General features: G+C 63.9%; 97 protein-coding genes (1 of these 97 running past the window's edge). 58 read left to right on the forward strand and 39 right to left on the reverse strand.

Going from position 1 to position 115,343, the window contains the following annotated elements; genetic code table 11:
- A partial coding sequence (locus tag AABA86_RS25605) for a beta strand repeat-containing protein (RefSeq protein WP_445083490.1) occupies positions 1-4,824 on the forward strand: 4,824 nt, incomplete at its 5' end.
- Between the two features lie 257 nt (positions 4,825-5,081).
- Here AABA86_RS25605 and AABA86_RS25610 read toward each other — a convergent pair.
- Positions 5,082-5,348, reverse strand: coding sequence for a hypothetical protein (locus AABA86_RS25610; RefSeq protein ID WP_212249178.1), 267 nt, complete (start codon positions 5,346-5,348; stop codon positions 5,082-5,084).
- 574 nt (positions 5,349-5,922) lie between these two features.
- Here AABA86_RS25610 and AABA86_RS25615 point away from each other — a divergent pair.
- Entirely contained in the window at positions 5,923-6,201 is a 279-nt protein-coding gene (locus AABA86_RS25615; protein ID WP_246550437.1) for a hypothetical protein, read from the forward strand.
- An 82-nt stretch (positions 6,202-6,283) separates the two neighbouring features.
- Here AABA86_RS25615 and AABA86_RS25620 read toward each other — a convergent pair whose 3' ends face one another.
- Positions 6,284-7,021, reverse strand: coding sequence for a metallophosphoesterase family protein (locus AABA86_RS25620; RefSeq protein WP_338308937.1), 738 nt, complete (start codon positions 7,019-7,021; stop codon positions 6,284-6,286).
- 602 nt (positions 7,022-7,623) lie between these two features.
- On the opposite strand from AABA86_RS25620, the gene AABA86_RS25625 reads away from it, so the two are divergent.
- The gene (locus tag AABA86_RS25625; RefSeq protein ID WP_212249180.1) at positions 7,624-9,054 is read left to right on the forward strand and encodes an undecaprenyl-phosphate glucose phosphotransferase; all 1,431 of its coding nucleotides are present in this window, start codon (positions 7,624-7,626) and stop codon (positions 9,052-9,054) included.
- A gap of 42 nt (positions 9,055-9,096) precedes the next feature.
- Here AABA86_RS25625 and AABA86_RS25630 read toward each other — a convergent pair whose 3' ends face one another.
- From AABA86_RS25630 to AABA86_RS25640, 3 genes are all read right to left on the reverse strand, one after another.
- Positions 9,097-9,384, reverse strand: coding sequence for a hypothetical protein (locus AABA86_RS25630; RefSeq protein ID WP_212249181.1), 288 nt, complete (start codon positions 9,382-9,384; stop codon positions 9,097-9,099).
- 495 nt (positions 9,385-9,879) lie between these two features.
- On the reverse strand, positions 9,880-12,111 hold the full coding sequence (locus tag AABA86_RS25635) for a Wzz/FepE/Etk N-terminal domain-containing protein (RefSeq protein WP_212249182.1): 2,232 nt from the start codon (positions 12,109-12,111) through the stop codon (positions 9,880-9,882).
- Positions 12,112-12,143: 32 nt separating this feature from the next.
- Positions 12,144-12,656 (reverse strand): hypothetical protein, encoded by a 513-nt coding sequence (locus tag AABA86_RS25640; protein ID WP_338308850.1) that lies wholly within the window; start codon positions 12,654-12,656, stop codon positions 12,144-12,146.
- A 680-nt stretch (positions 12,657-13,336) separates the two neighbouring features.
- Between AABA86_RS25640 and AABA86_RS25645 the strand changes: the two genes are divergently transcribed.
- Genes AABA86_RS25645 through AABA86_RS25660 form a run of 4 tightly spaced genes read left to right on the forward strand, consistent with a single transcriptional unit; the run spans position 13,337 to position 18,088 of the window.
- Positions 13,337-14,539 (forward strand): acyltransferase family protein, encoded by a 1,203-nt coding sequence (locus tag AABA86_RS25645; protein WP_212249370.1) that lies wholly within the window; start codon positions 13,337-13,339, stop codon positions 14,537-14,539.
- 7 nt (positions 14,540-14,546) lie between these two features.
- Positions 14,547-15,884, forward strand: coding sequence for a hypothetical protein (locus tag AABA86_RS25650; RefSeq protein WP_338308851.1), 1,338 nt, complete (start codon positions 14,547-14,549; stop codon positions 15,882-15,884).
- A 6-nt stretch (positions 15,885-15,890) separates the two neighbouring features.
- Complete coding sequence (locus tag AABA86_RS25655; RefSeq protein ID WP_246550443.1) at positions 15,891-17,000, forward strand: acyltransferase family protein; 1,110 nt, start codon at positions 15,891-15,893, stop codon at positions 16,998-17,000.
- The gene (locus tag AABA86_RS25660; RefSeq protein ID WP_212249184.1) at positions 16,997-18,088 is read left to right on the forward strand and encodes an acyltransferase family protein; all 1,092 of its coding nucleotides are present in this window, start codon (positions 16,997-16,999) and stop codon (positions 18,086-18,088) included. Before AABA86_RS25655 ends, AABA86_RS25660 begins: the two co-directional genes overlap by 4 nt.
- A 21-nt stretch (positions 18,089-18,109) precedes the next feature.
- Here AABA86_RS25660 and AABA86_RS25665 read toward each other — a convergent pair whose 3' ends face one another.
- Positions 18,110-19,255 (reverse strand): glycosyltransferase family 4 protein, encoded by a 1,146-nt coding sequence (locus AABA86_RS25665; protein ID WP_338308852.1) that lies wholly within the window; start codon positions 19,253-19,255, stop codon positions 18,110-18,112.
- A gap of 218 nt (positions 19,256-19,473) precedes the next feature.
- Between AABA86_RS25665 and AABA86_RS25670 the strand changes: the two genes are divergently transcribed.
- Positions 19,474-20,931 carry a lipopolysaccharide biosynthesis protein gene (locus tag AABA86_RS25670; protein WP_212249186.1) on the forward strand — a complete coding sequence of 486 codons (1,458 nt, stop codon included), beginning with the start codon at positions 19,474-19,476 and terminating at the stop codon, positions 20,929-20,931.
- Between the two features lie 19 nt (positions 20,932-20,950).
- Positions 20,951-22,312, forward strand: a complete 1,362-nt coding sequence (locus AABA86_RS25675) for a polysaccharide pyruvyl transferase family protein (RefSeq protein ID WP_338308853.1) — start codon at positions 20,951-20,953, stop codon at positions 22,310-22,312.
- 24 nt (positions 22,313-22,336) lie between these two features.
- On the opposite strand, the gene AABA86_RS25680 is transcribed toward AABA86_RS25675, so the two are convergent.
- Both AABA86_RS25680 and AABA86_RS25685 read right to left on the reverse strand, forming a co-directional pair.
- Positions 22,337-23,458 carry an acyltransferase family protein gene (locus tag AABA86_RS25680; RefSeq protein WP_338308854.1) on the reverse strand — a complete coding sequence of 374 codons (1,122 nt, stop codon included), beginning with the start codon at positions 23,456-23,458 and terminating at the stop codon, positions 22,337-22,339.
- Positions 23,459-23,712: 254 nt separating this feature from the next.
- On the reverse strand, positions 23,713-27,621 hold the full coding sequence (locus tag AABA86_RS25685; RefSeq protein WP_338308855.1) for an RHS repeat protein: 3,909 nt from the start codon (positions 27,619-27,621) through the stop codon (positions 23,713-23,715).
- Positions 27,622-27,878: 257 nt separating this feature from the next.
- Between AABA86_RS25685 and AABA86_RS25690 the strand changes: the two genes are divergently transcribed.
- Positions 27,879-28,049 carry a hypothetical protein gene (locus tag AABA86_RS25690; protein WP_338308856.1) on the forward strand — a complete coding sequence of 57 codons (171 nt, stop codon included), beginning with the start codon at positions 27,879-27,881 and terminating at the stop codon, positions 28,047-28,049.
- 136 nt (positions 28,050-28,185) lie between these two features.
- Here the strand turns inward: AABA86_RS25690 and AABA86_RS25695 are convergent, their stop codons facing one another.
- The 5 genes from AABA86_RS25695 to AABA86_RS25715 all read right to left on the reverse strand — a co-directional run bounded on the left by AABA86_RS25695 (position 28,186) and on the right by AABA86_RS25715 (position 34,841).
- The gene (locus AABA86_RS25695) at positions 28,186-29,577 is read right to left on the reverse strand and encodes a hypothetical protein (protein ID WP_338308857.1); all 1,392 of its coding nucleotides are present in this window, start codon (positions 29,575-29,577) and stop codon (positions 28,186-28,188) included.
- Complete coding sequence (locus AABA86_RS25700) at positions 29,574-30,851, reverse strand: glycosyltransferase family 4 protein (protein ID WP_338308858.1); 1,278 nt, start codon at positions 30,849-30,851, stop codon at positions 29,574-29,576. Before AABA86_RS25700 ends, AABA86_RS25695 begins: the two co-directional genes overlap by 4 nt.
- Positions 30,852-30,883: 32 nt before the next feature.
- A complete protein-coding gene (locus AABA86_RS25705) occupies positions 30,884-32,215 on the reverse strand; it encodes a hypothetical protein (protein WP_338308859.1) in 1,332 nt (443 codons plus the stop codon).
- A gap of 118 nt (positions 32,216-32,333) precedes the next feature.
- Positions 32,334-33,473, reverse strand: a complete 1,140-nt coding sequence (locus AABA86_RS25710) for a glycosyltransferase (protein ID WP_338308860.1) — start codon at positions 33,471-33,473, stop codon at positions 32,334-32,336.
- Between the two features lie 264 nt (positions 33,474-33,737).
- On the reverse strand, positions 33,738-34,841 hold the full coding sequence (locus AABA86_RS25715) for a glycosyltransferase family 4 protein (protein ID WP_338308861.1): 1,104 nt from the start codon (positions 34,839-34,841) through the stop codon (positions 33,738-33,740).
- A gap of 183 nt (positions 34,842-35,024) precedes the next feature.
- On the opposite strand from AABA86_RS25715, the gene AABA86_RS25720 reads away from it, so the two are divergent.
- The gene (locus tag AABA86_RS25720; protein ID WP_338308862.1) at positions 35,025-35,900 is read left to right on the forward strand and encodes an aldose 1-epimerase family protein; all 876 of its coding nucleotides are present in this window, start codon (positions 35,025-35,027) and stop codon (positions 35,898-35,900) included.
- 27 nt (positions 35,901-35,927) lie between these two features.
- Here AABA86_RS25720 and AABA86_RS25725 read toward each other — a convergent pair whose 3' ends face one another.
- Together AABA86_RS25725 and AABA86_RS25730 are read right to left on the reverse strand one after the other, a co-directional pair.
- Positions 35,928-36,776 carry an MBL fold metallo-hydrolase gene (locus tag AABA86_RS25725; protein ID WP_338308863.1) on the reverse strand — a complete coding sequence of 283 codons (849 nt, stop codon included), beginning with the start codon at positions 36,774-36,776 and terminating at the stop codon, positions 35,928-35,930.
- Between the two features lie 93 nt (positions 36,777-36,869).
- Positions 36,870-38,027, reverse strand: coding sequence for an acyltransferase family protein (locus AABA86_RS25730; RefSeq protein WP_338308864.1), 1,158 nt, complete (start codon positions 38,025-38,027; stop codon positions 36,870-36,872).
- Positions 38,028-38,322: 295 nt separating this feature from the next.
- Here AABA86_RS25730 and AABA86_RS25735 point away from each other — a divergent pair, with 295 nt between their 5' ends.
- A complete protein-coding gene (locus AABA86_RS25735; RefSeq protein WP_212249199.1) occupies positions 38,323-39,138 on the forward strand; it encodes a response regulator in 816 nt (271 codons plus the stop codon).
- A 10-nt stretch (positions 39,139-39,148) separates the two neighbouring features.
- On the opposite strand, the gene AABA86_RS25740 is transcribed toward AABA86_RS25735, so the two are convergent.
- Both AABA86_RS25740 and AABA86_RS25745 read right to left on the reverse strand, forming a co-directional pair.
- Entirely contained in the window at positions 39,149-39,901 is a 753-nt protein-coding gene (locus AABA86_RS25740) for a transglycosylase SLT domain-containing protein (protein WP_338308865.1), read from the reverse strand.
- A gap of 100 nt (positions 39,902-40,001) precedes the next feature.
- The gene (locus tag AABA86_RS25745) at positions 40,002-41,150 is read right to left on the reverse strand and encodes an alpha/beta hydrolase family protein (protein WP_212249201.1); all 1,149 of its coding nucleotides are present in this window, start codon (positions 41,148-41,150) and stop codon (positions 40,002-40,004) included.
- Between the two features lie 1,372 nt (positions 41,151-42,522).
- Between AABA86_RS25745 and pgm the strand changes: the two genes are divergently transcribed.
- The 4 genes from pgm (at position 42,523) to AABA86_RS25765 (ending at position 47,273) form a co-directional block, all read left to right on the forward strand.
- Positions 42,523-44,169: a phosphoglucomutase (alpha-D-glucose-1,6-bisphosphate-dependent) gene (gene pgm, locus AABA86_RS25750; protein ID WP_212249202.1), complete on the forward strand. Its 1,647-nt coding sequence runs from the start codon at positions 42,523-42,525 to the stop codon at positions 44,167-44,169.
- A gap of 296 nt (positions 44,170-44,465) precedes the next feature.
- The gene (locus AABA86_RS25755; RefSeq protein ID WP_212249203.1) at positions 44,466-45,515 is read left to right on the forward strand and encodes an aromatic ring-hydroxylating dioxygenase subunit alpha; all 1,050 of its coding nucleotides are present in this window, start codon (positions 44,466-44,468) and stop codon (positions 45,513-45,515) included.
- Positions 45,516-45,520: 5 nt separating this feature from the next.
- Positions 45,521-46,282 carry a GntR family transcriptional regulator gene (locus AABA86_RS25760; protein ID WP_338308866.1) on the forward strand — a complete coding sequence of 254 codons (762 nt, stop codon included), beginning with the start codon at positions 45,521-45,523 and terminating at the stop codon, positions 46,280-46,282.
- A 10-nt stretch (positions 46,283-46,292) separates the two neighbouring features.
- Positions 46,293-47,273, forward strand: a complete 981-nt coding sequence (locus tag AABA86_RS25765; RefSeq protein WP_038972579.1) for a PDR/VanB family oxidoreductase — start codon at positions 46,293-46,295, stop codon at positions 47,271-47,273.
- 219 nt (positions 47,274-47,492) lie between these two features.
- Here the strand turns inward: AABA86_RS25765 and AABA86_RS25770 are convergent, their stop codons facing one another.
- Entirely contained in the window at positions 47,493-49,454 is a 1,962-nt protein-coding gene (locus AABA86_RS25770; RefSeq protein WP_338308867.1) for a putative bifunctional diguanylate cyclase/phosphodiesterase, read from the reverse strand.
- Positions 49,455-49,796: 342 nt separating this feature from the next.
- Entirely contained in the window at positions 49,797-51,356 is a 1,560-nt protein-coding gene (locus AABA86_RS25775; RefSeq protein WP_338308868.1) for an FAD-dependent oxidoreductase, read from the reverse strand.
- A gap of 50 nt (positions 51,357-51,406) precedes the next feature.
- Between AABA86_RS25775 and AABA86_RS25780 the strand changes: the two genes are divergently transcribed.
- Positions 51,407-51,886 (forward strand): MarR family winged helix-turn-helix transcriptional regulator, encoded by a 480-nt coding sequence (locus AABA86_RS25780; RefSeq protein ID WP_338308869.1) that lies wholly within the window; start codon positions 51,407-51,409, stop codon positions 51,884-51,886.
- Positions 51,887-51,910: 24 nt separating this feature from the next.
- Here the strand turns inward: AABA86_RS25780 and AABA86_RS25785 are convergent, their stop codons facing one another.
- Entirely contained in the window at positions 51,911-52,276 is a 366-nt protein-coding gene (locus AABA86_RS25785; RefSeq protein ID WP_338308870.1) for a nuclear transport factor 2 family protein, read from the reverse strand.
- Positions 52,277-52,377: 101 nt separating this feature from the next.
- Here AABA86_RS25785 and AABA86_RS25790 point away from each other — a divergent pair, with 101 nt between their 5' ends.
- Genes AABA86_RS25790 through hemC form a run of 3 tightly spaced genes read left to right on the forward strand, consistent with a single transcriptional unit; the run spans position 52,378 to position 55,650 of the window.
- Positions 52,378-52,968, forward strand: a complete 591-nt coding sequence (locus AABA86_RS25790; protein WP_338308871.1) for a TetR/AcrR family transcriptional regulator — start codon at positions 52,378-52,380, stop codon at positions 52,966-52,968.
- Between the two features lie 49 nt (positions 52,969-53,017).
- The gene (locus AABA86_RS25795) at positions 53,018-54,643 is read left to right on the forward strand and encodes a GMC family oxidoreductase (protein ID WP_338308872.1); all 1,626 of its coding nucleotides are present in this window, start codon (positions 53,018-53,020) and stop codon (positions 54,641-54,643) included.
- 26 nt (positions 54,644-54,669) lie between these two features.
- Positions 54,670-55,650 carry a hydroxymethylbilane synthase gene (hemC, locus tag AABA86_RS25800; RefSeq protein WP_212249211.1) on the forward strand — a complete coding sequence of 327 codons (981 nt, stop codon included), beginning with the start codon at positions 54,670-54,672 and terminating at the stop codon, positions 55,648-55,650.
- A gap of 170 nt (positions 55,651-55,820) precedes the next feature.
- On the opposite strand, the gene hemE is transcribed toward hemC, so the two are convergent.
- Positions 55,821-56,855, reverse strand: a complete 1,035-nt coding sequence (hemE, locus tag AABA86_RS25805) for a uroporphyrinogen decarboxylase (RefSeq protein ID WP_338308873.1) — start codon at positions 56,853-56,855, stop codon at positions 55,821-55,823.
- Between the two features lie 106 nt (positions 56,856-56,961).
- Between hemE and AABA86_RS25810 the strand changes: the two genes are divergently transcribed.
- Both AABA86_RS25810 and AABA86_RS25815 read left to right on the forward strand, forming a co-directional pair.
- Entirely contained in the window at positions 56,962-57,177 is a 216-nt protein-coding gene (locus tag AABA86_RS25810; RefSeq protein WP_338308874.1) for a hypothetical protein, read from the forward strand.
- Positions 57,178-57,348: 171 nt separating this feature from the next.
- Positions 57,349-59,253, forward strand: a complete 1,905-nt coding sequence (locus AABA86_RS25815) for a sensor domain-containing diguanylate cyclase (protein ID WP_338308875.1) — start codon at positions 57,349-57,351, stop codon at positions 59,251-59,253.
- 6 nt (positions 59,254-59,259) lie between these two features.
- Here the strand turns inward: AABA86_RS25815 and AABA86_RS25820 are convergent, their stop codons facing one another.
- Both AABA86_RS25820 and trhO read right to left on the reverse strand, forming a co-directional pair.
- The gene (locus tag AABA86_RS25820; protein WP_212249215.1) at positions 59,260-59,478 is read right to left on the reverse strand and encodes a SlyX family protein; all 219 of its coding nucleotides are present in this window, start codon (positions 59,476-59,478) and stop codon (positions 59,260-59,262) included.
- Entirely contained in the window at positions 59,468-60,250 is a 783-nt protein-coding gene (gene trhO / locus AABA86_RS25825) for an oxygen-dependent tRNA uridine(34) hydroxylase TrhO (protein ID WP_338308876.1), read from the reverse strand. The genes AABA86_RS25820 and trhO overlap by 11 nt, the downstream gene beginning before the upstream one ends.
- A gap of 198 nt (positions 60,251-60,448) precedes the next feature.
- Here trhO and ggt point away from each other — a divergent pair, with 198 nt between their 5' ends.
- From ggt to AABA86_RS25850, 5 genes are all read left to right on the forward strand, one after another.
- A complete protein-coding gene (gene ggt / locus AABA86_RS25830; protein WP_338308877.1) occupies positions 60,449-62,035 on the forward strand; it encodes a gamma-glutamyltransferase in 1,587 nt (528 codons plus the stop codon).
- 173 nt (positions 62,036-62,208) lie between these two features.
- Positions 62,209-62,823 (forward strand): (2Fe-2S)-binding protein, encoded by a 615-nt coding sequence (locus tag AABA86_RS25835; RefSeq protein WP_338308878.1) that lies wholly within the window; start codon positions 62,209-62,211, stop codon positions 62,821-62,823.
- 4 nt (positions 62,824-62,827) lie between these two features.
- Positions 62,828-63,844 carry an FAD binding domain-containing protein gene (locus AABA86_RS25840; RefSeq protein WP_338308879.1) on the forward strand — a complete coding sequence of 339 codons (1,017 nt, stop codon included), beginning with the start codon at positions 62,828-62,830 and terminating at the stop codon, positions 63,842-63,844.
- A gap of 2 nt (positions 63,845-63,846) precedes the next feature.
- Positions 63,847-66,138, forward strand: coding sequence for a xanthine dehydrogenase family protein molybdopterin-binding subunit (locus AABA86_RS25845; RefSeq protein WP_338308880.1), 2,292 nt, complete (start codon positions 63,847-63,849; stop codon positions 66,136-66,138).
- A 60-nt stretch (positions 66,139-66,198) separates the two neighbouring features.
- Positions 66,199-66,663, forward strand: a complete 465-nt coding sequence (locus tag AABA86_RS25850; RefSeq protein WP_212249221.1) for an FKBP-type peptidyl-prolyl cis-trans isomerase — start codon at positions 66,199-66,201, stop codon at positions 66,661-66,663.
- A 143-nt stretch (positions 66,664-66,806) separates the two neighbouring features.
- Here the strand turns inward: AABA86_RS25850 and AABA86_RS25855 are convergent, their stop codons facing one another.
- A complete protein-coding gene (locus AABA86_RS25855; RefSeq protein ID WP_212249222.1) occupies positions 66,807-67,025 on the reverse strand; it encodes a CsbD family protein in 219 nt (72 codons plus the stop codon).
- A 128-nt stretch (positions 67,026-67,153) separates the two neighbouring features.
- Between AABA86_RS25855 and AABA86_RS25860 the strand changes: the two genes are divergently transcribed.
- From AABA86_RS25860 to AABA86_RS25870, 3 genes are all read left to right on the forward strand, one after another.
- Positions 67,154-67,666, forward strand: coding sequence for a cupin domain-containing protein (locus tag AABA86_RS25860; RefSeq protein WP_080137629.1), 513 nt, complete (start codon positions 67,154-67,156; stop codon positions 67,664-67,666).
- Positions 67,667-67,795: 129 nt separating this feature from the next.
- Positions 67,796-68,224 carry a VOC family protein gene (locus AABA86_RS25865; RefSeq protein ID WP_212249223.1) on the forward strand — a complete coding sequence of 143 codons (429 nt, stop codon included), beginning with the start codon at positions 67,796-67,798 and terminating at the stop codon, positions 68,222-68,224.
- Positions 68,225-68,266: 42 nt separating this feature from the next.
- Positions 68,267-68,755 carry a VOC family protein gene (locus AABA86_RS25870; RefSeq protein ID WP_338308881.1) on the forward strand — a complete coding sequence of 163 codons (489 nt, stop codon included), beginning with the start codon at positions 68,267-68,269 and terminating at the stop codon, positions 68,753-68,755.
- A 116-nt stretch (positions 68,756-68,871) separates the two neighbouring features.
- Here the strand turns inward: AABA86_RS25870 and AABA86_RS25875 are convergent, their stop codons facing one another.
- Complete coding sequence (locus tag AABA86_RS25875) at positions 68,872-70,002, reverse strand: hypothetical protein (RefSeq protein WP_212249225.1); 1,131 nt, start codon at positions 70,000-70,002, stop codon at positions 68,872-68,874.
- A gap of 2 nt (positions 70,003-70,004) precedes the next feature.
- The gene (locus AABA86_RS25880; RefSeq protein ID WP_338308882.1) at positions 70,005-70,706 is read right to left on the reverse strand and encodes a FecR family protein; all 702 of its coding nucleotides are present in this window, start codon (positions 70,704-70,706) and stop codon (positions 70,005-70,007) included.
- A gap of 51 nt (positions 70,707-70,757) precedes the next feature.
- Here AABA86_RS25880 and AABA86_RS25885 point away from each other — a divergent pair, with 51 nt between their 5' ends.
- Positions 70,758-72,188, forward strand: a complete 1,431-nt coding sequence (locus AABA86_RS25885; protein WP_338308883.1) for a phospholipid carrier-dependent glycosyltransferase — start codon at positions 70,758-70,760, stop codon at positions 72,186-72,188.
- Between the two features lie 104 nt (positions 72,189-72,292).
- Positions 72,293-74,236 (forward strand): hybrid sensor histidine kinase/response regulator, encoded by a 1,944-nt coding sequence (locus tag AABA86_RS25890; RefSeq protein ID WP_338308938.1) that lies wholly within the window; start codon positions 72,293-72,295, stop codon positions 74,234-74,236.
- A 68-nt stretch (positions 74,237-74,304) separates the two neighbouring features.
- On the opposite strand, the gene AABA86_RS25895 is transcribed toward AABA86_RS25890, so the two are convergent.
- On the reverse strand, positions 74,305-74,946 hold the full coding sequence (locus AABA86_RS25895) for an OmpA family protein (RefSeq protein WP_338308884.1): 642 nt from the start codon (positions 74,944-74,946) through the stop codon (positions 74,305-74,307).
- Positions 74,947-75,506: 560 nt separating this feature from the next.
- Between AABA86_RS25895 and AABA86_RS25900 the strand changes: the two genes are divergently transcribed.
- From AABA86_RS25900 to AABA86_RS25910, 3 genes are all read left to right on the forward strand, one after another.
- The gene (locus AABA86_RS25900) at positions 75,507-75,752 is read left to right on the forward strand and encodes a hypothetical protein (RefSeq protein WP_338308885.1); all 246 of its coding nucleotides are present in this window, start codon (positions 75,507-75,509) and stop codon (positions 75,750-75,752) included.
- 125 nt (positions 75,753-75,877) lie between these two features.
- Entirely contained in the window at positions 75,878-76,126 is a 249-nt protein-coding gene (locus tag AABA86_RS25905; protein ID WP_338308886.1) for a hypothetical protein, read from the forward strand.
- Between the two features lie 142 nt (positions 76,127-76,268).
- On the forward strand, positions 76,269-77,435 hold the full coding sequence (locus AABA86_RS25910; protein ID WP_212249231.1) for a winged helix-turn-helix domain-containing protein: 1,167 nt from the start codon (positions 76,269-76,271) through the stop codon (positions 77,433-77,435).
- Between the two features lie 91 nt (positions 77,436-77,526).
- Here the strand turns inward: AABA86_RS25910 and AABA86_RS25915 are convergent, their stop codons facing one another.
- The gene (locus AABA86_RS25915; protein WP_212249232.1) at positions 77,527-77,973 is read right to left on the reverse strand and encodes a ribosomal maturation YjgA family protein; all 447 of its coding nucleotides are present in this window, start codon (positions 77,971-77,973) and stop codon (positions 77,527-77,529) included.
- Between the two features lie 79 nt (positions 77,974-78,052).
- On the opposite strand from AABA86_RS25915, the gene AABA86_RS25920 reads away from it, so the two are divergent.
- The 11 genes from AABA86_RS25920 to AABA86_RS25970 all read left to right on the forward strand — a co-directional run bounded on the left by AABA86_RS25920 (position 78,053) and on the right by AABA86_RS25970 (position 92,966).
- Entirely contained in the window at positions 78,053-79,384 is a 1,332-nt protein-coding gene (locus AABA86_RS25920) for an MFS transporter (RefSeq protein WP_338308887.1), read from the forward strand.
- A 248-nt stretch (positions 79,385-79,632) separates the two neighbouring features.
- Positions 79,633-80,739 carry an efflux RND transporter periplasmic adaptor subunit gene (locus tag AABA86_RS25925; protein ID WP_338308888.1) on the forward strand — a complete coding sequence of 369 codons (1,107 nt, stop codon included), beginning with the start codon at positions 79,633-79,635 and terminating at the stop codon, positions 80,737-80,739.
- A 183-nt stretch (positions 80,740-80,922) separates the two neighbouring features.
- Positions 80,923-84,060 (forward strand): efflux RND transporter permease subunit, encoded by a 3,138-nt coding sequence (locus AABA86_RS25930; protein WP_212249235.1) that lies wholly within the window; start codon positions 80,923-80,925, stop codon positions 84,058-84,060.
- A gap of 34 nt (positions 84,061-84,094) precedes the next feature.
- On the forward strand, positions 84,095-84,694 hold the full coding sequence (locus AABA86_RS25935; protein ID WP_212249236.1) for a TetR/AcrR family transcriptional regulator: 600 nt from the start codon (positions 84,095-84,097) through the stop codon (positions 84,692-84,694).
- 81 nt (positions 84,695-84,775) lie between these two features.
- Positions 84,776-85,399: a flavin reductase family protein gene (locus AABA86_RS25940; protein WP_212249237.1), complete on the forward strand. Its 624-nt coding sequence runs from the start codon at positions 84,776-84,778 to the stop codon at positions 85,397-85,399.
- Positions 85,400-85,577: 178 nt separating this feature from the next.
- A complete protein-coding gene (locus AABA86_RS25945) occupies positions 85,578-87,845 on the forward strand; it encodes an acyl-CoA dehydrogenase (RefSeq protein WP_338308889.1) in 2,268 nt (755 codons plus the stop codon).
- Positions 87,845-89,128 (forward strand): acetyl-CoA C-acetyltransferase, encoded by a 1,284-nt coding sequence (locus AABA86_RS25950; RefSeq protein ID WP_338308890.1) that lies wholly within the window; start codon positions 87,845-87,847, stop codon positions 89,126-89,128. Before AABA86_RS25945 ends, AABA86_RS25950 begins: the two co-directional genes overlap by 1 nt.
- Positions 89,129-89,130: 2 nt before the next feature.
- The gene (locus AABA86_RS25955) at positions 89,131-91,227 is read left to right on the forward strand and encodes a 3-hydroxyacyl-CoA dehydrogenase NAD-binding domain-containing protein (RefSeq protein ID WP_338308891.1); all 2,097 of its coding nucleotides are present in this window, start codon (positions 89,131-89,133) and stop codon (positions 91,225-91,227) included.
- A gap of 58 nt (positions 91,228-91,285) precedes the next feature.
- Positions 91,286-92,038, forward strand: a complete 753-nt coding sequence (locus AABA86_RS25960) for a fatty acid desaturase CarF family protein (RefSeq protein WP_338308892.1) — start codon at positions 91,286-91,288, stop codon at positions 92,036-92,038.
- Between the two features lie 80 nt (positions 92,039-92,118).
- Positions 92,119-92,550, forward strand: a complete 432-nt coding sequence (locus AABA86_RS25965) for an acyl-CoA thioesterase (RefSeq protein ID WP_212249242.1) — start codon at positions 92,119-92,121, stop codon at positions 92,548-92,550.
- A 224-nt stretch (positions 92,551-92,774) separates the two neighbouring features.
- The gene (locus tag AABA86_RS25970; protein WP_338308893.1) at positions 92,775-92,966 is read left to right on the forward strand and encodes a hypothetical protein; all 192 of its coding nucleotides are present in this window, start codon (positions 92,775-92,777) and stop codon (positions 92,964-92,966) included.
- Between the two features lie 244 nt (positions 92,967-93,210).
- Here the strand turns inward: AABA86_RS25970 and AABA86_RS25975 are convergent, their stop codons facing one another.
- Entirely contained in the window at positions 93,211-93,678 is a 468-nt protein-coding gene (locus AABA86_RS25975) for a nuclear transport factor 2 family protein (protein ID WP_338308894.1), read from the reverse strand.
- A 154-nt stretch (positions 93,679-93,832) separates the two neighbouring features.
- On the opposite strand from AABA86_RS25975, the gene AABA86_RS25980 reads away from it, so the two are divergent.
- Positions 93,833-94,519: an HAD family hydrolase gene (locus AABA86_RS25980; protein WP_338308895.1), complete on the forward strand. Its 687-nt coding sequence runs from the start codon at positions 93,833-93,835 to the stop codon at positions 94,517-94,519.
- 106 nt (positions 94,520-94,625) lie between these two features.
- Positions 94,626-95,471: a DeoR/GlpR family DNA-binding transcription regulator gene (locus AABA86_RS25985; protein WP_212249245.1), complete on the forward strand. Its 846-nt coding sequence runs from the start codon at positions 94,626-94,628 to the stop codon at positions 95,469-95,471.
- A 4-nt stretch (positions 95,472-95,475) separates the two neighbouring features.
- On the opposite strand, the gene AABA86_RS25990 is transcribed toward AABA86_RS25985, so the two are convergent.
- Entirely contained in the window at positions 95,476-95,901 is a 426-nt protein-coding gene (locus AABA86_RS25990; protein ID WP_338308896.1) for a type II toxin-antitoxin system VapC family toxin, read from the reverse strand.
- On the reverse strand, positions 95,898-96,182 hold the full coding sequence (locus AABA86_RS25995; protein WP_338308897.1) for a type II toxin-antitoxin system Phd/YefM family antitoxin: 285 nt from the start codon (positions 96,180-96,182) through the stop codon (positions 95,898-95,900). Before AABA86_RS25995 ends, AABA86_RS25990 begins: the two co-directional genes overlap by 4 nt.
- Positions 96,183-96,413: 231 nt before the next feature.
- On the opposite strand from AABA86_RS25995, the gene glpD reads away from it, so the two are divergent.
- The 7 genes from glpD to AABA86_RS26030 all read left to right on the forward strand — a co-directional run bounded on the left by glpD (position 96,414) and on the right by AABA86_RS26030 (position 104,057).
- On the forward strand, positions 96,414-97,964 hold the full coding sequence (gene glpD / locus AABA86_RS26000) for a glycerol-3-phosphate dehydrogenase (protein WP_338308898.1): 1,551 nt from the start codon (positions 96,414-96,416) through the stop codon (positions 97,962-97,964).
- Positions 97,961-99,037 carry an ABC transporter ATP-binding protein gene (locus tag AABA86_RS26005; RefSeq protein WP_212249249.1) on the forward strand — a complete coding sequence of 359 codons (1,077 nt, stop codon included), beginning with the start codon at positions 97,961-97,963 and terminating at the stop codon, positions 99,035-99,037. Before glpD ends, AABA86_RS26005 begins: the two co-directional genes overlap by 4 nt.
- Positions 99,038-99,050: 13 nt before the next feature.
- A complete protein-coding gene (locus AABA86_RS26010; protein ID WP_338308899.1) occupies positions 99,051-100,136 on the forward strand; it encodes an ABC transporter ATP-binding protein in 1,086 nt (361 codons plus the stop codon).
- On the forward strand, positions 100,136-101,038 hold the full coding sequence (locus tag AABA86_RS26015; RefSeq protein WP_212249251.1) for a carbohydrate ABC transporter permease: 903 nt from the start codon (positions 100,136-100,138) through the stop codon (positions 101,036-101,038). Before AABA86_RS26010 ends, AABA86_RS26015 begins: the two co-directional genes overlap by 1 nt.
- Entirely contained in the window at positions 101,038-101,844 is an 807-nt protein-coding gene (locus tag AABA86_RS26020) for a carbohydrate ABC transporter permease (protein ID WP_194406557.1), read from the forward strand. Before AABA86_RS26015 ends, AABA86_RS26020 begins: the two co-directional genes overlap by 1 nt.
- A 10-nt stretch (positions 101,845-101,854) precedes the next feature.
- Positions 101,855-102,184, forward strand: a complete 330-nt coding sequence (locus tag AABA86_RS26025) for a DUF2160 domain-containing protein (RefSeq protein ID WP_212249252.1) — start codon at positions 101,855-101,857, stop codon at positions 102,182-102,184.
- Positions 102,185-102,314: 130 nt separating this feature from the next.
- A complete protein-coding gene (locus AABA86_RS26030; protein ID WP_212249373.1) occupies positions 102,315-104,057 on the forward strand; it encodes an ABC transporter substrate-binding protein in 1,743 nt (580 codons plus the stop codon).
- Between the two features lie 223 nt (positions 104,058-104,280).
- On the opposite strand, the gene AABA86_RS26035 is transcribed toward AABA86_RS26030, so the two are convergent.
- The 5 genes from AABA86_RS26035 to AABA86_RS26055 form a co-directional block, all read right to left on the reverse strand.
- Entirely contained in the window at positions 104,281-105,381 is a 1,101-nt protein-coding gene (locus tag AABA86_RS26035) for an alkene reductase (protein WP_338308900.1), read from the reverse strand.
- 178 nt (positions 105,382-105,559) lie between these two features.
- Positions 105,560-106,063, reverse strand: coding sequence for a DUF1993 domain-containing protein (locus AABA86_RS26040; protein ID WP_338308901.1), 504 nt, complete (start codon positions 106,061-106,063; stop codon positions 105,560-105,562).
- A 110-nt stretch (positions 106,064-106,173) separates the two neighbouring features.
- Positions 106,174-107,475 (reverse strand): lytic murein transglycosylase, encoded by a 1,302-nt coding sequence (locus AABA86_RS26045; RefSeq protein WP_338308902.1) that lies wholly within the window; start codon positions 107,473-107,475, stop codon positions 106,174-106,176.
- An 86-nt stretch (positions 107,476-107,561) separates the two neighbouring features.
- The gene (locus AABA86_RS26050) at positions 107,562-109,502 is read right to left on the reverse strand and encodes a glycosyltransferase (protein WP_338308903.1); all 1,941 of its coding nucleotides are present in this window, start codon (positions 109,500-109,502) and stop codon (positions 107,562-107,564) included.
- Entirely contained in the window at positions 109,499-110,869 is a 1,371-nt protein-coding gene (locus AABA86_RS26055; RefSeq protein ID WP_338308904.1) for an HlyD family secretion protein, read from the reverse strand. Before AABA86_RS26055 ends, AABA86_RS26050 begins: the two co-directional genes overlap by 4 nt.
- Positions 110,870-111,151: 282 nt before the next feature.
- On the opposite strand from AABA86_RS26055, the gene htpX reads away from it, so the two are divergent.
- Both htpX and AABA86_RS26065 read left to right on the forward strand, forming a co-directional pair.
- Positions 111,152-112,099, forward strand: a complete 948-nt coding sequence (htpX, locus tag AABA86_RS26060; protein ID WP_212249258.1) for a zinc metalloprotease HtpX — start codon at positions 111,152-111,154, stop codon at positions 112,097-112,099.
- A 138-nt stretch (positions 112,100-112,237) separates the two neighbouring features.
- A complete protein-coding gene (locus tag AABA86_RS26065; protein WP_018323277.1) occupies positions 112,238-112,879 on the forward strand; it encodes a tetratricopeptide repeat protein in 642 nt (213 codons plus the stop codon).
- Between the two features lie 155 nt (positions 112,880-113,034).
- Here the strand turns inward: AABA86_RS26065 and AABA86_RS26070 are convergent, their stop codons facing one another.
- On the reverse strand, positions 113,035-113,388 hold the full coding sequence (locus AABA86_RS26070) for a hypothetical protein (protein ID WP_338308905.1): 354 nt from the start codon (positions 113,386-113,388) through the stop codon (positions 113,035-113,037).
- Between the two features lie 174 nt (positions 113,389-113,562).
- Entirely contained in the window at positions 113,563-114,363 is an 801-nt protein-coding gene (locus tag AABA86_RS26075; RefSeq protein ID WP_026202904.1) for a hypothetical protein, read from the reverse strand.
- 406 nt (positions 114,364-114,769) lie between these two features.
- On the opposite strand from AABA86_RS26075, the gene AABA86_RS26080 reads away from it, so the two are divergent.
- Positions 114,770-115,063, forward strand: a complete 294-nt coding sequence (locus AABA86_RS26080) for an antibiotic biosynthesis monooxygenase (protein ID WP_014497428.1) — start codon at positions 114,770-114,772, stop codon at positions 115,061-115,063.
- Between the two features lie 96 nt (positions 115,064-115,159).
- Here AABA86_RS26080 and AABA86_RS26085 read toward each other — a convergent pair whose 3' ends face one another.
- On the reverse strand, positions 115,160-115,343 hold the end of the coding sequence (locus AABA86_RS26085; RefSeq protein ID WP_212249260.1) for a helix-turn-helix domain-containing protein. Its footprint extends 1,262 nt past the window's final position; only the last 184 of its 1,446 coding nucleotides appear in the window; the start codon falls outside the window, past its right edge; its stop codon occupies positions 115,160-115,162.

The following is a 115,343-nucleotide window of genomic DNA, read 5'->3' on the forward strand; positions in this document are numbered from 1 at the left end:
AATGTCGGTTCCTCCGGGACTTTCAACGACTTCGCCGGCGCCGGCGGCAACGACACCATCATCGGCAACGGCTCCACCCGCCTGAACTACCAGATCGCCGCCTCGAGCGTCAGCGTCGACCTCGAGACCAGCGTCGTCGGGACCACGAATGCGGTCACGGTTGCCGGCAGCGCCACGGGTGCGACCGAGGGCACCGACACCTTCACCGGCGTCAACGCGGTGCAGGGCTCGACGTTCGCCGACACGCTGCTCGGAAGCAGCTTCAACAACAACTTCACCGGTCTTGGCGGCGACGACTACATCGACGGCCGCGCCGGCTTCGACGTCGCCATCTACAACAGCCTCAGCACGGTCACGGGCGGCGTCAACATCGACATGGCGGCGGGCACGGCGAGCGGCGACGCGTCGATCGGGACCGATACGCTGCGTTCGATCGAGGGCATTCAGGGCACGGGCTACGCCGACAGCTATGTGGCGACCGGCTATGGCCAGCCCGGTGCGCTCAATATCGGCAACAACGGCACCTTCAACCAGTTCGAGGGCCTCGGCGGCGATGATGCCATCACCGGAAACGGCAACACCCGCGTCATTTATGCCAATGCGACCGCCGGCGTCACCATCAACCTCCAGGCCGGAACGGCCAGCGGCGATGCCTCGGTCGGCCACGACACGTTCTCCGGTGTCAACAGCGCCACCGGCAGCAATTATGCCGACCTGTTCGACGCAACCGGGTTCGCCGGCTTCAACGCCTTCCAGGGCCAGGGCGGCAACGATACCATCACCGGCAACGGCAGCACGCAAATCCAGTTCGGGAATGCGACCTCCGGCGTGATCGTCAGCCTCGCAAGCGGTACCGCGGACGGCGACGGTTCGGTGGGTCACGACACCATCATTGGAGGGGTCACCAACGTTGCGGGCTCGAACTTCAACGATACGATCACCGGTTCTGGCGGCAACGACCAGCTGTTCGGCAACGGTGGCAACGATCTGCTCAGCGGTGGCGCCGGCAACGACGGCCTGAACGGCGGCACCGGTGCAGACACATTTGTCTACGCCACCGGCGGCGGCGCCGACACCATCGGCGACTTCCTGCAGGCGGACGTCGACAAGATCGACCTCACGGGGATCCCTGGAGTCTCGACCCTTGCCGACGTTCAGGCGCTTGCCACTCAACAGGGGCCGAACACGGTCATCAACTTCGGCAATGGCGACACCCTCACCCTGCTGAACGTGACGCTGTCGAACCTCACGGCTGCCGACTTCATCCTGGGGCAGGGCGTGCATCTCACCGGCGACGCCGGCGCAAATACGCTGATCGGCACCGCCTACGCCGACAATCTGAGTGGCCTTGCGGGCAACGATCGCCTCAAGGGCCTCGACGGCAATGATCTACTCGACGGCGGCCTCGGCTTCGACCGCGCCGACTACGTCGCGGCAACGGGAGGCATTACCGCAAATCTCGCGGCAGGCTCCGTGACGGGACCTGGCGTCGGCACTGACACGCTGGCGAACGTCGAGGGGATCGTGGGCAGCGACTATGCCGACACGTTCAACGCGACCGGCTTTGCAGGCGATACCGGCATTGCCGGTACCAATGTGGGCTTCAACGAGTTCGAAGGCCGCGGAGGGAACGACAGCATCACGGGAGCGATGAACAGCCTGGGTGCGCTGCTGACCCGCATCTCGTATGCCAACGCAACGGGCAGCGTGACCGTCGATCTGACGGCCCATTCGGCGACGGGAAATGCTTCGGTCGGTACTGATACCTTGGTGGGTTCGGGCTTCGGGGGTGTTGTCGGCTCCGGATTTGTCGACCAACTGCTCGGCAGTGCCAATGGTCCGGGGACCGTGGAAATCTTCGAAGGCCGCGCCGGCGACGACTTCATCGACGGCCGGGCTGGCTTCGACCGGGCGGACTACGCGCTCGATCCGGCCGCGGTGGGCGGAATCGACGTTCAACTGGCCTTGGGAACCGTGACGGGCGACGCCGCGACGGTGGGCACCGACACGCTGCGATCGGTCGAGTCCGTGCGCGGCTCGAACGCCGCGGACGTCTTCAACGCTGTTGGCTTCAGCGGATCCAGCCAAAATGCCGGGTCCAACGGCACGTTCAACGAATTCATCGGCATGGGAGGTGACGACAGCATCGTCGGCAACGGAAACACGCGCGTTGCCTTCACCAACGCAACCGGCGGGGTAACCGTCGATCTGCTGGCAGGTACTGCGAGTGGCGACGCCTCCACGGGCAGCGATACGTTCAGCGGCGTCAACGCCGTGATGGGGTCGATGTTCAACGACACCATCCGCGGCAGCAACATTACAACGGCAACGGAGACGTTCACCGGCTTTGCCGGTGACGACTTCATCGACGGCCGCGGTGGCTTCGACATCATAAGCTACAACAACCTCTACTTCTCCACCGGCCCGGTCACCATCGACTTCACGGCGGGCGCCGCGACCGGTGACGGATCGATCGGAAATGATACGTTCCGCGGGATCGAGGGCGCCCAGGGCACCAACTTCAACGATGTCTTCACGGCCACGAATTTCGGCGCCGTCGGTTTCCAGAACGGCGCAACCAACAACGTCGGCAACAACGGCAACTTCAACCAGTTCGAGGGCCTGGCCGGCAACGACACGATCACCGGCAACGGCAACACCCGCGTCATTTATGCTAGCGCGACCGATGCCGTGACGATCAACCTGCAGGCGGGAACTGCGACCGGCGGCGGCTCGATCGGCACCGACACCTATGTGGGCGTCAACAGTGCGACCGGCAGCAACCAGAACGACACCTACGATGCCACAGGCTTCACCGGCGTCTCCTCGGCCGGATCGTTCGGCACTTTCAACCTGTTCGAAGGCCTGCTCGGCAACGATACCATCACCGGTAACGGCAATACGCGGGTCTCGTATTCCCAGGCGAGCGGGGGCGGAGTTTCCGTCGACCTTTCGACGGGACTTGTGAGCGGTGCGGCCGGCGCCGACTTCATCACGGGAGGCGTCAACAGCGTCCAGGGTTCGAACCAGGTCGACACGCTGTTCGGCAGCTCGAATAACGAGTTCTTCTTCGGCGGCGGCAGTGGCGACACGATCAACGCAGGTGGCGGGAACGACGGCATCACCGGCCAGGGCGGCAACGATACGATCGACGGCGACGCCGGCACCGACATGGTGATCTTCTCGGGTACGCAATCGCAATACACTGTCACGACGGCTGGAACGATCCAGGTTCAAGACAATGTCGTGAACCGTGACGGCACCGACGGTCTGACCAATGTCGAAGTGCTGCAGTTCAGCGACGCCATCGTGTTGCTGTCATCGGGCTCGTTGGCGAGTCCGATCGATCTCTCGACGCAACAGTTCTCTAACACGGCACCCGTGATCGGAACGGCCGGAGACGATTATCTTCGCGTCGGAGCCAATATCTTCGGACACGGGCTCAATCTGGGAGCCGGGACGGGCGATACCGTCCTGCTCAACGGCACCTTTGGTAACGGCTACACGCTCAATCTCTCGGGTGTCGAAAACCTGGTCGGCAGCGGCAACGACGAATTCGTCAACCTCACGACGACCGCCAACGGACTGGTCGTCGACCTCGGGGGTGGCAATGATCAGCTCAATCTCGCGGGCGGCGCCAACACGGTCAGCCTGATTGGCGTCGAGGGGGTCGGCGGATCCGATTTCGGTGCGACGCCCGGCGTCAACGACGTGCTCACCTTGTCGACGACGGTGACGGGCCTGAACATCAGCCTCGGCAACGGCGACAATACGATGAACCTCGCTGCCGGCGCGAACTCGTTCGTGAACATCTACGACGTCAATCACGTGCACGGAACCGCGAGCGACGACACCTTGACTGTCACCGGTGCGATCGCAGCGGTCAACGGCGTCGCGATCGACCTTGGCGGCGGCGAGGATACGATCGCCCTCAACGGAAACTTCGCTGCATTCGCCGCGACCGGCGTCGAGCACATCAACGGCAATTCGGGCGACAATTCGCTCAGCTTGACGAACAATGTCGATGGCATCGTCATCGACATGGGCGGTGGAAACGATCTGGTGTCCCTCGCCAATGGGGTGAACTCGGTCAGCATCAGTGGCGTCGAAAACCTCAACGGCAGTGATTTCACCGGCAATCTCAACCCGTCGGACGATACGGTCACGCTTCTGAACACCGTGTCCGGAGTGACGGTCAACCTCGGCGAAGGGACGGCCAACGTCCTGAATCTCGCCGCAGGCAGCAATTCGTTCGACAATCTGTGGAACGTGAATCTGCTCAACGGGAGCTCGTCGGACGACGTTCTGACGCTGCAGGGCAGCCCGGCGAATGTGATCGATCTCGGTGACGGCAACGACACTCTGAACTTCAACGGGAACGTCTACGACATCACGGTGACCAACGTCGAAACCGTCAATGCCGCCGCGAACTTCGACAGGATCACGATCGGCAATGCGTCAGGTAACACGACGATCACTGCCGGCGCGGGTGCGGATGAGATCTTCGCCAGCGCGGGCCATGACAACTTCCGTTTCGCCAGCATTGCGGATTCCGCCGCCGGTGCTGCGGATACCATTCACAATTTCGACGCTGACAATGACAGCTTTAGGTTCTCGGGCATCAGCGTCGCCGGCGGTCACATCGAGTACGTGGAGAATGCCGCGCTGCTCGGCGGCAACCAGGCTTCGGCTCACTTGCAGAATTCCGGGCCCGGTAACGACTATCTTCAGATCGATGTCGACGGCGACGGAACGAGCGATATGGACGTGAGCCTGCAAAATGCGACGGGCACACTGCACAACAGCAACTTCCTGTTGGCCTAAGAGGGAACCGGCTTCGGAGCGGGGGTCGCCAGCCGTCGTCCCGGCAGTCGCCGTTGGGATTTACGACGTGCATGTTCACGGCTGGATCGCATCGCTCGCTGGCTTCCAATCCGAGCGAAACCGGCGAGGCAATCGGCACGCGAGCCCAAGCAAAAACCGCCGCCACCGGCTATCCGGTGGATCGGCGGTCTGTGATCGAAGGTGGCTGGGTCGAAGGGGCTGGGCTCTTAAGGGTTCTTACCCAAGCGTTCCCCCGCTCACCGAACGTACCAATAACCCCACCAGCGCTGAGACACCGGACGCGCCTGCGCCTTCATGGCGGCGACTTCCTCGACGGAGCGAAGCTGCGGGCCGTAGATCGCGGGCGGATAGACGTCATCCCACAGCACGGCCCCGGTTTGCGCGTAGGCCGCCCGCTGATGTGCCGGAGCAAGCGCGAGCTCGGCGGCCGGCGCTGCGGATGCTGTCAAAACGAGGCCGAGAGCAGACAGGGCAATGGATGGAATACGAGCGCGGACGGTCATTGGATTGAATCCCTCGTAATATGAGATGCGAAATAATGCGACGGGTCTCGAATGGTTGCAAGGGCATGGATTGGCCGGTTGGCCCGAAATTTCCTGTTCGTGGGGAGGCGCGCCAGGTCCGTTCGACGGCAACAGGCTTGGCCGGATCGGGATCGTAGGGGCACCTCTCTAATAGAGTGATTCTTATAGAGTGGTCTTGATCGCAGCGGTCGACGCGCGGGAAGTTGTGCCGCATGCACGTAAGAGGTCAGGCATGAACAATCTTTCGGCGCCCGGATGCGGCGAGAATCATGATGTCGACACACTGCTCCCTCTTGATGAGTCCCGGACTATCTAGGGCGACTCCCATGACTTCTGCATTCCTCTCCGCTTTCATTTTCGGCGCTGGCCTCACCTTGGGCTACGCGGCGCGTGGTTGGCGCGTCCAACGAAGCCCTGCGAACTCATCCCGCGGCGCCTCGCGCCGAATGGCCGGGCCGACTCCCACCTCGACGTTCGGCCACGCACGACGAGCCTTTTAGGCAACGTCCGATTCGCTGGCGGGATCTCACTGACACGAATGGGGCATGACGAGATGAGCGAACCCAAGAAGGACGCGCCGCGGCGTTACATCGTCGATGGCGCCGGACAGCGCGTGCTTGTCGGACTGACGATCTCGGAGACGGTCGAGTTTGAAGCGCTGGATAATCCGAGCACCCGCCCCGGCGCCGACTTGCTGGTCGAGGCGCGCCGTGTCCGCCAGGACAGGCATGGGGAGCGTTGGCTGGAGCTTTACGTCAAGCACGAGCGAGCCTGGAACGATTGGATGGCCGAAACACGTGCGCGGCAGGAAAAGCCCCGCTTGCTCAACTAGATCCCGCAGAGGTCGATGCTATCCGGGTCGCGAGACAGTTTCGGCAGGCCGATGGGCAAGCTGTCGCGGCCAAGTTCCCACGTCATACAGCGAGCATGCGGCTACCCTGGATGCTCATTAGGGTGAGGTTGCCGGTCGCATAGGCGCCGGTGTCGATGTTGACACGGTTCGCCATGAACTCGGCGCTGCGAACCGGCGTATGACCATGCACGATATATTTGCCGAACTGCTCCTCGCTCCGCAGGAACTCTTCGCGAATCCAGAGCAGATCGCGCTCCGTCTGCTCGGCCAGCGGAACGCCCGGGCGAACGCCGGCGTGAACGAAGAAGAAGTCCCCGCAACTGAAGCTCAGCCGCAGATTGTCGAGGAATTCCAGATGCTCGGTGGGCATCGCCCGAATCAAATCGCGCATGATCGATGCCGGTTCGTCGCGCTTCAGGTCCGGCGGGGCGAGCCCGTAGGACATCAGCGTCTGGGTCCCGCCGACGGCAATCCAATCCTCGAACAGCGAAGGGTCTTCGAACACCCTCACCAGAAATGCCTCGTGATTCCCTTTGAGGAAAACCGCATTGCCCCGGCGGCTCCGTTCGATCAGGACGTCGAGGGTGGAGCGCGTATCCGGGCCGCGATCGATGTAATCGCCCATGAAGACCTCGATCGCGTAGCGCGGCCGGCTGCAGGCAACGTCGGCGTCGATCACCCGCAACATGGGCTGGAGCAGATGCGCGCATCCATGAATGTCCGAGATCGCATAGATGCGGACTCCCTCCGGCAATTGCGGTTTGGGAATAGGCGGGCGTGGTCGGGCGAGAGATATCATGGCGCTCAATCGATCGGGTGGTTGAAAAATTTCCCCAAGTCGCCGGCACCGGAGAGCGTCCATCCGACACGAACAGCGAAGGGAGCGTCCTTGTTCTCCGGTTCGATCACGCCAAAAGAAGGGCACGGCACTTTTTGCCCACCTCGCGGCACTATGGTGCGAAAGATCGGTCCCGCAGAAATTGCATCGCTGAATGCGAGAGCGCAGCAAAGATGCATGCCTAAGCGAAATTTCGCGGCGCACGCGAAGATAGAAATCCAACGGAGTTCTCGTAAACGACTCGTTGCGAGTCGTCGGAGCGTCGCCTCGCCTGAAAGATGAGCGAAGAAGCGCTCGCGCGACGATCATATGGTCTCGCCGAACGTGGAACTTGATTCAAAATAGGGCAACGCGTTCGCTCGTATGTCATCACTGTGACGACATTTTCAGCGCGCCGAATTTCGCTGCGCATTTCAACACGGCGCATGATCCGTGCGCCGCAAAAGTTTTGCGTGCGGCGCCACAATGTCGCTGCGATCAAACAACACTTTCCGCGCGGGGAAGTGACGAGTCTTCAGCATCACGATGAGCGTCAGGCACTCTCTCGATAGGCAGAGGTTCGAATGGCTGTTGCAACTTATGGTTCTGAAAACGCTCACACGTTGTCGTCGACGCGCGGCAACGCGCTTCAGAGGCCATTTCAGATCGTCGTCATGGCTGCTGACTTTCTGGTGATCTTGTTGAGCTATGCTGCCGGCGCTTCGCTGTACGGCGCGGCCGTCGCTTCGCCCGCCGACAGTGCTTCGGTGGGAGCCGGGTTGTTCGTCGGCGTGGTGTTCGTCGCGGTCGCCTATTTCCGGGATGTCTATGCCACGCATCGCCTGCTCAACGTCGTCTGGCAGCTTCGAAAGGCGGTGTTGATCTGGCTGACGTCGCTGACGATCCTGGCCGTTGCGGCCTTTCTGCTGAAATCGACGGACAATCTGTCCCGCGGTACCGTCATCGTCTTCGCCGTGATCGGCGGAGCTGGCTTGATCAGCCTCCGCTTCGTCTGGCAGGCGGTGTTCGGCACGAGCTTTGCGAGAAGCCGGCTGGTCGATCGCAAGGTGATCCTGCTCAGCCTCAAGCCGCTCGACTTCACCTCCAGCCGCTTCAAGGACCTTCGGAGGAATGGCTTCGACGTCACGCGCCATTTCGTGCTCGGCGAGGAGCGGGATGACGGCCATTGGGAGCGGCAGATTCGCGACGTGATCCGTCAGTCGCGCTCCGCGGATGTCGATGAATACCTGCTTGCGATCGACTGGAACGAATTGCCGATGCTCCGCAAGCTCGGGCCATATCTGCGGGCCGTCCCCCAGCCGATACGGCTGTTGCCGGACGATCCGGTCGCCGATCTGGTGGCTCGTCCCTTCCTGCCGGTCAGCGGAACCGTCGCGGTCGAAATTCAGCGGCCGCCTCTCACCATTCTCGAGCGGTTGCAAAAGCGCTGTCTCGACGTCGGCGTGGCCCTGTTCGCGCTCGTGATCTTGACGCCGCTGCTGCTGACCGTTGCCGTGCTGATCAAGCTGGATTCCCCGGGTGCGGTCATATTCCGCCAATCGCGCCGCGGCTTCAATGGCAGGCCGTTTGAGATCTGGAAGTTCCGAAGCATGACCGTTTGCGAAAACGGCGAAACGATTGCCCAGGCGACCAAGAGGGATGCTCGGGTCACCAAGATCGGGCGCTTCCTTCGTATGACGAGCATCGACGAACTGCCGCAGCTCTGGAACGTGCTGCGCGGGGACATGTCGTTGGTTGGACCGCGTCCGCACGCGCTGGCCCATGACAATTACTATGATGAGATCATCAGCAAGTACGTCTACCGCCATCACATGAAGCCGGGCCTGACCGGCTGGGCCCAGGTGAACGGGTTCAGAGGGGAAACGCCGACGATCGATCTGATGGAGAAGCGGGTCGAATATGACGTCTGGTACGTCAGCAACTGGAGTATCTGGCTCGACCTGAAGATTATGGCCCGGACGGCGTCCGCCGTCATGTTCCAGGAAGCTTACTAGTCGTTCAGTTTCTTCACGGTCCGGAACCGGAGCCTCGAGGGATCAGGTTCCGTCTCTCGACGACCTGCTGAAGAGCCGCATGATCGCATCGCGCAAGGCGAGCAACGGTGGCACCAGCACGAAGAAGGCCCCCATCGCAACGGAAACGATGACATGGCGGATCGAGAAAGGTTCGTCCTGCTCGATTTCCCGTTGGCTCGGGTCGATGGGCGCGGGTGAGAACGTCGTCGCCATCGGCTGCGGACGCGGCTTGCGTGGGGGAACCACGATCAACACGAACAGGATGTTGAGCAGAACCCAAATTGTCAAAATCGTCAGGACGATCAGCATTTCGAGTCCGCCGGAAAAGAACGATAAATATCAGCCGAGGTTAGCCTCAGTGACCCCAGAAGGAAAGATGCCCAAAGTTTCGGCATTGTGAGGCATCAGCCTCGGATTGTCTCGTCTTATCGACAGATGATTGCCAGGAGGTGCACTGTCCTGGCGACCACCGCCTTCGTCAATCCTTGCTTTTGGCTAGAGCAATAACTGCAAGTTGTGGATTCCGGATGAATACGGAGGCCTCAGCTGTCCGGGTGGGCTCGGCGCAATCTTCGGTCTCGTGCGCGAAGGCGCCCTCGATCGCCTTCAGGCGACAGTTCCGCAAAACGCGAAAAAGGGCCCGCTGTCAAATGGCAGCGGGCCCGAGGTCGTTCCAGTTCGGCTGGGCGCGTCGCCGCGCCTTCTAAAGCGCGATGCGATCAGGATGAATCGTCATCGCGCTTTAGGTTGTTGTTTAAGCATGATCTTTTCGGAGAACCGCTGCGCGCTCTTCCGCATCATGCTCTAGGCATGCTCGACGTAGTAGCTGTTGTGGTGCTTGCCCTTGTACGCCTCGATGCGCTTGAGCATCTTCGGGTTGGCGCGGTTGAGCACGGCACCGAGCAATTTCTTCTGCAGGACTTCCGACCCGGAAACCGACTCCTGAAGAGCGCTTCGTGTCGTCTGCCCCCACTCGATCACATAGACCATGGCATCGATCAGGAAGCTGACGGCCTTGGAATCCGCGACCGGCATCACCGGGGCAAGATCGATCACGATATACTCATAATGCTCTTTCAGCACCTTGAGCAGATCGGCCATCGCCTTCGATCCAATGACGTCTGCCGAATTGACCATGCGGGAGGCCACGACCGACGGCAGGAAATCCAGGCCCGTTTCCTTGCTTCGCTGCACATGGTAACCCAGGCTGGACGGATCGCTGAGCGCCTCTACCAGTCCGCTCTTGGCGTTCGGCGCGAGCTCTCGGGTGAGCGAGCGCGTGTGCAGATCGCCGTCGATCAGGACCGTGCGATGCCCGGTGAGGGCAATCAGCTGGGCGAAGTTGGCCGCCACCGTCGTCTTTCCTTCCTTGGGAAGGGAGGACACGATGCCAATCACCTTGATCTCGCGGGTCAGGCGCGCAACGTCGATCGACACCTTGATGTTGCGCAACGTCTCGGCAAACCGCGAGAATGGATGGTCGACGACGTAGCGGGACAGATCGGGTGGACTGGTCTTCGCGGACGTGGAAAGCAACGCGCCGGTCTTCGTCGGCGGACGAATGTCGGGCAGGACACCGAGGCACTTCACGCCGAGCTCGTCCTCGACCTCGCCGGGGGTCCGCAACACGTCGCTGAGCAGTTCGCGGGCAAAGGCGGCGCCGAAGCCGAGGCAGAGGCCGCCCACCAGGCCTCCCACCAGCGCCAGGACCGTGCGCGGTGAACTCTTGCGATCCGGCTTGGTGGCGGTGCTGATGAGGCGCGCCTCGCTGAGCGGAAAGCTCTGGTTCTGCGTGGCGCTCTGCAGCTTCTCGAGGAAGTTGTTGTAGAGGTTGCGGTAGGTGTCGGCGGCGCTTTCGAGATCGCGCAGCTTGACTGCAGCCTGGCCGGTATCGCCGGCCTGGGCGACGAGTTCCTTTACGTTCTTCTCGAGCGAGGCTTCTCGGCTCTTTGCGATCTCATAGTCGCTGCGATAGGCGTCGCCGATCCGATGCAACTCGTCGGCGATGTTCTTGCGCAGCTCCTCCATCTTGTTGGCCAGATTGACCGCAGCCAGATGTTGCTTGCCATAGCGCCGGGACCAGTCGGCATACTGGGCCTGGAGGTCCAGATATTGCGCGCGCAGGCGGGTGATGACCGAGTTGTTGAGAGCATCGGTCACCGTCGATTGTGCGACGTCCTGGTCCGAAATCGCGGTGATCCGGTCGAGCCGGGCCTTGGCTTCGGCCGTCGACGCCCGCGCTTGAACCAGCTGGGTGTTGAGGTCCGACAATTGCTGTTCGGACATCAGGCCGCGGCTGGTTCCGACGATGTTGTTTTCGGCCTTGAAGGTCTGCACGGCACGGTCGCTGGCGGTTGCCTGCTCGCTCAGCTCAATGCTGCGCTGCTGAAGCCATTCGGTTGCCCGCTTGGTGGACTGATATTTGGCTTCCAGGGCGCCGACAAGGTAGGCGCTGGCGACGGCGTTGACGATCTTGGCGGCCTTGTCAGGGCTTCGCGAGCGATAGTTCAGCGACAAGACATAGGTCGTCAGGACGCGCTCCGTCCTGAGGTTCTTCTGAACCTGCTCGACCACGGCGTGCTCCAGTCGCTCCTGCGACGCCGGTTCTCCGGTGCCGAACAACGACATGAACTTGCCGAGGACGATCGAAAGCAGACCCGGATTGGAGCCATTGAACTCCGGATCGTCCGTCAGCTTCAGGCGACGGACCACCGAGAGGATCAGGTCGTCCGAGTTGATGACCTCAACCTGGCTGTCGACGTATCCGGTATCGATGAGGGCGCTGTTGGCGTTGCTGTCCTTGTCCAGCACCTGCGCCTGACGGGTATCCATCATGATGCGGGCATTCGCCGTGTACATGGGTTGCGCCATGATCAGATAGACGATCACCAGCGCCAGCGAAGCGCCGGTGCACACCGCGATGATCGGCCACTGCCGGCGCAGGACGTCGGCCACGCGCTCGAAGCTGAGGACCGCTCCGCCGAATTCGATCCCGAATCTGTGGCCCGACGGGAAATGCTCTCTAGGCTGATACATTTGCTAATTCGCTGCCTTTTGACGATCGCTGATCAATTCGGAAGGGGGACGGGTTTGAACGGGTTGGCCAGCTTGGTCTTCCACTCGCCTTCGAGCAGCGCCCCGCCTCGGGGCGGTTGCGCACGGCCCTTGTCTTGCGATTGGGCCTGGGCGCCGGAGGCGTCCTCTCCGGCGGCGGAATAACCTGCTTGCACGTTGAGATCGCCGATCCGCTGCGTGAAATCCCTGATCTTGCGCGCAGCCTCCGGCTTCGTCGACGTGCACCGCCCTTCGGCGATCCTCAACGCGGCGCCAATGGCTGAACGGTCGGTTGAAGTCGACGCCGAGATGAGGGTCTGCACGGACGGCAACACCGACGGGTTCGTGGCGATAAAGGTGGCGAGCCGATATCTCAGCTTCTCCTTGTCATTGCGCAGCTGCTCCAGAAGCGAGGAGGGCGATTTTACGAACGTGTCGAGTTGGAGCTGCGAGGCACGATCCGTAAATTCGACGCACTGGGCGCGGCAAGCATCGATGCTCGACACCATCAAGGCAAAACCTGCCAAGACGATCTTTAGCCATCGCGATCTCGCAAGACGACGTGTCAGTCCGCAACCCATCTGTGTCCCTTCCTCCCTGTTGCAATAGGAGAACACGCGAAACTTGGCAGGCAACTGTGTCAATTTTTGTGCGGCGCAAAAGATGGGTGCGTGTGCTCGACGACAACGCGTGCCTTGCCCGTTTCCCGATCGGTTGCAAAAGGAAGATATGCAATGCCTGCGAGATCGGCACGCTCACGCCCAGGAATGTTGCAAACTGAAAACATATGAGGCGTTGCACGTCGAAATGCAGCGAGCATGCGTCGCAAAACCGACACAAGTCGTCACGCGAGTCATTGTTCCCGCCTGCGAGAAGATATCAGCGAGATATACGCGGCATCGTGAATGCGGAGAGATCAATGTCCTTGCGGTCGTCATGATCGCAACAGCGCCGAATTTCGCGCACACTTTGCACGCAAATACTCGCAATCATCACGACCGAATTGATTTGCGCGTCGACGCACTTCGATCTCAAGCAAAAAGTGGCGTGAACTTGGCGCTCGCATGTCCGAATGATCTGCGAGCGTTGAAATTATCGTCGACCCTCATGCGTCGAATGCGAGTCCGCGATCGCAGAGATTGAATGCGCGCGAGACCTGATACACACTGCTGCGGTGCAATAGCTACGGAATGTTGATGTGACGGAGATGGTTCATCGTGAGAAGGCGCATGTCCTGCCGCTCGACAGCATCCGGGGGATCGCCGCGACGTCGGTGGTGATTCACCATCTCCTGCTGATGCCGACTTTCCTCGCGGCGTTCCCGCACAATGCGTGGATCAACTGCGCGTTCTTCAGGAGTTCCTGGCTGCTGGTGGATCTTTTCTTCGTTCTTAGCGGGATCGTTATGTCGCTCAGTTACGTCGAGAGCGACTTCGGGCGCTTCTCGCTGCGCGAGTTCATGGTGCGGCGCCTGGCGCGGGTCTATCCGCTGCACATCGTCATGCTGATGGCAAATCTTCTGTTTCGCCTCCTGAGGATCGGCCTGGTCATGGCCGGTGTCGTGGTGGCCGCGCCGGCGGCGTTCGAAGTGAACAATGCCTATTCCTTCGGTCTCAACGTGCTGCTGCTGCATTCGATGGGGTTCATCGATTATCTCAGCTGGAATGCGCCGAGCTGGAGCATCAGCGTCGAGTTCTACACATATCTGGTGTTTGGCCTGATCGTGCTGCTGGCCCAGCGCATGCGTTCGCTGTTGTGGTTCTACGTTCTCTGTGGACTGCTCGCGGTGGGAAGCCTGGTCGTGATCATTTTCGTGCTCGACAAGAGGAGCCTCGGGCTCCAAACCGACTTCGGCATCCTGCGCTGCTTCGTGAGCTTCTTTCTGGGCGTGCTGACGGTGAGGATCGTCGATCGCCTGCCCGGCAGGCCGAGCCAGTGGGTGCAGGGAGCGCTGCAATTCGCCGCCATGATCGCGAGCATCGCCCTGGTGTCCCTGGCGGAGACCAATCCCGCGGCAACTTTCCTCGCGCCGGTGACGTTTGCGGTCTTCCTCGGCAGTTTGATGGCCTTTCCGGATGCGCTGCTGGTGCCGCGGATGCTGGTGGCCGGGCCGCTGGTCTGGCTCGGGAAGCGGTCCTACTCCATCTACATGGTGCACGCGCTCGTGGTGCTGCTCGCCGAATATTTCGTGCGGGCCGTGGGGGCGGGGCGGATCGCCGCGCTGGATTCGGTCTGGGCGGGCCTGCCGGCGACGCTGAATCTCGTCGTCTCGCTGGCCGCCGTGCTGGTGGTCTCGCACTTCACTTATCTCTACGTCGAAATCCCCGGCGGCAAGTTCATGCGAAATGTGCTCGGAAGCCGTCGGGATTTCGCGCGATCCCCCGCGCCATCGGCGCGGCTGACGAACTGAGTCGGGCATGACCATCCTCACACTGCAACGGCCGCGGCTCATCCTGATCAGCCTCAGCATCGAGGCGATCGCGCTCGGGGTCTATCTGGTCCGCGACGCCTTTGGCGGCGTGATCCGCTATTACACCAGCATCTATCACATGGATGCGCTCTGGTATCTGCCCGATGCCGTCGCGCTCGCGTGCCTGATCCAGTTCATCGTGCATTGCATCTTGCGTAATCGCAGCACCCTGGCCCTGTTGGTGTTGGTCCAGATCATGCTGTCGCTCGTGCTTGGCTACTTCATGCTGGGAACGGCAAACGCGGCGATCTCGTCTTTCAAGATGATGCTGCCGGTGTTCGTCGGCTTCTGCTTCTGTGATTCGAGTCTCGGCTCGTACAAGAAGCTGCTGGCGGTCATCGCCGTGACCTTCTACCTCTCGGTCATCGGGGTGCTGCTGACCAAATTCTATCTCATGCCCTGGGTCGGGTATAAATATGAGTCCTTTGGCGCGGTTCGGGAGGCGGGCCGGCTGTGGTGGGCCTATGGCGGCGACGACCAGCGCCTGATGGGCTTTGCGGCCGACAACACCATGGCGGCCTTCTTCATCCTTGTGTCGTTCGCGATCACGTCGATTCGCAAGAGCACGACGTGGTGCCTTCTGTTCGGCTCCCTCGCGGTCTATGTCATCAAGCTGACCACGAGCAAGACGACCATGATCGTCCTCGTGCTCTATCTGCTCCTGCTCGTGTTCGTGCGTATGCTGCCGGAGAAGTCGCGCTTTCCCGCAATCAGGGGCATCGCGCAGTGGTCCTTTGCCGCGATCTTCGTTCCGTTCTTCATGATCGTGGTCGCATCGGGTACCGCGGCGGTGCCGCATTCGACCCTGTTCAGCATCGTCGATCGCATCAACAACAGCTGGCAGTTGCCGTTCGTCTACATGAACCAACTCATGCCGATCGGTCTGGTGACGGGCTGCGGCGCGGGCTGCTTCAACTATCCGCAGAAGCTGTTTTCGCCGCTCGCGCACTTCTGGGTGCCCGTCGACAATTTCTACATCGGGACCTACCTGATGTTCGGCCTGCCGTTCGTTGCCTTCATGGTGATGGTGTTCAGGGCGACATTCGGCGCGACCGACGTGTACAAGCTGACGCTGATCTTCGTCGTCAACCTGTTCACGATCACGGTGTTGAACTACGGCCCGGCGTCCGGCCTCCTGATCATCGCCTTGAGCTTCAGCGAAGTGTTTTCGCGCCGCGCGGCCTCCGCACGGGCGGGCGACGCCGTGCCGATCGTCATGCGGCCGCCGATGCCGTCATTGGAGGGCTTCCGCCCGGACATACCGGCGGCGAGCGGAAGCAGGTGAGAACGAATGATGCATAAACGGCTCGCATTCATCGACACGCTGCGCGGCATTGCCGTGTTGTCGGTCCTGGTTCAGCATGTCTTCGAGATCATCGTCGAGAAGCACCCGACGGGTGCGTTTTATTGGCCGATCCACGATTTGTTCGGCTACTACATGAATTTTGGCCGGTTCGGCGTGGTGTTGTTCTTCTTCGTCAGCGGCTTCGTCATTCCGTTCAGCTTCCCGGACAGCGCCACGCCCGTGCGGGATTTTTCGATCAGTCGCTTCTTCCGGCTCTACCCGGCCTACTGGACCTCGCTCGTGGTCGGGCTCGTGACGATGCAGCTGCTGGATTCGAAGATCTATCCGCTGGGGCAGATCGCCGCGAACGTGACGATGTTGCAGACCTTCGTGAACGTCCCGAACCTCTGGGTGTTCTATTGGACACTGGCGATCGAGCTGCTGTTCTACGCCGGGTGCACCATCCTCTTTGCGATGGGGCTGCTGAACCGGCGCTTCACGGCGGTGACGATCGTCGTTGCGGCCGCGCTGGTCGGAACCACCGCTGCGCTCCTGGTGGAGAACAGGGCCGTCTCCTCGGTGATGGAGGTCGGGCTGAACCTGTCGGCGATGTTCCTGGGCAAGATCATCCGCGACACCATCATCGGCGGAAAGCTGCGATGGTCCCACGTGGCGGTCTGCACGCTCTTGTATGCGATCTTCGCCATCACCCTGGCCGACAGGCGGTTCGGAGGCGTGTACCACGAGAATTTCTTCTACAGCTATTCGATCGCAGCGGCCTATGTTTGCGCGGCGCTCGTCTTCATCGGCTTTGCCGTGTTCGGCGAGAGAATGGCGTGGCGCCCGATGGCGTTCGTCGGCGTGATCAGCTATTCGGTCTACCTGATGTCGCCGTTCGTGATCGTCTTCATCCATCGCCTCCTCTGGTTCGGCGACGGGCCGCTCGGATGGTCGATCTTCTTGACCCTGATCTTGGCGTTGTCGATCCTCGTCAGCTGGATGACGTTTACATTCGTCGAAAAGCCCAGCATCGCCTTCGGACAAAGGTTCCGCTCGGCACGGAGAAAGAAGGTCGTTCTCGAGCCTGCCCTCAGTACCCAGGGCGCTGCGGAATGAGTAAAGCGCTGCACCAGCCGGGCGCCGCCTACGACGGATCGTTCGTTCCCTCGGTCCAGGGGCTTCGGGGGATTGCCGCGCTGAGTGTGCTGATGGATCATTTCTACGACATGCCGAAGGGAGGCATGTACGACATCCCGGATCCCGGCTTCCTGCCGCCGCTCTGGCTCTGGCTGCAATCGGTGATCAATGTCGGCGGGCATGGCGTCGAGCTGTTCTTCATGATCAGCGGCTTCCTGATCCCGGCGAGCCTGGTGCGGCACGGCTCGCTGCCGCGGTTCTTTTTCGACCGCGTCCTGCGCATCATGCCGGTGTTCGTCGTCCTGCATCTTGCGCTGTTCGCGATCGGTCCGATCGTCGGCTACAAGTTCTTCCGTGGAATCGACCTGACCAGCTATCTCGGGATTTTCGCGGCCAATCTGTTCTTCGTGCAGGATGCGCTTGGCTTGCCCATTGCCCAGCAGAACGCCTGGACACTGACCTATGAGTGGGCGTTCTACATCTGGTTCGCAGCGACGTTTTCGATGCTGCGCATCGGAGGCAGGATGCTGGCTGCGCCCCTGATCCTGCTCGGTATCGCGTGCCTGCTGCATTGGCCGATCACGGCCTTCTTCTGCATCGGCATGCTATTCAGCGCCACCGGCTTTCGGATCCCGATTCCGGGGCGTCTCGGCCTGGTTGCGGGCTTGGCTTGCGGAGCCGCCATGTATGCGAGCCTGGTGCTGTTTCACCCGTTCGTGGGGCTTCTTCCCGGATTCCTGCTGTTCGGCATGGTGCTTGCCCCGGAGTCGGGCCTCGGCAGGGCTCTGAGCGCCCCGGCCCTGCAATATGTCGGCAAGATCAGCTACAGCCTCTATCTCGTGCATCCCTTCGTGCTCTTCCCGTTGCAGGTGATCGGCCTGAAGCTGGTCGCCGCCGGCGTCGATCGCTGGCTGCTGTGGGCCGCCTTCATCGGACTCGGGCTGGTGATGTCATTGGTCGCAAGCGCGATCAGTTATGAGCTGATCGAGGTCAGGCTGAGGCGCCTGCTGGACGGCGCGATCCGCGGCATGTTCTTTCGACCGCTGAAGGTCGGGCAATCGGTTTGAGCGACCGCGTGCCCGTCGCAGTCAGCTCACGGTACGGCCGGCGAGCTTGTGATAGGACCCCAGCAGCTGTTCGGCGATGCGATCCCAGTTCAGGAGGCCGGCCGCGGTCTGCCGTGCGCCATCCGTCAATGTCGCGGCAAGCGGCTTCGAGGTCAGCACGTGTTCGAGTGCATCGGCCAATGCAGTGGCATCCCCTGGAGGAACCAGCAGCCCATTGACGCCGTCGGTGACGACGTCGGGAATGCCACCGGTGGCGCTGGCAACGACGGGACGAGAATTGCCGTAAGCGGAGGCGAGCACGCCGCTCTGCGTTGCATCCTTGTAGGGCAAGGCGACCACGGTGGCGGATTGAAACAGCTGTCCGGTGTCCGCAGGCGAAATGTAGGCGTTGATGGTCTTGACCGTCGGCATCGTTTCCATCCGCGCGCCGAGCCGTGTCATCTCGGGGCCGCGACCGGCGACGATTGCCTCGTGCGCCACACCACGCTTGGCCAACATGTCGATCGCATCGATAAAGACGTCGAGGCCCTTGTAGGCCCACATCCGCCCAAAAAACAGGATGCGTGCAGCCTCGGGCGCGGTGACCGCACCTCGGGCCGGTGGAACCATGAGCACGCCGTGCATGCTGGAGACCGTTCCGCCCTTGAAGTCGGGCGAGGCGCGACGAAAATCGGCAATACAGCTTTCGCCATGCGTGGTGACGATCGACGCGGCGGCACGCATGCGCCCGCGCCATGCGTCCTCGCGCGGCGAGGTGCCGGAGCCGCCTTCCGAATGCGGGATAGCATCGTGAACGGTCAGCACCAGGGGAATGCCGAGTGGTCGAAGGAACTGAATCAGCTTGGACGTGTAGATCTCCGGAACTTCGTGACAATGAACGACGTCCGGACGAAACGAAATTATGTCGAAGAAAGAGGCCGGGATGCCGATCGCGCCGCCGCGGCGCAGGCTCAAATCGCGAACCCGGGTCTCGAAGGGAGCTGCCACGGCGATGTCGGCCAGTTCCCATTGCTGGTTAGCGTCCTTGCGGTTGAGCACGAGCCTGACGTCGCAATGGTGAGCCAATCCCGAAGCGAGCCGGTAGGAATATTCCGCAAAATGCGGCGCGTAGATCGCTACACGCAAGCGCCTGGAATTGGGGATAGAACGCGGGGCCGGCGAATTCATCAAGGCATCCATTTTGCATCACATCGCAGAGAGCGATTGGAGTGTAGTCCACGATTTGAACTCACTTCCACTCTAAATCGGAATCGGTGGCGCTCATCTGATTGCCATCACTCCGTCGTATTGTAGCGAGCAATCAGTCGCCGTTGTGAGCGGCGACAAGCGGTGGCGTGTCATCATCATTGCCGCGTCGTCTGGATCGGAATTGGGTCGAATTGTTGATGAACGTCACTCGAGGCAGGCAACATCAGGTCGTGGTGGCGCTGTTTTGGTCGCTCGCACAGAATTGGGGCGGCCGCGCATTGTCGTTCGTGCTGTTCCTGGTATTGGCGCGGCTGCTCGATCCCGCCGATTTCGGTCTTGCGGCGCTGGTCGCCTTCATCCTGCTGCTTTTGAGCTCCATCGCGGAATTCGGCTTCGGTGATGCGTTGATCCAGCGGCGGACGCTCGAGCCCGCCGATGTGACGCTGCCGTTCTTCTGCTCGTTTGCAGCCTCAGTGCTCCTGGCCGTTCTGATCGCATTGCTCGCGACACATATCGAGCGTTGGTTCGACGTGAAGGGGCTCGCGCCCCTGCTGACGGCCGCCAGTCTCTCGCTTCCGATCGGCACCGCGACCCTGTTCCAGGAGGCGCTCTACAAGCGCCAGATGGATTTTCGGGTGCTCGCGGTCAGGACCATGGTGGCGACAGCCATCTCCGGCGTCGTGGGGATCGCCTGTGCTTATGCCGGGTTTGGCGCCCTCAGCCTCGTGATCCAGGTGGTCGTACAGAGCGCGATCAGCGGCTTGTGGCTCTGGAGCCAGCCGCGATGGCTGCCGATGCGCGGCTACGATCTGAAGAGCTTTCGCGAGCTCTCCGGCTACAGCATCCACGTCATGCTGAACAGGCTGCTGGACTTCGCCATCGTTCGGACGATCGACATGATCATCCTGTCGCTCTATGGCGTCGCGGCGCTCGGCATCTACACGGTCGGCGCGAGGGTCTACATCATCCTGATGCAGTTGCTCACCCAGGCGGTCATGGATGTGGCGCTGAGCGCTTTGTCCAAGATCGCGCACGAGCGGGATCGCATCGCTGGCGCTTATCTGCGCAGCGTCAGTCTCGGCGCGCTGATCGGATCTCCGGTCTTCGTGCTGCTCGCGGCGATCGCGCCGGAATTCTCGCTGCTGCTGTTTGGCGCAAAGTGGGGTGGCAGCGAGGCGGTGATGCGGCCGCTGATGCTGATTGGCGCAGTCCAGACGGTGCAGTTCGTCAACAGCGCCTATTTTGGTGCTCTGGGCAAACCGAACTACGTCTTTCTGCTCAACATCCTGAAATTCTGTACGGTCGTGCCGGCAATGTTCCTGCTTCCCTCGCGCGACATTGGTCAACTGGCCACGATCTTCGCATTCTCGCAGCTCGTGGTGACCCCCGTCACGTTTGCGCTGGCGCTTCGGCTGCTGGGCTTGAGCTGGAGCCAGTTTCTGCGTCCCATTGCGGGCTGCCTTTGTGCCATCGTTCTGGCTTACGGCGCGGTCGTGCTGTGCCGGGAGGCGACGCCGGGCATGAATCCCTATTTGCGGATTGGACTGCTGGCATCCTGTTTTGGCGCGACCTATTTGACGGGCATTCTGCTGTTCTGGCGGAAGCAGCTCCTTTCCCTGATTGATTTCGTCGTGAAGCGCGGTGCGACCGCTTGATGAAGACGAGGAGGATGTCGTGAAGCAACTGATCCCGGTGCCAGTACGCAGGCAGCTCCGAGGCTGGCTTAACAGCGCCAAGAATACGCCGTTGGCGCTGGACCTGCTCGAGCTGCGCAGGTGGCAGATCGCCCGGAGAGACGTCGGGGGCAACGTCGCGCCCCGCAACGATCCGCGCCGGCTCGTCGTGCTGCCCTCCGATCCCTGGAGCGTTCGTCAATCGCGCGGCGATGAGGCGATGATCGAAGCGGCCACCGGGGAGGTGAAGCGGACCTATCCGAACCTCGAGGTCTACATCGTTACCGCGACGCCAACGGCCAGTGCGGACGTGCGCGCGATGGGTTTCAAGCCGCTCGAACTCTGGCGACAGCCGTTCTCATACGAGACGGTCGCGCAGGAGCTGTCGCTCACCAGGCCGGATTTCGGGCTGGTTTTGGGGGCCGACGTGCTCGATGGCTACTATTCTCCGGTGGATGCCGCGCGCATGCTGCTCGTGGCCGATCTGATGGCTGCGTTCGGCGCCAAGGTCAGCGTGCTCGGCTTCAGTTTCAATTCCCGGCCGGCGAAGGCGCTACGCGAGGTGTTCCGACTGCTTGACCCGGGCGTGGTCCTCAATCTGCGTGATGCGATATCTCTTCAGCGTTTCGACGATTTTGCACGGAAACGCGCCCATCTGGTCGCTGACGCGGCGTTCATGCTGACGCCGCGGGCGGATACGGCCGCAGTGAAGCAGATCGCGGCCACGATCGCGCGACAACGCGAGCAGGGTCGCAAGGTCTTCGTCTTCAACATTCATCCGATGCTGTTCAAGAAGCCGGAGCCGGCCAAGATGCGGCAAATGATCGAGCTCGCGGCCGGTGCCATGGAGCGGCTGTCTCGCGAGCACAATGCAAGCTGGCTGTTGCTCGCGCATGACTACCGCCCCGAGATCGCCGACGACAACTGCCTTCGGCCGCTGGTTGACCGCCTGAAGCCCACGCTCGGCGATCACGTGCATCACGTTGATCAGGCGCTATCGGCGGGCGAGATCAAGGCCGTTGTCGGTCTGGTCGACGGCGTGATCACCGGCCGCATGCATCTGGCGATTGCGGCGCTGGGGCAGGGAACGCCTGTCGCAGCGATTACATATCAGGACAAGTTCCAGGGCCTGTTCGCGCACTTTGGCGTCAGCGAATCGCTGCTGCTGTCGCCGGCCCAGTTCCTGGTCGACGACAGCTTTGAGAAGTTTGCGCTGCAGTTCCTTGGCACACACGAAGCCGTCGGCGAGAAGGTACGTCAGATGCTGCCGGATGTCATGGAGCTGTCCCGCGCCAACATCGCACCGCTGCTGGGCGAGAGCGCGATGCGGGCGGTGCAGGAGGCCGGCGGCAAGGTCGCCTGAGCGCCCTCATGTCGCCGGCAGGCGTCAGTTGACCGCCCGCTCGGTGTTGTCAAAGCGCACGGAGGTGTCGGCTGCGGCCACCTTGCGCGAGGAGGTGACACCAATGTCGGCCCAGCGGTTGATGAAGCGCCGCGCCGGATTTTCGAAATAGGCGTAGGTGCGGTCTGCGATGACGGTCAGGACCGCACAGCATGCCAGGGCGAAGAGGCCGAACTGATCAGGACGCAGTCCGAGCCAGGTCCACAGCGGCTTGAACACGGCAATGAGGACGGCATCGTGCAGCATGTAGATCGCATATGAGGTGTTGCCGAGCCGTCCAAGCAGGCGGGCGCCCGGAAACTCCTTGAAGGCGCTTTCTCCGACCGCAGTGAGCAGGATGGCACAGGAGAACAGCACAATGGCCAGATCCGGCTTGGCGAAGACGTTGAGGACGAGCACGGAGAGGCCGAACGTGCCGATGCCGGCGAAGATCATCCGCTTGTGCCGATAGGGATGCGACATCCGGAATAGTATGGCGAGCAGGATACCGTTCAGGAAGCTCGGCAGTGCGCGGAGCATCCCGTAATCGAAATTGGCGCCATACATCTGCGACCGTTCCTGCCAGATCGGCAGATGGCCGTGGGCAAGGACCAGATAGAGCGCGGCCACGATCGCGCCGAGCACGATCGGTTGCACCTTGCGGGCAAGCAGCATCAGCAGCGGAAAGATCAGATAGCAGAAGAACTCCGCGCTGATCGACCAGGACGGCGAATTGAAGCTGAGATGGTCGGTGACGCCCCAAGCCTGGAGCAGCAGAAGATTGTACAGGAAGTCCAGTGGGGTCGAGCGGGCCGTGCGCTCCAGGCCGACGCCGATGAGCACCACGAAAATGAGCAAGCTCAGCAGGTGCAGCGGATAGATTCGCGCAATGCGCCGGATCATGAACCGGGAATAGGCCACCACGCCACGTGCGTCGGACGGGTAGGAATAGGAGATCACGAAGCCGGACAGGATGAAGAACATGTCCACGAACAGGCCGTAGGACCCGTTCCACGCCGGCGAAATGCCCGTGTCGATCAGCTTCAGGTGGAAGATGAAGACCCCGAGCGCAGCGACGAAGCGGTAGAAGTCGAGAACGACAAAACGTCTTGCTTCACTGACTTCCATCGGGCCTCGGTGTCCTTGCGCGGTTCGTCTCGCTTCTAGAGACGAATTGTGACGCAAGTTCGCTGGGGAGCGGCGGAGGTGGCGTGATCGCGGATCGGTCAGCCTCGAGTTCCTCGAGATCATCTTGCCAGGGAAGTGAACGTCTTCATCGGTGCAAACTCTGCCTCTTGATGAGGCAGGCGCCTGATGAGCGGGCCGGGACCTTGGCTGGTCCCGGCCCGTATCAACATTGAAGCTTCGTCAGTGCGCCGTGCTCAGACGAACAAGAAATCGTGGCTCGTCAGGCTGCTGACATAGACGTTCTTCAGCAGGATCGAATCATTGGCCGAGAACGTGATCAGCGCGTTCGTGCCGGACTGCGTGATCTGCAGGTGACTGTAGTCAGCGGCCAGGAGCTTCGAGATCTGGACCACGTCGTGGGTTGTGCCGTCACCGGCCTGGAAGTTGAGGATCTGGTCCTGGCCATGATCATAGGCGACCGTGGTCGAGTTTGGCGCGGCCGAGAACACGTCATTGCCGGCCCCGCCCTGGATCGTCACGCCGCCGGCGACAGCCGTGACATTGTGCGTGCCGTCGGCCTTGGTCTGATCGAAGAATTGCAGCGCGCTGGCGGAGTTGTAGTTCTCGTGCTGCGTCGTCCCGGTCTGTCCGTTGAAGTTGAACAGGAAGACGTCCTTCGAGCCGTCGGTGTTGTTGGCGATCTCCTGGGTCTTGGTGCCGGCGCTGTTGTAGATGTCGGTCAGCTTGCTGCCGTCGTCATGGATGACCTGGGTATAGTCCAGGGTGCCGTCGGCGTGCGTCCGGGTGAGCTCGACCATCTTGCCCGAGGCATCGAGGTGCTGATGCTGGGTCGTATAGGACTGCCCGGTGATGTTATAGTTCCAGTTGTCGGATGTGCCGTCGGCGTTCTTGATGTAGGCAGCGCTCTTCACGCCGCCGGTATAGACGGTCGTGGAGTTGTAACCGTCGCTCTTGCTCGTGACCTCGCTGGTGATGACGCCGTTGGCGTCGTACCAGTCGGAGGTCTTGGTGCCGTCGGCGCTCTGCACCAGCGTGAAGGCCAGGCTGTTGTCCGCGTGGGTGCGAACGATATCGGTGAGGAAGCCGGTCGAATCGTAGCTGTCGTGCTCGTTCGTGTAGTTCTGGCCGACGACGTTGAACTGAAAGACGTCCTTCGACCCGTCAGCGTGGTAGTCGGTTTCCGTCTTCTTGACCCCTGATGCATCGTAGTTGGTGACCACGCTGCTGCCGTCGCCATTGATGACTTGGGTATAGTCGAGCGAGTTGTCGGCATGCCAGCGGGTTACCTCGGTCGTCTGGCCGGATGGATCGAGGTGCTGGTACTGCGTAGTATAGCTCTGCCCGGTGATGTTGTAGCTGTAATTGTCGTGACTCATGTCCGCGTTGGTGATGTAAGCCGCGGTCTTCACGCCATTGGTGTACACCGTTGTCGAGTTGTAACCGCTCGGCTTCTGGACGACCTCGCTGGTGAGCACGCCGCTGGCGTCGTACCAGTCTGTGGTCTTGGCCCCATCGGCGCTCTGCACCAGCTTGAACGCCATGCTGCCGTCGGCGTGCTTGCGAATCAGCGTGGTGAGGAAGCCGGTCGCATCGTAGATGTCGTGTTCGGTCGTGTAGGTCTGGCCGGTGATGTTGAAGAGGAAAACGTCCTTGCTGCCATCGGCGTGATAGTCGGTTTCCTTGGTGCGCGTTCCCGCGGTATCATAATTGGTGACGACGCTGCTGCCGTCGCCGTTGATCACCTGGGTATAGTCGAGCGTGCCGTCGGCATGCTTTCGGGTGACGGCGGTGACCTTGCCGGACGGATCGACGTGCTGGATCAGCGTGGTGTAGCTCTGGCCGGTGATGCCGTAGGCATAATTGTCCTGGCTGCCGTCGGCGTTCTTGACATAGGCGTTGGTCTTGACCCCGTTGCTGTAGAGCGTAGTCGAGGAGAAGCCGTCGGCCTTCTGGATCACCTCGCTGGTGAGGCTGCCGGCGGCATTGTACCAATCGGTCGTCTTGGTGCCGTCGGTCGTCTGAGTGAGCTTGAAGGCGAGGCTGCCGTCGGTGTGCAGGCGGGTCAGGCTGGTGAGAAAGCCGGTGGTGCTGTAAACGTCGTGCTCGGTCGCGTAGTTCTGGCCCGTGATGTTGTAGGTCCAGACATCCTTGCTGTGGTCGGCATGATAGGCGGTCTCGACCATCTTGACGCCGGTGGCGCTATAGGTGGTGATCACGCTGCTGCCGTCGACGTTGTAGACCTGCGTCGATTCCAGCGAGCCGTCGGCATGGCTGCGGGTCACCGAGGTGACCTTTCCCGAGGCGTCGAGATGCTGCACCTGGGTGGTGAAGCTCTTGCCCGTGATGCCGTAGGTGTAGTTGTCCTGCGAGCCATCGGCATTCTTGACGTAGGCGGCCGTCTTCACGCCGTTCGTATAGAGCGTCGTGGAGTAATAGCCGTCGGACTTCTGGACGACTTCGCTCAGAAGGGTTCCGGCCGTGTTGTAGGTGTCGGTGGTCCTGGTTGCGTCGGTGCCGACGTGAACGAATTTCGTCATCACGCCGCCGGTGTAGCTGATCAGGTCCTTGGACCCATCGGTGTAGGCGACGGTGGTCGAGGTCGGCTGTCCGCTCGCATTCAGGCCAGTGTCCGACTTCGACACAAGCGTTCCGCTGGCGTTATAAGTCTTGGTGTTGCTCCAGGTCGCGGCCGAGTTCGTCACCGAGAACGAGTATCCGCCCTGGATCTTGGAGAGGGCGCTGCCGTAATGGGCGATCATGTAGTCCATGGTCGCCTTCGAGGCGACCGGCAGGACGTGGGAGTCGGTCAGCGTGATGGTCTTTAGCGCCGTCGAGTCGCTGAGGTCGGACAGTTGGGGCACGATCTCGGCAGCGGTGCCGCTGACACTGGTCCTCGTGTCCGGCGGAGTCGTGGTGGTCGGAGGCGCGTCGATCTCGATGATCAGCGGGTGATCGCTGACCGGGATCGTGATCGTGCTGACGTCGGTATAGCTGGCGATCGCCGTGGTTCCCGTCAGGGTGTCGTACACTTTCACCGAATGATGCACCCCGCCGAGGTTTACCGTGACGGTCTCGGTCGGATTGGAAATCTCGGTGTCGTTGGCGTCCTTCCAGAGCTTCGGCTCCGCCCAAACGACGAGCTCGTAAGCGCCGTTGCTCTTGCCGAGCACCATGCTGTTGCCTGTGGCCGGCATGTTGCTCAGGGTGTAGTTCAACGGATCAGTCGGCTGCAGGCCGCCCTTGCCGTCGTCGGCCAGAATGGTCGTCAGGTTGTGAATGGCGGTGGCGGCGAGCTTCGGCGTCCCGTCGGAATTGAACAGCCCGAAATTGGCTTCGGGATTGGTATTGCCGGCGGAGGAGTCGCGGTCGAACAGCTCGTAGAGATAAGTCGCGCTCACGCCGGCCTTGTAGGCGTCGACCAGGGTGTTCAGGATTGATTTGGCCTGCACCGTCTCGTTGACGCCGAGATATTGGGTGTTGGCTTGCGTGGTGTAGCCGGTCTCGGTGATGACGACCGGCTTGCCTGGTGCCGCGGTCATCACGGCGCTCAGGGTTTCCGCAATGGAGCTGCTGGTTGTCAGGCTGGTGCTGACATAGGCATGGGCGTTGGCGTAGTCGACCGAGCCCGACATGTTGCCGAGCTGGCTGTAGCCCTGCGGATCGTTGTAGGCCAGTGACAGATTATAGACGGGGATGCTGCCGAGCGCGGCGTTGGCGTTGACGGCCTGATAGAGTGCGCTCTGGAACTGAGCTGCGGCGGTAAGGCTCGAGCTGCCGTGGTAGCTGAAGGGCTGGTGATTGGCCTCGTTGAGCCCTTCGATGGCGCTGATGCTGCCCGGGTGGCTCGTGGCGAACTTCTGGAGCGAGGCGATGTAGTTCTGCAACCCGGTTGTGCCGGTCTGGGGCAGCGCGGACGATACCAGGAAGTCGAATTTGTAGCCGGCAGCGGCCAGACCCTCGACGACGGGTTGCGCGGCCGGGCTGGTCCCCATGGCGTCGCGGAGATGGGTGACGCCGAGATACTCGAGGTCATCGGCCATCAGCGCGAGATTGTTGTAGCCGGTCCAGCCGAAGCCGGCGTGCGTGTTGACGCCGATGGAGCTGATGAAGCCGCTGGCGGACAAGATGGTTTGATCGGACATTGCACACTCGATTTCAGCGCGAACGAAATTGCTCGCAGGGATTGCGTTCAAGCTTCTCTGTCGAGTGTGAATTTCAGATAAAAATGGAAGCTACAAATCGCGAGCGAAACGAGGTTCCTTGTCCAGGAACAGACGCGCTCGGTTGCAGCAGAATATGAATGCGATGCCGGTTCAGCATGGCGTCAGGAAGGCGCTTTCAAGGTTTTCGCGAATTGCGCTGCTGAATGAATGCGCAGGCTGCGCGATTTGGATTTCATATGACAGATTTTGAACGAGTGATCGGCGCGCTCGCGGTGCGCGAGGTCGTCAAAGAGCAGCAAGACATTTTCTCGCTGTCCGTCGTTCGAGGTATCTTCGTCTCATTCCCTCGTGCAGCCCGCGCTTGCCTGCACGGGACGTTCGCAGATGCCCTTTCCATGGGCGATTAAATCGATCAATTTGCTCGCAATGGTTGTGATTGCTCAGAGATGGTGCAGCGTTCGCTGCTGAAGCAGCCCAAGATGATAAAGGCAGGCGGGTTCCGCATCGGAACCGGATTGGCTTTGCCGACCGCCCTGCGACCAATTATCCGCGGCGGGCCAGCATCAGAAAGTCTCCGCGCCATCCGATGACCGCCGTCGCAATCGCGGCGATGACGATCTTGCCGGCGAGCCATGCCGCGGGCTCTGTCGGTATCGAGCCGAGCGATCCGATCAGGATTGCGGTCACCCCCGCCTGCATGACCAACGGCCAGCGCGGGAGCGCCTCAAACCGCAGGGTAGGACCGAGCGCGACCAGTATGGTCGCGAGCGTGGCGAGCGCAGCGCAGTTGACAGCCCCTCGCGGCGACAGGCCGGCCGACACTGCGACCAGGGCGAAGGACACGACGAGGGCGAGCTGGCCGGCCGCGACGACGACGAGCCTGGTCGCCAGCTTCTCGAGGTGGGGAACGACAGCGATCGTCGCCTGCAGATGGGTGTGCAGGAAATAGAAAGCCGCGACCGTCGGCGCCGTCTCCAGAAAGCCATCCAGGCTCGCCTGCGGCACCAGGATACGGGCTGCATCTGGAATGAATCCAATGAGACCACCGAGCAGCACGAGGGTGGTGCAGATCATGAATTCGAACATCCGCCGCGCCGACTGCACCGATTTCGCGCTGCCTCCGTGTTCGAAGTCGTTGACCAATTCGGGATAGCTCACGGTATGGATCGCGGCATTGAGGACCCAGAAGGGACGTTGCAGGAGGTCGAGCGCGATCGAAAATCCAGCCCCGGCTCCGGTCGCGCCGAGCCGGCCGAGGACGATGACGCGGAGCAGCACCGGCACCGACAGATGGATGACGGACGCGCCCGCCGCGAGCATGCCGTAGCGGGAGAAGTCCTTCCAGTCGGCCAGCATCGCCTGCAACGAGACGCGCTCCATCGGCGTGCGATAGGCGACCAAGCCGGCGAGAAGGCCGAAGGCGTGACCCGAGGCAATACCGAGCAGCGCCGCTTCGGCCGTTCCCGAGATCATTGCGCCCGCGGCGGCTCCGATCAGGAGGGCGGTGGCCCGCAGCGCAAGCAGAAAGGATGCGATGCCCAGCCGGTCGGACAGGCGGACCGACAGGAAGTAGAGGTCCGTCAAGCCCTGAAGCACGGATATGCCGAGGCCCAACGCGACGATCCCGGTCGGGAGCACGCTGGCCAGAGACGCGCAGCTCCCGACCACGACGAGCGCGGCCGCGCTCGACAGGCCCGCGGCAAACAGCGACCACCTCAGCCGCGCCGCCTCGTTCTCCCTGGCTGCCGCCAGAAACCGCAGTCCGGCCAGTTGCAGCCACTCGAACATCAGGACGCAGAGCAATTGGCTCGAGGCCAGCGCGAGGGAAAAGTTGGTGTAGTCGGCGGCGGGCAGCAGATGGCTGATCGCGAAGATCAGGATGATCGCCGCGGCGCTCTGGTAGACATAGCCCGCCATCGCGAGGAGGCGTGTCATCGCGGAATGAGGCGCTCCTTGCCGACGATTGCCGATCCCTGTGGCGCTTCGGTCGTTGCTGCGCGCACGTGCGACATCCGCTGCTCGCGCAATTGCTCATACAGGTTCTTGTATGAAGACAGCACGTCGGAGAATATCCATTTGTTGGTATCGGCGATAAGGCGCCGGCTGATCTCGTCGATCTTGTGCGGATCGGCTGCGATCGCGAGCATGCTCCTGGCCAGCGATTGCGGATCGGCTTCGGTCAGCCAGCCCGTGATGCCGTGCTCGATGACCTCGGGCATGCCGCCGAAGCGCGTTCCCAGCAGCGGCCTGCCCGCCGCCTTGGCATCGGCGACGACCAGCGGACCGGGGTCGTGCCAGATGGATGGCGCGACCACCACGTCGACCTGCTTGTAGAAATCGTCCGGCGCCACGAAGCCCATGAACTCTATTCGCGCATCCGGCGCGAGCATCCTCAGGCGTCGCTGTTCCTCGTCGCTGACCCGGCCGGCGATCATCATGCGGATGCGATCCCGGGGCAGCAGGGTCAGAGCACGCATCAGGTTATCGATGCCCTTTTCCTCCGTGAGGCGGCCGATGAACCCGAACGTCACTTCCGTGGTGCAGGTGGGGCGGGGATAGGGCGCGTGCGGCGGCTCGGTCGAGGCGTTGCGGATCACGGTGCGGATCGGCGTCTCCGAGAACATGCCCATGTCGGTATGAATGGACAGGACGCGCTCGCTCACGCCGACCACGGCGCTGAGCCAATGCGTGGCGCGCCTGCGATGAAAGGTCAGAATTCCGCAGCTCGTGCAGGTGTGCTCGCAGGACCGTCCGTTCTCGAAGCGCGAGCATCGTGGGCAAGTCAGATAATAGTCGTGAAGCGTATGGAGCACGGGGACCCCGAGCTGGGCGGCAACGCGCCAGACCGCGGTGGTGAGACCCGACAGATTGTTGGAATGCAGCACGTCCGGCTTGAAGGCCCGGATGCGTTCCGCGATCAGGGGGGCCTGCATCTGCCAGTCGTCGACCGCATGCCAGATGCTGCGCAATACGACGTTCTTCTGCTCCGTGAAGGGCAGATACACGTTCCGCACCGGCGCGGAATAGACGTTGATGCCGTCGCAGGTTTCCGGACCCTGCCCGGGCGTGGATGCGGCCCGGATCACTTCCACCTCGTCGCCGCGTTGCACCAGCCCTTCGGCGAAGCGTCGGGCGAAGATCTCCGCGCCGCCGACGATCTTTGGGGCCTGAGGCGTCGGATAAAGCGTGGACGTCAAAAGAACTTTCATCGCGTCAACCTCATGTCTGAAAAAAATCGCGTCTACCGTGCCGGCCTGATCTCAAGGGCGGGAACGGCACTGTCATTGGCTGCAATCAGAACAGGTGTGCTCGAGACGGGAATCCAGACTCCGGACGCAGGCCTTGCCGCCTGGTCGCACGGCATCGCAAAGCTTGCGCCTTGCGGGTCGCCCTTGAGCCGGATTTCGTAACGTCGGTCCGGGGCTTCGGACCAGACTGCAACTCTGCCGCCGGAAGCCGTCGATGCATTGATCGACACGATGCCGCTGGCGAGCTCGCGTCGCTCGGCATTCAAGCTGGAGCGAATGAAGGCCCAGGCCCCCTGGGCCGCGCAGGCAACGGGCTTTGGCGAATTATCAAAACGATAGAGTCCGAAATTATCCTCCAGCTCCGAGGGGTTCTTTCCACTGTCCTTGAGCTCGTAGAGCCACATGCCCTTGAGCCAGCGCGTCGCGGTCGACGCCCACAGGATCAGCTGCGCGGTATTGTCAGCCTGGGCCTGCTCGCTGACGCCGCATTTGTTGGTGGCCGTGGTCCAGCCCGTCTCGGTGACATAGATCGGGAAGTCCGGATTTCCGCTGGCCTGGCCGACGAGGCGGTGAAACGCGCTGAGCCGGTCGATGATCTCGGCCGACGTGCGCTTGCTCGGGCCCATGCAGAAATTATAGAGATGGATCGAAGCGCCGTCCGCATGCTGAAGAATGCCGGTCCGCAGCATCTTCTCCGTCCATGTCCAGCCCGGATCGTCGCCGAGCGCCCCGACCAGGAAAGGCGCATTCGGCGCAACCCGCTTCACCGCCGGCCGTGCGGCCTCGGCGAGCGCCAGATAGTTCTCCGGCGAGTACGCCGGATCCTTCTTTGCCGCCAGATTCCATTCGTTCCAGAGCTCGAAGACCGGATGCTGCGCCACGACCGATTGCGCCGCCGCCGCGGCATAATCGGCAAACCGCTGCCGTGCCTCATCGGTCGTCGGTGGCGAGGAATTCGGAACCAGGTGATGACCGAAGGCGAGGATCAGGAGGGGCCGCGCGACGCCGGACCTGACCTGCGCTTCGAGCCTGCCGAGCCTGGGCGTGAAGCCCATCCGGCGTCCTCCCACCTCGAAATCGGACCAGGGAAAATCATCGCGGAAGGCGTTGAGGCCGAGTTGCTTGATCTGCGCGACGTTCTCCGAAGGTACGTATCCGCGCGCGCTCACCGGGCCACCCAGCCCCTGATGGGTGCCGACCCCCAGCAGGAATCGGGCATCGAGCGGCTGCGCCTGCTGTGCGCAGACGGAGACCGGCAGAAGAATGGATGCGATGAAGCCCGCGAGGCGCAAGCTGCCGCGAACCGAGGTGCGTGAGAATATCATCGGCTAGATCATGCTCGCGAGCGCTGCGTTCGCGGTGACACCCAGTCCGGTCCATGACATCGCCATCGCGATCTCCTGCATCTGCGAGGGCAAGCGTGCACGTTTCTCCGTCCAGCCATCAGAAATTCTTGGAGAGGTCGGATTGCAGCCCCGCCTTCGCGTCGATTGGTGTCCGGTCGTCGTGGAGCAACTCGGCATAAACCTGCTGCAATTGCCCATGCGTCTTCTGAACGTCATAAAACTGCTTGAACCGGTCGTAGCCGCGCTGTCCCAACACCTTGAGATCGAGATCGAGTGCCCGCCGGAAGCCGTCGACGAGCGGCTGGACCGCGACGGGCTCGCAAAGCACGCCGGTCACGCCATCGACGACGATCTCGGGCAATGCTCCGCTGCGGAACGCCAGAATGGGTTTGGCCGCGCGCATCGCTTCCAGGGCAACGAGGCCGAAGGCTTCCCATCGTGACGGGATCACGACGAGGTCGGCGGCCTCGAGCTGGGTCTCGATGGTCGGGCGATCGAGCCAGCCCAGCAGGGACACGTTGGACGGGACGCTCGGGCCCTCGTACTTGTTGACGACGGAGGCGCCGATCATGCGGATCTCCAGCACATCCTCGAGCGAGCGAGCCGCTTCGATCAGGAGATCAAAGCCCTTCTGGCGGTCCAGCCGTCCGATGAACAGCACCTTGATCTTTTTGGACGTCCAGTCGGCCGCGACAGGCTGCGGCGTGCGGCTCTTCGAGATGCCGTTATGGACGAGGGTGAGGCGCTCGGCGGGAATCCCGGCGCGGACGGCTTCGTTGAACTCGTCGCCGGAGATGCAGATGATTCGGTCCGACGTGCGCGCAAGCAGGTTCTCCGCCGCCTTCGTCACGAGATGACTGAGGCGGCCGGTCTCGCGTGAAAACGCCCAGCCGTGCGGGCAATAGACGACGCGCGGCCCGTCCGAGCGGGCCGCCAGCGCCGGGCGCAGCACGAGGCCTGCAAACGAGGAATGCAAGTGCACGACATCGGGACGGAAGGCGTCCAGCGCTTGCATGCTTGCGCGCAACATCTGGAACAGCCCGGCAATGCCGCGGCCGGATCGTTCGAACGTTGTAATCTGGTTGTCATTGATCGCCGGAAGATCGCGACGATGATCCGACGGCACGACGTAGTGCACGTTCCCGGTGCCGAAGCTCGCCTGTTGCTGTGGATGCAACTCGTTCAGGTAGCTCGCAATCCCGCCACGGATCGTCTCGGCGATGTGCAGCACTTTCATCGTTTGCCTTCCGTAGGGCGGCGTTGGAGAGCCGGACATCGTGTATCCCTGTTCTGAGTTCGCGAGTGCGAAACACAGTTCCTCGAATACGTAGCGATATTGGGGCAGTGATGTGGTGATGTTGCGCCAAGCTCTTTGCGCGCATGATTGTCATAGGAAGAACGAAAATATTTCGTGGAACCACGCGCGCGTGCGCGAGTTGCAGCCAGTTGCAAATTGTTTGTGCGAAAACCGATGCGCGTGATAAGCGAAGTGCATCGAACTTCAAGCAGCGCTGGCAATTTTTGCTGGTGGTGTGAGGTGATCGAGCAACGACTTCGCCGACTTTTGCCACGAAAAGAACGCAACACGTTCCTGCTGCAGCCTGCGCTCCTGATCGGAGATGGCGCCGATTGCCAATCTTTCGAGCATCAGTCGCTTCAACGATTCGGCATCATTGGCGTCAAAATACGCAGCGGCGTCGGCGCACGTCTCCACGACCGCATCGGCCGTCGAGGCGATGACCGGGCAACCGAAGATCATGGCTTCGAGCGGCGGCACGCCGAAGCCTTCATAGAGCGAGGGAAACACGAACGCTGATGCATGCGCATAGAGGGCGGCGATCTCGCTGTCCGTCAGACGCCCGGCGAGCACCAGGCCGGAAACCCCGTCGCCCGAATTGTCCTGGAAGACCTTGCTGTTATCCCCTCCGACGATGACGAGCGGAACGTCGGCCCGATCGAGTAGCTGGACAGCACGGATCGCGACGGAGAGATTCTTGTTCTTGGTCTTCGAGCCTACGAAGAGGAAGAATTTCTGCGGCTGAACGCCCAGCCTGGCAAGAATGCCGGGATCGGGCTTGGTCGCCGCGAAGTGTTCGGCGCTGTTGGGAAATACCGGAATGCGCGATGCCGACAGATTCAGCACCTCGGCAAGCTCTCCGCGGGAAAATGCCGACACCGTTGCGATAGCAGCATGCCGAGCGAGCAGCCGGCCCATGGTTCGGTGAACTGCCAGATAGCGCCAGTTGAAGAAGTCGGGCCTGCGAAAGACCTGTGCGTCGTGGATCACGACAATGTGGTCGCGATGGAACACGGGGCCGGAATTGGCGAGACTGATCAAGCGGCCTCCCGCAGCGGCGCGCGCCAGGTCGATTTGATCCCAGGCGTGCCCTCGCAAGCGGCCAACGGCGCGAATCTTGATTCGCTCGAGGTGAAGGTTTTCGCTTGCATCCACGGGCGTCAGCAACTGCCAGTCTGCGTTCCGCAGCGCGGCGGGAGTTTGCTCCGACGCCAGAAGCACGTCGATCGCCTTGACGATCTCGGCGGCATAACGCTGAACGCCGGTGAGCTTTTGCGACAGAAAGCGGCCGTTGATGAAGAATTTCAATTGGCTACCACATTGGTTGATCGGAGCCCGGGCCGACCTTGCGGGGAAGCAGGTGGAGGACGAGCCGCAAAGGAGCAACCGTTTAGGTACAGAAATATGACGCAGTCCTGCACGGTGGAGGCGCTCCGCTTGCATGGCTGGCGCTGCCTTGCTGCGTATGAGGTCGCGGTGTAGATGTCGGCCATGAGTGACGATACCCACTCCCTCCGCAGCGGCTCTCTCACCGCGACCATCAAAGCGCACGGCGCCGAGCTGTGCTCGTTGAAGGACGACGTCACCGAATTCGTCTGGCAGGCCGGGCCGGAATGGCAACGCCATGCGCCGCTGCTGTTTCCGATCGTGGGGCGCCTTGCCGGGGACGAATTGCGGCACCGGGGCAAGACATACCGGATGACCCAGCACGGCTTCGCGCGCGACAGCCGCTTTGCTTGGGCGGAGCGCGGCGAGCGCCGCTGCACGCTGGTGCTCGAAGACAGCGATACGACCCGCGCGCTCTATCCGTTCGCGTTCCAGCTGACCGCAATCTATGCGCTCGACGATGCCGGTCTCGATCTGACGCTCGGGATCGCCAACACCGGCAAGGAGACATTGCCGGCTTCGATCGGCGGCCATCCCGCCTTCAATTGGCCGCTCCAGCCCGAAAGTGCGAAAGAGGACTACGCGCTGACCTTTGCAAAGGCGGAATCCTCTCCCGTCCGCCGTCTTGATGGCGGACTGCTGCGCGCGGCCGCGGAGCCTGGTCCCGTCAAGGGTATGCGGCTCGCCTTGTCCGAATCCCTGTTCGTCGACGACGCCATCATCTTCGACCGGATCGAGAGCAACGCGGTCCGCTATGCTGCGTCCGCCGGCCCCTGGCTGAAAATGTCCTGGCGCGGCTTTCGCGAGCTCGGCGTCTGGTCGAAACCGTCGGGCGCGCCGTTCCTCTGTATCGAGCCCTGGCACGGCTATGCCAGTCCCGCCGGCTTTGACGGCGAGTTCACGGACAAGCCGGGCCTGATGCATATCGCGCCAGGCGCGGAAGAGCGCTTGTCGTTCCGGATCGAGGTCGGATCGTCCTGAGTCGCAGGGCGGACTGGTCGTTGGCCCTCAGACCTCGATACGCGTGAGATCCTCGCCGAGCACGACCGGCCCCGCATAATCCTGCCGGACATCCGCAAGCAGCGCGTTCAGCATGGCATCGTCGGCGCGCGGTCGGTGATGGGTCAGCGCGAGCTTCCTGACGCCGGCCTTGGCCGCAACCTTGCCGACGGTGTCGCCGCAGGCGATCGTGAATTTCGCAAGGCGGCGGAGGTGCTCGTTGTTGATCTCCGGCGTTGCGAGAAAACAGCACTGGACAAGCAAATCGGCTCCCTCAGCCAGCCGCTCGAGCCCGGGGCAGGGGACCGTGTCGCCCGAAATTGCAATGACCTTGCCCTCCGCTTCGAAGCGGTAGCCGAGACACATCCATCGCGCGAGAAAGGCCGGCGGCATGTCGAGGCCGTCGCCATGCGAGACCAGCTCGGCGCTGATCTTCCAGCGCCCGGTGTCGAGAACGGGCCCCGGGATGATGTCCGTCGCGACGACGGGTTTCCAGCCGCCGAAGGTCGGCTCGCCCTTATCGCGCCAGGTGATGTCCTTGTCGTAGACCTGCGTGATCAGCGTGTCGACGAGCCGCTCGGTATCCGGCGGTCCATAGACGCGCAGCTCGTCCTTGCGTCCGTGCATCCATGAATTCAGCATCACATCGTAGAGGTCGCCGATGTGGTCGAAATGATGGTGGGTGAGAAATACCGTGTTGATGGCGCCGAGCGGAACGCCGGCCTTGCTGAGCTGCACCACGACGCCGCGGCCTGCGTCGAACAGGATATTCTCGTCGCCGAGCCTGATCAGCGTGGTCGTCGCCATGCGGCGCGGGTCCGGGCGCGGGCCGCCGGTGCCGAGCAGTATGACCTCCATGGAGCCTACTCCAGCGTAAAGAGCCTCCACAGTAGAGTTTAAGGCGGCAATGAAGCAAGCCGCATCGGGCCGGCAGGGACGGAGCAGGGGCGCTCAGCGCGTGCCGGCCGCAGTGGCGGCGATGGTCGGCGGGAGGATTGATCGGTCCAATCCCGCCGATGTCAGACGGTGCGCCAAATCCTGCGCGCGCCGTTCGACCAGATGCCAGGTCGCGCGCGCGACGAGATAGCTCAGCGCGGCGGTGACGACATAGGCGATGAGCAGCGAGACCAGTCCATCGGCGAGCGGCCAGAGCTGACGCAGGCCGTAGATCACCGCGAAGTGCGACAGATACATCGAATAGGAATTGCGGCCGAGCGCCTCGAGCGGCTGCAAGCGGATCGCAAGCTTGATGCAGCCGGCCACGAGCGCTCCGAGAACCAGGTTGATCATCAGATAGTTGAATTCATGCGAGCCGGTGACGCGGTTGGCGACGAAGGACAGCGCGATGAAGACCGCGTAGATCGCAGCGTCCGACTTGGAAAACCCGTCGCGTAGCGCGAAGAACAGCGCGCATCCGACCAGGAAAACCGGAAGCTGGTTCAGGAAGCTGATGTGCAGCGTGGTCCAGACGAACGCTTCGTGACCGGGACCGTAATAGGCGGAGAACAGCGCGAAGGCCCACGGCTTGAACAGGCAGACATTGACGAGATGCAGCACGATTGCCAGCGCGAGATAGAGATGGCGGCGCGAGCCGAACGCGGTGATCAGAAGCGGGAAGACGAGATAGAAGGTCATCTCGGCCGCGATCGACCAGTCGCCGGGCACGACGCTGTTGACGCTGTCCGGCCAGAAGCCGTGCAGGAACGTCGCGGTAAGGATCACTTGAACGGGCCCGATGCCGCCAGGCGCGTTGTCGCTCGGTCCGGTGCCGTTGATGACGAGGTAGACCGGGATCGCGAGCCAGAACAGCGGCGCGATGCGCAGGAAGCGGCGGATGTAGAACTTGCGCGTCGGACCGGTTTCGACGCGCTGCGTCCACATCAGGCACATCGTCATGGCGCTGACGAAGTAGAACACGTTGACGCCGGTCCAGCCGCACATGAAAGCGTAGTCGACGGCGTGGATATGTGATGGAAAAGATTGCGAAACGTGGATGGCCATCACGCCGGCGATGGCGAGGCCGCGCAGGACATCGAGCGTGTGCGAACGGCCGAACGGCGCAGTGCCTTGCTCGATTCGACCGGCAGCCAACCGGGCCTGCCCCTGCATCACGCCTGCTCCATGGTTCCGCATTATGCAGGCGGGACCATAGAGGCGCAGGTGGGTTTTCCGAAGCCGAAGGCCTTTTTTACGTTAATCGCCGGTTGAGTCCAAAGCCGAATGTGCGGGATCGGCGGTCACGGGCCGGCGCACGGCCCCCGTAGGGGCCGTCCTGCGCTATGATGCGCGGAATGAGAATTGTGGGCCAATTCATACTTAATCCCTAGAGATCATGACCAATATTGTTTGCGCATCACAACGCGCCTAATATTCCATCAGGCAATTTCGGGGGCTCGAACAAGTCGTGAATGTCCGTTCACATGACAGCGCGTTGCGCGGTGACTTGAATTTCCAGGTCGGGTCCCAGGCACACAGGACACCCAAGACCGTGGTTGATTCCGCACTTCAGGAGTTGCGTCCCGCCGGCCGCGAGCGGCTGATCGTCGTCGAGGACGATCCGGTGACGCGGACCATGCTGGTCGACTATTTCAGCGAGAACAATTTCGATGTGGTCGGCGCCAGCTCCTGCGCGGAGTGCCGCCAGGCGTTGCGCGCCCGAACCGATCTCATCTTCCTCGACGTGCAGCTGCCCGACGGCGACGGCTTCGAACTCGCCAAGGAGATCCAGGCCACCAGCAACGCGGGCATCATCTTCGTGACGCGCCGCGACACCGACGTCGATCGCATCCTCGGCCTCGAGATCGCCGGCGACCACTACGTCACCAAGCCGATCAATCTGCGTGACCTGCTCGCACGCGCCCGCAGCGTGCTGCGACGGCGCTCGCTCGACCGCAAGGCGGCCCGCAACCACAATTCGATCGCCTTCGGCGACTGGATCATCGACCTGACCCGGCGTGAATTGCTCGGCAGCGACGGCAAGCCGGTGGCACTGACGCGCGCCGAATTCGATCTGCTCGCGGCGCTGGTCGGCGCCGACGGACGGCCGCTCAGCCGTGACTATCTGATCGAGGTCGTCAGCAACCGCCAAGCCGAGGTCGACATCCGCACGGTCGATGCGCTCGTGGCGCGGCTGCGCCGCAAGCTCGTCGGCAGCGGTACGCCCGTGATCGCGACCGTCACCGGCGTCGGCTACAAGCTCGCGCTCAGCGAGCGCCTGTAGGGCAGCATCGTCAGCGCGATGCGACGCGCTTCCATCTGGCTTCGATGCGAGCCTTGATGAGGCTGATCCTGGCCTCGTGGGCGGCCCAATAAGCGCGGCTGGCGGCCGGGGTGCCTTGACGATAGCGGGCATAGACCGTTTTGGGCTGCGCCGACAGCTTCGGCCGGCTCGCCGGTTTGGCCGGAGCTGCAGCCGCAGCGACGGCCGGGGGCGCCGGATCCGGAACAGCCGCCGCTTCAGTCCCCACCGAGGTCGAGTTCATGGCCACAAGACGGTTACGGGCGCGGTTGCAATAGACTTGCGACCGCGCGGTCATATCTTCTTCGCCATGGCCTGCCCGGTACTTCATGAGGGCGCGGCAAATGTCCCCGCCCGCCAGACGCCAGGCCCGGCTGAGATAAAGCACTCCATAATGGATGTTGATGTCGGGTTCGGCGAGTTCCGCCTCGCTGCCCCGGAAGCCCAGCATCGCCGCTGTCTCGGGCCGCACCTGCATCAGGCCGATCTCGCCGACGCTGCCGATGACGGCCGAATTGTAACCGCTTTCGACGAACACGACGGCTTCGGCGACATCGGCCGGTAAATTGGTGTTTGCGGTTTCTCGCTCGATAATCTTCCGGATCATGGCTCGGGATGACGGCGTTTCGCCGGCGCCGAGCTCCGTCCTGCTGGTGGAGATCGCCGACGTCGCGCGCGGCTCGTCGATGGCGCCGTCTCCAGCCTGCGCGCAGATCGGGGCTGACAACAGCAGGACGACCGCCACGTGTCTCCACGTCGCGCCAGGATTGAAGCGTGCCCGATCCCACAGCATGGGTCCGTCATAGAGCTCCGGAGTTAATAAACCGGCCTCCGCTGCGCGGCGACTAGCGCGCGCGGGCGCTCTGATCGGTGGACGCCGCTTGCCCAGGTTCAGCCAGCCGGTCGTCGATCGCATAGAGCGTGCAGGTCGGCGACCATTTCATGCAGGCCGCCAGCGAGTCGCGCTGGGCCTCGTCGGCCGTAACGCGTCCCGCGCGCCAGCCGTAGCCGCCGTTCGGCGACACTGCAAAGGCCTTGTGCGGCATCATGCTGGCGAGATAGCGCGCGAACTCGGTCCGCGCGGCCTCGTTGAGCTGGCGCGGCGGCGGCAGCGGGTCGGGCGGGCTCAGGACGTCGCGACTGAAGAGGCCGCGCTCGCGCAGGAAGGCGTCGACATAGGGCGTCCATTGCGCACGGCTTGCCACCGCATAGAGGTAGTGGCCGTCGTCAGCGAACGGCGGCGCCGCGATGAATTTTGCGTTGCCGCCGCTGGTTCGAAATCCGTCATGGAGGCGGCGCGCGAGGTCGGGGCCGAAGTAGGAATCGTTGGTCGCATAGACCCACAGCATCGGCACGCGCGAGGTCTTGCCGAAGGTCACGAAGGCCTGCACCAGACCATCCTCATTGCAGACGTCGTCGTCATCGCGCGAGCCGCGGCCGCCGGCGAAGTTGATCGCGGCGACGAGACCCGACGGCGCCTGCGCGGTGAGCGCGATCGTTGCGAGCCCGCCGGCGGAATGGCCGGCCGCGATCATGCCTGACGTCGTCACGTCAGCCCGGCGCGCCATCGCATCGATCGCGGCGCGCAAGTCAGCGACCGCGACCGCCGCCGCGGGCAGGTAGGCGGCTTTCGCGCAGCCGCCGACGCTGTCGACGCGTCCGCCGGGCGAGGTGCCGTAGCCGCGCCGCATCACGATCAGCGCGGCAAAGCCGCGCCGGGCGTATTCGAGCGCGATGCCGTAATATTTGTGCGCGGACATCGTCGCGCGGTCGTCGAAGCTGCGCGGCGAGCCGTGGCTGAGCAGCGCCAGCGGATAGCGCTTCGTCCCGGCCGGGCGGACCAGGAAGGCCTCCAGCCCCTGCGGCCCGGCCTCCGCCATGGGGATGCGCAGGTCTTCGGTGTAGAACTCCGCGGCACGCGCCGGCGCACCGGCCAAGGCAGGGCCAATGACGAGGCCGGCGATCAGCAGAAGCAGCTTGCGTGAAAGAGCCATTGGCGATTCGGAGGGCCTCGATGGCGGGAAGCATAGCATGATCTCCTTACTTGAACCGTGACCCCCGCGGCCATCGCCGTCCTCGTCCCCGGGGATGACGCAGTGGAAGCGCATATGGAGCGATCTCGCCTGTGGCCATCCTTCGAGACGCCCGCCGTTGGCGGGCCCTCAGGATGAGGACTGAGTCCGTTGCGCTCATTTCAACGGGCTCTGATGCCGCTCAGCCTCATCCCGAGGAGACCGCGAAGCGGTTGTCTCGAAGGACGAGGCGCGCGCTCAGCTCGTGCAAAGAACCAAATGCGTGCCCTGCGGATGACGGGACCGGCGCCGGCTGTGTCGCCCTCTGTCAACCCATCCCCGCGAAAATATTCCACTTTACCGAAATTCGGTTTCGGCGTATGTGTTGCCCATCCCGGCTCACCCAAGAGGGGCGACTTGAGGTCGTCTTGTTCGCGAGCCGGGCTTGCGGTGGACGCGGCAGCGTCGGCATGAGAGGTGCGGGCAGGGCGGGTAGTCCCTGTGAGCTCGTAACCGCGTGCGGACGACGGCGCTGTCAGGCTTCGTCTCGCTCGTAAGTTTCCGGCTCTGTCGACGGAGTCCGGGAATACTGCGGCGACATGGCGGGCCGTGCGTACGGCAAAACCGTGTGGTCCTGGCCGTCGTTGCCACGGTCAAGCTGTTCGAAGATGTGCGCGAGCCCAACCGGGTGGACGGCATCGTCAATTCGAACGGCGAGGGAGGCCAAAAGGAATGGTCGGCTCCCGGGAGATCACGGCATAAGCCGTCCAGCCACTGCGCAGGGAAGGCCGAGTGATCGGCGACACCTGTATGCTGCTGTGCGGTTCTTCTGCGTGTGCCTATTGCGCAGCAGACCGCGGGTGCGAGCTGAGCACCCGGCCTTCCCTGCGCCCTCTTGGCTTTCAGAGGGTGAAGCGACCAGCAAAACTCGGGCGAAATGAGCCGCGAGGCTGCGAAGACATGTCTGCGATTTCAATGCGAATTGGAGGAGCTACGCTGTGGCCTCATACTCCGTCATTGCGAGGAGCCCTTGCGACGAAGCAATCCAGAATCCCTCCGCGGAAGGATTCTGGATTGCTTCGCTGCGCTCGCAACGACGATGTGGAGGTGGCGAGCCTCGAAGGCCAACCGCCCGGCTGCACTCGGTCGTCCTTGGTCCCGTCCCGCTGCAGTCCGTAGCCCGGATGAGCGAAACGACATCCGGGGCAGGAGGTCCCGGGTATCGCTTCGCTCATGCCGGCTACGGCAATCCCCGGGAACGCCTTCCCCACCGCGGGTGTTGTGCCCTTGGCGGGGGCCCGGTCGATGCTATGGTATCCGCTATCTCTGTGACGACAGGACGAGGATATTTTCAGTGGCTGATGTTCATCCCGCGGCAGGCAAGAAGGCTTCGCCGGACGCGCTCACCAACATTCCGCGGCTGGTGACGGCCTATTTCGCCGGCAAGCCCGATGTTGCGGATCCCGCGCAGCGCGTGGCGTTCGGCACCTCAGGCCATCGCGGCACCTCGTTCAAGAACACTTTTAACGAAGGCCATATCCTCGCGACCACGCAGGCGATCTGCGACTACAGACGGGAAAAGGGGCTGACCGGACCGCTGTTCATCGGCATCGACACCCACGCGCTGGCCGAGCCGGCACTGGTCAGCGCCGTCGAGGTGTTCGCCGCCAACGGCGTCGACATCATGATCGACAAGGACGGCGGCTACACGCCGACGCCGGTGATCTCGCACGCGATCCTGACCTACAACAAGGGCCGCACCAGCGGCCTTGCCGACGGCGTCGTCATCACGCCCTCGCACAATCCGCCGGAGGATGGCGGCTACAAATACAATCCGCCGCATGGCGGGCCGGCCGATACGGATGTCACGGGCGTGGTCGAGAAGCGCGCCAACGCCTATCTCGCCGACGGCCTCAAGGGCGTGAAGCGCATCGACTATGCCAAGGCGCTGAAGTCTTCGAACGTCCATGCCGCCGACTTCGTCACGCCTTACGTCGCCGATCTCGGCAATGTCGTCGATCTCGACCTCGTCAAATCCGCCGGCATCAAGATCGGGATCGATCCGCTCGGCGGCGCCGCCGTACACTACTGGCATCCGATCATCGAGCGCTACGGTTTGAAGGCGACGGTGGTGAACGAGGCGATCGACCCGACCTTCCGTTTCATGACGGTGGACTGGGACGGCAAGATCCGCATGGACTGCTCCTCGCCCTACGCGATGGCGAGCCTGATCGCGATGCGCGACCGTTTCGACGTCGCCTTTGCCAACGACACCGATGCCGATCGCCACGGCATCGTCACGCGCTCCGGCGGCCTGATGAATCCGAACCATTATCTGGCGACCGCGATCTCCTATCTGTTCGCGCATCGTCCGAACTGGGGCAGGGACGCCGCGATCGGCAAGACCGTGGTGTCGAGCTCGATCATCGACCGCGTCGCCAAGAAGCTCGGGCGCAAGCTGGTCGAGACGCCGGTCGGCTTCAAATGGTTCGTCGACGGTCTCCTCACGGGCGGCTTCGGCTTCGGCGGCGAGGAGAGTGCGGGCGCCTCGTTCCTGCGTCGTGACGGCACGGTGTGGACGACCGACAAGGACGGCGTCATCCTTGGCCTGCTCGCCGCCGAGATCATGGCGAAGACCGGCCGCGATCCCAGTCAGCTGTTCAATGATCTGACCGCCGAGTTCGGCGTGCCGCATTACGCGCGCATCGACGTCGCCGCGACCGGGCCGCAAAAGAACATCCTCAAATCCGTCACGCCCGAGCAGCTCGGCCTGAAGGATCTCGCCGGCGATCCTGTCCGCGCCACGCTCAGCAAGGCGCCCGGCAACGGTCAGCCGTTTGGCGGCATCAAGGTCGAGACCGATTTCGGCTGGTTCGCCGCGCGGCCGTCAGGGACCGAGGACGTCTACAAGATCTACGCCGAGAGCTTCCGCAGCACCGAGCACCTGACGCGGATTCAGGAGGAGGCCAAGGCAGGACTGGCGAAGGTGTTCGGGGCGTAAAGCGCCGGACCAAATCGCCGTACCGCCTTCTTCGACCATGGGTAGGTCTCGCCGCATCACACGGTGTCATCGCCCGCCTAGTGCGCAATTGCGCACAGGGGCGGGCGATCCGGGCAGAAATTGTCTGAACCAATGTCCGCTGCGGAGTCCTGGATCCCCGCTTCCGAATCACTTCTGCTGATATGTATACATTCGTGAAGTTATAGGTATTTCGGTACGCCGATTTCCGCCTTGAATAATTCCATCCCTCAGTTATTGTATACATAACGCATACATAAGCCGTGGGAGTGAGACCAATGACAAAGCCCTTCCCCATGAATGCCTGGTACGCCGCGGCCTGGGACGCGGACGTGAAAGCTGCGCTGCTGCCGCGGACGATCTGCGGCAAGCATGTCGTGATGTACCGGAAGGCCGACGGTTCGGTCGCCGCGCTGGAGGATGCCTGCTGGCACCGTCTGGTGCCGCTGTCCAAGGGCCGGCTCGAAGGCGACACCGTCGTCTGCGGCTATCACGGCCTGAAATACAACGCGCAGGGGCGCTGCACCTTCATGCCCTCGCAGGAGACCATCAACCCGTCGGCCTGCGTCCGCGCCTATCCCGTGGTCGAGCGCCATCGCTACATCTGGCTCTGGATGGGCGATCCCGCGCTGGCCGATCCCGCGCTCGTGCCGGACATGCACTGGAATCACGATCCGGCCTGGGCCGGCGACGGCAAGACCATCCACGTTAATTGCGACTACCGCCTCGTGCTCGACAATCTCATGGACCTCACCCATGAGACCTTTGTGCACGGCTCCTCCATCGGCAACGATGCGGTGGCGGAGGCGCCGTTCGACGTCACTCATGGCGAGAAGACTGTCACGGTCACGCGCTGGATGCGGAACATCGAGCCACCGCCGTTCTGGGCGAAACAGCTCGGCAAGACCGGCCTGGTCGATCGCTGGCAGATCATCCGCTTTGAGGCGCCATGCACCATCGCCATCGACGTCGGCGTGGCGCCGACAGGCACCGGTGCGCCGGAAGGCGATCGCTCGCAGGGCGTCAACGGCTTCGTGCTCAACACCATCACGCCCGAGACTGAAAAGACCTGCCACTATTTCTGGGCCTTCGTGCGCAACTACCAGCTCGGCGAGCAGCGCATCACCACCGAGATCCGCGAGGGCGTCTCCGGCATCTTCCACGAGGACGAGCTGATCCTGGAAGCGCAGCAGCGCGCGATGGACGAAAACCCCGATCGCATCTTCTACAACCTCAACATCGACGCCGGCGCGATGTGGACGCGCAAGCTGATCGACCGGATGGTAGCGAAGGAAAACGGGCCGCAGCACCTTCAGGCGGCGGAGTAGGCCAGGTGAAAGCAGCCCCCGAACGTGAGGTCGACCGCTCCGTCTCGCAGACCGTGAAGGCGCAGCTTGCGCTGCGCGACCAGATCCTGTCCGGCTCTCTGCGGCCAGGCGAGCGCATCTCCGAGCTCCAGGCGGTGGAGACCACCGGCGCCTCGCGCACCCCGGTGCGCATGGCGCTGGTGCGGCTGGAGGAGGAGGGCCTGCTGGAGGCGATCCCGTCCGGCGGCTTCATGGTGAAGGCGTTTTCGGAACGCGACATCTCCGATTCCATCGAGCTGCGCGGCACGCTCGAAGGGCTCGCTGCGCGCTTCGCCGCCGAGCGCGGTGTTTCCGCGCGCGAACTCGAGCCGCTCAAGGAGTGCCTTGCCGCGATCGACGAATTGCTGCGCCAGGTGCCGATCTCGATCGAAGCCTTCTCGTCCTATGTCACGCTGAACGCGCGCTTCCACGCTCTGCTCACGGAATTGTCGCGCAGCCCACCCTTGGTTCGCCAGATCGACCGCGCCTCGGCGCTGCCGTTCGCATCCCCGAGCGGCTTCGTGATGGCGCAGTCGGCGCTCCCGGAAGCGCAGCAGATCCTGATCATCGGGCAGGAGCACCACCGCGTCGTGATCGACGCCATCGAGAACCGCGAAGGCGCGCGCGCCGAAGCCGTCATGCGCGAGCATGCGCGGCTGGCGGTGCGCAATCTGCGCCTCGCGCTGCGCAACCGGACCCATCTCGACCTCTTGCCGGCGCTGGCGCTGATCAAGACCGCAACCGATTGAGGGCAGTGCCATGCGCTTCATCGAAACCTGGATTCCGGCAACGCTCGTCTCGACGCGCGATCTCGCTCCCGGCATCCGCGAATTCCTGATCCGGCCTGATCGGTTCGACGCCGCCGCCTATCCGGTCGGCAGCCACATCAATATCAGCGTGACCATCGACGGCCTGCCGGAGACGCGGTCCTATTCACTGGTCGGCGAAGCCACCTCGGCTGGCTTCAAGATCGCGGTGCGCCGTGCCGAGGATTCCCGCGGCGGCTCGCGCTACATGTGGCAGCTCGCGCCGGGCGCGCGGCTCGACATCACCCAGCCCGCTTCGCTGCTCGCGGTCGACTGGGCTCGCGAAAGCTATTGTCTGATCGCCGGCGGCATCGGCATCACGCCGATCCTCGGTGCCGCGCAGGCGCTGGCGCGGCGCGGCGTGGATGTCACGCTACACTATGCGGTGCGCTCGCGCGCCGAGGCTGCCTATCTCGACGATCTCGCCGCGATGCTCGGCGATCGCCTGGTCGTTCATGCCAGCGATGAAGGCAGACGGCTCGACCTCGATGCGGTGTTCGCGTCATTGCCGCAAGGCGCGCTGTCGCTGTTCTGCGGCCCGATGCGGATGCTGGATGCCGCGCGCCACGCCTGGATCGGGGCGGGCCATCCGCTGCCCGATCTCCGCTACGAGACCTTCGGCTCCAGCGGCACGCTGCCGACCGAGACGTTTCGCGTGCGCCTGAAGGGCTCCGATGTCGAGCTCGAAATCCCGCGCGAGCGCTCGATGCTGGACGTGCTCAACGCCAGCGGTCACGACGTGATGTACGATTGCAAGCGCGGCGAATGCGGCCTCTGCGCCATCGACGTGGTCGAGGTCGACGGCGAGATCGACCACCGCGACGTCTTCTTCAGTGACCATCAGAAGCAAAGCAACCAGAAGATCTGCGCCTGCGTCTCGCGGGCCCGTGGCACCATCACCGTGGACACGCTGCTGCGCGCGGACGCGGTTTGAGCGAGCCTTGAGCTGGACTCCATCAAGAAGGAATGGACGGCGCCGCGGGCTCCACCTCTCCCGCTTGCGGGAGAGGTCGCGCCGAAGCGCCGGGTGAGGGCTCTCTCCTCTGAGGGAGTGTCCCGTTGCGGAGACACCCTCTCCCCAACCCTCTCCCGCAAGCGGGCGAGGGGGCTTACCGCCGTCGTGGTCGTCACTAGGTCAAATCTAAGCTTCCACCTACGCCGCAAACGTCGCCCGAAGCTTCTTTGGATCCAGCAGCGCCAGCACGCCGTCCACCGACACCGGCCGGCTGATCAGATAGCCCTGCACCTCGTCGCAACTGATCTGCCTGAGATAGTCGAGCTGGTCGGCGGTCTCGACGCCCTCGGCGACGACGGCGATGCGCAGGTCGCGCGCGAGCGAGATCACCGATTTGACGATGGCGGCGCAGTCGGGCTGCACCAGCATGTCGCGGATGAAGGACTGGTCGATCTTGATGCGGCTGAACGGCAGCTTGCGCAAATAGGTGAGGGAGGAGAAGCCGGTCCCGAAATCGTCCAGCGCCACGGTGACGCCGAGCTGCAGCAGCGCGTTCAGAACCGGCTCGGCCGAGCCGTATTTCGACAGCAGCATCGATTCCGTGATCTCGATCTCGAGCCGGTGCGGGGCGATCTTCGCCTCCGCGAGCGCCTGAACGATGATCTGGAGGATGCCGGCGTTGTGAAACTGCGCGGCCGAGAAGTTCACGGCGACCCTGATGTCGTCCGGCCACTCGGCAACCGTCGCGCAGGCGCGGCGGACGACCCATTCGCCGATCTCGTGGATCAGCCCGGTCTCTTCCGCGATCGGAATGAATTCGCTCGGCGGTACCAGTCCGCGCTCAGGATGTTGCCAGCGCAGCAGCGCTTCGAAACCAGTGATCCGGCTTTGGTCGAGATCGAGGAACGGCTGGAACACGAGGAACAGCTCGTTTCGCGCGATCGCGCCCTCGAGGTCGGATTGCAGCGCCTTGCGATCGCGTGACACCCTGTCGTCGCTGGTCTCGAAGAAGCGGATCGTGCCGGGGCCCGCCTTCTTGGCGCGGTAGAGCGCGGCATCGGCATTCTTCATGACGTCGAGCGCCGTGGTGCCGTCGCGGGGCGCCAGCACGATGCCGACGCTGGTCGCGCCCACGATCTGGCGGCCCTCGATGCGGAACGGTTCAGTGAAGGCTGCGACGAAGCGTTCGGCGATCTCGAGTGCATCCTCGGGACGCGCCAGATTGGCCATCACCAGCGCGAATTCGTCGCCGCCGATGCGTGCGACATGCTCGGCGGCGCGCGTGCAGCGTCGCAGGCGGCTTGCAACCTGGACCAGGAATTCGTCGCCGGCGGGATGGCCGAACTTGTCGTTGACCTCCTTGAAGCGATCGAGATCGAGCAGGAGCACCGCAAACTCCTCGCCTGACAATGCCAGCCGCTTGAGCGCGGCCTCGAGCGTCTCGTTGAAGGCGACGCGGTTGGGCAGGTGGGTCAGAGGATCCAGCCGCACCGTGCGCTCCGCCTCGATCTGTCGCATCACGCGCCGCGCGAACGAGAACGAATTGACGAACACGCCGCGCAGCAGCACGCTGCCGTAGACCACGACGAGGAAGGCGATCAGCAGAAAGGCCAGATCGCCGTTGCTGCCGAGGCAGATCGCGATCCCGACGAAGATCGGGGCCGTGAAGGCGATCGCTGCGATCGGGATGGTGGCGAAGGCGAGCGCGCCGCCGGCCAGCATGCCCGAGCACAGGCAGGTGATGACGAGCTGGCCGCCGGTCGAAGCATTATTGAAGAAGGCGACGGGGACGATGCCCCAGGCGGTGCCGAGGACAAAGGCATTTTGCACCAGCCGGTGCATGGCGCGGCGCGAGACGAATTGCGGCTTGGTGATGCGGCGCGCGGCGCGGGATTGCAGGCCGAACATGATCGCGCCGCTTGCGACAGCGCCCGCCCAGATCAACGCAAGAATCCTGTCCGGCGATTGCCACAGTGCGATGGCGAGCACGATGGCGTTGCAGGCATTGGCGAGCATGATGCCGACCGAATAGCCGAGCACCAGCGACATCTGTTCGGCGCGGATATGGCCGGCCACGGCTTCGTCGGTTGCGGGACCGCCAAAGGCCGACAGATCGCCCGCGAACAGCCGCGCGACATAGCTGGTCGTTTGAGTCCGCATTTCAGAGCCTAGCAGCACGGGCCGTTGGTCGGCTCCTTCAGGGAGAATTCGCCGCAAACCTTTGACGAACTATGAATTATCCCCGTTTGCCACGCTCCGCGCGACCACTTCTGCGTGTTCAAAGGAAGGTATCGATAACAAATCGATACAAATGCGGACTTCGACACTTACGGAGCCGGCAAATGAGCGAGGCGCTGACGCACCTCGGCCTAATTCTAACTCCGCTGTCATGCCCCGCGACCCGGCTACGCCTAGGCTTCGCCGAGGTTTAGATCCAGGCGCGCCGAAGCTTTGGCGAAGGCGGCAGGCGGGACATCCAGCACGCCGCGGCCTATCGAGGAATCACAACGGTCTCGGAGTGCTGGATCGCCCGCCCAAGGGCGCAGTTGCGCACAGGTCGGGCGATGACACCTGGAGGCCCTGTTCGGCCAGGAAATGCGTCAGCCCATCGATCTGCCGCGAGCCCACGAAGGCGCCTATGTAACCGTCAGGACGCACCAGCACCCAATCCCCGGGCGACACGGCGTATGCGTCCCGAAAGTGCTCGCTTTCGTCGACGAGCTCGGCATCCGGGCCGATACGGTGGATGTGCAGTCCAGTGCACGCCGATACAGTCTCGCGTTTCACCTGATAGCCAAGCAGCGTCCAATGAGGCCCCTTGAGCAGCGCGAACAAGCGTATGGGTTGTCCGGCGGCTCCGCGTAGCGGCGCATCCGGTGCGCGGGCTCCGGCGGACGGGCCTGCCATGCGCCCTGGCTTTTCCAGTGCCAAGGGCGATCCCGGATAGCCGATGTCGAGTTGCTGCACCTCGCGGCCGCGCCTCACGTCGCCGCGCTTGGCCGCTTCCAGCAAGTCGGTGGAAAGGCCGAGCACATTTGCAGCGACGGGGCGTCGTTCTCCCTCGTAACTGTCGAGCAGAGTTGCGGACGCACCGCCGATAACGGCCGCCAGCTTCCAGCCCAGATTGTAGGCGTCCTGCACGCTGGTATTGAGACCTTGTCCACCTGTCGGAGGATGGATGTGAGCTGCATCGCCGATCAGAAATGCACGGCGATCCCGGTAGCGATCGGCGAGTCTCGCATTCATCTGATAAGCCGACGCCCAAAGCACGGACTGGATGCGGATGTCGTTGCGTCCCGTGCGCTCGGCGACCATGGCCGAAAGCCCTTCGGCGGACAGATCGACCTCGCCTTCGAGCGGAACGGGTGCCTGCAACTGAAACAGCTCCGTTCCGGCCAGCGGACACAGCGAAATCTGGCGGTCCATCGCGCCATCGTGGAAGCGGTGCCACGCCCGGCGGTCCAGGCCCGTCAGCACGACATCGGCCACCACGGCTCGTACGCCGAGCGTCTTGCCTTGAAAACCAATGCCGAGTGCGTGACGCACGAAGCTGCGACCGCCGTCGGCACCGACGAGGTAACGCACGCGGATCGTCTCTTCGCCGGCCCGGCCTGAAAGGCGCGCAGTCACACCGTCCTCATCCTGCTCCAGGCCGACCAATTCGCAGCCAAATTCCGCCCGCCCGCCCAGTTCGAGCAGACGTTCGCGCATCACGCCCTCGGTCAGGAATTGCGGGATCATCAGCGCCATGTTGTAGGGCTCGGCGGGGGTGGGGACTGCGAGCTCTGCGATCTCTGACTCGATGAAGCTGCCGTCATCGCGGTATTTGCGCTGCGGCGGGTAGAGCCCTCCGGCGGCAACGATGCGGTCGATGATGCCGAGATCCTCGAAGATCTCGAGGGTTCGAGGCTGGATTCCCTTGCCGCGAGATCCATGGAACGGACCGACTTGCTTCTCGATCAGCCGAAAAGACACGCCTCGCCGCGCGAGGTCGATGGCGAGCGTAAGGCCGGCCGCACCTGCTCCGCAGATCAGAACCTCCGCCGTGAATTGCTTTGTCATGGCATCCTCAATATGTGTAATATGCACACATTAGGCAGAGGGGCATCGGGATGTCAAGAAGGGTGCAAAATACACATATTAAAAAGCAGGTGCGCTCGCTTCACGAAGCGTTGATCGACATCGTCAGTGTCATGAACCGCCGGCAGGGCGACGACATGATGATCCGCGAGGCGGGCATCTCGCTGGATCGTGCGCTGTTTCCGCTGCTCGTCGGCATCGAGCGGCGCGGCCCGATCGGGGTCGTCGACCTCGCCGATCGCATGGGGCGGGACTACACGACGGTCAGCCGGCAGGTCGCGAAACTGGAGAATCTCGGCTTGATCAAGCGCCACGCCAGCGAAGCGGATCGCCGCGTCAGTGAAGCCACCATCACGCCCAGCGGCAAGGCCATGACGGACGCGGTGGACAGGGCACGCGAACGGATTGTCGGGGGGATGTTTGCGACCTGGGACGATCAGGATGTCGAGGATCTGGTGCGCTTGATGCGCAAGCTCGCCGACGCGATGACGGCGCCAGGCGATCAGGCTTGAAATCGATTGCGAAAGCGCGGCTTGTCACCGCCCGAGTTGCTTGGGATCGTAATAAAACCGCTCCTCGACCAGCTCGTCGCCGCGCCAGGTTTGCCACGCGATCTCGTCCAGCGTTCGTGAGACACCCTCTGCGTTGGTGAAGCTGAACGTCCAGCGCGTCGCGACATGGTCGCCGTCGATCAGGCTCGGTCCGATGCGGACGGCCCTGACCTCTTTCGAGGCCGCCAGCACGGCACGCTCCTTGGCGACGAGCTTGTCACGGCCGATCGTCGGAGCGCCGTTGTTCTCATAGGTCGCGGTGTCGGGCGTGCAGAACTGCTCGATCGCACCGATGAAATCCCCGGCCTCCAGCCGCTGCGCAAAAGCTTCGACGACGTCACGGCTCGGCATAATAAAACCCCGCAATTAAAACCGACTGATAGTCGGTAAATACCGACCGGTGGTCGAAAAGTCAACTGGCCGCCTCTGCCGAATTCGATTAGACGAGACCCATGGCGAAACAGGCGGAGCGGCGGGCGGCGACATCGGAGGCGATCCTGACGGCGGCGCGCCGCCTGTTCGGGGCGCAAGGCTTTGCCGCCACCACCATGGACGAGATTGCGGAGGCGGCCTCTGTCGCCAAGGGCGCGGTCTATCATCACTTCAAGACCAAGGAGGCGGTGTTCGAAGCCGTGTTCGACCAGGTCTCGCGGGATCTCGTCGTCGAGATCGACAGCGCCGCTCGCGCCGAGAAGGACGTGCTCGCGGCGATGGTCGCCGGCACGCAGCATTACTTCGCGGCGACCGCCAAGGGCCCGACCGGCCAGATCATCCTGCGCGATGGCCCGGCCGTGCTCGGCTGGGAGCGCTGGCGTGAGATCGACGCACAGCATTTCGGCGGCAAGCTGCCACGTGCGCTCTCGGTGGCGATGGAGACCGGCCTCATCGCAAAGCAGCCGGTCGAGCCGCTGGCGCGGCTGCTGCTCGGCGCGGTGACGGAGGCCGCGGTCGCCTGCGCCGGGCGCGCCGATATCGCAAGGGCGGGTGTGGAATATGCCCGTGCGTTCAAGTCGCTGGTCGAGGCGCTGCGCCATCGCGCATGATTGTGCTAGTGACGAACCAGAAACGCCCACACAACAAGAAGACTAGCGCATGAACGCAAATTCCTCTCTTGCATCCACCGATCCCGAATTCGACTACATCATCGTCGGCGCCGGCTCCGCCGGCTGCGTGCTCGCCAACCGGCTGTCGGCGAACGGCAAGCACAGCGTGCTGCTGCTCGAGGCCGGCCCGAAGGATTCCAACATCTGGATCCACGTGCCGCTCGGCTACGGCAAGCTGTTCAAGGAGAAGACCGTCAACTGGATGTACCAGACCGAGCCGGAGCCCGAGCTGAAGGGACGCCAGGTGTTCCAGCCGCGCGGCAAGACGCTGGGCGGATCGAGCTCGATCAACGGTCTGCTCTATGTCCGTGGCCAGCACGAGGACTACGATCGCTGGCGCCAGCTCGGCAACACCGGCTGGGGCTATGACGACGTGCTGCCCTACTTCAAGAAGGCCGAGAACCAGTCGCGCGGGGCCGACCAATATCACGGCAGCGGCGGCCCGCTGCCGGTTTCCAACATGGTCGTGACCGATCCGCTGTCAAAGGCCTTCATCGACGCCGCGGTCGAGACCGGTCTGCCCTACAACCCTGATTTCAACGGCGCCACGCAGGAAGGCGTCGGCCTGTTCCAGACCACGACGCGCAACGGCCGTCGCGCCTCGACCTCGGTGGCTTATCTCGGCCCGGCAAAGACCCGCGGCAATCTCAAGGTCGAAACTTCCGCGCTCGGCCAGCGCGTGTTGTTCGAGGGCCGCCGCGCCGTCGGCGTCGAATATCGGCAAGGCTCGCAAATCCGACGTGCCCGCGCGCGCAAGGAGATCGTGCTGTCGAGCGGCGCCTACAACTCGCCGCAGCTGCTGCAGCTCTCCGGCGTCGGGCCCGGCGACCTCCTGCGCAAGCATGGCATCGATGTCGTGCTAGACGCGCCGGGTGTCGGTCACGGCCTCCAGGATCACATGCAGGTCCGCATCGTGATGCGCTGCTCGCAGAAGATCACGCTGAACGACACCGTCAATCATCCGCTTCGTCGCACGCTCGCTGGCGCGCGCTATGCGCTGTTCCGGAAAGGCTGGCTGACGATCGCGGCCGGCACCGCGGGCGCGTTCTTCAAGACCAGCCCGCGGCTCGCCTCGCCCGACATCCAGGTGCACTTCCTGCCGTTCTCGACCGACAAGATGGGCGAGAAGCTGCATGATTTCTCCGGCTTCACCGCCTCTGTGTGCCAGCTCCGTCCCGAAAGCCGCGGCTCCCTGCGCATCCGGAGCGCTGATCCGACGGTGCCGCCGGAAATCCGCATCAACTACATGTCGACCGAGACCGACCGCACCACCAACGTCGAAGGCCTGAAGATCCTGCGCAAGATCTTGAGCGCGCCGGCGCTGAAGCCGTTCGTGGTCAATGAATACGATCCCGGGGCGAAGGTATCCACGGATGCCGAGCTGCTGGATTATTGCCGCGAGCGCGGCAGCACCATCTACCATCCGACCTCGACCTGTCGTATGGGCAATGATGCGCTCGCGGTGGTCGACCAGCGGCTGAAGGTGAGGGGGCTCGACGGCCTGCGCGTCGTCGACGGCTCGGTCATGCCGGACCTCGTGTCGGGGAACACCAACGCACCGATCATCATGATCGCCGAAAAGGCCTCCGACATGATATTGGAGGATGCGGGATAACCCGCGATTGTTGAGAGGACCAGGACTTGGCTACGCGATTGAGGATCGGCACACGCAAGAGCGCGATGGCGCTGGCACAGACGGAAGAGATCGCGCGCCGCCTGACCGCCGCCGTGCCCGGTCTCGACGTCGAGATCGTCAAGTTCGACACCACGGGCGATACCGACCAGACCAGCAAGTTGCTGCCCCATGGCGGCAAGGGCGGTGCCTTCGTGGCGCAGATCCGGGCCGCCGTGCTGTCGGGCGACTTGCAGGCGGCGATGCATTCGCTGAAGGACATGCCGGGTAATGAGGACACGCCCGGTCTCGTCATCGGCGCCACGCTGTCGCGCGATCCACCCAACGACGCGCTGGTGCTGCGCGATGGTGTGACCCTGGAGGCGCTGCGCCAGTCGCGCGGCAAGGGTTTTAAAATCGGCACCAATGCGGTCCGTCGGGCCGCCTATGCGCGGCGCCTGTTTCCGGATGTCGAGGTGATCCACTTCCGCGGCGCCGCCGATACGCGGGTCCGAAAACTCGACAATGGCGAGAAGCAGAAGCTGCCGGACGGTGGCACGGTGGGGCCTGCGGATGCGCTGATCATGGCGCGTTCGGGCCTCGATCGCGTCGGCCTCGCCGGCCGCATCGCCTACGAATTCACCGCGGCCGAGATGCTGCCCGCGGCGGGGCAGGGCATCGTCGCAGTCGAATGCGCGGCGCAGGACTGGCAGACGCGGCAGATCCTGTCATCGATCGATGATCCCGCCGCGCATGCCTCTGCGGACGCCGAGCGCGAGGTGCTGTGGGTGCTGAACGGCCACTGCAATTCGCCAGTGGCGGGTTTCTCGACCATCGCGGGCGATCAGATGTCGCTGACGGCCTCCGTGCTGGATCTCTCCGGCAACACCATCATCGAAGCCTCGCGCGAAGGCCCGGCCAATCGCCCGCGTGAGCTCGGTCGTGCCGTGGGTCTGGATCTGCTGACGAAGGGCGCCGCCGAGATCATCGAGCGCAGCCGGCCGCGCTGAGCCTTTGCTGCGAAGGTAGAACCGGCCATTCGACGATGCTGCCTGTTTTGCCCGACGCGTCAAACGCGTCTGGGCCGGGTCATGCCGGCCCAGCTTTTTCAATGACTTGTCTACTGTGCATGGGGTTGTTTTCGCATTTTTTGTGTGCGGCCCCTCAGGAGCGGGTCGAATTACCCCCGCACCCGCTTGATCATCTGCTCGACATGGGCGATGGGCGTTTCCGGCTGGATGCCGTGGCCGAGATTGAAGATGAAGCGGCCTTGCGCAAAATTGGCCAGCACGTTGTCGACCGCGCGGTCGAGCGCCGCGCCGCCCGTGATCAACACCAGCGGATCGAGATTGCCCTGCACGGCGACCTTGCTTTGCACGCGTTCGCGAATGAAGCCCGGCTCCGCGGTCCAGTCGATGCTGACCGCATTGACGCCGGTCGCCTCGACATAGGCCGGCAATTGCGCACCGGCGCCGCGGGGGAAGCCGATGATCTTCGCATCCGGCACCTTGGCCCGCACGCCCTCCACGATGCGCCGCGTCGGCTCGACCGACCAGCGTGCGAATTCGGCCGGCGGCAGCACGCCCGCCCAGGTGTCGAAGATCTGCAAGGCATTGGCGCCGGCGGCGAGCTGCGTCAGCAGATATTGAATCGAGTTCTCGACCAGCACGTCGATGATCGCAGCGAACGCCTCCGGATGCCGGTAGGCCATCATCCGCGCCGGCGCCTGGTCTGGCGTGCCCTGGCCGGCGACCATATAGGTCGCGACCGTCCACGGCGCACCGCAGAAGCCGATCAGCGCGGTCTTGGGATCGAGCGCGCCGCGCACGAGCTTGAGCGCCTCGAACACCGGCTCGAGCTTGCCGAAGTCGGCGCGCGCGGCGAGCGTTGCGACCTTCGCGGGATCATCCAGCGGATCCAGCCGCGGGCCCTCGCCGACCTCGAACCGCACCGAGCGCCCGAGCGCATAGGGGATTACCAGGATATCCGAGAAGATGATTGCCGCATCGAAGCCGAACCTGCGGATCGGTTGCAGCGTCACCTCGGCCGCAAGCTCCGGGTTGAAGCAGAGGTCGAGGAAGCCGCCGGCCTTGGCGCGGACCTCGCGATATTCCGGCAGATACCGGCCGGCTTGCCGCATCATCCACATGGGGGGAATGCTCTGGCGCTGGCCGGAGAGCACGTCGATGAAAGGTCTCGTCGCAGATTGGGGCACGAATGGTCCTGAGCAAGGTTATGGCTCCTGATACACCGCTCCGGCGCTCAGCGGAACAGGGGAACCAGCGCAATCGGGCCGCGTTGACCCGCCGATGGAGGACATCATGGCTGAGACATTCAATCCCGCGCCGCACGACAAGCACGCCGACGATCTGCGCGAAGCGCTTGCTGCCGATCGCCACAGCAAGCTCGATGCCGGGCTGAAGGATAGCTTCCCGGCTTCCGATCCTGTCAGCGTCACCCTGCCGACGCCCTCGAAGGCCGACGCTGATGCCGACAATCCCTCGCTCTGGGCCAAGGTTAAGGCCATCTTCAGCTAGCGGAGGGCGGGCCGGATTCCGATCGGCTTGCTAATGTCCTGTTAGCGATGCGCTGATCCGTGCGTCCGTAGGACTACGGAAAACCGCGCTATCGCGGCGTATTCCGGCGGTAATTTCAGAGTTCAATAACAGAAGCGGCAGAGGTTCCGAAACATCGGAGAATTCTGCCGCATGAGCCTTGCGACCCAACGAGCTGGATGGAGCCGTCTGCCGCCGCGCGCGGCGGCTTTCGTCGTTTTGACCTGCGCGACCATCCTCGGCGTCAGCGGCTGGCGCGAATGGGCGGCGCGCGATGCCGTGCTCAGGGGTGCCGAGACCGAGATGGCGAACGTCGCCCGCTCGCTGACCCAGCACGCCGAGGACAGCCTCGATCTCTTGGATTCCGGCGTTGTCGGCGCCGTCAGCCGGTTGGAGATGGACGGCACCGGCCCCATCACCATCACCAAGCTCGGCAAAGTCCTGGAGGTGCGCAAGAAGGCCGTCCCGCGCATCCACAGCTTCGCCATCATCGACGACCAGGGCAATTGGCTGACCTCGCCCGGCACGATCGGCTCGACGCTCAGCGACGACGCGTTCTTCCGCTATCATCAGCTCTCCCCGAAACGGGAGCCCTATGTCGGCCATCCCGTGAAGAGCCTCCTCGAAGGCGAATGGGTGGTCACCCTGTCGCGCCGCTTCAACAAGCCGGACGGCAGCTTCGGCGGCGTGGTGCTGGCGACCATCAGTTCCGGATATCTCGCGCACTTCTACGAGCAGTTCGAGATCGGCCGCAACAGCTCCGCGGCGCTGGTGCATGGCGACGGATTGATCATCGCGCGCAATCCCATCAACGACAAGTTCGTCGGCCGCAGCGTCGCCGACACCGCGTTGTTCCGCGACGCCAGCCTGCAACGGCCAAGCGGCGCCTACCATTTCAAGTCGCCTCTCGACGGTGCCGAGCGCGTCAGCTTCTTCAAACGCTCTGGCCGCTATCCGCTGGTCCTCTTGGCCACGCTGGACAAGGAGGAGCTGCTGGCGCCCTGGCGCGCCGCGGCAATTTCCCGCATGCTCTACGTCATCGCGCTGGTGATGCTGATTGCGATCATCGGCGCCGTGCTGGTGCGGCAGTTGCAGCGAGGCCAGCGCATGGCCGCGGCCCTGGTCGAGAAGGAGGCACATTTCCGCCTGCTCGCGGAAGGCTCCAGCGACATGGTGACCCGCATCGGGCTCGACGAGCGGCTGCGCTATGTTTCGCCATCGGCCGTGCGCGTCGTCGGCTGGCGCGCCAACCAACTGATCGGCACGCCTGCGCTCGCGGGCGTCAATCCGGAGGATCTGCCGGAGGTCCAGGCGACCGTCGACGCCATGAAGCGTGGCGAGCGGGAGGAGGCGCGCCTCACCTACCGCAACTCGCACCGGCAGAACGGCGAGGTCTGGCTTGAATCGACCATGCGGGTGACGCGCAAGGACAATGGGCGCGTCGACGGCGTGGTCGCGATCTCCCGCGACATCACCGAGCACAAGAAGCTGGAAACCAGGCTCGAGACGCTCGCGATCGAGGACAGCCTCACCGGCCTTGCCAATCGCCGCCGCTTCGACGAGCGGCTGAAAGAGGAATGGGCGCGCGCCTATCGCGACCGCTCCAGCCTCGCTTTGCTGATGATCGATGTGGATCATTTCAAGGCCTATAACGACGAATACGGCCATCCCGCGGGCGATGCGTGCCTGCGTCTGGTTGCAAAGATCATCGCGGCCGAGACGCAGCGCGCCGGTGATCTGGCGGCGCGCTATGGCGGCGAGGAATTCGCCATGCTGCTGCCGAACACCGATGCCGCCGGCTGCGCTCTTTTCGGCGAACGGATTCGCAGCGCCATCCACGAGGCCGGCCTCGTTCATGCCACCAATCTGGAGTCCGGATTCGTCACCGTCTCGGTCGGCGGTGCGACCTGTCGGCCGGCGCTGGAGCGCACGGCGGGCGTGGCCTCGCTGGTTGAGGCTGCCGACCGGGCGCTCTACGCCGCCAAGGACGCAGGCCGCGACCGCCTGATGATGTCCGGCGAGCTCATGAATTTGATGCCCAAGGCCTCCGGCCAGTAAGACGGCTCAATAATGCGGCGGAGGTTCATTGGCAGGCCCCGGCGCATTGGCCTCGGCGTCCTGCAGCCGCTCGCCGAGCTCTGCGATCTTCCGCGTCAGCAGATCGATCTGCTTCCACTGCGCGGTGATGGTCTGGTTCAACGTCTCGATCGTGTCGTCCTGGTAGGCGAGGCGCGTTTCCAGCGTGTCGATGCGCTCGGCGAGCGTCTTGATCTCATTCGTCACGGCCGTGTCCCTTGTCCCGTTCGCGCAAACCGGATTCTTGCAGGCCATGGCCGAGCGCGACGCGCTCGTCGAACACGAAGCATTCGCCGCGCCAGCGGCTCTGCGCCTCCGGCACCTTTTCCAGATATTTGAGGATGCCGCCCTTGAGGTGATAGACCTCGGCAAAGCCGCGCGCGAGCAGATGCGCGCTGGCCTTCTCGCAGCGGATGCCGCCGGTGCAGAACATCGCGATCCTGCGGTGCTTTGCCGGATCGAGCCCGACGGCGGCAAAGTCCTTGAACTGGCCAAAGCTCCTGATGCCGGGATCGACGGCGCCTTCGAACGTTCCCATCGCCACCTCGAAGGCGTTGCGGGTGTCGAGCAGCAGCATGTCGGGCGCCGAGATCAGCGCGTTCCATTCGCTCGCATCGACATAGGTGCCGACCTGGCGGGTCGGATCGGCAGCCGCGTCGCCAAGCGTGACGATCTCCTTCTTCAGCCGCACCTTGAGCCGCCCGAACGGCATCGCCTCGGCGGCCGAGAACTTCAATTCGAGATTGTTCAGCCTGCCGCCAAACATGTCGCCGTGAGCGAGCTCGTGGGCAAGGACGTCGATGGCCTCCGGCGCACCGGCGAGCGTGCCGTTGATGCCCTCCTGCGCCAGCAGCACGCTGCCCTTCAGCTTAAGGCCGGCGCAGAACGCACGTAGCGGCTCGCGCAGCTCGCGGTAATCCGGGAGGGCGGCGAATTGGTAGAAGGCGGCGACCTTGATGACCGAATCCGGATCAGACATGGCCGCTCGTTTAGCAGGCGGCCGCCGCCCGGAAAACCCGCATGGCCGCCGGTCTCGAAAGGTCTATACGCTCAGCGGATGGCAGCCATTTCCCTGGTATGCCAGCATTGCCCCAGCGGGCCGGAATGTGTCATGTAACCCCGGTTTTTCCGAGATGGCGCGCCATCCGCGCCACGGGCCCAAGAGAGCAAGAATTCGATGAGAAACTTTCATTTCCCAGGCAGGTCCACGGTCCACGCCACCAACGCGATGGTGGCGACCTCGCATCCGCAGGCGTCGCTCGCCGCGATCGAGGTGTTGCGCGAAGGGGGCACCGCGGTGGACGCGGCGGTTGCGGGCTCGGCCCTGCTTGGCGTGATCGAGCCGCAATCGACCGGCATCGGCGGCGACTGCTTTGCGCTGATCCAGCCGCGCGGCGAGGGCAAGATCATCGCCTATAACGGCTCCGGCCGTGCCCCGAAGGCGGCGAACGCGGACTGGTATCTCGAACGCAAGATCAACTCGGTCCCGCTGACCTCGGCACATGCGGTCTCGATCCCCGGCGTGATCGACGCCTTCGCGACCGTGCTGCGCGACCACGGCAAGTTCGACTTCGACCGGCTGCTCCAGCCCGCGATCAAGGCGGCCGAGGAAGGCTACGTCGTCGCGCCCCGCATCGCCTTCGACTGGAAGAACCAGTTCGAGAAGCTGAAGGGCGGCACCAACACCGTGCGTTACCTGTTGCCGGGCGGCAAGCCGCCGGTAGCCGGCGACGTCATCCGCCAGGCCGAGCTAGGCAAGACGCTGCGCGCGATCGCCAAGGACGGCCGCGACGCCTTCTACAAGGGCCCGATCGCGGAAGACATGGTCGAGACTCTCAGGGGGATCGGCGGCCTGCACACGCTCGACGATTTCGCCGCGCACACCACCGAGACGACGACGCCGATCGGCACCACGTACAAGGGCCACGACGTCTGGCAGTGCCCGCCGAACGGTCCGGGCGTCACCGCGTTGTTGATGCTCAACATCCTGTCGCGCTTCGACCTGACCAAGTATGCGCCCGTGAGCGTCGAGCGTTTCCATCTCGAGGCGGAAGCGGCGCGCATCGCCTACATGAACCGCGAGATGCATGTCGCCTCTCCCGAGCACATGAAGATCAACGTCGCCGAGATGCTCGAAAAGGGCTTTGCCGACGAGTACATCAGCAAGATCCGCATGGACGGCATGCTCGACCTGCCGAACGTCGCGCCGCCGATGAACCCATCGACCATCTACATCACGGTGGTGGACAAGGACCGCAACGTCTGCTCGTTCATCAACTCGGTGGCGCATTCCTTCGGCTCGGCCATCGTCTCGAACAAGACCGGCGTCTTGTTCCAGAACCGCGCCGGCGGCTTCCGCATCCAGCCGGGCCACCCCAACTGCATCGAAGGCGGCAAGCGTCCGCTGCACACGATCATGCCGGGCCTGCTCACCAAGGGCGGGCGCTCCACGATGTCGTTCGCGGTGATGGGTGGCCAGTACCAGCCGACCGGCCAGACCCATCTCCTGACCAACATCCTTGACTACGGCTGTGACGTCCAGGAGGCGATCGACATGCCGCGCGGCCTGCACTACGAGGGCCAGTATCAGCTCGAGGACAGCGTGCCGGCTGACATCGTCGAGGGCCTGAAGAAGCTCGGCCACAAGACCACCAGCGTGGTCGGCCCGCTCGGCGGCGCGCAGGCGATCTGGATCGACTGGGAGAAGGGTACGCTCACCGGCGGCTCCGATCCGCGCAAGGATGGCTGCGCGCTCGGCTATTGAGCGTTGCCGCGCGGGGTTCCCCGCGCGAGATCAGGAAAAGTTGACGAAGGGGCGATGCGGCATTTGTTGCATCGCCCTTTCTCGTTCGGAACGGAGCTCGTTGCTTCCGGTTAAGGGGCGATGAGCGGCGCAGGCGTGTGCTGCTGTTGCAGATAAAGCGGCGGAGGCCGTCCATGTCCGAGCAGTCAAGTTCCCGACCATCCGGATTCGATCGGCGCGCCTTCATGGCGGGCGCTGCCGGCAGTGCGCTGATGCCGATGACCGCGCGCGCGGCCGCGCAGGATGCGAGTGCGTCAGCCGCGCAGGATCCGTCGCTTCCCGTCGATGTCACGCTGCGGATCAACGGCAAGGACAAGCGTCTGCGCATCGACGCGCGCACCACGGTGCTCGATGCGCTGCGCGACCATCTCAAGCTCACCGGCAGCAAGAAGGGCTGCGACCACGGCCAGTGCGGCGCCTGCACGGTGCTGATCGACGATCGGCGGGTGGTGTCATGTCTGACGCTCGCGCTCGCGGCGGAAGGGCAGGAGATCACGACGATCGAGGCGCTGGCGACCGACGATCGCCTGCACCCGATGCAGCAGGCCTTCGTCGACAACGATGCGTTCCAGTGCGGCTATTGCACGCCCGGCCAGATCATGTCCGCCGTAGCCTGCGTCAAGGAGGGACATGCCGGGAGCGAGGCCGACATCCGCGAATATATGAGCGGCAACATCTGCCGCTGCGCGGCCTATCCCAATATCGTCGCGGCCGTGAAGCAGGCCGCGCCCGAGATCATGAAAGGCTAGGTGCATGCGACCCTTTTCGTATCAGCGGGCAACAGACCCTGACATGGCCGTGCAGGCGCTGAGCGCCGCCGCGGCAGCCAACAATCCGTTAACGCAGGCGACAGCCCAGCCGCTTGCTGGCGGCACCACGCTGATCGATCTGATGAAGCTGGACGTGATGCGGCCCGCCGCGATCGTCGATATCAATCCGCTCGCGCAAGCCTGGTCGGCAATCGAGCCGGGCAGCGACGGCTTGCGGCTCGGCGCGCTCGCAAGGATGTCCGACGTGGCTGCCCATGCCGAAATCCAGCGCAATTATCCGGTGATCGCCAATTCCCTGAAGCTCGCCGCCAGCGCCCAGCTGCGCAACATGGCGACGCTCGGCGGCAACGTGATGCAGCGGACGCGTTGCAGCTATTTCCGCGACGTCTCCTATGAGAATTGCAACAAGCGCCACCCCGGCTCCGGCTGCGCCGCCATGGACGGCGTCAATCGGATGCACGCCGTGCTCGGCACGTCCGATCAGTGCATTGCGACCTATCCCGGCGATTTCGCGCAGGCGTTGATCGCCCTCGATGCCGTGGTCGAGATTACGGGCAAGGCCGGCACGCGCAGCATGCCGTTCGCGGAGCTGCACAAGGCGCCGGGTAACTCCCCCGACATCGAGACCGCGCTTCAGCCCGGCGAACTGATCTCGGCCTTCTCGATCCAGGGTCGCTGGCCGCGCTCGGTGTATCTCAAGGCGCGCGACCGGCAATCCTATGAGTTCGCACTGTCCTCGGCTGCGATCGCGCTCGACGTGCAGGACGGCACGATCCGGGATGCGCGCGTCGGGCTCGGCGGTGTCGCCACCATGCCCTGGCGGGCGCGCGAGGCGGAGGCGCTGCTGAAGGGACAGAAGTTTGACGAAGCTCTGGCGCAACGCGTCGCCGATGCTGCCTTTGCAGACGCCCGCGGCCGCCGGCACAACAGCTTCAAGATCGCGCTCGGAAAGCGCGTGGTGGCGCGCGCGCTCCAGCAAGCCGTAACGATGGAGATCTGACCATGACCGCTGCAGCTCCCTCGCCCAAGGCGAATATGGGCCAGCCCGTGCCGCGCTATGATGCAGCTGCAAAGGTCACGGGGCGGGCGACCTATGCCTCCGACATGCCGCTGGACAATCCGGTCTACGCATTCCTGGTCACCAGTGCGATTGCCAAGGGCCGCATCGACCGTTTCGATCTCGAGGAGGCCAAGGGTGTCCGCGGCGTGATCGAGATCGTCACGCACGAGAACGCCCCGAAGCTGAAGGAGTCGAAGCTGTTCAGCAATGGCGGTTATGCCGGGACCACGATCCAGCCGCTGAAGTCGGCCGACATCGCCCATGACGGCGAGATCATCGCCGTCGTTGTCGCGGAAAGTTACGAGGCCGCGCGCGATGCCGCCAATCGTGTCAAGGTCAGCTACACCGCCACGGCGCCGAGCGCGAGCTTCGACTCACCGGGAACGACCACGGCCGCCGCAAAGGGACAGAACGCGCAGTTCAAGGAGGACCCCGCGGTCGGCGATTTCGCCAAGGCATTTGATGCGGCCGAGGTCAAGCTGACCGCCGCCTACGACACGCCGACGCAGCACCACAATCCGATGGAGCTGTTTTCGACGAGCTGCGCCTGGATGGGCGACAATCTCGTCATCTACGAAGGCAGCCAATTCGTCTATGGCTTGAAGAACGGCGTCGCCGAGCAGCTCGGCATCGATGCCGACAAGGTGCGCGTGGTCAATCCCTATGTCGGCGGCGGCTTTGGGTCGCGCGGCTCGATGACGCCGCGGACCGCCATCATCGCCGGCATTGCCAAACGCCTGGGCCGCCCGATCAAGCTGGTCCCGACCCGCGATCAGGGTTTTACCATTACGACCCACCGTGCCGAGACGCGCCATGAGATCAAGCTTGGCGCAAACCGGGACGGTAAGCTGCTGGCTTTGAGGCATGAGGGCGCCGAGGTTTCCTCGCGCGCCGACGCCTATTGCGTCGGCGGCACCAAGACGACGACGCGGCTCTATGCCTGCCCGAACGTCGACAGCCTGGTGTCGATCGTGCGTGCCGACCGCAATACGCCGGGCTTCATGCGCTCGCCGCCGGAGGTGCCGTATCTGTTTGCGCTGGAGAGCGCGATGGACGAGCTCGCGGTTAAGCTCAACATTGATCCTGTCGAGCTTCGCCGTATCAACGACACCAATGTTGAGCCGATCGGCGGCAAACCCTATACGTCGCGCTCGTTGATGGCGTGCTTCGATGAGGCTGCCAAGGTCTTCGGCTGGGCGCAGCGCTCGCCGCAGCCGAAATCGATGGCGGACGGCGACTGGCTGGTCGGCTATGGCTGTGCCGCGACCTGCTATCCGACGCAGATGGGGCCGTCCGCTGCGCGCGTGCGCCTGCAGCGCGACGGCCGTACCCGCGTCGAGATCGCCGGTCACGAGATCGGCACCGGCGCCTATACGGTCATCGCCCAGACCGCGGCCGAGCGCCTCGGCGTGCCCCTCGAGAAAGTCGCCGTCTTCATGGGTGACAGCGATCTGCCGCCGGCGCCGGTTGCCGGTGGCTCGAACTCGACCGCGAGCACCTGCTCGGCGGTGATGATGGTGTGCGATCAGATTCGCCAGCGCCTGTTCAAGGCGGCGATGCCGGCTCAAAGCCTGACCGACCGGGCCAAGGAGACTGTGGGCCTCGGACAGACACCGGCCACGCAAGCGGCGAAGGGCGACCGTCCGCTCGACCTTGAGAAGGCCTTCGATGCGCTCGGTGTCGGCGTCGTCGAGGAATATGGCGAGTGGAAGCCGGAAGGCGCGCCGTTGGATTCCTTCCGCGCCATGCACAGCGGGCAGGTGCGGCTCGTCGGTGGTCACGCCATGAAAGACCAGATCGCCTACGCGTTCGGCGCCGAGTTCGTCGAGGTCCGCGTCAACCGCTTCACACACGAAATCCGTTGCCCTCGCCTCGTCGGCGCGTTTGCGGCGGGCAGGATCATGAATCCGCGCACGGCCCGCAGCCAGCTGATGGGCGGACTGATCTGGGGCATGTCGTCGGCACTGCTGGAGGCCACGGAAATCGACGAGCGCAATGCGCGCTACGTCAACGACAATCTTGCCGATTACCTCGTGCCGGTGAATGCGGATGTGCCTGGCGTCGAGGTCATCTTGCTCTCCGAGCAGGATGACCGCATCAATCCCGTCGGCGTGAAGGGCCTCGGCGAGCTCGCAAATGTCGGCACCAATGCCGCGATCTGCAACGCGATCCACCACGCCACCGGCCAGCGCATCCGCAAGCTCCCGGTCCGGTTGGAAAATATCGAGGTGTGAGGGGTGGAAACCGCACTCGCGTTGCGCTAGACACCTTCCGCCTCAAACCGAAGGTGCCTTATGCAGCGTCTCCAGCGCGCGCTCCTCACCCTGATGTCGGCACTCGCGATCACGGTGATCGCAGGCGTGTCGCATTTCGTTTCCACCACGGCCTCGGCCCAGACCGCAGGAAAGACCATGACCACAGCTTCAGGCTTGCAGATCATCGACTCCACCGTCGGCACCGGTGCCTCGCCGCAGCCCGGCCAGATCTGCGTGATGCACTATACCGGCTGGCTCTATGAGAACGGCCAGAAGGGCAAGAAATTCGATAGCTCGGTCGATCGCAAGGAGCCGTTCGAATTCCCGATCGGCAAGGGCCGTGTCATCGGCGGCTGGGACGAGGGCGTCGCCTCGATGAAGGTCGGCGGCAAGCGCACGCTGATCATCCCGCCGCAGCTCGGCTACGGTGCCCGCGGCGCCGGCGGCGTGATCCCGCCGAATGCGACGCTGATGTTCGACGTGGAATTGCTCGCGGTGAAATGACGCATCGCGTCATTCCGGGATGGTCCGAAAGGACCAGACCCGGAATCTCGGGATTCCGGGTTCGGTGCTACGCGCCGCCCCGAAATGACGGCAAGAAAAAGACCGGCCTTTCGGCCGGTCTTTTCGCTTTTAGATGCCGCGCGTCATTCCGTCGCGCGCTTTGCTCCTGCCGCTGCGCGATCGATCGCGTCCTTTGCGGCGTCCTTGGCATCGCCCATGGCCTGCTGGCCCTTGCCCTTCACTTCCTGGACGACGCCTTCGCCCTTCAGGCGGTCGGAACCGGTGGCTTCGCCGATGCCCTGCTTGGCCTTGCCGATCGCCTCGTTGGCGTTGCCCTTGATCTTGTCGGTCGTGCTACCCATGAAACTCTCCTTCTATTTTGCTCGCAGAGACAACGTCCCGCGGCTACGAGGGTTCCGAATTTGGTATGGCTCGCGAATGCGGCTTCGGGTTAGGTTGCCGCGCACGGAACCAACAGAAAGCAAGTCCCATGACCGGCCATGACCATTCGCATTCCCACCATGACCACGATCACGACGATCGCTGGAAGCATGACGGCGTGCGCGTCATTCCCGGCAACCAGCTCGATACCAACGTGCCGTCGACGGCAGGCATGGACCGCGCGGCCGCGATCAATTTCGCGCGCGTCGGCGCGCAGAAATTGTGGGCCGGCACCGTCAGCATCAAGCCGGACGCCAAGACCGGCGCGCATCACCACGGCCATCTCGAAAGCGTCATCTATGTGGTGAAGGGCAAGGCGCGGATGCGCTGGGGCGAGAGCCTGCAATTCACGGCCGAGGCCGGCCCCGGCGATTTCATCTTCGTCCCGCCTTACGTGCCGCATCAGGAGATCAACGCCAGCCCGGACGAGGTGCTGGAATGCGTGCTCGTGCGCAGCGACGGCGAGGCGGTGGCGATCAACCTCGACATTGAGCCGGTCGAGAAGCCCGAGACCGTGCTGTGGATCGACCCGGTGCACCGGGACCCGAACGAGAAGAAGTAAGGCTGCCTGAGACCGCGGGGGCGGTGTGACAGAACCTCGCGGGCGATGGGGCCAAAAATAATCGGACAGCCGTGTCGGATGGCCGCCGGGCCATCCGTCCTTGGGGCAGAACCCGCCAAGGAGCTTCCGATGTCCAAGATGATCTTCGTCAACCTGCCGGTGACCGACCTTGGGCGCGCCACTGCCTTTTACGAGGCGGTCGGCGCGGAGAGGAACCCGCAGTTCTGCGATGACACGGCGAGTTGCATGGTCTTTTCCGAGGCCATTTTCGTCATGCTGATGACCCACGATAAATTCCGCCAGTTCACGCCGAAGCCGATCGCGGATGCCAAGACCTCGAACCAGGTGCTGCTCTGCCTGTCCGCGGACAGCCGCGACGAGGTCGACGACATCGTCGGCAGGGCCGAGGTCGCGGGCGGGGTAGCTGATCCCAGCCCGAAGGACGAGTTCAGCTTCATGTACGGCCGCAGCTTCGAAGATCCGGACGGCCATATGTGGGGTGTGAACTGGATGGACCTCGCGGCCGCGACAACGCAGCCCGACATGGCGAGCGCCTGATCGAAATCCACGCAATCGAAGAGTTGAAGAGGAGCGTTCACGATGTCCAAGGTGGTACCCTGCATGTGGTTCAACGGCGATGCCGAGGAAGCCGCGAAGTTCTATGTCTCGCTCGTGCCGAATTCGGCGATCACGCACGTGCAGCGCAACGTTTCGGACGGCCCCTCCGGCAAGGAGGGCTCCGTGCTCGTCGTCGAGTTCACGGTCGCCGGTCAGCCGCTGGTCGCGCTCAACGGCGGCATGAAGATGGAATATACCCACGCGATCTCGCTGATGATCCATTGCGATGACCAGGCCCAGGTCGACAGCGTCTGGAACGCGTTCCTCGCCGATGGCGGCAAGGAAGAGCAGTGCGGCTGGCTCAGGGATCGCTGGGGCGTGGCCTGGCAGGTGGTGCCGAAGGTGATGTTCGAATTCCTGTCGAGCCCGGACAGGGCCGCAGCCGCGCGCGCGATGCAGGCCATGATGAAGATGGTGAAGCTGGACGTCGACACGTTGCGCCGCGCGTTCGAGGGCAAGTCGGCGGCGTGACGGCGATACCGGTGCTGTAGGGTGGGCAAAGGCGCTCTTGCGCCGTGCCCACGATCCGACTCCGGTGGAGAGAAGTGGTGGGCACGCGTTCGCTTTGCCCACCCTACGAAGCTGCCTCAGTAATTTATCCGTAAGCCCACGCCGCCGTGGATGGTGTTGCCGACCGGCTGTGGGCCGAGCGTGCCGTTGGCGAAGAGATCGACGACCCAGCCCTTCTGCACGCGGAAGCCGAGACGGCCGCCATATTCGAACCAACCCTGGTTGCCCATGGTCGGCACCACCACGCCGTCGCCGGTCACGGTGGCGACGATGCCGCTGCGGCTCGCAAACGACTGCACCCAGCCGCCATTGATATTGGTCTCGATGTTGCTGCCGAACAGATGCGTCCACTGGCCGCCGATCTTGACCAGGCTGGTGCGGTCGGTGCCGGTCGCAATGGTGGCGTCGAACGGGTTGAAGGCCACGGCATTGTCGCTATAGCCGGACACGCGCTGCCAGAGCTGCCAGACCTCGATCGAAGCTGCGACCTCGTCGCGCGGCGACACGCGGCTCATCCAGCCGGCGCGGCCGTAGACCGCGTAGTTCGAAGCGTTGGTCGAGCTCGTCACGCTCACCGGGCCGAGGCTGGTGTTGTAGCTGCGGGTGTAGCGCGCCTTCTCCCAGGGAGTCAGGATCGTTCCGACGTCGAAGAACGGACGCGACGATCCCCAATCGGTGAAGTCGTAGCGCAGCGCGAAGGCGCCGATCGGCGCGCTCGTGATCTTGTAGCCACCCTCATTGTAGTGCGTGTAGGCGATGCCGGCGAGCAGCGACAGATTGTTGGTGAGCTCCTTGCGGCCGTGGATGCCGGCCGAGAACGAGCCGGCCGAGCCGAACGCGCTGATGCAGTCGCTGCAATTGACCTGCTCGTTGACGCCGAGCAACACCGTGCCGAGCACGCGGTTGGTGATCATCTGGTTGAAGCGCTGGCCCGCGAGGCCGCCGATCGAATTGCCGCTGGAATCGGCGCCGGTCGGTGTCGGGCTCGGCGACGGATAGGGCGACGGTGACGGCGATGGGTATGGCGAGGGGGATGGGGACGGCGACGGGCTGTAGGTCGGAGTGGGCGTCGGCGAGCAATTTGTCTCGCAATTGGCCAGAGTTAGGGTTGCGGCGGCGGCCGGCTGCAGAGCCCATGTCAGCATCACGGCGGCCATGGCCATCAGCGCGGAGGCAAGCAGCAGGTCGCGGATGCGGAGCTTTGCCATCGTCAGCGCCCGCACAGCATGCCGTCTTCCTGGACGGCCGGCGTGATGGTCGGCGAGGCGCCGGCATATTGGTTCACCGCGCACAGGCCGGCACTTGCGGCGCAGTTGGCGGCGAAGGTCCAGGGCGGCGTGTTGGTCTTGGTGATCGAGACCTTGCCGCCGGTCGATGTGATGATTGCGGTGTCGCCCGGCTGGGTGAGCTGCACGCATTGGGAGCTGGTCGTGCAGACGCTGGCCGCGCCGTCCTGAAGCACGACGACGGAGCGTCCGCGCTGCGAGAGGATGTCGAGCGTGGTACCGCGCACGCCGATGGTCGCCAGCGGCGTCGTGATCTTGTAGGCGGTCTTCTCGGAATGTCCGGTGACGAAACGGAACGCGCCGGTGGTCATGCGGATCGCGACGTCGCGGTAGCTGTGCTCGTCGTTGAAGACGGTCCGGTCGAGCTTGAGCGTGGCGCTGGGGCCGAGCGACAAATTGGTGCTGTCGGCCATCACGAAGCGCGCGGCACTGTCGGCGCCGGTGCGCACGGTCTCGTCGCGCAGCATGCTGTCGCCGACACTGATCGGCGTGGTGGCCGCGGCCACGCGCACCACTTCGTTCTGGATCACGACCGCTTCGCCGACGCGCGTCTGCGCCTGCGCAGCAGGCGCCGCGCACAATGCGGCCGACGACAGGGTGAGGAAAAGCCAGAAACGGAAATTCATTTCGCAACCGATCGATGTGTCCCTGATCGTACCGGATCGCGCGCGCTTCTGATGTGGCGAAATTATCACAAGCGGCGCGGTACGTGCGTTATGCTTAGTGACAGCCGCGGGGGAATGCGTTCAATGAAAGCAGCGATCTCTATTTTTGTCCGCGGTGACGCAAATTTGCCACGCAAAACATCCCCACACGAGCCGCTTGAACGGTCCGCAGTTCCGAGAGTGTCGCGAAGCGCAGTGGTTGCTGTCGCTATTTTCCTAGCTGCCCATCTCGCGCTGCTGATCGGCCTCGCGACGCCGGAGAAGTTCGTCTTCGACGAGGTGCACTATGTGCCGGCGGCGCGGCAGATGCTGGCACCGGCGATGTCGCAGCCGATGCTCAATCCGATGCATCCGCCGCTGGCCAAGGAGCTGATCGCGGCCTCGATCGCGGCCTTCGGCGACAACGCGTTCGGCTGGCGTTATCCCGCGACATTGTTCGGCGCATTGGCGATCGTCGCGATCTATCTGTGCGGGCTCGCGCTGTTCTCCGCGCAAGGGCCGGCGATTGCCGCGGCGCTGATCGCCGCCTTGAACCAGATGCTCTACGTGCAGGCGCGCATCGCCATGCTCGACATCTTTGCGCTCGGCTTCGGTCTGCTCGCGACCGCCGCCTTCATGCACGGTTTTCGACGCGAGCGGCCGCAGGCGCTGTTCGCGCTCGCCGGCAGCTTGTTCGGCCTGGCCGCTTCCTGCAAATGGAGTGGCCTGTTTCCACTCGGCGTCTGCATCGTCATCGTCGCGGTGATCCGCCTGATGCAGGGCTGGCGCACGCTGTTCGCCGACGCGAAGCCGGACGACTGGTACCGGCCGGACCTGTGGCCCGGCTTGAGGCTGCATCATGTCGCGCTCTGCTTCGCCATCCTCCCGGCGATGACGTATCTTGCGGTTTTCGTTCCGCTCTACGGAGTGTCGTTGCCGGATCTGGTCGAGGCGCAGCGCCGGATCTTCGCCGACAACACCACGACCGCGATCGCCGGACACACTTATATGAGCGCCTGGCCATCCTGGCCGCTGCTCGCGCGCCCGGTGTGGTTCCTGTTCGACAAGACGGGGGAGGACAACGTGTCCGCGATCGTCTTCCTCGGCAATCCGCTGGTGTTGTGGCCGGCCCTGCTCGCGCTCGCGCTCGTGCTGCGCGATTTCATCGTGCTGCGACGGTGGGATGCATTCCTGATCGCGGCGTTCTATTTCGGTCCCTGGCTGGCCTGGGCATTGCTGCCGCGCACGCTGGGTTTCATCTACTACTACCTGCCAGCCGCCGCCGCGGCGTCGCTGGCCCTGGTCTACGTGCTGCGCCGGGACGGCCTGCCGCGCTGGCTGCTCTGGGCCTATGTCGGTGTCGCCGCGACCGGTTTTGCGGTCATGCTGCCGATCTCGGCAGCCTTCATCGGCACCTCGATGCGGAGCTTCAGCCGGCTGATGCTATTCCAGAGCTGGATCTAGTGCCCGCTTGCGTGCATAGGTTCGGCAGAATTGTCTTGCCGGAATCAATCTGGGCGTGTGGACTGGCCTGACATGATCAGAATCGGAGAGTCGTCCCGGTGAACATGGAGGACCGTAGCGCCAGGCCAGGCCATCCCAACGCCGACTGGTTGCGTGCCGTCGTCGATACCGCGGTGGACGGCGTGATTCTGATCGACGCGCGCGGCGGCGTCCTGATGTTCAATCCGGCCTGCGAGAAGCTGTTCGGCTATCCCGCCGAGGAAGTCATCGGGCGGAACGTCAAGGTTCTGATGCCATCGTCCTACCGCGATGCGCATGACGGCTATCTTCATAATTACCACGTCAGCGGCGAGCGCAAGAACATCGGTATCGGCCGCGAAGTCGTGGGGCAGCGCAAGGACGGCTCGACCTTTCTGATGCATCTGTCGGTCGGCGAGAGCAAGCAGGCCGCCGGCGATTCGATCTTCGTCGGCATCATTCACGATCTCACCGAGCGCGAGCGGGTCGAGCGCGAGCTGCGCGAGAGCGCGGCGCGACTGCGCGCGGTCGTCGACACCGCCGTCGACGGCGTGATCCTGATCGATTCCGACGGCATCATCCTGAAGTTCAATCCGGCCTGCGAGAAGCTGTTCAAATACGAGGCCGACGAGGTGCTCGGACACAATGTCCGGATGCTGATGCCGGAGCCTTACCGCTCCGAGCATGACGGCTATATCCGCAATTTCATCGCGACCGGTGACAAGAAGATCATCGGCATCGGCCGTGAGGTGCTGGGCCGGCGCAAGGACGGCACCACCTTCCCGATGGACCTTTCGGTCGGTGAGGCCCAGCAGGACGGCCCGTCCATCTTCGTCGGCATGATCCACGATCTGACCGACCGCAAACGCACCGAGGCCCAACTGCTCCAGGCGCAGAAGATGGAGGCGGTCGGACAGCTGTCCGGCGGCATCGCTCACGACTTCAACAATCTCCTGACCGTGATCGTCGGCAACGCCGAATATCTGGCCGAGCAATTGGTCTCGCGTGGGGATATGAAGCGTCTCGCCGACGACATCTGCAGCGCCGGCGAACGCGGCGCCGAGCTGACGCAGCGCCTGCTCGCCTTCAGCCGCAAGCAGTTGCTGCGGCCGGTCGAGACCGAATGCAACAAGCTCGTCGAATCCATGCACAAGCTGCTGCGGCGAACGCTGCGTGAGGACATCGAGATCGCCACCCAGGCCGATCCTGCGCTCCGGCACGCATTTGCCGATCCCGCGCAACTGGAATCGGCGATCCTCAACCTCGCCCTCAATGCCCAGGATGCGATGGCATCAGGCGGACGCCTGACCATTTCGGCGGCGAATGCATCGCTCGATACGGGCGACCACAACGCGCATCCCGACGTCGCGCCGGGCGAATACGTCGTGATCGCGGTGACCGACACCGGTTCCGGCATGCCGAAGCGGGTGCTGGAACGCGCGTTCGAGCCCTTCTTCACCACCAAGGAGGTCGGCAAGGGCAGCGGGCTCGGGCTCAGCATGGTGTACGGCTTCGTCAAGCAATCCAACGGCCATGTCACGATCTACAGCGAGCCGGGCCTGGGAACGACCGTGCGGATCTATCTTCCGGCCGTGTTGACCAGGTCGCAGGGCGTGCCGCTGGCGGTCGAGAACGAGGTGCCACAGAGCGGTTCGGAAATCGTGCTGGTCGTCGAGGACGATCCGTTCGTCCGGTCCTACGCGGTCATGAGTCTGGAGAGCCTCGGCTACAAGGTGATTTCCGCCGTCGACGGCAAGTCTGCCTTGCGGACGCTGGCCGCAACGCCGCATATCGACCTTCTGTTCACCGATGTCGTCATGCCCGGGGGTGTCAACGGATGGGAGCTCGCGGGTCTGGCCCGCAAGGAGAGGCCCAGGCTGCACGTGCTGCTGACCTCGGGTTACGCCCTCGAAACGCTGGCGGCGAACGGCCACGTCCGGCAGGGCGCCCTGATCCTGGAAAAGCCTTACCGCAAGGCCGAGCTCGCACGGCTTGTCCGGGAGGCGCTCGCCAGCCCGGTGCCGGTCTGAGCTGCTGTTACTGGAACGCCTGCCGCATCGACGGCAGGCGTTGGGTCGTCATCGGATCACTGCCCACATCACTTCGACGCGGTCTTGGTGTCCATGTTCACGACCTGGACGCGGCGGTTGACCGGGTCGGCCCCGTTGGCGGTGTCCTTCAGCTTGGTCTTGCCGTAGCCGACGGTGACCAGATCAGTGCCGTTGAGGCCGTAGTTCTGCACCAGGTACTTCTTGATGGTGTCGGCGCGGCGCTCGGAGAGACCTTGATTGTACTCTTCGCCGCCGACCGCGTCGGTGTGGCCGGCGACCACGAAGGTCGAGCCCTTCAGCGCCGGATCGGACAGTGCCTTGCCGAGCGCCTGCACCGAGGGCACCGAGGTCTTGGCGATGTCGGCCGAGTTGTAGTCGAACTGGATCTCCAGATCGATCTTCGGTTTGGTCGCGGCGAGCTCGGCAATCTGGTCGCGCTCACCCGTCGAGAGCGAACGGGTCGAGCGGTTGCGCACGGTGTTCAGGAATGTCGATTCCTTGGCCTGCACCGCCGGATCGGCCTGCGGACCGGCGGACAGGCCGCGGGTCGCCGGCTTCGGCTTCAGTGCATCCAGGATCTGGCTTGTGGAGACATTGTTGTCCCCGGCCAGGGCCAGCCCCGCCGTCATCGACAGCGCGGCCGAGAGAGTTATCGCCTTCAGTCCAAAGAACTTATCAAAACGGGTCATTGTCGTATCCTCGCTGTTACGCCTGATAGCGATTTGATGCTGCGAGCATAGGGCAGGTTCAAAGGCCCTGATGCGATCTTGGTCACGGTGGCTACAGCGCTTCCAGGCCCATCCTTGCGCATTCCCGGGCGTTTCGGGCATCGGACCGGCGCGTTTCGCGATCGCCCCGGGGGCAGGACCGATCGCACCAATAGTAGTCGTCGTAGGCTCCGCGGCGTAGGTTCAAGCAGCGGCAATCCCCGGTGTGATTGAAATCACGCTGCGAGCGCAGGCTCATTCCCTCCGTATCGCGGAGGAGCTGGCTGGCCGAAGGTTCCGGCGCCGGCGAGGGCCGGCAGGCGTGCGGGAAACCCTTGCGCGCCGATGGTCGCAAAGCCGTCGCCGCACGGCCCGGCCGTGAACAAGAAATCGGCCAGATGCGCGCCTAGCAGGACGTTTGCGCCCGCCAATCGCCGAATGAAGGAGCCGAGTTCCGCCCAGTGCCGAGGCCAAGTGACTATCAGCGAGACTACCAGTTCTATCGCAGTGGCCCGCCGGATCGGACAGTGTCCCTGAGCCCAATGCCCATCTATATCGGTGCAGCCATGATCGCAGTGGCGATCCTGCTGTCGACGCTGATCACGGGGCTGACCTCCCGCTATGTCGGACTTGAAGCGCCGACCGAGGAGAACGTGTGGCTGGTCGACCGCCTCACCGGTAGCGTCTATCGCTGCCAGGCGGAGGCGCGCGGCAAGGCCTTGTGCGAGCCGGATGTCGCCACCGGAAGCCTCGGTGACCGGCCCAAAGCGTCGAAGGATGGCCGCTGAGACGCCTGACTTTGCATCGCAGCAAGAAAGAAAATTGTCTTCTCCACGAAACGTCTCTGCTGGAAGATACGTAATTGCGAAGGCCGGCATGACGTCGGTTTCGTTTTACTTGAGGAGACGTTTCGATGAAGACTTTGCTCACCGCCGCAGCCTTTGTCGCGTTCGTTTTTTCGCCCGCGTCCGCCGCGATGATGGCGTGCACCAGCGATAACATGATGAAGACCGCCGCCACGATGGGCGGCACACCCGACACGCCGGCAAAAATGGCGGCGAACAAGGAAATGGCCATGGCCAACATGGACATGAGCAACGGCAAGATGAAGAGCGCCTGCATGCACTACATGAAGTCGCAGAAGGCGATGATGATGAAGTAGGCGCGAGGCGCGCCACTATCCTGCCGCGCTGTCAGCAGCTGGCAGCGCGGTTTTTCTCTGACCGCTCCTTTGCCGTCTTCGTTCTCTTCTCCTTTCTCTTCTCCTTTCTCTTGGCGCGAATCTCGCTACATTGCTTCCCGCAATGTCACGCGCGCCCAAACCGCTCCCCCTCACCACGACACAGGCCCGGCAGATCTGGCTGCATGCGCAGCGGCTGGATGAGCGCGCGCCGTTCGGCGACGGAGCTCAGGCCGTCGCGGACGCGGTCGCTCATCTCGGCTATGTGCAGATCGACACCATCAACGTCATCGAGCGCTGCCATCACCACATCCTGTTCAGCCGTATCCCGTCCTACCGGCGCGCCGACCTGCGCCACGCGCAGAGCGTCGACAGAAGCGTGTTTGAGTATTGGACGCACGCGCTCTCCTACGTACCCGCCGGCGACTTCCGCTTCTTCCTGCCGGCGATGCGCGAGCACCGCCGCGAAGGGCACAAATGGTTCGCCTCGGTGAAGCCGGCCGACACGCGCAAGGTGATGCGGCTGGTGCGCGCCGCGCCGCTGACGATCCGCGACATCGAGGACGACGTGCTCACCGAGAAGGAGCATCTGTGGCAAAGCCGCAAGCCCTCGAAGCGGGCCTTGCAGCTCGCCTTCTATACCGGCGCCGTGACCATCAGCGAGCGGCAGGGCATGCTCAAGACCTATGAGCTGATGACGCGGCATTTCGGCTGGGACACACTGCCGAGGCCGGCGTCGGCCAAGGAGATTACGACCTATCTGCTCGATCGCGCGTTGCGGTCGCAGGGCGTGGTGAGTCTGGATTCGATCTGCCACCTCGATGCGCCGCGCAAGAAGGCGGTGGCCGGCCTGATCGCCTCGCGTGTCCGCCGCGGCGAGCTCGTGCCTGTTGCGATCGACGGCGCCGGCAAGCAGGAGCATTGGGCCGCGCCGGCCGCGCTCGAGGTGGACGGCGAGGCGGTCTCACCTGATCTCGTCCACATCCTCTCGCCGTTCGACCCGCTGATCATCCAGCGCAAGCGCACCAGTCTCATCTTCGGCTACAACCACCTGTTCGAGGCCTATGTGCCGAAGGCCAAACGCAAGCTCGGCTATTTTGCGCTGCCGGTGCTGGTCGGCGACGAGATCGTCGCCGCGCTCGATCTGAAGACCGACCGGCAGGCAAAGAAGCTGCTGATGCAGAAATGGACCTGGGTCGGGCAGGGCAAGAAGACGGCGGGGCGCAAGGAGCTCAAGCAAAAGATCGAGGACGAGCTCGATCGCTTCGAGCGGTTTCAATTGGCGGAGTGAGCACGCTTCGCCACGGTCTCGGTCTCGTAGGGTGGGCAAAGCGAAGCGTGCCCACCATCATTGGAAGCGAAGCGAAATGGTGGGCACGGCGCTAAGGCGCCTTTGCCCACCCTACGAGACTACGCACCGCGACGAGCCGATCGATCCAGACGCCGAACGCAACCCCAACCGCATACGTCACCAGATTCCACAGCGAGAAGATGCGGCCGAGCAGCAGTGCGCCGGCTGTCGTCAGCCGGAACGCATCGAACCAGGGCGCATGCACCAGCCGGGAGAATTCCACGACGACTGCGATCATCGCCGCGATGGCCGCAATCTGTGTCCGCGTCAGCCGCGGCAGCAGAACCCCGACCAGCAGAAACACCATCGTCGCCCACAGCAGCGAGCCGCCGTATTTCACCACGAAGGCAGGCAGGCCGAGCGGAAAGCCGTACCAGCGCAGGGACAATCCGCAGACGATCATCGCGAGCGCGAGGGCGGCGCGGGTCAGCGATGTCCGTAACAGCGCAACAGGTTTATCCGGCTGCGTCCCGTGCATTGCTTGCTCCATTGACTCTTTGGCCGCGATGCTGAAAACCGCAACCAGCCCATAAAAGCAACAACCCAGGGGGGAAGCCATGAGCCAGACCACGACCTATGCCGGTTCCGCCGGCGCCACCAAGTCGGAAATCGAGACCTCGACGATCCGCGCCATCTCCTGGCGCCTGATCCCGTTCCTGGTGCTGGCCTACTTCTTCTCCTATCTCGACCGCGTCAATCTCGGCTTCGCCGCGCTGACCATGAACGCGGAGCTGAAGTTCACGCCGCTGATCTTCTCCTGGGGCGCCGGCATCTTCTTCTTCGGCTATTTCATCTTCGAGGTCCCGAGCAATCTCGCGCTGGAGAAGTTCGGCGCCAGCCGCTGGATCGCCCGCATCATGGTGACCTGGGGCATCATCTCCGCCCTGATGGCGCTCGTCAGCGGTGTCACGAGCTTCTACGTCCTGCGCTTCCTGCTCGGTGTCGCCGAGGCCGGCTTCTTCCCCGGCATCATCCTCTATCTCACCTATTGGTATCCGGCCGAATATCGCGCCCGCTTCCTTGCGGCCTTCGCCATCGCGGTGCCGGTCTCGACCGTGATCGGTGCGCCGATCTCGGGCCTGCTGCTCGGGCTCGACGGCGCGATGGGCCTGAAGGGCTGGCAGTGGCTCTTCATCATCGAGGGCATTCCCTCGGTGCTGCTCGGCATCGTCACCTGGTTCTATCTCACCGACAGACCGGAGAAGGCGGATTGGCTGTCGGCCGAGCAGAAGGCGTGGCTGAAGGCGAAGCTCGATTCGGAAATCGCCGCCAAGCAGGCGGTGAAGCATTTCTCGCTCGGCGAGGCGCTGTCCTCGCCCAAGGTGATCGCGCTCAGCCTGATCTATTTCGGTTTCGTCGGCGCGCTCTACGGCATGCAGTTCTGGCTGCCGCAGATCGTCAAGGCGTTCGGGCTGACCAACGCGCAGACCGGCTTCGTCACCGCGATCCCGTATCTGTTCGGCACCATCGCCATGATCCTGTGGGCGCGGCACTCCGATGCCACGCGCGAACGCGTGAAGCATGTCGGCGCGCCGCTGCTGCTCACCGCCGTTGCGCTCGCCGTCTCCAGCTACCTCACCGATCCCACCATGACGATGGTGGTGCTGACGGTGGCCGCGATCGGCGTGTTCTGCTGTTTCGGCGTGTTCTGGACGCTGCCGACCGCCTGGCTCTCGGGCACGGCCGCGGCCGGCGCCATCGCCCTGATCAACTCGATCGGCAACCTCGCCGGCTTCGGCGGGCCCTATTTGATCGGCTGGGTCAAGGAAGCCACCGGCCAGACCTCGACCGGCCTGCTGGTGCTCGCTGTGCTGCCCCTGATCGCCGGCATCCTGGTGTTCGTCGGTGGCCACGACAGCAAGCACGAGTTTGTCGAGCACGGGCGGTAGAGCAGGCTAACCTTTTGGCTCCGTAGGGTGGGCAAAGGCGCTCTTCGCGCCGTGCCCACCATTTTCCAAATGATTTGGCGTGGCGGGCACGCTGCGCTTTGCGCACCCTACGATAGCACCTTCGGCGCAGACGTTCAGCGCTCCTTACGACCCCTTAACGATCACGCATTCCTGATGACTGACGATTATTGACTTTCATCAGTGATTAGTCGACATTCCTCTCATTCGAGATGCAGGAGTGTCCTTCGATGTTCGTCCGGTCGGTTTTGTCGAGCTATTCCAGGCTGTTGGCAGGTGTGTCGCTGGCCCTGATGGCGGCCAGCCTGGCCGGGTGCAATGACACCGTCGCCGAGAAGGCCGAGCCGCCGCGGCCGGTTCTGGTCGCAACAGCGCACTATGATGCCGAGACGCCGGAGCGCAGCTTCGTCGGCACCGTCAGGCCCCGGATCGAGAGCGATCTGGGCTTCCGCGTTGCCGGCAAGGTCGCCAAGCGCCTTGTGGAAGTCGGCCAGACCGTCGAAATCGGCCAGCCGCTCGCCACTCTCGACGAGGTCGACCTCAAGCTCCAGGCCGAGCAATCCGTCGCCGAGCAGACCGCCGCGACCGGCGTGCTGGCCCAGGCCGCCGCCGCCGAGCAGCGCGCCAAGGATTTGAAAGCCAAGGGCTGGACCACGGACGCGCAGCTGGATTCGAGCCGGGCATCGGCCGACGAGGCCCGCGCGCGCCTTGACCGTGCCGTCCGCTCGGTCGAGCTGACCAAGAATTCCCTTTCCTACGCGACGCTCAACGCCGACGCCCGAGGCGTCGTCACCGCAACGCTGATCGAGCCCGGCCAGGTGGTCTCCGCGGGCCAGGCTTCGATCCGTGTCGCCCGCTTTGCCGAGAAGGAAGCGGTCGTCGCGATCCCTGAGACGCTGGTCGGACGTGCCAAGTCGGGCGCCGCCAGCGTCACTCTTTGGTCGGAGCCGGGCAAGAAATATACGGCCAAGCTGCGCGAGATCGCGCCCACCGCGGATACCGCCACGCGCACCTATCTTGCAAAGTTCTCGCTGCCGGAGGCCGACGACAAGGTTTCGCTCGGCATGACCGCGACGCTGACGCTGTCGGACGCCGCAACCGAGCGCGTCGCGCGGCTGCCGCTGTCGGCGCTGTTCAACGAAGGCGGCAAGCCCTCCTTCTACGTCGTCGACGACAATGGCTCCGTCACGCTGAAGCCGGTGGTGGTGAAGTCCTACGAGAGCAACGACGTCGTCATCACCAGCGGTGTGGAGGAGGGCGCCAAGATCGTTGCCCTCGGTGTGCAGAAGCTCGATCCGGGCCAGCGGGTGCGGATCGTCTCGTCGCTGTCGTTTTAGGTCACGTTTTACGAGTCACGTCGTGTGAGGCGAGTTTCGGCCCGAGCGCAAATGCGAAGGCTGAAGCGGCGAAGCGATCCAGAATCTGCCCAGCCCCCTGGATTGCTTCGCTGCCTCGCGACGACGGCTTGAACAGAGTGGCTGTCGTTTTTTGGCAATTGGATCGTCTTTTCGGAGAGAGCGATGAAGCGCTTCAACCTTTCGGCCTGGGCCGTCAGCCATCCGACGCTGGTTCTCTTCCTGATGCTCGTGCTCGGCGTCGCCGGCTTCTTCTCCTATGAGAAGCTCGGCCGCGCCGAGGATCCGTTCTTCACCGTGAAGGTGGTCAACGTCTCCGTGATCTGGCCCGGCGCGACCGCGCAGGAGATGCAGACCCAGGTCGCCGATCCCATCGAGAAGAAGATCCAGGAGCTGCCCTATTTCGAGAAGGTGCAGACCTATTCCAAGCCCGCCTTTACCGCGCTCCAGGTCACCTTCCGCGACTCCACGCCGCCGAAGGACGTGCCTTACCTGTTCTATCTTCTGCGCAAGAAGCTGGTCGACGTGCAGGGCCAGCTGCCCTCCGGCATCCTCGGACCCGTCGTCAATGACGAATTCTCCGACGTCGATTCCATCCTCTACATGATGACCGGCGACGGCGCCGACTATGCCCAGCTCAAGAAGGTCTCGGAAGGATTCCGTCAGCGCCTCCTGAAGGTGCCGGGCGTGACCAAGGTCGACGTCTACGGCAACCAGGATGAGCGCATCTTCGTCGAGTTCTCCCACGCCAAGCTCGCCACCCTCGGCATCACCCCGCAGGCGCTGTTCGATTCGCTCGCCAAGCAGAACAACGTGACGCCGGCCGGCACGGTGGAAACCTCCTCGCAGCGCGTGCCGCTGCGCGTTACCGGCGCGCTCGACGGTGCCAAGGCCGTCGCCGAGACGCCGGTCGAGAGCAACGGCCGCGTGTTCCGCCTCGGCGATATCGCGACCGTCACTCATGGCTATGTCGATCCGCCCAGCTTCGTCGTCCGTCAGGAAGGCAAGGCCGCGATCGGCATCGGTGTCGTCACCGCCAAGGGCGCCAACATCCTCGAGCTCGGCAAGGAGGTCGAGAAGGCGACGGCCGAGTTCATGAAGGCGGTGCCGCAGGGCGTCGACGTCAAGCTGATTGCCGACCAGCCCAAGGTGGTCGAGCACGCCGTCGGCGAGTTCGTGCACTCCTTCATGGAAGCCCTCGTCATCGTGCTGTTCGTCTCGTTCCTGGCGCTCGGCTGGCGCACCGGCATCGTGGTCGCGCTGTCGGTGCCCCTGGTGCTCGGCATCGTCTTCGTCGTCATGAACATGATGTCGCTCGATCTGCACCGCATCACGCTGGGTGCGCTGATCATCGCGCTCGGCCTGCTCGTCGACGACGCCATCATCGCGGTCGAGATGATGGTGGTGAAGATGGAGCAGGGCTGGGACCGCATGCGCGCGGCGTCGTTTGCCTGGGAATCTACCGCGTTTCCGATGCTCACGGGAACGCTGGTCACGGCCGCTGGCTTCCTCCCCATCGGCTTTGCCAATTCCGCGGTCGGCGAATATGCCGGCAGCATCTTCTGGATCGTGGCGATCGCGCTGGTCGCCTCCTGGTTCGTGGCGGTGATCTTCACGCCCTATATCGGCGTCATGCTGCTGCCCAACATCAAGGTGCACCACAATCACGATCCGCACGCGGTCTACGAGACCCGCATGTACCGGGGCCTGCGCGCCATTGTGCAATGGTGTGTCAACCACCGCATCACCGTGGTGGTCGCGACCGTCGGCGTCTTCATCGCCTCGGTCGTCGGCTTCGGCCATGTCCAGCAGCAGTTCTTCCCGCTGTCGGAGCGGCCCGAGCTGTTCTTCCAGCTGCGCCTGCCCGAGGGCACCGCCTTCAACGTCACCGAGAAGGCGGTGAAGAAGGCCGAGACGCTGCTGAAGGACGACAAGGACATCGAGACCTATACGTCCTATGTCGGCCAGGGCTCGCCGCGATTCTGGCTCGGCCTCAATCCGCAGCTGCCGAACGAGGCCTTTGCCGAGATCGTTGTCGTCGCCAAGGGCGTCGAGGGGCGCGAGCGCGTCAAGGCCAAGATCGAGAACGCGGTTGCCGACGGCATGCTGTCCGAGGCGCGCGTCCGCGTCGACCGCTTCAACTTCGGCCCGCCGGTCGGTTTCCCCGTGCAGTTCCGCGTGATCGGCCCCGACGCCAACAAGGTGCGCGAGATCGCCTATCAGGTCCGCGACGTGATGCGGCAGAACAAGAGCGTCAAGGATGTCCAGCTCGACTGGAACGAGCAGTCGCCTTACCTCAAGCTCGTCGTCGACCAGGACCGTGCCCGCGCCATGGGCCTGACCCCGCAGGACGTGTCGCAGGCGCTCGCGATGCTGATCTCGGGCTCGCAGGTCACGACCGTGCGCGACGGCATCGAGAAGGTCGGCGTGGTCGCCCGTGCGATCCCGTCCGAGCGCCTCGACCTCGGCGGCGTCGGTGATCTCACCATCACCTCGCGCAACGGCGTTGCCGTGCCGCTGCAGCAGATCGCCAAGATCGAGTATGCCCATGAGGAGCCGATCATGTGGCGGCGCAACCGCGACATGGCCATCACCGTGCGCTCCGACGTGGTCGACGGCGTGCAGGCGCCCGACGTCACCGGCCAGATCACGCCGAAGCTGAAGGCGATCAAGGACCACCTCGAGCCGGCCTACCGCATCGAGCCGGGCGGCGCGTTCGAGGAATCCGCCAAGGGCAACGCCTCGATCTTCGTCCTCTTCCCGCTGATGGTCATGGTGATGCTGACGCTGCTGATGATTCAGCTGCAGAGCTTCTCGCGCCTGATCCTGGTGTTCCTGACTGCACCGCTCGGCATCGTCGGCGCCTCCTTCGGCCTCAACGTCGCCAATGCCCCGTTCGGCTTCGTGGCGCTGCTCGGCCTGATCGCGCTCGCCGGCATGATCATGCGCAACACGGTCATCCTGGTCGACCAGATCGAGACCGACGTCTCCCATGGCCTGACCCGGCGCGAGGCGATCGTGGAGGCCACCGTCCGCCGCGCCCGTCCGGTGGTGCTGACGGCGCTCGCGGCCATCCTCGCCATGATCCCGTTGTCGCGCTCGGCTTTCTGGGGCCCGATGGCGATCACCATCATGGGCGGCCTGTTCGTCGCGACGTTCCTGACGCTGCTGTACCTGCCGGGCCTCTACGCGCTGTGGTTCAGGAAGAGCCTGGACGAGGCGGGGACCCCCGAGCAGCCTGCCGCGCCGCAGCATGGGAGCAATGACCCGCACGCAATTCCGCTTGCTGAAGCGGCTGAATAAGTGAGATGAAGTGCTGATTGACGAGTCCTGACAGATGACACTGATTGCGGAACATATCGAAGGCGACACCCGGGATCGTATTCTCGAGGTGGCCGAGCGGCTGTTCCGCCAGATCGGCTACCAGAAGACCACGGTCGGGGACATCGCCAAGGAGCTCAGGATGAGCCCCGCCAACGTCTATCGCTTCTTCGAATCGAAGAAGGCGATCCATCAGTCGGTGGCGCGGGGCCTGATGGGCGAGGTCGAGCTCGAAGCACAGCGGATCGTGGCGAGGCCGGGTCCGGTGATCCCGCGCTTCCGCGAGCTGCTCACCACCATCCATCGCATGAACACCGAACGCTATGTCGGCGACAACAAGCTGCACGAGATGGTCGAGATCGCGATGCAGGAGGACTGGGAGGTCTGTGTCTCCCATATGGAGTGCATTGCCGGGGTGATCGGCCAGATGATCGCGCAAGGCGTCGCCTCCGGCGAGTTCGAGGCGGGCGACCTGCAACTGGCCTCGTTGTGCTCCTGCACCGCGATGATGCGCTTCTTCCACCCCCAGATGATCGCCCAATGTGCCACCAAGCCGGGCCCCACCATCGACCAGATGATCGATTTCGTCATCGCGGGTCTGTCGCCGCGCCACTGACGGGCGTTGGAATTTCCCCCTATAACGCGTCGGCCGCTCCAGCAGACGATGGCGGGCAATGACGATCAGGGGAAAGCCAGCGTGACCGACAAGGACCTCTACTTCTACGAGCCCTCCAAGGGCCACGGCCTCAAGCATGATCCCTTCAACGCCATCATCGCGCCGCGGCCGATCGGCTGGATCTCCTCGCGCGATACCAAGGGTCACGTCAATCTCGCGCCCTACAGCTTCTTCAATGCCTTCTGTTACGTGCCGCCGATCATCGGCTTCTCCTCCACCAATTGGAAGGATACGGTGGAGAACATCCAGCAGACCGGCGAGTTCGTCTGGAATCTCGCCACCATGGACCTCGCCAAGCACATGAACGCGACCGCCGCGCATGTCGGCCCTGAGGTCGACGAGTTCGAGATCGCGGGCCTCACCGCCGTGCCCGGCAAGCTCGTCAACGTGCCGCGTGTCGGCGAGAGCCCGGTCGCCTTCGAGTGCAAGGTGTCCGACATCGTCCGTCTCAAAGGCGCCGACGGCAAGGAGGCCGACGCCTGGCTGACGCTGGGCGAGGTCGTCGCCGTGCACATCGACAAGGCCATGATCAAGGACGGCGTCTACCAGACTGCCGCCGCCCGCCCGATCGTCCGCGCCGGCCGCCGCGGAGATTATTTCGAGATCAAGCCGGAAAACATGTTCGAGATGGTGCGGCCGGATTGATCGGTCGCGCCCCGTAGCCCTGTAGCAGCCATTCCCTCCCGGAACTGCCCCCGCACCCCGGCCGTTATGGCCCCGGGGCGGCCGCCCGGCCGCGTCAATGTCGCAGGCGAAGTCTTCACCTTCGCCGCACACTTTCCGCTAAAATGCCCGACAACCGCGCCGATGCATGAGGTCCGCCATGAGCTTCCGCCGCGACACCCTGACAAAACCGATCTTCTCCTGGGCTCGCGGCGTGCTGCCGGCGATGTCCGACACCGAGCGCGAGGCGCTGGAGGCTGGCGACGTCTGGTGGGATGCCGATCTGTTCACCGGCAACCCTGATTGGTCGAAGCTGCTGAAAATTGCGCCGGCCAAATTGACCGAGGAGGAGCGGGCCTTCCTCGACGGCCCCGTCGACGAGCTCTGCGCCATGCTCGACGAGTGGAAGATCTTCTGGGAATGGCGCGACCTGCCGCCGGACGTCTGGCACTTCGTCAAGCGCGAAAAATTCTTCGGCATGATCATTCCGAAGGAGTTCGGCGGCCTCGGCTTCTCGCCCTATGCCCATTCGGAGGTGGTGCGCAAGATATCGACCCGCTCGATCGCCGCGGCGGTGACGGTCATGGTGCCGAACTCGCTCGGGCCGGGCGAGCTCCTGATGCGCTTCGGCACGAAGGAGCAGCAGGCGCGCTGGCTGCCGCGCCTCGCCGACGGCCGCGACATTCCCTGCTTCGGCCTCACCAGCCCGGAAGCCGGTTCCGACGCGGCTTCGATGGTCGACACCGGCATCATCTGCAAGGGCACCTTCGAGGACCGCGAGGTCGTCGGCCTCAGGCTCAATTGGCACAAGCGCTACATCACGCTCGGCCCTGTCGCGACGCTGCTGGGCCTCGCCTTCAAGGCCTACGATCCCGACCACCTCGTGGGCGACCAGGAGGAGCTCGGCATCACCGTGGCACTGATCCCGACCCATCTGCCCGGCGTCGAGATCGGTCATCGCCATCTGCCGTCGATGCAGGTGTTTCAGAACGGCCCGAACCGGGGCCGCGACGTCTTCATTCCGCTCGACTACGTCATCGGCGGCAAGGAGCGGCTGGGGCAAGGCTGGAAGATGTTGATGACCGCGCTCGCCGCCGGCCGCGGCATCTCGCTGCCATCGCTTTCTGCTGCGGGTGCCGCCTACGCCGCGCGCACCACCGGTGCCTATGCCCGCATCCGCGAGCAGTTCGGCATCTCGATCTCCAAATTCGAAGGTGTCGAGGAGCCGCTCGCGCGTATCGTCGCGACCGCCTACCAGCTGGATGCGGCGCGGCGGCTGACCTGCGCGGCGCTGAATGCCGGCGTCCATCCCGCCGTCATCTCCGGCATCATGAAGCTGCACGCCACCGAGCGGATGCGCACCGCGATCGACGACGCCATGGACATCCATGGCGGCAAGGCCGTGATCGACGGTCCGCAAAACTATCTCGGCAATCTCCACCGCGCCGTGCCGGTGGGGATTACGGTTGAGGGCGCCAACATCCTGACCCGCAATCTCATCGTGTTCGGGCAGGGCGCCATCCGCGCGCATCCCTACCTGCTCGACGAGATGAACGCGCTGGCCGATACCGATCGCGAGCGCGGGCTGACCGCGTTCGACAAGGCGTTCTGGAAACATGTCAGCCATAGCCTCCGCACCCTGTTCCGTGCCTTCGGCCGCAGCTGGACCTTCGGTGCCTTCGCGCTGGCGCCTGACGCGGGCGATGCCACGCCGTTCTATCGCCAGCTCTCGCGCTATTCCGCTGCGTTTGCACTCTGTGCCGACATGGCGCTGCTGACCCTCGGCGGCGCGCTGAAGCGCAAGGAGATGCTGTCGGCCCGCTTCGGCGACATTCTCTCCGAGCTGTACCTGCTCTCGGCGGCGCTGAAGCGGTGGCAGGACGAGGGCCGGCAGAAGGAAGACTTTGCCGCGCTCGAATGGTGCATGGCGACGGGCTTCAGGACGATCGAGAACCGGTTTGCCGAAATCCTCGCCAATCTGCCCAGTCGCTTCGTCGCTGCTGTCCTCAAGCTCGTGGTCCAGCCGTTCGGGGCCCGCGTGCTCGGCCCCTCCGACCGCGTCGTGCACCAATGTGCGAGCCTCGTGCTCGAGCCCTCGGCCGCGCGAGAGCGCCTCACGCCGGATATTGCCCATGTCGATGACGATGGTGGTTATGCCCGGCTGGAGCGCGCGTTCAAGCTGGTCGCAGGCACGGACGCGATCGCCAAGCGGATGCGTGCCGCGCATATAAGCGACTGCAAGGAGGCTGTTACAAAGGGTGTGATCACACAGCTCGAAGGCGAGCAGCTGGCCGCGGCCCGCGAAGCCGTCACAAAGGTGATTGAAGTCGACGATTTTGCGCCGGAGGCGCTGTCGCCGATTTACAAGAAAACGGTCAACGTGCATCAGTTCTTCCAGGAACTCGGTGAACAGAGGGCAGCGAGCTGATGGCACGACCGGTTTTCATCGTCGACGGCAGCCGGACACCATTTCTGAAAGCGCGCTCGGGGCCGGGGCCGTTCACGCCGGTCGATCTTGCCGTGCAATGCGGACGGCCGCTGTTGGCGCGCCAGCCGTTCGCGCCTGATAGCTTCGACCAGGTCATCCTCGGCTGCGTCAACGTGATCGCGGACGAAATGAATCCGGCCCGTGTTGCGGCGCTCCGGCTCGGCATGGGCGAGGACATGGTCGCCTTCACCGTGCAGATCAATTGCGGCTCCGGCATGCAGTCGATCGACACCGCCTACCGCTACATCCGCGAAGGCCATGCCGACATGATCCTCGCCGGGGGGACCGAGGCGCTCAGCCATGCGCCGCTGGTTTGGCCGAACTCCGGCGTGCGCTGGTTCGCCGGCCTTGCCACCGCCAGGGGCATGGCCGCGAAGCTTGCCGCCGCGTTCAAGCTGCGCCCGCGCGACCTGAAGCCGATCATAGGCCTCGAGCGCGGGCTGACCGATCCCGTCACCGATCTGAATATGGGTCAGACCGCCGAGGTCGTCGGCCATCTCTTCGGCATTACCCGCGCCCAGTCGGACGCCTATGCTGCCGAGAGCCATCGCCGGCTCGCGCATGCGCAAGGCGCGGGCTATCTGAAGGGCGAAGTCGAGACCGCGTTCTCCCGTAATGGAAAATTCTTCGACCACGACGACGGCGTGCGTCCGGACTCGACGGCGGAGACGCTGGCAAAGCTCCGACCGGTGTTCGAGCGCCCGTGGGGACAAGTCACCGCCGGCAATTCCTCGCAGATCACCGATGGCGCTTCCTGGGTGATTTTGGCTTCCGACGCGGCTGTCGCAAAGCACAAGCTGACGCCGAAGGCTGCGATCGTCGACAGTAACTGGGCCGCGCTCGACCCCAGCATCATGGGCCTCGGTCCGGTGATGTCAGCGACGCCTCTGCTTCAGCGCAACGGCCTCACCATCAAGGACGTGGAGACCTGGGAGCTGAACGAGGCTTTTGCCACCCAGGTGCTCGGCTGCCTTGCGGCCTGGAACGACGACAAATTCTGCCGCGAGATCCTCGGTCTCGAAGGCGCGGCCGGCGAGATCGACCGCGACAAGCTCAACGTCGATGGCGGCGCCATCTCGCTTGGACACCCCGTCGGCACCTCCGGCAACCGCATCGTCCTGCATCTCGTCAACGCGATGAAGCGGCTTGGCACGCGGCGCGGAATTGCCACCGAATGCATTGGTGGCGGGCTCGGCGGTGCCATGCTGATCGAGGCGGTGTGACCATGGATTCAGGGATCATGACCGCGCTCGGTGACCGCGTCCTGGAGCTCGGGCCCAGGCCCGCGACGGACAGTCCGTACAAGCACTTCAAGCTGACGCGAGATGAAGACGGCGTTGCCTGGCTACTGTTCGACCGCGCCGATGCCAGCGCCAACACGCTGTCCTCGGATGTGATGGAGGAGTTCGATGCCGTGCTCGCGGCGATCGAGACCGAACGCCCGGCCGGCCTTGTGATCCGCTCCGCAAAACCCTCCGGTTTCATCGCCGGCGCCGACGTCAATGAATTCCGCGGCGCGTCCGATCCTGAGATGGTGGAGACGCGCATCCGCGCCGCACATGCGGTGGTCGACCATCTGGAAGCCTTGAAGTTGCCGACGGTCGCGGTCATCCACGGCTTCTGCCTCGGCGGTGGGCTCGAGGTTGCGCTGGCCTGCCAGTCGCGCATCGCCATCGACGGCGCACGCTTCGGCTTCCCGGAGGTGATGCTCGGCCTGCATCCTGGCCTCGGCGGCACCGCGCGCTTCACCGCACTGGTCAATCCGACCCAGTCGATGGCGCTGATGCTGACCGGCCGTACCATCGACGCGCGCCGCGCCAGATCGCTCGGCCTCGTCGATACCGTGACGCAGGAGCGGCATGTCCGGGGCGCGGTGAAGGACGCATTGTTCGGCCGGCTGACACGAGCCAAGCCCGGCCTGCTCACGCGTGCAGCCAATTTCGGCTTCGTGCGCGGTCTCCTGGCCAGGCGCATGCGTTCGGAGGCGGCGAAGGCCGCGTCCCGCGAACACTATCCCGCGCCCTACGCGCTGATCGACCTCTGGGAGACCCATGGCGGCAGCAAGGCCGCGATGCTGAAGGCGGAGCAGGCTTCGTTCGCCAAGCTGATGGTGACGCCGACCGCTCAGAACCTGATCCGCGTGTTCTTCCTGCGCGAGCAGATGAAGAAGGCGGCCGGCAGCGGCAACACCATCAAGCACGTCCACGTCATCGGCGCCGGCGCCATGGGCGGCGATATCGCAGCCTGGTGCGCAGGGCAAGGGCTCCGTGTCTCGCTCGCCGACATGAAGGCGGAGCCGATCGCAGCGGCGGTGAAGCGCGCCGCCGAGCTCTACGGCAAGATCATCCGCAAGCCGACCGAGGTGCGCGACGCGCTCGATCGTCTCATCCCCGACATGGACGGGGAGGGCGTTCGCAACGCCGATCTCATCATCGAGGCGGTGCCGGAGAAGCTCGAACTCAAGCAGAAGGTCTATGCCGGCCTCGAGCCGCGGATGAAGCCCGGCGCGATTCTCGCCACCAACACGTCGAGCATTCCGCTTCAGGATCTGCGCACCACGCTGGCGCGCCCGGAGCGGCTCGTCGGCTTGCATTTCTTCAACCCCGTGTCGCGGCTGCAATTGGTCGAGGTCGTCAGTCACGACGGCAACGAGCCGCAGGTGCTGAAGGACGCGCTCGCCTTCGTCGGTGCGATCGACCGACTGCCGCTATCCGTGAAGAGTTCGCCAGGCTTCCTCGTCAACCGTGCGCTGACGCCCTACATGCTGGAAGCCATGGTGATGCTGGACGAGAAGATCGACCAGCGCCTGATCGACGCCGCAGCCGAGCAATTCGGCATGCCGATGGGGCCGATCGAGCTCGCCGATCAGGTCGGGCTCGACATCTGCCTCGACGTCGGCGACATGCTGCGCACCAAGTTCGGCGATCTCCTGCCGCCGACGCCGGCCTGGCTGCGCGAGAAAGTCGCCAAGGGCGAGCTCGGCCGCAAGACCGGCAAGGGCTTCTACACCTGGAAGGACGGCAAGGCCGAGAAGCCACCGCTCCCCGAGACCGGTCCGCGCGTCACCGACCAGATGATTGACCGCCTGGTGCTGCCGATGTCCAATGTCTGCGTTGCGGCGCTGCGTGAAGGCATCGTCGACGATGCCGATGCGGTCGACGGCGCCATGATCTTCGGGACCGGCTATGCACCGTTCCGCGGCGGCCCGCTGAACTATGCGCGCACGCGCGGCGTGGAGAATGTCGTGTCCACCTTGCGCGGGCTCGCCGAGCGCTTCGGCGGACGCTTCGCGCCGGATGCGGGCTGGGACAGTTTGCAATAGGGGGCCGTCGGTAAAAAGATGCTATCACGGGTGGTGGAGCCCGTGGGGAGTATCGCCGATGCCGACGATCCCGTTCTTCAAGCATGCGACCCTGCGCGAGATCATCATCACGCGGCTGTGCTGCGGGGCCGATGTCATCGTGATCCTTTGTTGCGCAGGCTATCTCGTCGGGCATTATCCCGCGGTGGGATTGCGCTGGCCGTGGTCGATCGTGGCGCTCCTGGCCGGATATTTCCTCGCTGACCTTTTTTCGGGGCTGGTGCATTGGGTGGTCGACACCTGGCTCGACGAGGGGATGCTCGGCCGTGGCATCGCGATCACGCGGGAGCATCACACCCACCCCGGCCACGTTCTGCTCTACGGATTCCTCGACCAGGCGTCTCTCGGTGCGGCGCCGAGCGCGGCGGTGGTCGGAGTCGCAGCCACCGTCACGGCGTTGTTTCCGGTTTCCGCGCTCACCTATGCGCTGATGATCGTCTGGTTCGTGATCGCGACCTGCATGCTGTTTGGCATGAGCTTTCACAATCTCGCGCACCGGCCGGTCCGCCCGCTGCTCCTGCGCATGGCGCAACGGCTGCATCTGGTCTGCTCACCCGAGCATCATTGGTGTCATCACCGTGACCACACCATCCGTTATTGTGTCATCAATGGATGGGCCAATTATCCGTGCGACCGTCTCCGGCTATGGAGCAGGCTGGAATGGCTGGTAACGGCAACGACCGGACGTGCGCCGCGGGCCGACGATGCGGAGTGGCAACGGAAATTGAACGATACCGGAATCTTCGTCGGGTCGCCGCGGCCGATTGGATAGCGCAAGCCTGTCTCGTGTCGATGTTGCGCAAAGCGCCGCGGCTTTGTATCCAGACCCGAGAGCCGCGGGAGATCAACCATATGACCAACACGCACGTCCACGCCCCTATCAGCTCCGCCACCGGGCCGAGCGGCGATCTCTGCATCCGTACGCTGGCGATGCCCGCCGACACCAACGCGAACGGCGATATCTTCGGCGGCTGGCTGCTGAGCCAGATGGACGTCGGCGGCGGCGTGTTTGCGTCAAAGGCCGCGAAGTCGCGCACCGTGACGGTCGCGATCGAGGCGATGAATTTTCGCAAGGCGGTCTATGTCGGCGATCTCGTGTCGGTCTACGCCAATCTCGTGCGCGTGGGCCGCACCTCGCTCACCGTGCATCTGGAAGCGTGGGCGCTGCGCCGCGGGGAGGAGCATCCGTTCCTCGTCACCGACGGCAACTTCACCTACGTCTCGATCGACGAGCACGGCCGCCCGCAGGCGGTTCGCTCCGCCGACGCAGCGATCGCGACGTAATCGCGCGCGACGCTCTGCCCCAGGCGCGCGGTGTCGCCAAACGCGGCGCGCGTGAGTCATCGCGCCGTGGCTTCGCCAAGAACCAGTCAAGAACCAGTCATAAAACGGATGAGGTCTCGGCGTACTCAATTGCGTGTCGATTCGGGGTGGAAGCGGCCTCAAAATGCCTGGGAACCTTTGGGCAGGAGTGTCGTTATTTGCCCGCACTGAGGAATCCACGGACCATGCCGGACAGCTACATCATCGAAGTCAATTCGCAGACCGCAGGTATCGTCGTTCGTTCTTCGGGAGGCTATTGCTTCTTTGCCTCGTCCCACCGCTTCAACCGTCTCGAAGGCCAGCTCTTCCGCAACGCCCGCGAAGCCGAACGCGCCGCGCGCAAGCTGGTGAGCGGTGACGTGAAGGAAGCGGCGTAAGCGTCTGCTGGTGATTTCTGACACGCAAGGCGTGGTCGGAATTTTTTGCAGCCCTTGATACTGCTGCTTTCTTCCTTCTCCCCTCATGTCCGCCGAAGCCTTGGCGAAGGCGGGAGAAGGTGGCGCGAGGCGCCGTACGCGTTATTCCGGGGCGCGCGAAGCGCGAGCCTGCAATCTATCTTGCCTTAACGAACGTGCATTCCGGGCCCGCGCCTTTCGGCGCGTCCCGGAATGACGTCGTTGATCACAACTTCGTTGCTGCCCGCGACAGGAGCCTCCACTCGTCGCCCTGCTTCTGCCAGTTCATCAGGATGTGAAGGTTGGTCGACACTTTCTTCCCATCGGCCGCCATCTCCTGCTCGGCCATCCAATGGAAGCGCACGATCGCTGCGGGTCCGACGACCTTGATCGTGGGGTCCTTGTAGTCGACCGACAGGAATTTCGACTTGCCGTCGGTGGCGTTACCGATGAAGGTCGCCTTGTCCTCGACCTTGCCGCTGGAATGGCTGTAGCTGAGATCGTCCCAGCACAGTGCGCCGAGCGCCTTGGGATCGGCCGCGATCTGGGCGAGGCGGAAGGCCTCGACCTTCTTCGCCACGGCGTCCTCGTCCGCCGAAGCGGCGAGCGCCGGTGTCGTGAGCGCAAGCGCGGAGACGGCAAGAGCTGAGACGGCCAGAGTCGAGAGAGCCAGATCGCGTCGGTTGATCGTCATCGTTTCCTCCTTTTTGATCTTGCGGCGAGTGTTGCAGCCGCGCGCGGCTTTGTCGAGTGTCACGTCGTCGTCATGTCCATGCGTCATTGCGCGGTCGAAGCCATATTGATACGTCTCGCGCATCAATTCGCCGCGGATTTGGGAAAGTACGGAAATGATCGAAGCCAAAACGGAAGCGATGGGCAGGGCTTTGCTGTTCGACATCGACGGCACGCTGGCCGACACCGACCCGTTGCACTTGAAGGCCTTCAACCAGGTGCTCGGCCCTCGCGGCCACGTCTTCGATCACGCGCGCTTCTCCAGAGAGCTGCAAGGTTTCGCCAATGTGTCGATCGGTGAGCGATTCCTGCCCGACGAGGCGCCGGAACGGCGCGCCCTGATCCTCGATGAGAAGGAGGAAGTCTTCCGTGCGCTCGTGGCCGGGCAGATCGAGCCGCTGCCGGGCCTGATGGCGCTGCTCGACCGGGCGGATGCGGCCGGCATTCCCATGGTGGCCGTGACCAACGCGCCGCGTCTCAACGCCGAGCTGCTGCTCTCGGGCCTTGGCATCACGCATCGTTTCAAGGCGCTCGTGATCGGCGCCGAGCTGCCGCACGGCAAGCCGCATCCGCTGCCCTATCAGGAAGGGCTGCGTTTCGTCGGTGCGAGCGCAGAGGCCTCGATCGCATTCGAGGACTCCCGTACCGGCGTGCAATCGGCCACGGCGGCCGGCATTCCGACCATCGGCGTCCGGACCAGCCTCAGCCATGCTGACCTGGTTGCAGCCGGCGCAGTCGCGTCCGCCAGCGCCTTTGACGATCCGCAGCTGCTCGCGCGTCTCGCCAGCGCCATGACTTGGTAAGAAATGGCGTGGTGACGGGCCGCATAAGTTAACCGTGATCGGCGCGCGCATTGACCGAAGGCGCGAACCGCCGCACCATGCATTCTCCTGATTTGAGGCTTTTGCCGTGACCGGACTGACCCATCGCCAAGCCGAAATCCTCAACATCGCGCGGGCCTCGGGCCGTGTCATGGTCGAGGAGCTCGCGCGCCGCTTCGAAGTCTCGGCGCAGACCATCCGCAAGGATCTCAACGATCTCTGCGAGCGGAGGTCGTTGACCCGCATCCATGGCGGCGCCATCATCGCCTCCGGCGTGGAGAACCTCGCTTATGAGGCGAGGCGCTTCGTCGCCGCCGACGAAAAGAAGGCGATCGGAGCCGCGGCCGCCTCGCTGATCCCGAACGGATGCTCGCTCTTCATCAATATCGGCACCACGACGGAGGAGGTCGCGAGCGCGCTGACCTCGCACGAGGATCTCCTCGTCATCACCAACAATCTCAATGTCGCGATGCTGCTCTACCGTCATCCCCGCATCGAGGTGGTGGTCGCCGGCGGCACGGTCCGGCGGGCCGACGGCGCCGTGGTCGGCTCCACCGCGACGCAGCTGATCGGCCAGTTCAAGGTCGACTACGCCATCATCGGCGCGTCCGCGATCGACGAGGAGGGCGCGCTGCTCGACTTCGACTATCGCGAGGTGCAGGTGGCCCAGGCCATCATCGCCAATGCCCGCAGCGTGATGCTGGTTGCCGATTCCACCAAGCTCCGCCGCAGCGCGCCGGTGCGCATCGCCCACATGACCCAGATCCAGACCTTCGTCACCGACCAGGAGCTTCCCGAGCGTCTCGCCACGATCTGCCACAGCAAGGGCATCGAGGTGATGGCGGCGATGCCAAAGGGGGCGGACATCGACGATGCGCCGGCCGACGCTCAGGATGCCGCGCCCGAAGCCGCGCCGGTGGTGCGGCTGCGATAGGGGCTTAGACGTCGTCCCACGGATTGAGCAGCGGGACGCCGAACGCGGCAAGATTCTTCACGTTGCGCGTGACGAGCGTGAGGCTGTTCGCGAGCGCGGTCGCCGCAAAGAAGCCGTCCATGACAGACAGTGCGACGCCGCTTCTGCGGCTCTGCGCCATCAAATCGCCCCAGCGCTCGGCGACTGCGTGATCTATCGGCAGCACGCGTTCTGCGAACCGCGACGGCAGATCATGGGCGAGCCAGGCGGCGAGCGCTGTGCGCCGGCGGCCGTCCTCCAGCAATGCGATGCCGCGGCGAAGCTCGGCGATCGACGCGACGCTGATGAACGTACGATCCTCATCGACCGTATCCAGCCACGTCAGAACTTTCGGCGACGGCGCGGGCCGCTGAATTTCCGACAGCACGTTGGTGTCGAGCAGGAGGTTCACGGCACCTCGTCGCGTGGCGCGGCGTGCACGCGGTCAAGCGCGAGGTCGGCGCCGCGAAGCGGCGAGGCCAGCAGGAATTCAGCCAGCGTGCCTTTGCGCGCGGTCTTGCGCGCCCATTCCTCGGCGGAAACGACGACCGCATTGGGCCTGCCATGTCGGGTGATGACTTGCGGGCCCGTTTGGGCGCGGTCGATCACCTCGGACAGTCGTGCCTTGGCGTTGGCAAGCGTCCAGGTGTCATCAGTTGGAAGCGTATCGGGTGCAGTATTGCGGTCGGCCATGCGAGCGGGAACCAAGATGACTATTATGACTATAATTCAGCGTGGTTAGCCGTTCAAGCTTGCGGTTGCTTTCGGAATTGCCGTCCAAGCTGCTCATTTCCTCGTCTGATTGCCTGCAGAAAACTTTCGCTTTCACTTCCCTCCTCCTCTCTTTCGTCTTGCTTTCGTTTTTCGGTGTGATCTAATCAAAAACGAAAGTAACCGCTCGACGGAACGAGCGGTCGCCGGGGGATGCGTCTGTTGGAGCGTATTTTCGACCTCGCCATCATTGGAGGCGGTGTTAATGGCTGCGGCATCGCGCGCGATGCAGTGGGCCGTGGCAACACTGTTTTCCTGTGCGAAATGAACGATTTGGCGAGCGGGACATCGTCCTGGTCGACCAAGCTGGTCCATGGCGGCCTGCGCTATCTCGAATATTACGAGTTTCGCCTGGTCCGTGAGGCGCTGATCGAGCGCGAGATCCTCTGGGGCATCGGGCCCCACATCATCCGCCCCTTGCGTTTCGTGTTGCCGCATCACGCCGGCCTGCGTCCCGCCTGGCTGCTGCGGCTCGGCCTCTTCCTCTATGATCATATCGGCGGCCGCCATCTCTTGCCGGCGACCCGCTCGGTCGATCTCCGGCGTGACGAGGTCGGCAAGCCGCTGATCCCGAATCGCTACTCCCGCGCCTTCGAATATTCCGACTGCTTCGTCGACGACGCCCGCCTCGTCGTGCTCAACGCGCGCGATGCCGCCGACAAGGGCGCCGAGATCCGAACCCGCACCCGCGCGACGGATATCAAGCAATCCGACGGCCTCTGGACCGTGAGCATGGTCAACACGCTGACCGGTGAGCGGTCGCAGATCCAGGCCCGCGCGCTGGTCAATGCCGGCGGCCCCTGGGTCGAGGACGTGCTCGGCCGCGGCGCCGGCGTCAACGCGAAAGCCAAGGTGCGCCTGGTGCAGGGCTCGCACATCGTGGTCAGGAAGCTCTACGACCACGACCGCGCCTACATGTTCCAGAACGCGGACGGCCGCATCATCTTCGTGATTCCCTACCAGGACGATTTCACCCTGATCGGCACCACGGATCGCGATTATGACGGCGATCCCTCCAAGGTGAAGGCGACGGCCGAGGAGATCCAGTATCTCTGCACTGCGGCGAGCGAATATCTGGCAAAGCCCGTGACACCGGACGACGTGGTCTGGACCTATTCCGGCGTGCGGCCGCTCTATGACGACGGCGCCAGCGAAGCCAAGGCCGCGACGCGCGACTACGTATTCGAGCTCGACACGCCCGGCGGCGTGCCGCTGCTGTCGATCTATGGCGGCAAGATCACCACCTATCGCCGCCTTGCCGAGGAGGCGCTGGAGCGGCTCGCGCCGTATCTTCGCAGCGCAAAAGCGCGGGAAGGGTGGACTGGCAAATGGCCGCTGCCCGGCGGCGACATGAATGTGTCCGACATCGACGGCCTGATCGCCGAGCTGCAGCGCGGTTATCCCTTCCTCAGCCATGAGCACGCCAGACGGCTCGCGCGCGCCTATGGCACCAAGGCCATCAAGCTGCTCGGCGATGCCAAATCATCGGCCGATCTCGGCCAGGCTTTTGGCGCGACGCTGACCGAGCGCGAGGTCCGCTACCTCATGGCCAATGAATGGGCCGTGACCGCCGAGGACGTCGTCTGGCGCCGTTCCAAGCTCGGCCTGCGACTATCTGCCGATGAGATTGCTGCGCTTGACGACTGGATCAGGACCCACGCCGTGCCGCAAAGTCCTCTGCTGGAAGCGGGAGGACGCTCATGACCGTGACGCTCGATCACGTGACCCGGACCGTCGAAGGGGTCCAGCATATCCGCGACGTCTCGCTGACGCTCGAGAGCGGCACGCTGAACGTGCTGCTCGGGCCGACGCTGTCGGGCAAGACCTCGATCATGCGGCTGCTCGCCGGCCTCGACAAGCCGACATCGGGCAAGGTGCTGGTCAACGGCAAGGACGTCACCGGAGCCGACGTGCGCCAGCGCTCGGTCGCGATGGTCTACCAGCAGTTCATCAACTACCCCTCGCTCACGGTCTACGAGAACATCGCCTCGCCGTTGCGCGTGCAGGGCAAGCCGCGCGACGAGATCGAGGCGCGCGTGGCGGAGGCCGCAAAACTGCTCAGGCTCGAGCCGTTCCTGAAGCGCACACCACTCAAGCTCTCCGGCGGCCAGCAGCAGCGCACCGCGATCGCGCGGGCGCTGGTCAAGGGCGCCGACCTGGTGCTGCTCGACGAGCCGCTCGCCAATCTCGATTACAAGCTGCGCGAGGAGCTGCGCGCCGAGCTGCCGCGCATCTTCGAGGCCTCGGGCGCCATCTTCGTCTATGCCACGACCGAGCCGACCGAGGCGCTTTTGCTCGGTGGCAACACCGTGTGCATGTGGGAAGGCCAGGCGCTCCAGATCGGCGAGACCGCCAATGTCTATCGTCGCCCGCAGACCTTGCGCGTCGCGCAGGTTTTTTCTGATCCGCCGCTCAACCTCGTCGGCATCGAGAAGAAGAACGGCTCCGTGCAATATGCTGGAGGCGCGGCGTCGCCTGCATCCGGCCTCTATTCATCGCTGGCCGACGGCGCCTATCGCGTCGGGTTTCGCGCGCATCAGCTCGCGCTCGCCAATGGCGAGGCTGATCGCCATGCCTTCCATGCCACTGTCACGGTGACCGAGATCACCGGTTCGGAGAGTTTCGTGCATCTGACCCGCGACGGATCGAACTGGGTGGCGGTGCTGCACGGCGTGCACGAATTCGAGCCCGGCCAGACGCTCGACGCCGTGCTCGATCCCAACGATGTTTTTGTGTTCGATGCTGCCGACCGGCTGGTCGCAGCACCTGGATCGTAGGAGGAGATGCGCCATGGCTCGCATTGACCTCGTCGATCTCGCCCACTCCTACGGCGGCAATGATGCGCCGCAGGACAGCTTTGCGCTGAAGCCGGTGACCATGACCTGGCGGCAGGGCGGCGCCTATGCGCTGCTCGGCCCATCCGGCTGCGGCAAGACCACGCTGCTCAACGTCATCTCCGGCATCATCACGCCGTCACGGGGAAAAATCCAGTTCGACGGGGTGGACATCACACCGCTGTCAACCCAGAAGCGCAACATCGCCCAGGTGTTCCAGTTTCCGGTGATCTACGACACCATGACGGTGGGGCAGAATCTGGCGTTTCCGCTGAAGAACCGCGGCGTGCCGAAGGCCGAGATCGACAAGCGCGTCGCCGAGATCGGCCGCCTGCTCGATCTCGAGCCCTATCTGAACCGCAAGGCGACGCGGCTGACCGCCGACGCCAAGCAGAAGATCTCGCTCGGCCGCGGCCTGGTGCGCTCCGATGTCGCCGCCGTGCTGTTCGACGAGCCGCTGACCGTGATCGATCCCGAGCTGAAATGGCAGCTCCGCTCCAAGCTGAAGGCGCTGCATCGCGAGCTCGACCTCACGATGATCTACGTCACCCACGACCAGACCGAGGCACTGACCTTCGCCGACACCGTGGTCGTCATGCATGACGGTCGTGTCGTGCAGAGCGGCACCCCGGCCGAGCTGTTCGACAAGCCCGCGCACACCTTCGTCGGTTACTTCATCGGCTCGCCCGGCATGAACATCCTGCCGGCGGAGGTGAGGGGACGCGAGGCCAGGATCGACGGCCACGTCATCGCGCTGAACCGCGCTTACGACAATCTGCCTGTGGGGGCGAAGATCGAGATCGGCGTCCGTCCCGAATTCGTGGAGGTCGACGCGCCCGCGCCCGGCCTGCTCGGTGCAAAGATCGAGCGCATCGACGATCTCGGCCGCATCCGCTTCGCGCGCGTCCGTGTCGGCGAAGCCAAGCTCGCCGCGCGCGCACCCGCCGGATTCACCAGTTCGGACGGCATGGCCGGATTGAAGTTCGATCCGTCTCACGTCCACGTCTATGCCGACAGCCTTCTGGTGGAGGGAGCTGCCTGATGGACAAGATCGTCAACCAAAAAGCCTGGTTCCTGGTGCTGCCGGTGTTCCTGGTGGTCGCCTTCTCGGCGGTGCTGCCGCTGATGACGGTGGTGAACTATTCGATGCAGGACACCTTCGGCAACAACCAGTTCTTCTGGAACGGCGTCGGCTGGTTCAAGGAATTGCTCGATCCCTCGACCGATCTCGGCGGTCGCTTCCTGGCTTCGCTCGGACGCAATCTGTTCTTCTCGCTGGTGATCCTCGCGATCGAGGTGCCGCTCGGCATCGTCGTCGCGCTGTCGATGCCGCGCGAGGGCTGGACGGTGGCGGCCTGCCTCGTCATCCTCGCGCTGCCGCTTTTGATTCCGTGGAACGTGGTCGGCACGATCTGGCAGATTTTTGGCCGACCCGACATCGGCTTGCTCGGCTATGTCCTCAATGCCATTGGGATCGACTACAATTACGTCTCCAACGACATCGACGCCTGGGTCACCGTCATCGTGATGGACGTCTGGCACTGGACCAGCCTCGTCGCACTGCTTTGCTATGCCGGCCTGAAGTCGATCCCGGAGGCTTATTACCAAGCCGCCCAGATCGACGGTGCCTCGCGCTGGGCCGTGTTCAAGGCGATCCAGCTGCCGAAGATGAACCGCGTGCTGCTGATCGCGGTGCTGCTGCGCTTCATGGACAGCTTCATGATCTACACCGAGCCGTTCGTCGTCACCGGCGGCGGGCCCGGCAATTCCACCACCTTCGTGTCGATCGAGCTCGTCAAGATCGCGCTCGGCCAGTTCGATCTCGGCAAGGCCGCGGCGCTGTCGCTGGTCTACAACCTGATCATCCTGATCGTCTGCTGGATTTTCTACACCGTCATGACCAATGCCGGCGCCGAGCGGAAGCCCCAGGAAGGAGCCGCCTGATGCATTCGATTCCCGGCCGTCGCCTCATCATGGGGCTGTTCCTGATCTTCCTGCTGCTGCCGATCTATTGGCTCGTCAACATGAGCTTCAAGACCAACGCCGAGATCGTCTCGACGATGACGCTGTGGCCGCACACGCCGACGCTGCAGCACTACAAGCGCATCTTCACCGACGAGAGCTGGTATTCCGGCTACATCAACTCGCTGGAATACGTCGTCCTCAACACCATCATCTCGATCTCGGTGGCGCTGCCCGCGGCCTATGCGTTCTCGCGCTACCGCTTCCTCGGCGACAAGCATCTGTTCTTCTGGCTCTTGTCGAACCGCATGGCGCCGGCCGCGGTCTACGCGCTGCCGTTCTTCAACCTTTATTCGGCGATCGGCCTGTTCGATACGCCGTGGGCGGTCGCGCTCGCGCATTGCATCTTCAATGTGCCGCTGGCGGTGTGGATCCTCGAGGGCTTCGTCTCCGGCGTCCCGCGCGAGATTGACGAGACCGCCTTCCTCGACGGCTATTCCTTCCCTCGCTTCTTCATCAAGATCCTGGTGCCGTTGATCGCGAGCGGCATCGGTGTCGCCGCCTTCTTCTGCTTCATGTTCTCCTGGGTCGAGCTTCTGCTTGCGCGCACGCTGACCTCGGTGTCGGCCAAGCCGATCGCCGCGATCATGACCCGCACGGTGTCGGCGTCGGGCATGGACTGGGGCCTCTTGGCAGCGGCCGGCGTGCTCACCATCATCCCGGGTGCGCTCGTGATCTGGTTCGTCCGCAACTACATCGCGAGCGGTTTTGCGCTCGGTCGCGTCTGAGGAGGCATCAATGGAATCGATCGCATGGATGGCTTGGACGCTGCCGACGGCGATCTTCTTCGCCGCGCTCGCCTGCACGCTCGCCGTGATGACGTGGCTTGCGGCGGTCTATCCCGAAGCCGAGCGCGTCGGCGTGCTCCGAATTCCGACCACGCGCGGCGACCGCCTGTTCATTTCGCTGATATCAGCGGCGGTCATCCACCTTCTCTGGATCGGCTTCTTCGGCACCGATGCGATCGCAATGCTGCCGATCGGCGAGGAGGGCGTTGAAATCTCGCGCCTGTGGCTCGCAAGTGGAATTTCGCTGGTCACGGCCGTGCTCATTTTTCGCACGGTCTGAAGCTCGCGAAGGGACGGCCAGATCCGGGGGCAATCCGGGTCTGTATAAAAGTTTGTCGCTGCAACGGAGGAACAACATGCGACAGTTTAGGAGAAGGAAAGGTCCATTGACCAAGAATAGCTTTCTGACCATGTCCAGCGCCGCCGCCATCATTGCGGTGTCGTTCGCCGTCTCGGCGCCGGTCCGCGCCGCCGACGACGCCGTGATCCAGAAGTGGATCGCGGAATTCACGCCTTCGACGCTGTCGAAGGAAGACCAGAAGAAAGAGCTGGAGTGGTTCGCCAAGGCCGCCGAGCCCTTCAAGGGCATGGAGATCAACGTCGTCTCCGAGACCATCACGACTCACGAATATGAGTCGCAGACGCTGGCCAAGGCGTTCTCCGAGCTCACTGGCATCAAGCTCAAGCACGACCTCATCCAGGAAGGTGACGTCGTCGAGAAGCTGCAGACCCAGATGCAGTCCGGCAAGAACGTCTATGACGGCTGGATCAACGATTCCGACCTGATCGGCACGCATTTCCGTTACGGCCAGACCGTCGTGCTGTCGGACTACATGACCGGCGAGGGCAAGGACGTCACCGATCCCATGCTCGACGTCAACGACTTCATCGGCAAGTCGTTCACCACGGGGCCGGACGGCAAGCTCTATCAGCTGCCCGACCAGCAGTTCGCCAACCTCTATTGGTTCCGCTACGACTGGTTCACCAACGCCGACTACAAGGCCAAGTTCAAGGCCAAGTATGGCTACGAGCTCGGCGTGCCCGTGAACTGGTCCGCCTATGAGGACATCGCCGAGTTCTTCACCAACGACATCAAGGAGATCAACGGCGTCAAGGTCTACGGCCATATGGACTATGGCAAGAAGGACCCCTCGCTGGGATGGCGCTTCACCGACGCCTGGCTGTCGATGGCCGGCAACGGTGACAAGGGCATTCCGAACGGCCTGCCTGTCGACGAATGGGGCATCCGCATGGAAGGCTGCCGTCCGGTCGGCTCCTCGGTGGAGCGTGGTGGCGACACCAACGGTCCGGCCGCAGTCTACTCGATCACCAAGTACCTCGAGTGGCTGAAGAAGTACGCGCCGCCGCAGGCGCAGGGCATGACGTTCTCCGAAGCAGGCCCCGTGCCCGCCCAGGGCAACATCGCCCAGCAGATGTTCTGGTACACCGCCTTCACCGCCGACATGGTGAAGCCGGGCATCGCCGTGATGAACGCGGACGGTACGCCGAAATGGCGTATGGCTCCCTCGCCCCACGGTTCGTACTGGAAGGAAGGCATGAAGCTCGGCTATCAGGACGCCGGCTCCGTGACGCTGCTGAAGTCGACCCCGGCGGATCGCCGCAAGGCGGCCTGGCTCTATCTCCAGTTCATCATCTCGAAGTCGGTGAGCTTGAAGAAGAGCCATGTCGGTCTCACCTTCATCCGTGAATCCGACATCTGGGACAAGTCGTTCACCGAGCGTGCGCCGAAGCTCGGCGGCCTGATCGAGTTCTACCGCTCGCCCGCGCGCGTGCAGTGGACCCCGACCGGCAACAACGTGCCCGACTATCCGAAGCTCGCGCAGCTGTGGTGGCAGAACATCGGCGATGCGTCGTCCGGTGCGAAGACGCCGCAAGCCGCGATGGATGCGCTGGCCGCTGCTCAGGACTCCGTCATGGAGCGCCTGGAGAAGTCCGGCGTGCAGGGCGCCTGCGGTCCCAAGCTGCACAAGAAGGAGACGGCCGAATACTGGTTCGCCAAGGCCCAGAAGGACGGCACGATTGCTCCGCAGCGCAAGCTCGCCAACGAGAAGCCGAAGGGCGAGACTGTCGACTACGACACCCTGATCAAGTCGTGGCCGGCAACCCCGCCCAAGCGCGCGGAAGCGAAGTAAGCGGCGCGTAGCGTCATCAAATGCGAAAGGCCGGGAGCAATCCCGGCCTTTTTTGTTTGTTGTGAGCCATTCTGCTCACCCCACCGTCACTGCGAGCGAAGCAAAGCAAAGCAATCCAGAGTCTTTCGGCGGAGGCAGTCTGGATTGCTTCGTCGCACCAGCGCAAAATTGCTTCACAATTTTGTCGCAGGCTCCTCGCAATGACGGCGGAGAGAGCGAAACCTTACTCCGCCGGCTCGGCCGCCAGCGTCGGATAATCCGTGTAGCCCTTCGCACCGCCGCCGTAGAACGTGTTCTTGTCCCAGTCGTTCAGCGCTACGCCCTGCTTCAGCCGCTCGACGAGGTCGGGGTTGGAGATGAAGGGCTTGCCGAAGGCGATGAGGTCGGCCGCATTGGCGTCCAGCACCTTGGTGGCGAGATCGAAATCGTAGCCGTTATTGGCGACGTAGGCGCCGGCAAAGCGCTTGCGCAAGGATGCATAGTCGAACGGTGCGATATCGCGCGGGCCGCCGGTGGCGCCTTCGACGACATGGAGATAGACCAGCTTCAGCGCGCTGAGGCCGTCGACGATATGGTCGTACAGGGCTTGCGGGTTGGAATCCGCGATATCGTTGGCCGGCGTCACCGGCGAGATGCGGATTCCGGTACGGTCGGCACCGGCCTCGGCCACGACGGCCTTGGACACCTCCAGCATCAGCCGCGCGCGGTTCTCGATCGAGCCGCCATAGGCATCGGTGCGCTTGTTGGCGCCGTCCTTGGCGAACTGCTCAAGCAAATAACCGTTGGCGCCGTGAATCTCGACGCCGTCGAAGCCGGCCTCCAGCGCGTTCTTCGTGGCGCGCTTGAAATCGTCGATAATCCCGGGGATTTCGGAGAGCTCGAGCGCGCGCGGCTCGGAGACGTCGGCGAAGCCGCCGTTCACAAAGGTCTTGCCCTTGGCGCGGATCGCGCTCGGTGCCACCGGGGCTGCGCCACCCGCCTGCAGATCGACATGCGAGATGCGGCCGACATGCCAGAGCTGGATGAAGATCTTGCCGCCGCGCGCGTGCACCTTGTCGGTGACCTTGCGCCAGCCGGCGACCTGGTCCTTGGAATAGATGCCGGGCGTGTCCTGGTAGCCCTGGCCCTGCTGCGAGATCTGGCTCGCTTCGGTGATCAGGAGCCCTGCGGAGGCGCGCTGGCCATAATAATCGGCGGCGAGCGCACCAGGCACGAATGTGCCGGGCACGGCCCGGTTGCGCGTCAGCGGCGCCATCACCAGGCGGTTGGCCAGCGTGATCGGGCCGAGCTTATAGGTCTCAAACAATTTGGTCGAACGGCTCATGGGGGATGCTTCCAGGATGTGAGGTCCCGAACACTTGTGCATCGCGACATCAGGCGCAAGGGAGGAGCCATACGGAAAGTGCAGGCGAGCTACGCGGCAGGGGCCGCGTAGCATAATTCATGTGCGATTTTGCCCGCGACAGTGGATTGCGACTGCCGCGGCCGTGCGATTTCGCAAATCAGTTCGCGCCCATGAAATCGCGCTTGCCGATCTCGACGCCGTTGTGGCGCAAAATGCCGTGGGCGGTCGTGGCGTGGAAATAGAAGTTGGGCAGCGAGAACGCGCTCAGGAATTGCTGGCCCTTCATGGTGATGGATTTGTCGGGGCCGGCGGGGAAGGTGACGTCCTTGCTCTCTGCCCCCTCGAACTGCTCGGGCTTGAACGACTTCACATAGTCGATGGTCTTGGCCAGCCGCTGCTTCAATTCCGCAAAGCTGGTCTCGGTGTCGGGCGTCGAGGGCACCTCGCTATGGGTCAGCCGGGCGCAGCCCTTGGCGGCGAAATCGCTGACGAGCTGGATCTGCTTCGACAGCGGCAGCATGTCCGGGAAGAGGCGCGAGCCGAGCAGGACGCCGGGGTCGATCTTCCTGGCCGCGCAATGCGCCTCGGCCTTGGTAAGCAGGCCGGTGAGGCTGTTCAGCATTTGCAGATAGGCGGGGACGGCCGCGTCGTAGAATGACATGTGATGCTCGCTTGTGAATGGGAAAATCTCAGGAGAAAACCTGAGCTACTCACATGGGAGGCTCACGAAAAAATACAATCGCGGGGAGCTGCTTGTGCAGTGCGAAAATTCTACCGCACCATCCCCGTCGGCTGTGCCTGCGCCGTCCCGCCCCGCATGCGGGCGAGCAGCTCGGCGGTCGGCCAGGAATCGGCCGGCAGGCCGTGCTTGATCTGCATCGCCTTGACGGCAGCGCGGCTCTGCTGTCCCAGCACGCCGTCGACCTTGCCGACATTGAAGCCGGCACGTACCAGCAGTTGCTGCAATTCCTTGAGCTCGTTGAACGGCAGTTGCGCCACCGGCGCCGACGACTTGCGCATAGGGGCTGCGCCCGCAATGCGCGAGGCGAGATAGCCCGCTGTCGTCGAGTAGATCAGCGAGTTATTCCACTCGGTGTAGGCCGCGAAATTCGCATAGGCCATGAAGGCCGGGCCAAAGCGGCCCATCGGCAGCAGCACGGAGGCCGCGAGATTGTCGTTCGGCAAGGGACGGCCGTCGGGATAAGTGACCCCTAACTGCGCCCATGTCGAGCGCGGCTCTCGGACCGTAAGATCGGTCTTATCCCAGGGCAGGTTTGGCGGCACCTTGATCTCTTCCAGCCACGGCTCGCCGCGCCGCCACTTCAGGCCGTTGGCGATGTAGTTCGCGGTCGAGCCGATCACATCGGCTGGCGACCGCAACAGGTCGCGCCGTCCGTCGCCGTCATAGTCGACGGCGTAGTTGACGTAATGCACGGGCAGGAACTGGGTCTGCCCGAGCTCGCCGGCCCAGGAGCCGATCATCTCGTCGGGATGCAGATCGCCGCGGTCGATGATCTTGAGCGCGGCGATGGTCTCGCCCACGAACATCTCCGAGCGGCGACAATCATAGGCGAGCGACACCAGCGATTTCAGCGTCGGCAGATTTCCCATGTTGGCGCCGAAGTCGCTCTCCAGCCCCCAGAACGCGGCGATCACCGCCGGCGGCACGCCATATTCCTTTTCCGCGCGCGCGAATGCGGCGGCGTATTGCTTGATGTGCTGCCGCCCGTTCTGCATGCGATAGGGCGCCGCCATGCGGCCGGCGAATTCGGTGAAGAGCTGGCCGAACACACGCTGGCCGCGGTCGCGGTTGACGATGCCCTGGTCGTAGACGAGGTAGGGCGAGGCCTCCGCGATGGTTCGCTGCGAGACGCCGGCGGCCACGGCCTGTTGCTTCACGTCGGCGAGAAAGCGATCGAAGCTCGCGCCATTGTGGCACGACGCCGCGCGCGGCGACGGTGCAGTGGCTCTGGGCGCCACGGGCTTGGCAGGCGGTGAGGCGAACTGGGCGGAGGCGGGGACGAAAAGCGCGAAAAGCGCGACGGCCGCGATCAGAAATCGGGTCTGGACCATTGGAGTTCCGGCGGGGAAGGGGCAGGCGTAGATTCGCCCGAAGCTTAGGTCAAGTGATGGCTTCAAGCCATCCTTTCCGTGCCACCCTAACCGAACAGCCGCATCAGCAGCGCCTTCCCGACCGGGAGCGCCCTGACGCCCTGATAGGCGCGGACATACTCACCCGCATAGAACGCCCGGATGGCATGCACGCGCGTATCCATGCCTTCCTCGAAGCGGACCGCAAATCCATCGGTGGTTCGCCGCACCACGATCGCTGCGATCGAGCGGCCATAGATCTTGCACTCAATCGTGCTGCCGGGGTGCGGCGGATCGGGATCAATCAGCCGCGCGCCGGTGATGGAGATGTCGGCGAGCCGCGCGAGATGCGACTTGCCGTCCTGGCGCAGCAGCACCGTCTCATTGCGATCAAAGCGCTCCGCCTTGCGCTTGCGCGGCTGCTCGATGCAGACGAAGCAGACCACGGTGAGGATGAATGCGTTGTAGAGGCTCCAGGTCAGAGCCAGCCCGCCATAGGCGATGTTCTCGCCGCGCAGGTGCAGGATGAAGGCATAGGCGATGGCTGCGAGCGTGACGAGAAGCGCGGTGCCATAGAGCCGCAGCAGCGGCCATTCGACAAATCTCCTGTCCCGGTCTCCGCCTTTCGCCGTGACCTTGAACTTGTGTCCTTTCGGCTTCAGCAGACCGGTTGCCACCGCCTTCAGCACTGCGGGCGCGGCGATGAGTTGCGACACGTCCGTCATCATGGCCAGCGAGCGGCCGTGCGACAGCCAGGCCATGCTGAGACTGTGCCAGACATAGAACGGCAGAAAGAACCGGAGCAGCTCGCTCAGGTCGGCCCGGACCGCCTTGATGCCGAAGAGCAGGAACAGCCAGGGCACCACGAGGCCCGCCACCTTCGACGTGTAGACCGCGGACCAGCTCATGAAAGCATCGACCAGCGAGAGTCGGTCGATGAAGGAGAGCTTCGACTTTCTCGACAGCGGTCCGCTGCGGCCGCGCACGATTTGCATCAAGCCGAGGCACCAGCGGGCGCGCTGGGTGATGTATTCCTTCAACCCTTCCGGCGCGAGCCCGATCGTCAGCCGCTCGTTGAGATAGATCGTGTTGAGGCCGCGTTCCTTCAGGCGAAGGGTGACGAGATAGTCTTCCGTAACGGAATCGGTCGGAAATCCGCCGATCAGCATCAGTCCGTCGTAGCGAATGAGCGATGAGGTGCCGCAGCAGAATGCGACGCCCCAGGCGTCCTTCGCCGGCAGCAGTATGTCGAAGAAGAAGCGTTGCTCGTCCGGCCAAACGTCGGTTGCAGCAAGGTTGCTCTGGATCGGGTCGGGATTGATGAAGTGCTGCGGCGTCTGCACCACCCCGACCGAAGCATCGTCCATGAGCGAGATGGTCCGCGCCAGGAAGTCGGGCCGCGGCACGAAGTCCGCGTCGAGGATGGCCACGAATTGCGGCGGCTTCGGCATCGCACCGACATGTCGGAGCGCATGATTGATATTGCCGGCCTTGGCGTGATGGTTGTCGGGTCGCGTGAGATAATGGCAGCCGAGTTCACCCGCGAGTCGCCGCAGCCAGGGCCGTCGGCCGTCGTCGAGCACCCAGACGCGGTAGTTGCCGTATGTCATGCCGGTCGCGCCGATGATCGTGCGCTCGAGGATCGATCGTTCCTCGTTGTAGGTGCAGATGAAGACGTCGATCAGCGGCGCGCCCGGATCGAAGGCGCGGCTATCGATCCTGGCTGATCTGGAACGATCGATTGTTCGGCTCAGGAACAGCAGAGACAACGTGACCGCGACGAGCGAGGCCGCTTCCAGCAGCAGGAAGGGATAGCCGATCACGGCATCCGCGGTCAGATGCGGCGGCGGGAGAGTCGCTGTGACGCGCCAATGGAGATAGCGGAGCAGGAAAACGACTGACACGATGGCCAGGAACGAGCGTGCCATCGTGCTGTCGCGCCTGAGCAGCGGCACGATCGCCATGAAGGCGCCGAGCGCAATCAGGCCGGGCGTCAGCGCCGTCGTCACGGTGCGGTCTCTTGCCTTGCAAACACCACGCGGCCGGTGCGTCCCACCGTGCAGGCGTGGGCAGCACCATCACCGAGCGCAACGGTCACGCGATAGGGCTCCTTGCTCAGCGCGTCGGGATTGATGGCGAGATTGGCGGGCGCGCCGGCGGCGCCGGTCAGGTTGACCACGGTGCCGGAAATCGGCGCGCCGCCGTCGTTCGGCTCGAAGGTCGCGTGGTCGCCGAGCTGCAAACGGTTGTAGACGTTCTCGGTGACGTTCGCGGTGATGACGGCGCCGCTGCAATCGAGCACCTTGAGCAGCGGTTGGCCGGCTTGCACGTCCTCGCCCGGCGAGGTCATCATCTCCCAGACGCGCCCTGTGACGGGTGTCGTGATGTTGGCTTCGGACAGATCGGCGAAGCGAATCTCTTCGGTGATGATCTCGCTGGCGAGCCAGGCGATCTCGGTGTCGGTGCGTGCGAGGTCAGCGTCGAGGTCGCCGGCACGCTGGCGCATCTCTTCCTCGCGCTGCACCGAGCTCGGCCGGTCGTTGTAGCTGTCGCCGAGGAAGGAGCCGTTCCGTGCCGCGGCAAGCTCGACCTTGGCCGCGTCCAGCCGCTTGCGCGCACCGAGCTCGATCTGCTGCGACACGGAGAGCTCGCGGGTCAGCCGTGCCAGCTCGACGGTCGAGACATTGCCGGATTTCGCCAGCGAGGATGCGCGGTCGACCGCGGCATTGGCTTCCTCCCGCCGCGCTGCGGCGGCCTCGATCGAGGTCTGGATCTCGGCGATCCGGGCCTCGAGCTGGAGCACGCGCCCGTCGCGGAATTGCGTCGCCTGCCGCGCCAGGTCCTTTTGCGCTGCCTGGGCCGAGGCAAGCTTGGCGGCAAGGCTCGGCCGCTCGTTCTCCAGGCGTGATTTCTGCCGCCGGAGATCGTCGAGCCGGGTGCGATCGCCGCGCGGGTTGACCACGCGCAAGACCACGGTCCCGGCGTCGAGCCTGGCCTGATCGGTCAAGCGCTGCGCGGCTGCCACACGGCCGCCGATCGGCGTGCGCAGGGTGACGAGGCGGGAATTCAACACGGCCTCGACGCTTGAATACTCCCAGACCGCGCGCAGCGGCAGCCAGCCGAAAATGGCGATGAGGGCAAGTCCGATCGCGATCTTCGCGCCGCGCCTCAGATTTGGCCAGCGCCGCTGCGATTCCGGCTGTGTCTGCGCATCGGGTGCGGGGCCGGGCTCGTCATTGGCGAACATCTGTTCGTACAGCGCCTCCTGCAATCCCTTCGCGTCAGTCCTCGCGTCGATCTTGGCGTCAGTCTTGGCGTCGTGAGGGGAGGGAGCAGATGCGGGATCGACGGAGGCGGCGCTCGAGCGGTCCATCATGACGATCACCTTGCTGACGGGGTGCCAACGGAACCGGTCAATGCGCCGCGACTGCGCGGCGTGCCCGGTTGCCACGAATTAAGCCGCGATTGTGCTTTCCAGGCTGCTAAACTTATGCGGGTGTTTTTGCGCAAATCCCGCTCAAGCTTTAGCGGCGCGGGAAAGGCTGACGCCGCGATGGATGTGCGGCCGGGCGACGCACGAACCTTGCGGTAGCAGGCAGCATTCATACCTCGGGGGTGCCGGCCAGAGGTTCGCCCGCGGCCGCCTTTGGAGACGGCCATGAACTATTTTCGTACTGCAATGCTGCTTGCAGGCCTCACCGCCCTGTTCATGGGCGTCGGCTATCTGATCGGCGGCGCCTCCGGCGCCATGATCGCGCTCGTCATTGCCGCGGCGACCAATCTCTTCACCTACTGGAACTCCGACCGCATGGTGCTCTCGATGTACGGCGCCCATGAGGTCGATCGTTCGACCGCGCCCGAGCTGGTCGGGCTGGTCGCGGAACTTGCGGGTCGGGCAGGCTTGCCGATGCCGCGCGTGTTCCTGATGGACGAGGCACAGCCGAACGCGTTCGCGACTGGACGAAACCCGCAAAACGCCGCGGTGGCCGTCACCACCGGCCTGATGCGCCAGCTCAGCCGCGAGGAGCTCGCCGGCGTGATCGCGCACGAGCTCGCCCATATCAAGAACCACGACACGCTGCTGATGACGATCACTGCCACCATCGCCGGCGCGATCTCGATGCTGGCGCAGTTCGGCATGTTCTTCGGCGGCAATCGCGAGAACAACAATGGTCTCGGCATCGTCGGCTCGATCCTGATGATGATCCTCGCCCCGCTCGGCGCCATGCTGGTGCAGATGGCGATCAGCCGTACCCGCGAATATGCCGCGGACGATCTCGGTGCGCGCATCGCGGGGCAGCCGATGTGGCTGGCTTCCGCGCTGGTCAAGATCGAGGGCGCCGCGCATCAGGTGCCGAACTATGAGGCCGAGCGAAACCCCGCGACCGCGCACATGTTCATCATCAACCCGCTCTCGGGGCATGGCGTGGACAATCTGTTCGCCACCCATCCCTCGACGCAGAACCGCATCGCGGCGCTTCAGCAGCTTGCGGCCGAGCTCGGCGCGCGGGCGGCGCCGTCGGTCGGCGCCAACGAGAACTATCCGCCGCGCGGCCCATGGGGCCGGTCGTCCTCGCGTGGTCCTTCACGCGGCCCCTGGGGCTGATACGAAGCCTGGGGCAATTTGCAGCCGGATTTGTGACCTGGCGCACACAGGATCGTCGGAGCCGGTGTTAACACCCCCGGCGAGACACTTCCTTCGAAAGGGGATGCGTGACCGGCCCGCTGCCGGCCACCGTCGAAGATGACCAGAGCTGCCGTACCATTGCTGATCGTCCTGTGCGTGCTCGTCGGCCTGTCCACGCACATGGTCGTCAATTGTGGCGACGAGGACGATCCCGACATCTGCTCGGCCGTGATCGGCTTCTCGCCGCTGCGCGGCTCGCTGATCGCCTTTGCCTATGAGGGGCGCGGACGGATCGCGCTGCGCCATGGCGACTTCAGGCGGGCGGTCGCCGATTTCGACGAGGCCATTCACCTCAATCCCAATCGCGCCTCGCTCTATCGCGACCGCGCGCTCGCGCGCCGTCAGAACGGCGATCTTGAACTCGCCATCGCCGACTATGACGAGGCGATCGCGCATGATCCCAAGCGCGCTGCGCCCTATCACCAGCGCGGTCTCGCGCTCGCCGCCACGGGCGATCTCGACCGCGCGATTCTGAGCTACAACACGGCGGTCCGCCTCGACCCCTCGGATGCGCAGGCCCGCCTCGACCGTGGCCTTGCGTTCCTCGCCCGCGGCCAGGCCGACGATGCGCGCGCCGATTTCGAGGCGGCGCTGGCGCTGCCCGCCGGCAAGGACGGCCGCACCCGCGAAGCCGCGCGCGCCAGGCTCGCCGAACTCGCCAGCGCCGAGCCGACGCAGGTGTCAGTGCCGAGGCAGTGAGGGGGCTCTATCCACCGAATCCTGGAATCGTAGGGTGGGCAAAGGCGCCCTTGCGCCGTGCCCACGATCTCTACAATACGGCAACAGACGGGTGGGCACGCTTCGCTTTGCCCACCCTACGGCGCTGATTGTGCGGAGGGATACTTCTCATCCGCCTACTTCGCCTTCTTGGCTTTGGCCTTCTTTGCCTTCGCGGCCTTCTTTGCCGGCTTTTCCTTCGCCTGCTTCTCGACCTTCACCGCAACCGGAGTGCTGGCGGCGATTCGCATTGCACGCGCGTAGCTGTCGGCGACGTTGTCGGCGGACATCTGCAGGCGCTTGGCGGCGGCGGTGGCCTGCTCCATGGTGGCCTTGGCCATCATCTTGAAGCGGTCGCCGGTCTCCTTGCCCTTGGCCTTGGCCGCCAGGCCGTTGAAGCGATCCCGCCGCTCTTTGGCGCGGGTCATCAGGCCCGTATGCAGTTGTCTGGCCAGTTGCCGGATCACGACATCCAGGTCGGCGTCCGCCATGTTGTTCTATCCTCTTCGAAAACGGTATCGATGCGGGCGGGACTATGCAGATCGGGCCCCGCCTTGGCAATTCCCGCCTGGGCGTCATCCGCAGCTTCCGGTCTGCAAAACAAAAAAGCCGCGCATTTCGCGCGGCTCTTTGGCTGATTTGGCCAAGGCAGCTCTACGTTCGCCTCACTTCAGCGAGGCGACCGGGCCGTTTGCCGCCGCCGGCTCCGGGTCGAAGCCGAACACGCCGACCAGGTATTTGTAATAGTCCGGCATCTTCTCCTTGAGCGTCTCGCGCGACTTCGGATCGTGGAATTCGCTCTTTCCGGCCAGGAAGATGCTGGCGGTCACGGCAAAGAATTCCATGGGATTCTTCAACGCATAGGATTCCTTGGGGAGCAAGTCCTTGGACTTGGCAAGGGCGAAGTAGGCGATCACGCCCTTGTTGGCGTAGCCGTCCGGCAACAGCCGCGCGTGATAGGCGTGCAGGAGCTCGTGCAGCAGCACGGCTTCCTTTTCGTAGCGCATCATGTCCGGGCGCAGCATGATCACACCGAGGCCCGAATCGACCGCGAGGTCGACGGCGTTCGGATTGGTCCAGCGCTGCTTGTCGTGGTCCCAGACCGTCAGCGTCCGCGGCACGCGGCGTTCGACGTTGGGAGCGACGCGGCCGTAGCAGGCGGTGGCGGCACCTTCGTCGAGGCAGGCGAGCTCGCTGGCGATGATCGGCACGGTGCGGAAGAAGCGCAGCACGCGCGGCGACAGGCCGGCCGCCTCGACCGCGTCGATCTGGCTCTTCAGATTGTCGGTGAGCTTGTCGACATCCTTGCGATCGGAGTTCTCCGACAGGTCGAACATGTAGCCGCGGTAGCTCTGGAAGCCCGGCGGCAGCGACTGTGCTGCATCGGCATCGAGCGATCCGGCTTGGGATGGATTGGCGAAGAGCGCGCCGACAATGGTTGCGGTCAGCAGCAACGCAATGCGCATGATGAACCCCCTGATGTCACTTCGCCCGGCAGAATAGGCCACCGTTGTTTGCGAAAAGTGAGTGGGGCAAGACTAAGGCACTGATGTTGAGGCGTGCTTAATCCTTGGTTGCAGATCGCGGAGGCAGATTAGCGACGGGTTAACCAAGGAAGCCGGCTCGAACTGGACTCTCGGAAAGGCCGGTAAGCTGCTTCCCCGTCATCCAGAGGCGTGAGGCTGGGCGATGCGAACGCATCGCCAGCCGAGCCTCGAAGGATGAACGGCCGGGATGCTGCCGGGCCGATTCATCCTTCGAGGCTCACCATGGAGCGCTCTGCGCCCCATGGTGAGCGCCTCAGGATGACGGGGTTGGCTATCGGGTGTAGATTGACAGCACCAAGCTTGAGACAGCCAGAAGGAGGATGCCATGTATGCCGCCATCCGTCAGGCCAAGGCGAAAAGCGGGAGCGCGGAAGAGCTGGCGCGCCGCATCAAGGACGGCGCCGTTCCGATCATCAGCGACGTCGACGGTTTCCGCGCCTATTACGTCGTCTATGCCGGCGACGACACGGTGACCGCGATCTCGATCTTCGACAAGTTCGAGCAGGCGGAGGAGGCGAACCGGCGCGCGATCGCCTGGATCGAGAAGGATCTGGGGCCGTTGCTTGCAGGCCATGCGAGCGCGGCTGCGGGGCCGGTGATCGTGCATACGCTGGCGTGAGGTCAGCGCGAGCTATCTCCCCATGTCGTCCCGGCGAAGGCCGGGACGACACTGACGTTGTGAACTGCACCTCACGCCTAACACGCAGCCGCCCCCTCACAACTCCCGCGCATTCGAGAACGCGAAGCTCGACACCCGCCGCGTCGTCTCGTCCAGGATGAGCGTGCGCGTGATCGGCGGCTCGGCGCGCTGGGCGCAGTTTTCGCGCTCGCACAGGCGGCAATTGACGCCGATCGGCGTTCCTTCCGTCTTCTCGAGGTCCATGCCGGCGGCGTAGGTC

The organism is Bradyrhizobium sp. TM233 (assembly GCF_036247965.1).
Classification (GTDB): Bacteria; Pseudomonadota; Alphaproteobacteria; order Rhizobiales; family Xanthobacteraceae; genus Bradyrhizobium; species Bradyrhizobium ottawaense.

Coding starts and splice junctions, on each gene's coding strand:
- AABA86_RS25610 (WP_212249178.1), bottom strand. CDS start 5,348: ATGACCGTCCGCGCTCGTATTCCATCCATTGCCCTGTCTGCTCTCGGC.
- AABA86_RS25615 (WP_246550437.1), top strand. CDS start 5,923: ATGAGCGAACCCAAGAAGGACGCGCCGCGGCGTTACATCGTCGATGGC.
- AABA86_RS25620 (WP_338308937.1), bottom strand. CDS start 7,021: ATGATATCTCTCGCCCGACCACGCCCGCCTATTCCCAAACCGCAATTG.
- AABA86_RS25625 (WP_212249180.1), top strand. CDS start 7,624: ATGGCTGTTGCAACTTATGGTTCTGAAAACGCTCACACGTTGTCGTCG.
- AABA86_RS25630 (WP_212249181.1), bottom strand. CDS start 9,384: ATGCTGATCGTCCTGACGATTTTGACAATTTGGGTTCTGCTCAACATC.
- AABA86_RS25635 (WP_212249182.1), bottom strand. CDS start 12,111: ATGTATCAGCCTAGAGAGCATTTCCCGTCGGGCCACAGATTCGGGATC.
- AABA86_RS25645 (WP_212249370.1), top strand. CDS start 13,337: ATGGTTCATCGTGAGAAGGCGCATGTCCTGCCGCTCGACAGCATCCGG.
- AABA86_RS25650 (WP_338308851.1), top strand. CDS start 14,547: ATGACCATCCTCACACTGCAACGGCCGCGGCTCATCCTGATCAGCCTC.
- AABA86_RS25655 (WP_246550443.1), top strand. CDS start 15,891: ATGATGCATAAACGGCTCGCATTCATCGACACGCTGCGCGGCATTGCC.
- AABA86_RS25660 (WP_212249184.1), top strand. CDS start 16,997: ATGAGTAAAGCGCTGCACCAGCCGGGCGCCGCCTACGACGGATCGTTC.
- AABA86_RS25665 (WP_338308852.1), bottom strand. CDS start 19,255: ATGAATTCGCCGGCCCCGCGTTCTATCCCCAATTCCAGGCGCTTGCGT.
- AABA86_RS25670 (WP_212249186.1), top strand. CDS start 19,474: ATGAACGTCACTCGAGGCAGGCAACATCAGGTCGTGGTGGCGCTGTTT.
- AABA86_RS25680 (WP_338308854.1), bottom strand. CDS start 23,458: ATGGAAGTCAGTGAAGCAAGACGTTTTGTCGTTCTCGACTTCTACCGC.
- AABA86_RS25685 (WP_338308855.1), bottom strand. CDS start 27,621: ATGTCCGATCAAACCATCTTGTCCGCCAGCGGCTTCATCAGCTCCATC.
- AABA86_RS25690 (WP_338308856.1), top strand. CDS start 27,879: ATGACAGATTTTGAACGAGTGATCGGCGCGCTCGCGGTGCGCGAGGTC.
- AABA86_RS25695 (WP_338308857.1), bottom strand. CDS start 29,577: ATGACACGCCTCCTCGCGATGGCGGGCTATGTCTACCAGAGCGCCGCG.
- AABA86_RS25700 (WP_338308858.1), bottom strand. CDS start 30,851: ATGAAAGTTCTTTTGACGTCCACGCTTTATCCGACGCCTCAGGCCCCA.
- AABA86_RS25705 (WP_338308859.1), bottom strand. CDS start 32,215: ATGATATTCTCACGCACCTCGGTTCGCGGCAGCTTGCGCCTCGCGGGC.
- AABA86_RS25710 (WP_338308860.1), bottom strand. CDS start 33,473: ATGAAAGTGCTGCACATCGCCGAGACGATCCGTGGCGGGATTGCGAGC.
- AABA86_RS25720 (WP_338308862.1), top strand. CDS start 35,025: ATGAGTGACGATACCCACTCCCTCCGCAGCGGCTCTCTCACCGCGACC.
- AABA86_RS25725 (WP_338308863.1), bottom strand. CDS start 36,776: ATGGAGGTCATACTGCTCGGCACCGGCGGCCCGCGCCCGGACCCGCGC.
- AABA86_RS25730 (WP_338308864.1), bottom strand. CDS start 38,027: ATGCAGGGGCAGGCCCGGTTGGCTGCCGGTCGAATCGAGCAAGGCACT.
- AABA86_RS25745 (WP_212249201.1), bottom strand. CDS start 41,150: ATGGCTCTTTCACGCAAGCTGCTTCTGCTGATCGCCGGCCTCGTCATT.
- AABA86_RS25755 (WP_212249203.1), top strand. CDS start 44,466: ATGACAAAGCCCTTCCCCATGAATGCCTGGTACGCCGCGGCCTGGGAC.
- AABA86_RS25765 (WP_038972579.1), top strand. CDS start 46,293: ATGCGCTTCATCGAAACCTGGATTCCGGCAACGCTCGTCTCGACGCGC.
- AABA86_RS25770 (WP_338308867.1), bottom strand. CDS start 49,454: ATGCGGACTCAAACGACCAGCTATGTCGCGCGGCTGTTCGCGGGCGAT.
- AABA86_RS25775 (WP_338308868.1), bottom strand. CDS start 51,356: ATGACAAAGCAATTCACGGCGGAGGTTCTGATCTGCGGAGCAGGTGCG.
- AABA86_RS25780 (WP_338308869.1), top strand. CDS start 51,407: ATGTCAAGAAGGGTGCAAAATACACATATTAAAAAGCAGGTGCGCTCG.
- AABA86_RS25785 (WP_338308870.1), bottom strand. CDS start 52,276: ATGCCGAGCCGTGACGTCGTCGAAGCTTTTGCGCAGCGGCTGGAGGCC.
- AABA86_RS25790 (WP_338308871.1), top strand. CDS start 52,378: ATGGCGAAACAGGCGGAGCGGCGGGCGGCGACATCGGAGGCGATCCTG.
- AABA86_RS25795 (WP_338308872.1), top strand. CDS start 53,018: ATGAACGCAAATTCCTCTCTTGCATCCACCGATCCCGAATTCGACTAC.
- AABA86_RS25810 (WP_338308874.1), top strand. CDS start 56,962: ATGGCTGAGACATTCAATCCCGCGCCGCACGACAAGCACGCCGACGAT.
- AABA86_RS25815 (WP_338308875.1), top strand. CDS start 57,349: ATGAGCCTTGCGACCCAACGAGCTGGATGGAGCCGTCTGCCGCCGCGC.
- trhO (WP_338308876.1), bottom strand. CDS start 60,250: ATGTCTGATCCGGATTCGGTCATCAAGGTCGCCGCCTTCTACCAATTC.
- ggt (WP_338308877.1), top strand. CDS start 60,449: ATGAGAAACTTTCATTTCCCAGGCAGGTCCACGGTCCACGCCACCAAC.
- AABA86_RS25835 (WP_338308878.1), top strand. CDS start 62,209: ATGTCCGAGCAGTCAAGTTCCCGACCATCCGGATTCGATCGGCGCGCC.
- AABA86_RS25840 (WP_338308879.1), top strand. CDS start 62,828: ATGCGACCCTTTTCGTATCAGCGGGCAACAGACCCTGACATGGCCGTG.
- AABA86_RS25845 (WP_338308880.1), top strand. CDS start 63,847: ATGACCGCTGCAGCTCCCTCGCCCAAGGCGAATATGGGCCAGCCCGTG.
- AABA86_RS25850 (WP_212249221.1), top strand. CDS start 66,199: ATGCAGCGTCTCCAGCGCGCGCTCCTCACCCTGATGTCGGCACTCGCG.
- AABA86_RS25855 (WP_212249222.1), bottom strand. CDS start 67,025: ATGGGTAGCACGACCGACAAGATCAAGGGCAACGCCAACGAGGCGATC.
- AABA86_RS25860 (WP_080137629.1), top strand. CDS start 67,154: ATGACCGGCCATGACCATTCGCATTCCCACCATGACCACGATCACGAC.
- AABA86_RS25865 (WP_212249223.1), top strand. CDS start 67,796: ATGTCCAAGATGATCTTCGTCAACCTGCCGGTGACCGACCTTGGGCGC.
- AABA86_RS25870 (WP_338308881.1), top strand. CDS start 68,267: ATGTCCAAGGTGGTACCCTGCATGTGGTTCAACGGCGATGCCGAGGAA.
- AABA86_RS25875 (WP_212249225.1), bottom strand. CDS start 70,002: ATGGCAAAGCTCCGCATCCGCGACCTGCTGCTTGCCTCCGCGCTGATG.
- AABA86_RS25880 (WP_338308882.1), bottom strand. CDS start 70,706: ATGAATTTCCGTTTCTGGCTTTTCCTCACCCTGTCGTCGGCCGCATTG.
- AABA86_RS25885 (WP_338308883.1), top strand. CDS start 70,758: ATGTGGCGAAATTATCACAAGCGGCGCGGTACGTGCGTTATGCTTAGT.
- AABA86_RS25890 (WP_338308938.1), top strand. CDS start 72,293: ATGGAGGACCGTAGCGCCAGGCCAGGCCATCCCAACGCCGACTGGTTG.
- AABA86_RS25895 (WP_338308884.1), bottom strand. CDS start 74,946: ATGACCCGTTTTGATAAGTTCTTTGGACTGAAGGCGATAACTCTCTCG.
- AABA86_RS25900 (WP_338308885.1), top strand. CDS start 75,507: ATGCCCATCTATATCGGTGCAGCCATGATCGCAGTGGCGATCCTGCTG.
- AABA86_RS25905 (WP_338308886.1), top strand. CDS start 75,878: ATGAAGACTTTGCTCACCGCCGCAGCCTTTGTCGCGTTCGTTTTTTCG.
- AABA86_RS25910 (WP_212249231.1), top strand. CDS start 76,269: ATGTCACGCGCGCCCAAACCGCTCCCCCTCACCACGACACAGGCCCGG.
- AABA86_RS25915 (WP_212249232.1), bottom strand. CDS start 77,973: ATGCACGGGACGCAGCCGGATAAACCTGTTGCGCTGTTACGGACATCG.
- AABA86_RS25920 (WP_338308887.1), top strand. CDS start 78,053: ATGAGCCAGACCACGACCTATGCCGGTTCCGCCGGCGCCACCAAGTCG.
- AABA86_RS25925 (WP_338308888.1), top strand. CDS start 79,633: ATGTTCGTCCGGTCGGTTTTGTCGAGCTATTCCAGGCTGTTGGCAGGT.
- AABA86_RS25930 (WP_212249235.1), top strand. CDS start 80,923: ATGAAGCGCTTCAACCTTTCGGCCTGGGCCGTCAGCCATCCGACGCTG.
- AABA86_RS25935 (WP_212249236.1), top strand. CDS start 84,095: ATGACACTGATTGCGGAACATATCGAAGGCGACACCCGGGATCGTATT.
- AABA86_RS25945 (WP_338308889.1), top strand. CDS start 85,578: ATGAGCTTCCGCCGCGACACCCTGACAAAACCGATCTTCTCCTGGGCT.
- AABA86_RS25950 (WP_338308890.1), top strand. CDS start 87,845: ATGGCACGACCGGTTTTCATCGTCGACGGCAGCCGGACACCATTTCTG.
- AABA86_RS25955 (WP_338308891.1), top strand. CDS start 89,131: ATGGATTCAGGGATCATGACCGCGCTCGGTGACCGCGTCCTGGAGCTC.
- AABA86_RS25960 (WP_338308892.1), top strand. CDS start 91,286: ATGCCGACGATCCCGTTCTTCAAGCATGCGACCCTGCGCGAGATCATC.
- AABA86_RS25965 (WP_212249242.1), top strand. CDS start 92,119: ATGACCAACACGCACGTCCACGCCCCTATCAGCTCCGCCACCGGGCCG.
- AABA86_RS25970 (WP_338308893.1), top strand. CDS start 92,775: ATGCCGGACAGCTACATCATCGAAGTCAATTCGCAGACCGCAGGTATC.
- AABA86_RS25975 (WP_338308894.1), bottom strand. CDS start 93,678: ATGACGATCAACCGACGCGATCTGGCTCTCTCGACTCTGGCCGTCTCA.
- AABA86_RS25980 (WP_338308895.1), top strand. CDS start 93,833: ATGATCGAAGCCAAAACGGAAGCGATGGGCAGGGCTTTGCTGTTCGAC.
- AABA86_RS25995 (WP_338308897.1), bottom strand. CDS start 96,182: ATGGCCGACCGCAATACTGCACCCGATACGCTTCCAACTGATGACACC.
- glpD (WP_338308898.1), top strand. CDS start 96,414: ATGCGTCTGTTGGAGCGTATTTTCGACCTCGCCATCATTGGAGGCGGT.
- AABA86_RS26005 (WP_212249249.1), top strand. CDS start 97,961: ATGACCGTGACGCTCGATCACGTGACCCGGACCGTCGAAGGGGTCCAG.
- AABA86_RS26010 (WP_338308899.1), top strand. CDS start 99,051: ATGGCTCGCATTGACCTCGTCGATCTCGCCCACTCCTACGGCGGCAAT.
- AABA86_RS26015 (WP_212249251.1), top strand. CDS start 100,136: ATGGACAAGATCGTCAACCAAAAAGCCTGGTTCCTGGTGCTGCCGGTG.
- AABA86_RS26020 (WP_194406557.1), top strand. CDS start 101,038: ATGCATTCGATTCCCGGCCGTCGCCTCATCATGGGGCTGTTCCTGATC.
- AABA86_RS26025 (WP_212249252.1), top strand. CDS start 101,855: ATGGAATCGATCGCATGGATGGCTTGGACGCTGCCGACGGCGATCTTC.
- AABA86_RS26030 (WP_212249373.1), top strand. CDS start 102,315: ATGTCCAGCGCCGCCGCCATCATTGCGGTGTCGTTCGCCGTCTCGGCG.
- AABA86_RS26035 (WP_338308900.1), bottom strand. CDS start 105,381: ATGAGCCGTTCGACCAAATTGTTTGAGACCTATAAGCTCGGCCCGATC.
- AABA86_RS26040 (WP_338308901.1), bottom strand. CDS start 106,063: ATGTCATTCTACGACGCGGCCGTCCCCGCCTATCTGCAAATGCTGAAC.
- AABA86_RS26045 (WP_338308902.1), bottom strand. CDS start 107,475: ATGGTCCAGACCCGATTTCTGATCGCGGCCGTCGCGCTTTTCGCGCTT.
- AABA86_RS26055 (WP_338308904.1), bottom strand. CDS start 110,869: ATGATGGACCGCTCGAGCGCCGCCTCCGTCGATCCCGCATCTGCTCCC.
- htpX (WP_212249258.1), top strand. CDS start 111,152: ATGAACTATTTTCGTACTGCAATGCTGCTTGCAGGCCTCACCGCCCTG.
- AABA86_RS26065 (WP_018323277.1), top strand. CDS start 112,238: ATGACCAGAGCTGCCGTACCATTGCTGATCGTCCTGTGCGTGCTCGTC.
- AABA86_RS26070 (WP_338308905.1), bottom strand. CDS start 113,388: ATGGCGGACGCCGACCTGGATGTCGTGATCCGGCAACTGGCCAGACAA.
- AABA86_RS26075 (WP_026202904.1), bottom strand. CDS start 114,363: ATGCGCATTGCGTTGCTGCTGACCGCAACCATTGTCGGCGCGCTCTTC.
- AABA86_RS26080 (WP_014497428.1), top strand. CDS start 114,770: ATGTATGCCGCCATCCGTCAGGCCAAGGCGAAAAGCGGGAGCGCGGAA.